The organism is Shewanella sp. 10B, from assembly GCF_023475885.1.
In the GTDB taxonomy this organism is placed as follows: Bacteria; Pseudomonadota; Gammaproteobacteria; order Enterobacterales; family Shewanellaceae; genus Shewanella; species Shewanella mangrovisoli.
This window is the reverse complement of record NZ_JAMDJO010000001.1, coordinates 1,211,100-1,326,442: the sequence shown is the minus strand read 5'-3', so window position 1 is coordinate 1,326,442 and position 115,343 is coordinate 1,211,100. Positions and strand designations below refer to the sequence as shown.

At 48.2% G+C, this 115,343-nt stretch carries 91 protein-coding genes and 1 riboswitch (2 of these 92 cut by a window edge); of the genes, 54 read left to right on the top strand and 37 right to left on the bottom strand.

Annotated elements, in window-relative coordinates:
• The 5 genes from M0415_RS05630 to M0415_RS05610 all read left to right on the top strand — a co-directional run.
• A protein-coding gene (locus tag M0415_RS05630; protein ID WP_249555077.1) for an efflux RND transporter permease subunit crosses the window boundary here: on the top strand, positions 1-2,241 show its 3' portion. It extends 867 nt beyond the left edge of the window; the window shows 2,241 of its 3,108 coding nt (coding positions 868-3,108); its start codon lies beyond the left edge, outside the window; its stop codon occupies positions 2,239-2,241.
• Positions 2,242-2,243: 2 nt separating this feature from the next.
• A complete protein-coding gene (locus tag M0415_RS05625) occupies positions 2,244-3,713 on the top strand; it encodes an efflux transporter outer membrane subunit (RefSeq protein WP_249555079.1) in 1,470 nt (489 codons plus the stop codon).
• A 118-nt stretch (positions 3,714-3,831) separates the two neighbouring features.
• Positions 3,832-5,115 (top strand): PqiA/YebS family transporter subunit, encoded by a 1,284-nt coding sequence (locus M0415_RS05620; protein ID WP_249555081.1) that lies wholly within the window; start codon positions 3,832-3,834, stop codon positions 5,113-5,115.
• A gap of 22 nt (positions 5,116-5,137) precedes the next feature.
• Positions 5,138-6,790, top strand: a complete 1,653-nt coding sequence (gene pqiB / locus M0415_RS05615; protein WP_249555083.1) for an intermembrane transport protein PqiB — start codon at positions 5,138-5,140, stop codon at positions 6,788-6,790.
• Between the two features lie 2 nt (positions 6,791-6,792).
• Positions 6,793-7,422 (top strand): PqiC family protein, encoded by a 630-nt coding sequence (locus tag M0415_RS05610; protein ID WP_249555085.1) that lies wholly within the window; start codon positions 6,793-6,795, stop codon positions 7,420-7,422.
• Positions 7,423-7,605: 183 nt separating this feature from the next.
• On the opposite strand, the gene M0415_RS05605 is transcribed toward M0415_RS05610, so the two are convergent.
• Entirely contained in the window at positions 7,606-8,994 is a 1,389-nt protein-coding gene (locus M0415_RS05605) for an SLC13 family permease (protein WP_249555087.1), read from the bottom strand.
• Between the two features lie 79 nt (positions 8,995-9,073).
• On the opposite strand from M0415_RS05605, the gene M0415_RS05600 reads away from it, so the two are divergent.
• Positions 9,074-9,886, top strand: a complete 813-nt coding sequence (locus M0415_RS05600) for an AraC family transcriptional regulator (RefSeq protein WP_249555089.1) — start codon at positions 9,074-9,076, stop codon at positions 9,884-9,886.
• 217 nt (positions 9,887-10,103) lie between these two features.
• Here M0415_RS05600 and M0415_RS05595 read toward each other — a convergent pair whose 3' ends face one another.
• Both M0415_RS05595 and M0415_RS05590 read right to left on the bottom strand, forming a co-directional pair.
• Positions 10,104-12,617: a glucan 1,4-alpha-glucosidase gene (locus tag M0415_RS05595; RefSeq protein WP_249555091.1), complete on the bottom strand. Its 2,514-nt coding sequence runs from the start codon at positions 12,615-12,617 to the stop codon at positions 10,104-10,106.
• A gap of 116 nt (positions 12,618-12,733) precedes the next feature.
• Entirely contained in the window at positions 12,734-14,329 is a 1,596-nt protein-coding gene (locus M0415_RS05590) for an MFS transporter (RefSeq protein WP_249555092.1), read from the bottom strand.
• 750 nt (positions 14,330-15,079) lie between these two features.
• Between M0415_RS05590 and M0415_RS05585 the strand changes: the two genes are divergently transcribed.
• From M0415_RS05585 to M0415_RS05575, 3 genes are read left to right on the top strand one after another with little or no spacing between them, the layout of a single operon-like run.
• Positions 15,080-15,373 carry a YciI family protein gene (locus M0415_RS05585; RefSeq protein ID WP_249555094.1) on the top strand — a complete coding sequence of 98 codons (294 nt, stop codon included), beginning with the start codon at positions 15,080-15,082 and terminating at the stop codon, positions 15,371-15,373.
• A gap of 27 nt (positions 15,374-15,400) precedes the next feature.
• A complete protein-coding gene (locus M0415_RS05580; RefSeq protein WP_249555096.1) occupies positions 15,401-15,877 on the top strand; it encodes a GNAT family N-acetyltransferase in 477 nt (158 codons plus the stop codon).
• Positions 15,878-15,924: 47 nt separating this feature from the next.
• Complete coding sequence (locus M0415_RS05575; RefSeq protein WP_249555097.1) at positions 15,925-16,440, top strand: hypothetical protein; 516 nt, start codon at positions 15,925-15,927, stop codon at positions 16,438-16,440.
• A gap of 250 nt (positions 16,441-16,690) precedes the next feature.
• Here M0415_RS05575 and M0415_RS05570 read toward each other — a convergent pair whose 3' ends face one another.
• The 3 genes from M0415_RS05570 to M0415_RS05560 form a co-directional block, all read right to left on the bottom strand.
• Complete coding sequence (locus M0415_RS05570) at positions 16,691-17,140, bottom strand: carboxymuconolactone decarboxylase family protein (protein WP_249555099.1); 450 nt, start codon at positions 17,138-17,140, stop codon at positions 16,691-16,693.
• Between the two features lie 36 nt (positions 17,141-17,176).
• A complete protein-coding gene (locus M0415_RS05565) occupies positions 17,177-18,061 on the bottom strand; it encodes a helix-turn-helix domain-containing protein (protein WP_249555101.1) in 885 nt (294 codons plus the stop codon).
• 267 nt (positions 18,062-18,328) lie between these two features.
• Positions 18,329-20,440, bottom strand: coding sequence for a glycoside hydrolase family 97 protein (locus M0415_RS05560; protein ID WP_249555103.1), 2,112 nt, complete (start codon positions 20,438-20,440; stop codon positions 18,329-18,331).
• Between the two features lie 264 nt (positions 20,441-20,704).
• Here M0415_RS05560 and M0415_RS05555 point away from each other — a divergent pair, with 264 nt between their 5' ends.
• Both M0415_RS05555 and M0415_RS05550 read left to right on the top strand, forming a co-directional pair.
• Positions 20,705-21,529, top strand: coding sequence for a tRNA (adenine(22)-N(1))-methyltransferase (locus tag M0415_RS05555; protein ID WP_249555105.1), 825 nt, complete (start codon positions 20,705-20,707; stop codon positions 21,527-21,529).
• Positions 21,530-21,643: 114 nt separating this feature from the next.
• Positions 21,644-22,174: an NUDIX hydrolase gene (locus tag M0415_RS05550; RefSeq protein WP_249555107.1), complete on the top strand. Its 531-nt coding sequence runs from the start codon at positions 21,644-21,646 to the stop codon at positions 22,172-22,174.
• Positions 22,175-22,280: 106 nt separating this feature from the next.
• Here the strand turns inward: M0415_RS05550 and trhA are convergent, their stop codons facing one another.
• Complete coding sequence (gene trhA, locus M0415_RS05545) at positions 22,281-22,964, bottom strand: PAQR family membrane homeostasis protein TrhA (protein WP_249555109.1); 684 nt, start codon at positions 22,962-22,964, stop codon at positions 22,281-22,283.
• Between the two features lie 276 nt (positions 22,965-23,240).
• On the opposite strand from trhA, the gene M0415_RS05540 reads away from it, so the two are divergent.
• The 9 genes from M0415_RS05540 (at position 23,241) to M0415_RS05500 (ending at position 34,418) form a co-directional block, all read left to right on the top strand.
• Positions 23,241-24,443 carry a hypothetical protein gene (locus M0415_RS05540; RefSeq protein ID WP_249555111.1) on the top strand — a complete coding sequence of 401 codons (1,203 nt, stop codon included), beginning with the start codon at positions 23,241-23,243 and terminating at the stop codon, positions 24,441-24,443.
• Between the two features lie 175 nt (positions 24,444-24,618).
• Positions 24,619-24,717: riboswitch (TPP riboswitch) on the top strand.
• Positions 24,718-24,876: 159 nt separating this feature from the next.
• On the top strand, positions 24,877-27,048 hold the full coding sequence (gene thiC / locus M0415_RS05535) for a phosphomethylpyrimidine synthase ThiC (RefSeq protein ID WP_249555113.1): 2,172 nt from the start codon (positions 24,877-24,879) through the stop codon (positions 27,046-27,048).
• Positions 27,049-27,050: 2 nt separating this feature from the next.
• Positions 27,051-28,733, top strand: a complete 1,683-nt coding sequence (gene thiE, locus M0415_RS05530) for a thiamine phosphate synthase (protein ID WP_249555115.1) — start codon at positions 27,051-27,053, stop codon at positions 28,731-28,733.
• Entirely contained in the window at positions 28,730-29,740 is a 1,011-nt protein-coding gene (locus M0415_RS05525) for a HesA/MoeB/ThiF family protein (RefSeq protein WP_249555117.1), read from the top strand. Before thiE ends, M0415_RS05525 begins: the two co-directional genes overlap by 4 nt.
• Positions 29,737-29,940 carry a sulfur carrier protein ThiS gene (gene thiS, locus M0415_RS05520; RefSeq protein WP_011716937.1) on the top strand — a complete coding sequence of 68 codons (204 nt, stop codon included), beginning with the start codon at positions 29,737-29,739 and terminating at the stop codon, positions 29,938-29,940. The genes M0415_RS05525 and thiS overlap by 4 nt, the downstream gene beginning before the upstream one ends.
• Position 29,941: 1 nt before the next feature.
• Complete coding sequence (locus tag M0415_RS05515; protein ID WP_011716938.1) at positions 29,942-30,700, top strand: thiazole synthase; 759 nt, start codon at positions 29,942-29,944, stop codon at positions 30,698-30,700.
• A gap of 2 nt (positions 30,701-30,702) precedes the next feature.
• Positions 30,703-31,818 (top strand): 2-iminoacetate synthase ThiH, encoded by a 1,116-nt coding sequence (gene thiH / locus M0415_RS05510; RefSeq protein WP_249555121.1) that lies wholly within the window; start codon positions 30,703-30,705, stop codon positions 31,816-31,818.
• A gap of 111 nt (positions 31,819-31,929) precedes the next feature.
• On the top strand, positions 31,930-32,193 hold the full coding sequence (locus M0415_RS05505; protein WP_011716940.1) for a hypothetical protein: 264 nt from the start codon (positions 31,930-31,932) through the stop codon (positions 32,191-32,193).
• Between the two features lie 2 nt (positions 32,194-32,195).
• A complete protein-coding gene (locus M0415_RS05500; protein ID WP_502957118.1) occupies positions 32,196-34,418 on the top strand; it encodes a putative metalloprotease CJM1_0395 family protein in 2,223 nt (740 codons plus the stop codon).
• A 179-nt stretch (positions 34,419-34,597) separates the two neighbouring features.
• Here the strand turns inward: M0415_RS05500 and M0415_RS05495 are convergent, their stop codons facing one another.
• The 8 genes from M0415_RS05495 to cmoA form a co-directional block, all read right to left on the bottom strand.
• On the bottom strand, positions 34,598-35,500 hold the full coding sequence (locus M0415_RS05495; RefSeq protein WP_249555125.1) for a LysR family transcriptional regulator: 903 nt from the start codon (positions 35,498-35,500) through the stop codon (positions 34,598-34,600).
• A 174-nt stretch (positions 35,501-35,674) separates the two neighbouring features.
• Entirely contained in the window at positions 35,675-36,874 is a 1,200-nt protein-coding gene (locus M0415_RS05490; protein ID WP_249555127.1) for a DUF3541 domain-containing protein, read from the bottom strand.
• Positions 36,801-38,726 (bottom strand): M3 family metallopeptidase, encoded by a 1,926-nt coding sequence (locus tag M0415_RS05485; protein ID WP_249555129.1) that lies wholly within the window; start codon positions 38,724-38,726, stop codon positions 36,801-36,803. The genes M0415_RS05490 and M0415_RS05485 overlap by 74 nt, the downstream gene beginning before the upstream one ends.
• Positions 38,701-39,645, bottom strand: a complete 945-nt coding sequence (locus M0415_RS05480) for an alpha-L-glutamate ligase-like protein (protein ID WP_133182382.1) — start codon at positions 39,643-39,645, stop codon at positions 38,701-38,703. The genes M0415_RS05485 and M0415_RS05480 overlap by 26 nt, the downstream gene beginning before the upstream one ends.
• Complete coding sequence (locus M0415_RS05475) at positions 39,645-41,153, bottom strand: UUP1 family membrane protein (RefSeq protein WP_249555131.1); 1,509 nt, start codon at positions 41,151-41,153, stop codon at positions 39,645-39,647. Before M0415_RS05475 ends, M0415_RS05480 begins: the two co-directional genes overlap by 1 nt.
• Before the next feature lie 174 nt (positions 41,154-41,327).
• Positions 41,328-42,155, bottom strand: coding sequence for an ATP-dependent zinc protease family protein (locus M0415_RS05470; RefSeq protein WP_249555133.1), 828 nt, complete (start codon positions 42,153-42,155; stop codon positions 41,328-41,330).
• An 83-nt stretch (positions 42,156-42,238) separates the two neighbouring features.
• Positions 42,239-43,231, bottom strand: coding sequence for a tRNA 5-methoxyuridine(34)/uridine 5-oxyacetic acid(34) synthase CmoB (gene cmoB, locus M0415_RS05465; protein ID WP_011622666.1), 993 nt, complete (start codon positions 43,229-43,231; stop codon positions 42,239-42,241).
• A complete protein-coding gene (gene cmoA / locus M0415_RS05460; protein ID WP_011622667.1) occupies positions 43,228-43,959 on the bottom strand; it encodes a carboxy-S-adenosyl-L-methionine synthase CmoA in 732 nt (243 codons plus the stop codon). The genes cmoB and cmoA overlap by 4 nt, the downstream gene beginning before the upstream one ends.
• A 148-nt stretch (positions 43,960-44,107) precedes the next feature.
• Here cmoA and M0415_RS05455 point away from each other — a divergent pair, with 148 nt between their 5' ends.
• The 11 genes from M0415_RS05455 to M0415_RS05405 all read left to right on the top strand — a co-directional run bounded on the left by M0415_RS05455 (position 44,108) and on the right by M0415_RS05405 (position 58,664).
• Positions 44,108-46,921, top strand: coding sequence for a diguanylate cyclase domain-containing protein (locus tag M0415_RS05455; RefSeq protein ID WP_249555135.1), 2,814 nt, complete (start codon positions 44,108-44,110; stop codon positions 46,919-46,921).
• Positions 46,922-47,105: 184 nt separating this feature from the next.
• Positions 47,106-48,881 (top strand): aspartate--tRNA ligase, encoded by a 1,776-nt coding sequence (gene aspS / locus M0415_RS05450; RefSeq protein ID WP_011716950.1) that lies wholly within the window; start codon positions 47,106-47,108, stop codon positions 48,879-48,881.
• A gap of 216 nt (positions 48,882-49,097) precedes the next feature.
• Entirely contained in the window at positions 49,098-49,844 is a 747-nt protein-coding gene (locus M0415_RS05445; RefSeq protein WP_011622670.1) for a YebC/PmpR family DNA-binding transcriptional regulator, read from the top strand.
• Positions 49,845-50,085: 241 nt separating this feature from the next.
• Positions 50,086-50,607, top strand: coding sequence for a crossover junction endodeoxyribonuclease RuvC (gene ruvC / locus M0415_RS05440; protein ID WP_011716951.1), 522 nt, complete (start codon positions 50,086-50,088; stop codon positions 50,605-50,607).
• Positions 50,604-51,221, top strand: a complete 618-nt coding sequence (ruvA, locus tag M0415_RS05435; RefSeq protein WP_011626232.1) for a Holliday junction branch migration protein RuvA — start codon at positions 50,604-50,606, stop codon at positions 51,219-51,221. Before ruvC ends, ruvA begins: the two co-directional genes overlap by 4 nt.
• A gap of 120 nt (positions 51,222-51,341) precedes the next feature.
• Positions 51,342-52,346, top strand: a complete 1,005-nt coding sequence (gene ruvB / locus M0415_RS05430; RefSeq protein ID WP_088211177.1) for a Holliday junction branch migration DNA helicase RuvB — start codon at positions 51,342-51,344, stop codon at positions 52,344-52,346.
• Between the two features lie 966 nt (positions 52,347-53,312).
• The gene (locus tag M0415_RS05425; RefSeq protein ID WP_249555136.1) at positions 53,313-55,874 is read left to right on the top strand and encodes a TonB-dependent receptor plug domain-containing protein; all 2,562 of its coding nucleotides are present in this window, start codon (positions 53,313-53,315) and stop codon (positions 55,872-55,874) included.
• A 197-nt stretch (positions 55,875-56,071) separates the two neighbouring features.
• The gene (gene ssoR / locus M0415_RS05420; RefSeq protein WP_249555138.1) at positions 56,072-56,752 is read left to right on the top strand and encodes a response regulator transcription factor SsoR; all 681 of its coding nucleotides are present in this window, start codon (positions 56,072-56,074) and stop codon (positions 56,750-56,752) included.
• Between the two features lie 180 nt (positions 56,753-56,932).
• Positions 56,933-58,060, top strand: a complete 1,128-nt coding sequence (locus M0415_RS05415; RefSeq protein WP_011716955.1) for a M14 family metallopeptidase — start codon at positions 56,933-56,935, stop codon at positions 58,058-58,060.
• A gap of 8 nt (positions 58,061-58,068) precedes the next feature.
• Positions 58,069-58,386, top strand: a complete 318-nt coding sequence (locus M0415_RS05410; RefSeq protein WP_039977219.1) for a hypothetical protein — start codon at positions 58,069-58,071, stop codon at positions 58,384-58,386.
• Positions 58,383-58,664, top strand: a complete 282-nt coding sequence (locus tag M0415_RS05405) for a YeaC family protein (protein ID WP_249555140.1) — start codon at positions 58,383-58,385, stop codon at positions 58,662-58,664. Before M0415_RS05410 ends, M0415_RS05405 begins: the two co-directional genes overlap by 4 nt.
• Positions 58,665-58,734: 70 nt before the next feature.
• Here M0415_RS05405 and ansA read toward each other — a convergent pair whose 3' ends face one another.
• Both ansA and sppA read right to left on the bottom strand, forming a co-directional pair.
• Positions 58,735-59,748 (bottom strand): asparaginase, encoded by a 1,014-nt coding sequence (ansA, locus tag M0415_RS05400; RefSeq protein ID WP_011716958.1) that lies wholly within the window; start codon positions 59,746-59,748, stop codon positions 58,735-58,737.
• A 110-nt stretch (positions 59,749-59,858) separates the two neighbouring features.
• Positions 59,859-61,703: a signal peptide peptidase SppA gene (sppA, locus tag M0415_RS05395; RefSeq protein WP_249555142.1), complete on the bottom strand. Its 1,845-nt coding sequence runs from the start codon at positions 61,701-61,703 to the stop codon at positions 59,859-59,861.
• A 165-nt stretch (positions 61,704-61,868) separates the two neighbouring features.
• Here sppA and M0415_RS05390 point away from each other — a divergent pair, with 165 nt between their 5' ends.
• A complete protein-coding gene (locus M0415_RS05390) occupies positions 61,869-63,887 on the top strand; it encodes an oxidoreductase (protein WP_011716960.1) in 2,019 nt (672 codons plus the stop codon).
• 124 nt (positions 63,888-64,011) lie between these two features.
• On the opposite strand, the gene M0415_RS05385 is transcribed toward M0415_RS05390, so the two are convergent.
• The 6 genes from M0415_RS05385 to ubiG all read right to left on the bottom strand — a co-directional run bounded on the left by M0415_RS05385 (position 64,012) and on the right by ubiG (position 70,435).
• Positions 64,012-64,467, bottom strand: coding sequence for a nuclear transport factor 2 family protein (locus M0415_RS05385; protein WP_011716961.1), 456 nt, complete (start codon positions 64,465-64,467; stop codon positions 64,012-64,014).
• 187 nt (positions 64,468-64,654) lie between these two features.
• Entirely contained in the window at positions 64,655-65,065 is a 411-nt protein-coding gene (gene yfaE / locus M0415_RS05380) for a class I ribonucleotide reductase maintenance protein YfaE (RefSeq protein WP_011716962.1), read from the bottom strand.
• A 16-nt stretch (positions 65,066-65,081) separates the two neighbouring features.
• Positions 65,082-66,212, bottom strand: coding sequence for a class Ia ribonucleoside-diphosphate reductase subunit beta (nrdB, locus tag M0415_RS05375; protein WP_088211170.1), 1,131 nt, complete (start codon positions 66,210-66,212; stop codon positions 65,082-65,084).
• A 61-nt stretch (positions 66,213-66,273) separates the two neighbouring features.
• Positions 66,274-68,562: a class 1a ribonucleoside-diphosphate reductase subunit alpha gene (gene nrdA / locus M0415_RS05370; protein ID WP_011716964.1), complete on the bottom strand. Its 2,289-nt coding sequence runs from the start codon at positions 68,560-68,562 to the stop codon at positions 66,274-66,276.
• 486 nt (positions 68,563-69,048) lie between these two features.
• On the bottom strand, positions 69,049-69,723 hold the full coding sequence (locus M0415_RS05365) for an HAD family hydrolase (RefSeq protein ID WP_249555143.1): 675 nt from the start codon (positions 69,721-69,723) through the stop codon (positions 69,049-69,051).
• Between the two features lies 1 nt (position 69,724).
• A complete protein-coding gene (gene ubiG / locus M0415_RS05360; protein ID WP_249555146.1) occupies positions 69,725-70,435 on the bottom strand; it encodes a bifunctional 2-polyprenyl-6-hydroxyphenol methylase/3-demethylubiquinol 3-O-methyltransferase UbiG in 711 nt (236 codons plus the stop codon).
• A 385-nt stretch (positions 70,436-70,820) separates the two neighbouring features.
• Here ubiG and gyrA point away from each other — a divergent pair, with 385 nt between their 5' ends.
• Together gyrA and serC are read left to right on the top strand one after the other, a co-directional pair.
• Complete coding sequence (gyrA, locus tag M0415_RS05355; protein WP_249555148.1) at positions 70,821-73,577, top strand: DNA gyrase subunit A; 2,757 nt, start codon at positions 70,821-70,823, stop codon at positions 73,575-73,577.
• 105 nt (positions 73,578-73,682) lie between these two features.
• Complete coding sequence (gene serC / locus M0415_RS05350; RefSeq protein ID WP_249555150.1) at positions 73,683-74,774, top strand: 3-phosphoserine/phosphohydroxythreonine transaminase; 1,092 nt, start codon at positions 73,683-73,685, stop codon at positions 74,772-74,774.
• A 256-nt stretch (positions 74,775-75,030) separates the two neighbouring features.
• On the opposite strand, the gene M0415_RS05345 is transcribed toward serC, so the two are convergent.
• On the bottom strand, positions 75,031-76,221 hold the full coding sequence (locus tag M0415_RS05345; RefSeq protein ID WP_249555152.1) for an amino acid aminotransferase: 1,191 nt from the start codon (positions 76,219-76,221) through the stop codon (positions 75,031-75,033).
• A 435-nt stretch (positions 76,222-76,656) separates the two neighbouring features.
• Here M0415_RS05345 and aroA point away from each other — a divergent pair, with 435 nt between their 5' ends.
• The 10 genes from aroA to M0415_RS05295 all read left to right on the top strand — a co-directional run bounded on the left by aroA (position 76,657) and on the right by M0415_RS05295 (position 86,719).
• Positions 76,657-77,937 carry a 3-phosphoshikimate 1-carboxyvinyltransferase gene (gene aroA / locus M0415_RS05340; RefSeq protein WP_249555154.1) on the top strand — a complete coding sequence of 427 codons (1,281 nt, stop codon included), beginning with the start codon at positions 76,657-76,659 and terminating at the stop codon, positions 77,935-77,937.
• Between the two features lie 183 nt (positions 77,938-78,120).
• Entirely contained in the window at positions 78,121-78,813 is a 693-nt protein-coding gene (cmk, locus tag M0415_RS05335) for a (d)CMP kinase (RefSeq protein WP_011622694.1), read from the top strand.
• Positions 78,814-78,915: 102 nt separating this feature from the next.
• Positions 78,916-80,583: a 30S ribosomal protein S1 gene (gene rpsA, locus M0415_RS05330; RefSeq protein ID WP_011622695.1), complete on the top strand. Its 1,668-nt coding sequence runs from the start codon at positions 78,916-78,918 to the stop codon at positions 80,581-80,583.
• A 72-nt stretch (positions 80,584-80,655) separates the two neighbouring features.
• Entirely contained in the window at positions 80,656-80,943 is a 288-nt protein-coding gene (gene ihfB / locus M0415_RS05325; RefSeq protein WP_011072380.1) for an integration host factor subunit beta, read from the top strand.
• Positions 80,944-81,066: 123 nt separating this feature from the next.
• Positions 81,067-81,342: a LapA family protein gene (locus M0415_RS05320; protein ID WP_011626213.1), complete on the top strand. Its 276-nt coding sequence runs from the start codon at positions 81,067-81,069 to the stop codon at positions 81,340-81,342.
• Position 81,343: 1 nt separating this feature from the next.
• Entirely contained in the window at positions 81,344-82,504 is a 1,161-nt protein-coding gene (lapB, locus tag M0415_RS05315; RefSeq protein WP_249555156.1) for a lipopolysaccharide assembly protein LapB, read from the top strand.
• 42 nt (positions 82,505-82,546) lie between these two features.
• Positions 82,547-83,242, top strand: coding sequence for an orotidine-5'-phosphate decarboxylase (gene pyrF, locus M0415_RS05310; RefSeq protein WP_249555158.1), 696 nt, complete (start codon positions 82,547-82,549; stop codon positions 83,240-83,242).
• A gap of 72 nt (positions 83,243-83,314) precedes the next feature.
• Positions 83,315-84,142 (top strand): SDR family oxidoreductase, encoded by an 828-nt coding sequence (locus M0415_RS05305; RefSeq protein WP_249555160.1) that lies wholly within the window; start codon positions 83,315-83,317, stop codon positions 84,140-84,142.
• A gap of 59 nt (positions 84,143-84,201) precedes the next feature.
• Positions 84,202-84,744, top strand: a complete 543-nt coding sequence (locus M0415_RS05300) for a DUF2058 domain-containing protein (RefSeq protein WP_011716975.1) — start codon at positions 84,202-84,204, stop codon at positions 84,742-84,744.
• Positions 84,745-84,961: 217 nt separating this feature from the next.
• Positions 84,962-86,719, top strand: coding sequence for an acyl-CoA dehydrogenase family protein (locus tag M0415_RS05295; protein ID WP_249555174.1), 1,758 nt, complete (start codon positions 84,962-84,964; stop codon positions 86,717-86,719).
• Positions 86,720-86,827: 108 nt separating this feature from the next.
• Here the strand turns inward: M0415_RS05295 and dacB are convergent, their stop codons facing one another.
• Both dacB and M0415_RS05285 read right to left on the bottom strand, forming a co-directional pair.
• A complete protein-coding gene (dacB, locus tag M0415_RS05290) occupies positions 86,828-88,369 on the bottom strand; it encodes a D-alanyl-D-alanine carboxypeptidase/D-alanyl-D-alanine endopeptidase (RefSeq protein WP_249555176.1) in 1,542 nt (513 codons plus the stop codon).
• A 26-nt stretch (positions 88,370-88,395) separates the two neighbouring features.
• The gene (locus tag M0415_RS05285; protein WP_249555178.1) at positions 88,396-88,572 is read right to left on the bottom strand and encodes a hypothetical protein; all 177 of its coding nucleotides are present in this window, start codon (positions 88,570-88,572) and stop codon (positions 88,396-88,398) included.
• 391 nt (positions 88,573-88,963) lie between these two features.
• Between M0415_RS05285 and M0415_RS05280 the strand changes: the two genes are divergently transcribed.
• Together M0415_RS05280 and pssA are read left to right on the top strand one after the other, a co-directional pair.
• A complete protein-coding gene (locus M0415_RS05280; RefSeq protein WP_011622704.1) occupies positions 88,964-89,296 on the top strand; it encodes a DUF1904 domain-containing protein in 333 nt (110 codons plus the stop codon).
• An 11-nt stretch (positions 89,297-89,307) separates the two neighbouring features.
• Positions 89,308-90,621, top strand: a complete 1,314-nt coding sequence (pssA, locus tag M0415_RS05275) for a CDP-diacylglycerol--serine O-phosphatidyltransferase (RefSeq protein ID WP_249555180.1) — start codon at positions 89,308-89,310, stop codon at positions 90,619-90,621.
• 57 nt (positions 90,622-90,678) lie between these two features.
• On the opposite strand, the gene emrD is transcribed toward pssA, so the two are convergent.
• From emrD to M0415_RS05260, 3 genes are all read right to left on the bottom strand, one after another.
• Positions 90,679-91,923 (bottom strand): multidrug efflux MFS transporter EmrD, encoded by a 1,245-nt coding sequence (emrD, locus tag M0415_RS05270; RefSeq protein WP_249555182.1) that lies wholly within the window; start codon positions 91,921-91,923, stop codon positions 90,679-90,681.
• Positions 91,924-92,296: 373 nt separating this feature from the next.
• Complete coding sequence (gene ampC / locus M0415_RS05265; protein ID WP_249555184.1) at positions 92,297-93,514, bottom strand: class C beta-lactamase; 1,218 nt, start codon at positions 93,512-93,514, stop codon at positions 92,297-92,299.
• A gap of 274 nt (positions 93,515-93,788) precedes the next feature.
• Positions 93,789-93,926: a hypothetical protein gene (locus M0415_RS05260; protein WP_166485351.1), complete on the bottom strand. Its 138-nt coding sequence runs from the start codon at positions 93,924-93,926 to the stop codon at positions 93,789-93,791.
• Between M0415_RS05260 and M0415_RS05255 the strand changes: the two genes are divergently transcribed.
• The 4 genes from M0415_RS05255 (at position 93,925) to M0415_RS05240 (ending at position 100,855) form a co-directional block, all read left to right on the top strand.
• Positions 93,925-94,689: a tRNA-uridine aminocarboxypropyltransferase gene (locus M0415_RS05255; RefSeq protein WP_249555186.1), complete on the top strand. Its 765-nt coding sequence runs from the start codon at positions 93,925-93,927 to the stop codon at positions 94,687-94,689. The genes M0415_RS05260 and M0415_RS05255 overlap by 2 nt on opposite strands.
• A gap of 262 nt (positions 94,690-94,951) precedes the next feature.
• Positions 94,952-96,208, top strand: coding sequence for an efflux RND transporter periplasmic adaptor subunit (locus M0415_RS05250; protein WP_249555187.1), 1,257 nt, complete (start codon positions 94,952-94,954; stop codon positions 96,206-96,208).
• A complete protein-coding gene (locus tag M0415_RS05245) occupies positions 96,208-99,375 on the top strand; it encodes an efflux RND transporter permease subunit (protein WP_249555189.1) in 3,168 nt (1,055 codons plus the stop codon). The genes M0415_RS05250 and M0415_RS05245 overlap by 1 nt, the downstream gene beginning before the upstream one ends.
• Positions 99,368-100,855, top strand: a complete 1,488-nt coding sequence (locus tag M0415_RS05240) for an efflux transporter outer membrane subunit (RefSeq protein ID WP_349627959.1) — start codon at positions 99,368-99,370, stop codon at positions 100,853-100,855. The genes M0415_RS05245 and M0415_RS05240 overlap by 8 nt, the downstream gene beginning before the upstream one ends.
• A gap of 51 nt (positions 100,856-100,906) precedes the next feature.
• Here M0415_RS05240 and M0415_RS05235 read toward each other — a convergent pair whose 3' ends face one another.
• Together M0415_RS05235 and M0415_RS05230 are read right to left on the bottom strand one after the other, a co-directional pair.
• Positions 100,907-102,964, bottom strand: coding sequence for a PhoX family protein (locus M0415_RS05235; protein ID WP_249555191.1), 2,058 nt, complete (start codon positions 102,962-102,964; stop codon positions 100,907-100,909).
• 196 nt (positions 102,965-103,160) lie between these two features.
• Positions 103,161-104,270, bottom strand: coding sequence for a tyrosine-type recombinase/integrase (locus M0415_RS05230; protein ID WP_249555193.1), 1,110 nt, complete (start codon positions 104,268-104,270; stop codon positions 103,161-103,163).
• A gap of 628 nt (positions 104,271-104,898) precedes the next feature.
• On the opposite strand from M0415_RS05230, the gene M0415_RS05225 reads away from it, so the two are divergent.
• From M0415_RS05225 to M0415_RS05215, 3 genes are all read left to right on the top strand, one after another.
• On the top strand, positions 104,899-105,399 hold the full coding sequence (locus M0415_RS05225) for a hypothetical protein (protein ID WP_249555195.1): 501 nt from the start codon (positions 104,899-104,901) through the stop codon (positions 105,397-105,399).
• Positions 105,400-105,556: 157 nt separating this feature from the next.
• Positions 105,557-105,883 (top strand): hypothetical protein, encoded by a 327-nt coding sequence (locus M0415_RS05220; RefSeq protein ID WP_249555197.1) that lies wholly within the window; start codon positions 105,557-105,559, stop codon positions 105,881-105,883.
• Between the two features lie 82 nt (positions 105,884-105,965).
• Positions 105,966-107,942, top strand: coding sequence for a RecQ family ATP-dependent DNA helicase (locus tag M0415_RS05215; RefSeq protein WP_249555199.1), 1,977 nt, complete (start codon positions 105,966-105,968; stop codon positions 107,940-107,942).
• 83 nt (positions 107,943-108,025) lie between these two features.
• Here the strand turns inward: M0415_RS05215 and eco are convergent, their stop codons facing one another.
• The gene (eco, locus tag M0415_RS05210) at positions 108,026-108,577 is read right to left on the bottom strand and encodes a serine protease inhibitor ecotin (RefSeq protein WP_249555201.1); all 552 of its coding nucleotides are present in this window, start codon (positions 108,575-108,577) and stop codon (positions 108,026-108,028) included.
• Positions 108,578-108,914: 337 nt separating this feature from the next.
• Between eco and M0415_RS05205 the strand changes: the two genes are divergently transcribed.
• Entirely contained in the window at positions 108,915-109,349 is a 435-nt protein-coding gene (locus tag M0415_RS05205; RefSeq protein ID WP_249555203.1) for a hypothetical protein, read from the top strand.
• Between the two features lie 78 nt (positions 109,350-109,427).
• Here the strand turns inward: M0415_RS05205 and M0415_RS05200 are convergent, their stop codons facing one another.
• The 5 genes from M0415_RS05200 to M0415_RS05175 all read right to left on the bottom strand — a co-directional run.
• On the bottom strand, positions 109,428-110,768 hold the full coding sequence (locus M0415_RS05200; RefSeq protein ID WP_249555210.1) for a CDP-glycerol glycerophosphotransferase family protein: 1,341 nt from the start codon (positions 110,766-110,768) through the stop codon (positions 109,428-109,430).
• A 50-nt stretch (positions 110,769-110,818) separates the two neighbouring features.
• On the bottom strand, positions 110,819-111,247 hold the full coding sequence (locus tag M0415_RS05195) for an adenylyltransferase/cytidyltransferase family protein (protein WP_249555212.1): 429 nt from the start codon (positions 111,245-111,247) through the stop codon (positions 110,819-110,821).
• Positions 111,244-112,737: a sugar phosphate nucleotidyltransferase gene (locus M0415_RS05190; protein WP_249555214.1), complete on the bottom strand. Its 1,494-nt coding sequence runs from the start codon at positions 112,735-112,737 to the stop codon at positions 111,244-111,246. The genes M0415_RS05195 and M0415_RS05190 overlap by 4 nt, the downstream gene beginning before the upstream one ends.
• Positions 112,738-112,747: 10 nt before the next feature.
• The gene (locus M0415_RS21440) at positions 112,748-114,694 is read right to left on the bottom strand and encodes an exopolysaccharide biosynthesis polyprenyl glycosylphosphotransferase (protein WP_283771429.1); all 1,947 of its coding nucleotides are present in this window, start codon (positions 114,692-114,694) and stop codon (positions 112,748-112,750) included.
• Between the two features lie 402 nt (positions 114,695-115,096).
• Positions 115,097-115,343, bottom strand: the 3' end of a protein-coding gene (locus tag M0415_RS05175) for a glycosyltransferase family 2 protein (RefSeq protein ID WP_220055507.1). 809 nt of this gene lie beyond the right edge of the window; the window shows 247 of its 1,056 coding nt (coding positions 810-1,056); its start codon lies off the right edge, out of view; it ends in the stop codon at positions 115,097-115,099.

Below are 115,343 nucleotides of genomic sequence, written 5' to 3'. Positions count from 1 at the left end.
GTCAGCCCAGTGAATGGCATAAACGTGGTCAGCATCGGCGATACCTTAAAGGCGGTGCTGGCTGATTATCAAGCCAAGTTACCGGATGGTGCGGGCATTGGGGTGATAGCCTATCAACCGGAAGAAGTTCAAAAGTCGGTTAACAACTTTATCGTTAACTTAATTGAGAGTGTGGTGATTGTGGTTGTCGTGCTGCTGATTTTTATGGGATGGCGCAGCGCCGCGATTGTGGGAGTGAGTCTGCTGCTCACTATTTTGTTCACCTTGATTTATATGAATCTAACTAGCGTCGATTTGCAGCGGGTTTCCCTCGGCTCCTTTGTATTAGCGCTAGGGATGCTGGTGGATAATGCCATTGTGATCGTCGATCTGTTCCAAGCCAAGATCAAGCAGGGCATAGAGCGTACTCAGGCGGTTATCGACAGCATTAAAGAAATGGCCATGCCGCTCCTCGGTGCGACAGTGATTGCCGCTATGGGTACGGCACCCGTGCTGTTATCACAAACCGACTCGGCGGAGTTTTCTCTCTCGATTGTGCAGGTGTTATGTAGCTCGCTGCTGCTCTCATGGATTATTGCCATGGTCGTCACCCCGCTGATGTGTTGGTATTTCTTGGGAAAAACCAGCGAAGTCGATGCTGAAAATGCGAAACCGCCTTCTCGCTACGCTCTGATGTATCAACAAGCGGTGGAGTGGGTTGTAGAAAACCCGAAGAAGACCATTCTCTTTACCCTGCCTTTACTGCTGGGTACCTTACTGGTCGCGCCGTTATTGAAAGTGAATTTTATGCCGTCGTCCGATCGCGCCATCGTGTTCCTCGATTATTGGCTGCCCAATGGCGGGCGTATCGAGCAGACCTCGAAGGATATGCGTAAGGTCGAGCATTGGTTACTGGCGCAACCTGAGGTGGCAAGTATCTCCAGTTATGTGGGCGAGAGTGCACCGCGGTTCTCGGTCACGGTCGAGCCTGAACCTTTGGATGCGAGCTATGGGCAGATCCTCGTCAATATGCGTAGTTTCGATGATATCGACACCTTAGTGCAGCGTGGCGATGCCTGGTTAGCCAAGGAATTTCCCTATGCAGAGCCAAGATTTAGGGAGTTAAAGCTGGCGACTAAGGATAAATATTCGATTGAAGCGCGTTTTATTGGCCCGGATCCCGAGGTGCTGCATAGCTTAGCCAATCAGGCTAAGGACATCATGCGCCAACATCCGAACTTAAAATACGTTCGCGATGACTGGCGACAAGAGAGCAAAGTCATGACCCCACAGGTGGATATGCATGCCGCCCGTTTAGCTGGCGTGACACGCACAGATATTGCCAATGCCATCAATCGTGTCACCGAAGGCACCCATGTTGGCACTATGCGACACGGTGACGATTTGATCCCGATTAAATTGCGCAGCGCAGATGCCTCTTTGGAACATTTTGAGAATATTCCCGTGCGTTCATTACTCGGCACACACAGCGTACCTATGGGGCAAGTGGTTGAGAGTATTGAGATAAAAGGTGAGGAAAGCATGGTATGGCGTCGCAATCGCTTACCTGCGATCACCGCTCAGGCGGGCGTGAGTGGCGATACCGCATCGAACGTACGCCAGAGCATTGCGGCAGATATCGAGTCGATTGCGCTGCCCGAAGGTTATCGGATGGAATGGGGCGGTGAATACTATGATGAGCAGCGCTCGATTGACGACTTGATGCAGCAGAATCCTAAGGCAACCCTGTTGATGGTGATTATTTTGGTGGCGATGTTTAACGCCTTCCGTCAACCGCTGATCATTATGATTACTCTGCCATTGGCGGCGATAGGCATTGTCTGGAGTTTATTGTTATTGGACAAACCCTTCGGCTTTATGGCGATCGTCGGCATGATTTGTCTGTCGGGAATGATCATCAAAAATGGCATTGTGCTAATGGATCAGATTGAACTCGAACGCCGCAATGGCCGCAGAATTGCCGAGGCGATTAAGGCGGCGACGCTCAACCGTACGATGGCAATTTCGATGGCGGCCCTGACGACGGCGCTGGGGATGATCCCCTTGTTAACCGACAGACTGTTTGACCAAATGGCTGCGACCATTATTGGCGGTTTGACCGCAGCGTCAGTGCTGTCTTTGTTTGTGATGCCTGCCTTGTATCGACTCTTTTATCGTCGAGAAGAGCGTGAGGAAGATGCATTACTCGATGCTCAAACGGACAACACACCATCGGTTATTAGCAGTGCCAAAGGGGCCTAAACATGAATAAACATCTAGTAATGGCCTTTACGGCAATAAGCTTGCTTGGCGGATGCAGTATGTCCCCTGATTACGCACCGCCAAAGGTGAAAGTCAGCGAGCTGTATTTAAATGCGGCGACGGAGGGCGTGAGCCAAGAGGCCTTGGCTTACCAAGCTTGGTGGCGTCAGTTTAACGACCCTCAGCTCAATGCGCTGGTGACAAAGGCGCAGCAGCAGAATATTAGTCTGCAGATCGCCAGTGAGCGCGTGCGCGCCGCACGGGCCTATCAGGCGGCGGTGTCATCGTTAAAAGTACCCACCATTTCGGTGGGCGCGGGCTACCTCGATATGCGCATCAGTGAAAACGATCCGCTGATGGGCAGTGCGGTTGGAGGTATCGATCTGCCCGCAGGTTTGGGTGGCGGCAACCTTAAGTTGATGAATCGTGACCCCAACAGTACAACCGTGGGCGCGACCATTGCTTGGGAAGCGGATTTGTTTGGCCGAATCGCGAGTTTAACTCAGGCCGCAGAAATCCGCGCCGAGCAGGCGCAATTGTACCGCGCTAATCTGACCACCCTAATGACGGCGGAGGTTATCGATAACTATCTGCAATACCGTGGTACGCAGGAGCGGATGGCGATCGCAAGGCAAAACATTGCCGAACAAGCCGAAGTCTTGGCCTTGGTGGAATCCTTGGAGCGCAATGGTTATGGCTCGCCGCTGGATGTCGCTAATGCCAAGGCGGCGCTTGCCGCCAGCGAGGCCATGTTACCCATGTTAAGTTCGGCCGAGCAGGCGCATTTGCATCGATTGGCGATTTTGCTCGGGGAAAACCTCAATGAGACGTCAGGGCGCCTTAGCACCGCGGTATTACCCGCAATGACGGAGTTAATCCCAACGGGCGTACCTTCAGAGTTACTGACACGCCGTTTAGATATTGCCATTGCCGAGCGTGAAATGGCCGCCAAAAACCAAGAGCTTGGGGCAGCAATTGCGGCTAAATATCCGAGCTTTTTCTTAACGGGGGCACCGGGATTATCGGCCGATCATATTGACGATCTCTTCTCATCGGATTCGCTTACTTGGGCTTTAGGTGCAGGCGTGAGCTGGAATGTCTTCGATGGTGGCCGCACTCAAGCCATGGTGGAAATACAGGAAGCGGGTTTTAAAACTGCGGCGCTTAGCTACCAGCAGGCGGTGAATAACGCCATCAATGAAGTCGAAACCGTGCTAAAGCATTATGGCAATAATCAGCAATATCATCGCTTTATTGCAAAGGCAGAGGCGCAATCTGAGGTTGCGGTACAAAAAGCGACTTCGCTGTATCGCGCCGGTTTAGAAAATCACTTGAGCGTGTTAACTGCGCAGAATGTGAAAAACAATATGCAGGATGCGGAAGTGTTAGCCCGCCTACAAACGGCATCGAGTGTGGTGTCGCTTTATAAGGCATTGGGCGGCGACTGGACTCTGGCAAACACCGCAGATTAAAGATTGTATGAGGGGGCTCTTGCCGTTAGGTGGTACTACAGCGGCAGGGGTGCCTGATTTCATGCAGATATTTGTTGCTGATAATCCTCTTTAATCGTGACCAGAGTGAGGAGTTGCCGTGTCACAGAACATTTATTTCCGCCATGATGGCGTGTTACAGGCCTGCGAGGAGTGTGGTTTAGTCACGCCTTACACAGAGCCTCAGCCTGGCTATCGTGCCCATTGCCCAAGATGTCAGCATGGATTGCAGTCTGTGTTGGCCACTCCCTTTCAGCCGATTTGGGCCTATGGGGCCGCGACTTTAATCATGCTAGGACTGAGTCTGGGGTTCCCTTTCTTATCCTTTAGCGTGCAGGGCTTATCCCAAAAGGCGAGTCTGTGGTCGGCGCTGATCAGTATGCACTATGCCAGTAACAGTCTGTTGGCCTTGGTGATCTTACTGTGTGTGGTGATCTTGCCACTGATGTATATCAGCTTTGCAATGCTGATTTATCGGCAGGCCTATTTAGTCCAAAAAGGCAAAACGATTGAACTGAGCTGGCTTAAACGTGGGAGCAAGTGGGTATTTCGTTTTGAGTCTTGGTTGATGGCGGATGTGTTCCTTGTGGGGATCTTAGTCGCCATGGTGAAAATTCTGTCGCTGGCAGAAGTCGGCTTTGGACCGTCTTTCTGGGCGTTTTGCATTTATACCTTGCTGCTAGTGAAGTTTGTCAGCCTAGTCGACAGCTCATGGGTATGGGAGCAATTAACGCCGAGAGTTGCAACGCCGTACGTGAGGGTGGGTGAGTCGCACCTGCAACAGAATCATGGCGTTTGCCCTATTTGTGGTCAGTTAAATGCCATCAATGCAACTGAATGCAGCCGCTGCGCTGGCGCTGTGCACAAGTACTTACCCGCAAACAGTATGCAAGCCGCGTGGGCATTTTTGCTCGCTGCAACGGTGTTTTATATTCCGGCAAACTTCTATCCGATTATGTACACCACCAGCGTCGGCCAAACCGAGGCGTCAACCATTATCAGTGGTGTCGTGCTGTTATGGCATTTGGGCTCTTACCCTGTGGCCTCAATTATCTTCTTTGCCAGCATAGTGATCCCCACGGCCAAAATCGCTTCTCTGGCTTATTTGTTCCGCCAAGCGGGTAAGGTTCATTCATCAGACCAAGCCATTAAAAATCAACAGCTATACCGCGTGACTGAATTTATTGGTCGTTGGTCGATGATTGATATTTTTGTGGTGGCCTTACTCACGGCACTGGTCCAGCTCGATGAGCTAATGGCGATTAAACCCGGCCCTGCGGCACTGTCCTTTGCCATGGTGGTGATCTTAACCATGCTGTCGGCAATCGCCTTTGATTCTCGCGTGCTGTGGCGACAATCCAGCACCAACAACTGCGAAAAATGACCCATTTAATATGAGTAGTAACATGATAAATAATGAAAATATCCGAGCGAAAGAGTCTAAGGTTAGACAGCTTTCGCCCGTGTGGTTGATCCCTATCATCGCCGCCCTGATCGGCTGCTGGATGTTGTATAGCTATTTCAGCCAATTAGGGACCGAAATCCAGCTGCATTTAAAAACCGCTGAGGGCATAGAAGTCGGTAAAACCTTTTTAAAATCCCGCAATGTGAATGTTGGGGTGATAGAAAGCATAAAATTGAGCGATGACTACAGCGCCATAGTGGCGACGGCGCGGATTTCAAACGATGCCAAACGTATGCTAAAGCAAGATGCACGTTTTTGGGTGGTGAAACCACGGATTGGTATGGAAGGCGTTTCGGGATTAGATACCTTGCTCTCGGGCGCTTATATCGAGCTAGAGCCTGGGAAATCATCGACGCCCCAGTATGAATTTACTGTGCTGGATAATCCGCCAGTGGCATCGGCCGACGAGGAGGGCATGCGGATCACCCTGACTAGCCCGCAGGCCGGTAAGTTAAGTGTGGGCGATCCTGTGCTGTATGAAGGTTTTAGAGTCGGTCGAGTGGAAACCTTAGGCTTTAACACCGAGCGGCGCGAAGCTTTTTACCAGCTGTTTATCAATAAACCCTACGATGAACTCGTTCGGGATAACAGCCAGTTTTGGTTGACCTCAGGCATTAACATGCAGCTCTCAGCCAAAGGATTAAATCTGCAGGTGGGGTCACTCGAAACCTTGCTCTCTGGTGGTGTGAGTTTCCGTTTTCCCGAAGGGCGCCTCGCGGGGGCCAAAATTACAGAGAATGGTCATGATTTTAGGTTGTATGACTCGCAGGAGCTTGCGAGCCAGAGCGTGTACGACAAGTACTTAGAATTCGTGATGTTATTCGATGAGTCTATTCGTGGATTACACGATGGTGCGACGGTGGAGTTCCGAGGGATCACCATAGGCGAAGTGGTGAAATCCCCGCTCACTTTGCAGCAACTCGATCCGCATTTTGGTCGCTTTAGCCATGGCACGATTCCCGTATTGGTCAAAATAGAACTAGCGCGGGTGTTTGAGCATGCCGAACAGGTCGGCTTGGACAATTTACGCGCTGAAATCGAGCGAGAGTTGCACTCGGGTCTGCGGGCGAGCCTGAAAACCGGCAATTTACTCACGGGTGCCTTGTTTATCGATCTGGATTTATACGCCGATGCTAAGCCCTATCAAACCGCCGATTTTATGGGCTATCCGGTATTCCCGACGCAGCGTGCGGGTGTGGCTGAGATCCAAAAGCAAGTTGGGCAGCTTATCAGCAAGCTCAATAACTTACCGCTGGAAAAAACCTTCTCAGAGGTTAATTCCACGCTACAAAATACCGCCAGTGCATTGGCGCAATGGGATAAGGTGGGCGCGAGCTTAGACCAAGTGTTACAGCAGCAAGAAATGATGTCGCTGCCCGCAGAAATACAGCAAACCTTGAAAGCCGTAAGCTTGACGGCGAAGGGATATGGGCCAGAGTCGAGCGTTTATGCCGAACTTCAGACCAGTCTGCAGCAACTGCAAACCTTAATGAAAGAATTAGCGCCCTTGTCGCGCCAGCTGAATCAAAAGCCTAACGCGCTTATTTTAGGGGCTGATCTGCCCGCGGACCCCATCCCAGTTAAAGATAACTAACTATGCGTATTTTCCTGTTATTCATTGCATTTTTGATGGCGGGCTGTAGCAGTCAGCCCGCACCTCAAACCTATTTTATCGCCCTGCAACATTCAGCAGTTTCAGGTACAACGGATACCCATCGTGGCGTTATCCGTTCTGGCGAGCCGTGCTCATTAAGGGTTAATCGGGTGAACTTGGCTGACTATCTCAACACCCATGGTTTGATTTATCAAACCTCAGCACAGGAGTTGGTCGTAGCAAGGCAGCATTTATGGGCAGGTTCTTTGACCGAGCAAATCCAATTGAGGTTAAACAATTTGCTAAGCCAGTCATGCAGCGCATCTGCGAGATGGGCCTTAGCAACCGATAGTCCTGCGAAATCCGTCCAACTCGACCTGATAGTGACTGAATTTTATGGCAGCTATACAGGTGAGGCTGTTGTGGGCGGGCAGTGGCGCCTGATGGATAATATGCTGCAAGTGCTGCGTGAGCAACCGTTCCAATATCGTGTCTCTTTGCCTGAAGAAGGTTATGCGGCTCTCGTCAGCAGCCTAGATAATGGGCTGGTGCAGCTTGCTGAAGATATCCGCTTAATGGCGTCGCCGCATACTGCTCTGTTACTGCCTGCTGAGTTACCATCAGCTCAATAGGCAACAATATTGCGTTGGCAGTGATAAGGCAAAATCACTGCTAAAGGCGACATTAAGCTGAGCTTTTGCCTAAGCTCAGGCATATGAACTTTTGCATAAGTGGCCAAAGTATAAATTGCTTAATGTCGCCATTATCTTAAGGTTTGTCCTAGGGCAAACCGATTAATGCTTCTGGGAGGAGAGTTAGCTTATCCATCCCAGTAAGTGCCACCAGAGGTAGTCGAGCGGCATCAGCACTAATAAGGTGATCAGCGCTAAGGGTAAGGTGACTTTCAGCAGATGGGCGAGGGACTCCTGCGACAGTTGCATCGCCAAAATAAGCGGCGGCGCTTGATAGGGGAAAATCACCGTCGAAAAGCCAATCACTTGGGTCATCAATACCGCGGGGAGAGAAAACCCTGTCGCATTCGCTAAGTCGGCAGCCATTGGGGTTAATACCGTAGGCACGCCAGGTACGGTTGCCACTAATCCGGTTAAGGTCGATATCAGTGATAGGGACATAAAGTTGAGGAAAGAGGCGCCTTGTGACAAGGGTAAGTATTGGCTGAATGCTTGGCCGAGCGCGCTACCGAGCCCAGATTGATTGACTAGGGCGCCTAATCCTAGCGCGGCGGCAACAAAGATAACCGTTGAAAAATCAAGTGATTGATTAAAACGCTTTGGCTCAATAATGCCCCATTTCGGCAGCAAGAGGATGATGGCGGTCGTTAGCCCCACCCATGCCGGATTAATCCCATGCCATGAGTCTGTTATCCAAAATAGCAGGGTAATGATGAGTAACACCCCGAGCTTAACTTGTTTAACCACATCATACGCTTCGATATCCGTCGCTGCCGCCATCTGGGTCTTATCAATCTTGGCCGGAAACAAATACACCACGAGCACCACGATAATGGCCGATTTGAGCAGACCTAAAATTGGAAAGTGCAGAAACAGATACTCAGCATAGCCAAAATGCACGTTAAACAGGTTTTCGCTCGCACCGGCCAAAATCATGTTGGGAATATTGGCGGGCAGCACCGCAAGGCTTGGCATATTACAGGCGAGTGCTAGGGCGGTTGCTATACCTATCCGGCCATTGCTGCCACGGCTAAATCCGAGCTGCTCGGCCAAGGCCATGCCGATGGGCAGCATCACTACCGCGCGCCCCACGGAGGATGGCATCACAAATCCCAGTAGCATCGCGCTGATGACCAGTCCCGCAATCACGCGTGGATAACTCATGGTTAGCGCGGGGGCGATAACGGCGGCGAGGCGGCGACTCAGTCCCGACTCTGAAATAGCACTGCCAATCACAAAGCCAGAGATAATTAACCACACCGCCGCCGAACCGAATCCCGAAAACAATGCACTGGGATCGATCAGTTTAAAAATGGTGGCCAAGGCAAAAAAGATCAGTCCCGCCATAAAGGGCGGAATAAAGCCGGTGCTCCAAAATAGCAGGGTGATGAGTACGACCGATGCGCTGTAGGAAAAAAGTGCAGGGTGTTGCTGGAGTGGAAACATGGCCAGCAAGACTGCGACGAGCATGGCGCTAAAGACCAGCCATTTTTTAATACTTAACTTACCCATAGGGGATCACCTTAATATTGCGGGCATTGATATTGCGGCCTAAGATAGCCCAGTTAATATGGCGTTTTAAGGTGGTAATGTGTCAGATGTTATTTCTAAAGCGACAATGTTGGCGCCCAGCCAATTTGCGTTCACGTTAGATGCAAATCGTCCCGTATTGAGTAATGCGCGCAATCTTGAGGCCGAAATGGGCGTCGAACCCCATTCTCACCCTCGGGGGCAGTTACTTTGGGCGGCAAAAGGAATTTTACGGGTTCAGAGCGATAATGCGGTTTGGGTGGTGCCATCGACCCATGCCGTGTGGCTTCCCAGTGGTTGCCGGCATCAAATTAACTGTGAAACCCATGCCCATCTTCGCAACTTGTATATTGATCCCAGTTATCGCGTAAGAGTGCAGGACACACAGGTGGTGATGGTTACTATGACGCCGCTAATGCGCGAAATGGTGCTGAAGCTATGTCAAAACACCTCGATGGAACCCGCAAAGTATTTCCGCTTGGGCTTAAGTGCCATTGACGAGCTAGATACACTCGACAGTGTGAATACCTATTTGAATGCGGGCTCGGATCCGCGTCTTGGCCGAGTGATCCAACTGTTGATCAAAAAACCGCAGGCGGAATATACCTTGGCCGAATTAGCCCAAGGCGCTGGGGCGAGTATCAGAACCATAGAACGACTCTTTAAAGCCGAAACCGGGCAGACCTATAGACAATGGCGCCAAAGATACCGATTACTCAACTCCCTTGAGCGGTTAACCCAAGGGGAGAGCACGACGAGCGTGGCCCATAGCCTTGGGTATTTAAGTGTCAGTAGTTTTAGCGCAGCATTTAAAGTCTTATTTGGTTGCACGCCTCAGGAATACGCCCAAAAAAGCGTGCAAGCCACACGGTAGTATTACTATCTCTCGCTTTGTACTCAATCTAACGGCTACCAAGCAGGCTTCTTTGAATAGCTGCAAAGATAGTTCTTTAAGATAGTTCCTTAAGATTGCTCTTAAGGTTAGATCGTAGAGATAGACCTTAGAAATAGTCCCTTAAAAGCGTTCTTAAACAGAATCCCTTAGCGCTAATCAGCACTAAAGGACACATTTAGATTGTCTCGAGTAGGATTTATTTCAACGCTTCTGGGACTATAGGGTAGTTATCCCATACACGACCGTCGCTCATTGAACGCACCAGCTTGATATATTCAGCGTGGGTCCAGGCGAGCGGGGTGGCGGAGTTAGTGCCTTGGCCGAGTTGATATTGGTAACGTGTGGCGTTACCTACACCGTCCCATGCTTGTTCGGGGAGCATTAGACCCGCGTTGGCGAAGGTTTCCATCCCTTGCACATAGGTATTGATAAGCTGCTGTTTGGTTTGCTGCGCGTTTGCCCCCGTTAGCTCTCCCTTAGCGCTGGCAAGGGCCAGCTCAAAATGCCCACGCTCGCCGGTGAAGAAGGGCCAGACGCGGCCGCGTTGGTTGTCGCTATTACTGCCCGATTCGGCGTAGTTCGCGCCAGTGAGGGTATCTTCACCGTAGCCATCGTTACCGTAACGTCTAAAGCCCGGCACACTACTGCCATCTTTTGCAGTAAAGCTGTATTTGAGGCGTAAATTGTCCTCAAGTTCAGTGTTATCCACTAGCGCTAGGCTTTGATTGATGAGCTTATCAGTTGCGCCACGTACGCCGTAGCGCACCAGTTCTAAAAAGCCGCCATCGAGGATCTGGCGTTGATCGAGTCCCGCACGGCCATTATTGGCGGCGAGTGTCTCGGCGGTATTTGGTTCGCCATTCGGGCTTAATCGCAGATAATAAGGCGCCTTAATGCCTTGGCTATCCGTGAGCAAACCTTGGGTCGTCACTAAGTGTTTTTCAAGTTGTTGATTAAGCGTTTTGGCGGTTGCTAAATAACGCTGACTGGCATCGCTGTCGTTTACTGCCATGGCAATATCACTCGCAGCCACTAAGCCTGCGATCACTGCGGCCGTGGTGGAGGGCGAATAACCTGCTTGTTCTTCCCAACGTTCTTGCTGGGTTTTCGGTGGCGTAATTTGGGTGTGATTCCAGTCGAGATTGACCTCACCGCCGCTAACTAAAAAGTCCGCCGCGGCTTTTAACATCTCTTGATACCAGTGGCTCAGTTCAGCTTGACTCAGCACACCTGCCTGCCAGAGTTTCCAGCCGAGCATGATCGGCATCGCCGTTTGGTCGAGCTGTACGCCCACCCACTCAATTTGGCCATCCACATGGGTCTTTTGTAAAAACCAACCGGGTGTGCCGTTAAAGCCTGGAGTTTTATCGCTTACTTGCACCTTTTTAAGATATTCAAAGGCGACTTTAGGCGTTTGGGTATCACCCATGGCGAGAAATGCCATGGCGCATTGGTAAAAGTCACGGGGCCAAACGGCCTTGTAGCCCGTGCTGGGGGTGACAGCAGGGACGGTATCGCCCCAAGGATTAGAAAGTGACGCGATAAGGGCGCCAGCGTAGGTTTTATCTTCCTGCGCCTTGAGTACCATGGCACTGGTATACAGCAGTTTGCCATGATCTGTGGTGCTTTGCGCCATAGCAAGCATCGCAGGCAGCGATTGTAAATAACTGTGCCAACCGGCGTTGTATTGGCTCAGCACCGCATCATGCCCCGCCGTTAAGCTGGCGTTGGCATTGGCTAAACTGCTGGTTTCATCATGGCCAAAACCAATCGCCAAATTCACATTAAGAGGTTGATTAGCTTGGAGTGTGGGATAACTGGCGGTAAAGGCAATGTTGCCTTGAGTCGGATTTTCGGCGCTGCTGGTGGCCTGATACAGCGTATCGAGCTTGCCGTTATCGGCTAAATCGGCCAAACCGTCGGATACACCGACAAAGCCTGTGGTCGCCTGCGCAAAATCGATATCGGATTTAACCGTCATCACGCTGCTATGTGGGTCAGCGGTGCGAGCGATAAGGGCTTGATGACCGATTCTGCCAATATCATTCGCCCCCGCATTATCGATATGGGGGTTAACGTATAAATGCGGTGTGATGCCCGCTTCAAAGGCGGTAAACGTCACGCGCATCATCAGCGTATCGCGGTCGGGATCGGTAAAGATATGTTTTTCTATCTGATACTTACCTTCAACGTCGCGATTGATAATCTTATAAGCCAAGGATTGTGGGCGGCCATTAGCGTCGGTATCTAAGTATTCCATGCTGCTGATCGTGTTGTCTTTCTCGGTATCGACAAAGCCATTGCCGGTGATCACAAATTGCAACTCTTTGAGCTGAGCATTGTGAATAAGGCCGTACATGGTTTCGGTTAAAATCCCCTGCGCGACGGAGAACCACACGCGGCTGATGGGATTTTGGGTGCTATCTTGATATTGCCCTTGAGTATAAGGCTCATAGGAGGTGCCGATGCCTGTTTTACCGGAGAACGCCCAAGTTGGCGCTTGGCCGGGGGCGCCGGGGGCAATTTGTGCGTTTGCGGCACTGACTTTGGCGATGGTCGATGTTGATGTATTCGCATTGGGGGCCGAGGGTGAGCAGCCTGTTAAGCTGGCAACGCCGATAAGGCTTGCGGCGATCGCAAGCGCAATCGGCTTACGGCTTAAGTCGCGGCGGTCAGAAAAGCTGCTAACTGTTGTTGATTCCATATTCATCAAAATCTCCCCAATCAATAGATGGTGCTAATTGCGATTTATTCTTGTTGTAAGTTATGCGTCTTAGCGTTGAGTTGCCCAAACGCCTAAACGCCAAGTTTGCAGAGTTGTAGGATTTACACTTGAGTGTGCTGAGTATTCGGTTGCTCAACAAAGAGCACGGCAATTCCGGCGCAGAGCATCAGAACGCCGCCGGTGATCAGGGCGTAGATGGGTTGACCTTCAAACAAACCATTGAGGATCAAACCTAAAACACTGGCGGCGAGCAGCTGTGGGATCACGATAAAGAAGTTAAAGATCCCCATATACACGCCCATCTTTTTCGGCGGCAAGGCGCCGGATAACATGGCGTAGGGCACGGAGAGAATCGAGGCCCAGGCGATACCTACGCCAATCATAGGCAGCCATAACAGACTGGGATCTTTGATAAAATAGAAACTGATCAAGCCAAAACCGCCGCAGAACATATTAAAGGTGTGGGTCAGTTTGATGCCGATACGTTTAGCAAGCAGTGGGATAAACAGGGCCGCAATAGCCGAAAATCCATTGTAGGAGGCGAACAGTACACCCACCCAATCGGCGCCATCGTTATAGGCCTTAGACAACACATCGCTGCTGCCAAAATGGTAGGACGTCACCGCCGAGGTGGTGTAAATCCACATGGCAAATAGCGCGAACCAAGAGAAAAACTGCACTATCGCTAACTGATGCATGGCCTTTGGCATATGGAATAAATCGTCGACCACATTAAAGACAATGCCCAGTTGCGCGCGTTGTGAGGGCGTTGATTTGCCTAAACGCAGGGCGCAGTACAGTTGCAATGGGCCAAAGGCAAAAATTCCTAAGGTTAAAATATACAGCTGCTTATCTAAATCCAGTGCCCACACCACAAGCGTCAGTAGTGCGCCTACGGCTATCCAAACGATAGCGGCAAATTGATAATTCTTATGGGTGCGAGTGCGGTGTTGTTGCTCATCTGCGCCTGCGTCAGCATTGCCATGGAAGGCGGCGAGTTCATCGGGGGAATATTCTTTGGTGGAGATAACAGTCCAAGCCACACTGAGAAACAGCACGGCGCCACCAAAATAGAAGGCATAACGCACCGAATCGGCTATTTCGCCCGCGGGCGCGGTATTGGCGACATTAAAGAAATTACTGAGAACATAGGGCAGGGCCGAGGCCACCACCGCGCCGATGCCGATAAAAAAGCTTTGCATGGCATAGCCTTGGGTGCGCTGCTTGGGAGGCAAATTATCCCCCACAAAGGCACGGAAGGGTTCCATGGCGATATTGATTGAGGCATCCATAATCCACAGCATGCCTGCGGCAATCCATAACGTCGGGGAATGCGGCATCACAAAAATCGCGAGAGTCGTACAAATGGCGCCGATTAAAAAATATGGCCGGCGGCGACCTAAGCGTCCCCAAGTGTTATCGCTCAGATAACCAATAATAGGTTGAACCAGCAGACCCGTTAACGGCGCGGCAATCCACAGGATGGGAATATCATCGATAGAGGCGCCAAGGGTTTGGAAAATGCGGCTGACGTTGGCATTTTGCAGGGCGAAGCCGAATTGGATCCCCAAAAAGCCAAAGCACATATTGAAGATTTGCCAGAAATTGAGCTCGGGTTGTACCTTATGCACGGCGCGCTGCGCCACCTTGGGCGAAAAACTTTCTAATGGGGTAACCGTTTGTTGATCCGCGGACATGCAACTTCCCTTCAGTAGCGGGCAGCGGGGCTGCCTTGAGTCATTTATCGTTATAATGTTTGGCCTATTCAATGGCCTTTGCTCAGTTTTACGCGTGTTGTGCTAGCTTCCACAAAAGTGCATTGGCGCTTGGCCGTGTGGGTGAAAAAATGGCGAATATACCTCTCCCTCAGAAGCATATTCGCCAATAAATTCATTTTCATACGCTATGATGCAAATGCTCAGTAGCAGAAAAGAACCTAAGCCTGACAGCTATCCTCAAAGGCAACCACCAGAAACGACCTCACAGTGTTCAACCCCACAAGCAGAGGGTGAAACTAGCGAATTTATAGTAGCCGCAGCGCCAATTGACGCACAACCGCTTACATACGTATTCATCATTCCTTGATAACCCTAGCGAAACAGCCCTGTAACTAATAGTGTGTGGATTTTACGTGAGGCGTGGATGGGTTTAAACCCTCGATGTATCCAGCTATCACATCGGTGGGGGTGAGTGCAGCGTCTTAGAATTGGTTCACTCGCGTTGTAATGAGGGGGAATATGTTGAAATCTGCTAATTGGTGGGTAAGTACATGGATCATTTTCAGCTTAATCAACAGACTCATCTTTCTAGGCTATTGATAGCGAAAGTATAATGCATCACTATGTCGCCAGACTTTACTGACCATTGGCGACTTGCTGCCATTGACGTGTGTGGCGAGTGCAATTGAGTATTTATTCTGGCTTGTTATTACGCCCTTAAGGAACGTTATGTTTGTTATCACCTTAACCTACAAAAAACCGCTGGCCGATGTAGAACTGCATTTGGCGGCTCATATTGCCTATCTCGATGAATATTATGCCAAGGGCACCTTTATCGCCTCCGGCCGTAAGGTGCCCCGCACTGGCGGAGTGATCCTTGCCAAAGCGGATACTCGCGCCGAGCTTGAAGCCATTGTCAAACTCGACCCCTTCTATATCGAAGAGGTGGCCGAATTTGAGGTGGTGGAGTTTGTACCTACTCGAGCCGCAGCAGGTTTAGAAGCTTTAGTTGAGCAGATTTAAAGGGTAGGGATACGAGCTAAAAACATAATGGAATATACCCAAGATTTAACGCAGCCTGTGGATCTTGAATGCGTGCCTGCGCAACAAGTCCCTATGGCCTTACTGTTAGAGGCCGATCCTTCCACTGCCAGTATCGAAGCTTATTTGGATAATGCTTGGTGTTTTGCCGCCAAGCATAAAGGTGAGATAGTGGCCGTGTGTGTGGCTAAGCTAATTCGCGATAAGGTTGCGGAAATCTTCAATATGGCAGTTTGGCCTGACTATCAGCGGCAGGGAATTGGTTCTGTGTTACTGTCATTTGTTTTAACTGAATTGGCGAAAAAGTCGGTGGTTCGTGTGGAGTTGGGTACGGGTAGCTTTGGGTATCAACTCACTTATTATCAGCGACTGGGGTTTAGAGTCGAGGCTGTGATAAAAGATCACTTCTTAACCCATTACGACGAACCTCTGTTTGAACAGGGATTACAACATAAGGATATGCTGCGATTAGCGCTGGAATTATAAGCCGTGCTGACGATTATGGACGTAATCAAAAATCGAAAGGATCTCGAATGAAACGTTATTTCACGGCAGTCTTATTCGCACTGTTCTCTCAAGTCGCACTGTTTTCAGAAGTCACAGTTGCTGAGCCACTTAAGTGGCAGACAAATTTTGCTGATCATGACGCGGTGATTTTTGCCTCAAGCACGGGTGTAGATAGCTTGAAAGACGTGATAGCCGCTGTTCCCAAGTCGGTGTGGATTCGCTCGGTACAAGTGTCAACCCTTGCACAGTTCGATGGTCTTCAGCACGAGTTGCACACTTATCTGCAGCGACATTACCCTCAGGAGTTAGCCGATGCTTTGGCTTCGGCGGGCAATATGCATAACCCCAAGGTGGTGACCCTACGGGAGGGATTTAAGGAAGCCGTTCACGCCTCAGATTTTGTTAAGCAGATGAATGCCGATTTTAGAGGGCGCTGCGAAAGTATCACCTCAGTCGATATCGAGAAGTTTTTTATCACGACACAATCCTCATCACCCCAATTTGAAGCCATGCTCTGGTTAAAGACCGAACAGTGCCACTAGGCTACAAAAATTCCTTATCTAGCGTGAGCGTGAGTCGCTATCAACTTTTCCTTTATCAAACTGTTATCGCAAATAACTATTTCAAACTACTACCTCAAGTTTTTATTCAACCTGACTGAGTCAGCCAATCAATGCTGTTAGATATTGGATACTCGCCAAAACATGACTACTGCGAGTACAAGTATTGAGGGCACCAGAGTAGGTGCCCTTGTAGGCTTTGAAGAACCGGCTTGCGATAATTTTAGCGCGGCTAGAGCGGCTGAAGATGGAAGGCGATCGCGATGCGGTTCCAACCATTAATGGCGATAATTAGGCTGGTGAGAACGACAATCTCCTTCTCTGAATAATGCTCGGCGAGCGCGGCGTATTCACTGTCGTGCACTGGCGATTGGGCGACGCGGGTTAAGGTTTCCGTCCAGCGCAGCGCCGCTTGCTCCCGTGCATCAAAGAGATCATCCACTTCGTGCCAAGCGGCCAGTAAATCTAAACGGCGCTGGGTTTCACCGTCGTGGCGCGCTTCTTCGGCGTGCATTCGCTGACAAAACGCGCAGCCATTGAGTTGCGATGCCCTCAGTTTGACTAAATGTACCAATAATGGCGAAAAAGCCGAGCCAGCGGCTGCTTTATCTAGGCTAATGAGTGCCTTGGCGAGCTCGGGTTGGAGTTGGTAAATCTGTTGGCGCGGAATACGTTCTGACATAAAGCCTCCTGTAAGTTGAGGCTTGAATCTAAGGGATTAATCGGCCGTTATATTGGAGATTTGCGACATCTTGCGTTTTTTATATTGCCCCGGTGTTTGCTGCATCACCCGTAAAAAATGCTGATGTAGATGAGCTTGATCGTAAAATCCACAATCGAAGGCCACCTGCGCGAGACTAAGCGACGGCGATTGACTCAATAGGTTGCGGGCAATTTTCACTCGATTCAGCTGCAATAACTGTGCAGGCGATAAACCCGTTTCCTGCTTAAATTTGCGTTCAAATTGGCGTCGACTCATGGGGAGTTGCCCGTAAAAGGTCTCCAAATTGGCTTGGGTTTGAATGAGTTGAGGCAGAGTTGCGGGGACTAGGCTCATGCGCGTCGATAAGCTTAAGTCTAATAGCTGCGCTCGTTGCAATAGCCAGTGTTCCACAAGGGCGATACGCTGGCTTGGCTTGGGCGTATCAACGAGTTGGTATAAGAGCGTTGTTAAACCAACGATGGGCCACTGGGTCACATCGATAACGCTTGCTGTTGTATCGACCTGCATGGTGGCAAGTTCAACCCCCAGTAAATGGAAGGCGCCACCGGGCTGAAAACGCACCGTAATTTGCTCGGTACCTCGCGCGAAGCTGTGACAATGCCGCTGCTGGCCCGAGTAAAAATACACCGAAGGCGCGTCGCCAATGCCGGGCGATGGCAAATAAAAATGCAGGCTTGTGCCACCATCGGGATAGAAGGTTTGGTCGATTGGCTCAAGTAAATCCGTCGCGACACGCAAATGAAAATAGCGCTGTACCCAAGGGCGCAGTGGGGCAATGGCTTGAAAATGATTAAAGCCTAAGTGGGCAAATTGGGTCTCAAAACGCTTAAAACTGCGCATTTCGAGTTCATTGGCCGTGTATCGCAAGGTCGTCACCATTAAGCATTGAGGGAGTTTAGCTTAAGCTAACTTTCGATGATTTGCATCCTAGTGGAGGGTCGTGGTCCTGCTCAAATGAAATCCGCCAACGGTTGCCCAAACGCTGTAACTAAAACTAAGCAACTCAATAATAAAAAACAGTCACCAAGAAGGGCTTCTTGGTGACTATTGTAATGACCACTTTAGCTTCGATTGCTGTAGCAATAGTCACTGTCGCAATAGTGACTGTCGCTCGAGGTTTTTAAACGTGCATGTTAGCGCTTGAGTTTACAGCGCTTTAAAGCGGATCGCTGTGCCGCCACTGCTGGCTAACTGTAATGTCAGGCTATCTTTGGTACTGACCTCTTTGGTTTCAATTACATAATCGTAGGGATTGGTTTTCCAATCGGCTTTTGCGCCATCACGGTAGATCTGTGCTTGATAGCGTTTGTTTGGGTCGAGGAAATCCAGTTTCACCTTCACCTCGCGGGCATTTTCATCAGTCAACGCGCCTAAGTACCAATCTTTTTGATCCTTGGCTTGGCGGGCAAACACCACATAATCACCCACTTCGCCAGCCAGTGCGATACTTTGATACCAGTCTGTTGGCACATCACGGATAAACTGGAAAGCATCTAAATGTTTTTGATAATTACGCGGTAAGTCGGCGGCCATTTGGATTGGGCTATAGAGCACCACATACAGGGCAAGCTGCTTCATCAAGGTGGTTTGCACGCGGTTTTCGGCATCTAAGCCCTTAGGCGCTAAGTCAAAAATCCCCGGGGTAAAATCCATTGGGCCTGCCAGCATGCGGGTAAAGGGCAGCATGGCGGTGTGCTCTGGGCTATTTGGAGGACTGCCCCAGGCATTGTATTCCTGTCCGCGTGCGCCTTCGCGGGCAAGCCAGTTCGGATAGGTGCGACGAAGCCCAGTATCTTTAATCGGCTCATGGCTGTTGATGCTGATATGGTGCTTGGCGGCTTCGGTAACACTGTGCAGATATTCGCCAACCATAAACTGACCATCGTGCCATTCGTGACGGGTAATACCGTTCTCATCGATGCGTTTGATTTGTCCACCGTCAGCCACATAACCAGTTTTGACTTGGGTCACGCCATGTTTTTCATACAGGGCGAAGGCATCATCCATTTGATTACGGTAATGGGTTACTGAACCTGCGGTTTCATGGTGACCAATCAGGCGCACGCCTTTTTTCGCGCCGTAGGCGGTAATGGCGGGTAAATCGAAATCATCATAGGCCTTGGTAAAACTGAATTGATCGCCATTATGGAACCAATCACCATCCCAACCTTGGTTCCAACCCTCAACCAAAACACCATCAAACTGGTACTTGGCGGCGAAATCCATATAACGCTCTGTTTCGCTAGTAGTTGCGCCGTGTGTAGGGCCCGAGCCCCAAGTGTTTTCATTGAGGTGCATACCCCACCAAATACCGACATATTTGCCCGGTTTAACCCAAGAGACATCCCCCAATTTATTGGGTTCATTCAGGTTGAGAATAAGGTGCGAATTAAGCAGTCCCGTGGCCTTGTCGGCGATTTGAATGGTGCGCCATGGAGTATAAAAGCCCGCTTGGGTTTTAACGCGAATACCATCTGACCAAGGGGTAAGATCGGCCTTGAGCTTGCCATCGCGCTGTTGATCGAGGGTCATCGAGGCAAAATCCACTAACGCCGCCTCGTGAATGCTTAAATGGGTGCCATCGACCAGTTTAAAGGTAAAAGGAGTATGGGCGCGGTCGACCTGATTGAGCGCGCTGGTGCGATACAGATATTCGTAGCGGTTCCATCCACGAGAAGGGATCCACCAGGCGGTGGCCTTATCGCTCTGACCAATATTAAATTCGGTGAGTTCATCTGTAATGGCAAGCGATGTATCAGCTGGCAGGGCGTTTTGAGCGGCTAAGTGATAACGAAAGCCGATGCCATCGTCAAAGGCTTTAAACTCGAGGTTTAAGTCGATTTTTCCGTCGGTTAATACCACGCTCAGTTGATTGTGTTGATCCTTAATCCACTCTTGCTCACCCCAAGGTTGCTGCCATTTTTCATCGGCGCTGGCGCTGTTACTCGATTTGATGCGTAGACCTTGGCCTAATTCCCCCAGAGAGGCAAAGACTAAGCCTAAGCGGCTCGGTTCGATAATGGTTTTGCCATGAAAATGGATTTGGTATTCGGGGCGGCCAGTATCATCACTCAGACTCAAGACGATTTGTTTATCGGGAGAGCTTAGGTTGAGGGTCTGTGCTGTGGCACTGGTGCTGAGCAGGCTGCCAATGCTGAGTGCTAGCAAGCTGGGCGTAAATAGGCTGGCGGCCCAATGGCGGCTATTTCGCGTTGGCGAGTTGATGTGGCGTGCGTGGGTAAGAGGATTGCTGAACATTCCCTGATCCTTGTTTTTATAGTGAATATGGGTCAATGCATACTAGTGGCGATGGGTTTTTGCTCGCAATGGTTTGCATACGTATTCACCATTGTGAGCGGTTAGGCGGCAGGTGGATAGTAAGGCGTAAAGAGATGGGTTTTAACCGCTGACTCGGGTAGAATGCGCGGCTTCTTGGCTTTCTTATTGTGTTTAAAGGGCTTTAGGTGTTTAAGGCGCTTAAGCCGATATAGGCTGTGATATCAACGGGTTTTGGAGTGAGCGGTGAAAATCAGTCAGCGATTACAGCAGATCAATCGAATGGTGGGCCCTGGATACGATCATATCTGGGACTGCTGCTGCGATCATGGTTTACTCGGCATGTTGTTACTGCAAAGAAATGCCGCACTTAAGGTGCATTTTGTCGATTGTGTCGCGCCCTTGATGCAGCAACTTAGCCTTGAGTTAGCAAGGTTTTTCCCCCAGCCGTTTATCTCTAACACTCAAAACGCTGAGCAACAGGCCAATACCCAGAGTGAATGGCAAGTGCATTGCCTCGATGTGGCGGCCTTGCCACTGGCGCAATACGGCAAACAAGCCAAGCACTTAGTGATTATTGCGGGTGTGGGCGGTGAGTTGCTGGTTGAATTGGTGCGCAGTATTGTTATAAACCAGCAAACTCAACATGATACTCAGAGTGGAAATGATTCGGGTAATCATAACCTTAGTCAAGGCGGGGGCCAGCTCGAATTTATTTTGTGTCCCGTGCATCATAATTACCATGTGCGCAGCGCGTTGTCGGAATTGGGCTTAAAACTTAAAGATGAATATTTACTCGAAGAAAACCAACGTTTCTACGAAATACTGCATTTAACTCAGGCCAATGCCTGCTCAAAAACGAATACCAGCTCAAAAACAAATCAAGCTGTGCCCTTAAGTGCGACGGGCTCAATCATGTGGCAAGGGCTAAATGCGGATAAAACCAACCAAGCCAAGCGTTATCTTGACCAAACCATAGGCCATTATCAGCGTATTCCTGAGCATCGCATGCCCAACAAGTCGCAAATTGTGGCGGCCTATCAACACATTTTGCAGCAACTGAATTGTTAACCTCATAGGTCAACATGTGGTCATTGAGTACTTAGCCTTGGCGTTGAAACGGTTTTACTCTGTAAATCCATCGAGTTGGTTTATGCTATTAGGCCGTTAATCTTGAGTTTTATTATGCGTTTATTGAAGTCCACCCAAGCTGCCAATCTCAATCTTAAACAGGCGAAGATTTTTTATCGCCAAGCCGCCCGTGCCATTGTGCTATCGGGGGAAGATATTTTGCTGCTCTATACCCAAAAATATCGTGATTACGGTTTGCCTGGTGGTGGGGTAGATAAGGGCGAGAGCCTTGAAGTTGGACTTATCCGCGAGTTGCAGGAAGAAACCGGCGCGATTACCGCCAAAGTGATAGCGCCCTTTGGTCGTTATGAGGAATATCGTTCCTGGTTTCGTGAGGGCGCAAATGTTGTACATATGGACTCTTACTGTTACCTGTGCGAAATCGATACGAGCCTTGGTGAGCGCGGCTTAGGTGAGCCAAGACTAGAAGCCCATGAGATAAAAAATGGCATGCGCCCAGGGTGGATCAATATTCACCAAGCGATTGCCCATAATCAAGAAATTCAGCGAACGTTTGCCAATAAAGGGCAATCCATTGACCGGGAAACCTTTCTGCTCAAACGAATCGTTGAAGAGTTGCTGTAGATAAAGTTAGCTTGATGGCGTTATTGCACAGTGGTTTAACGCGCAGCCATCAAAAAGCCATCCTGAGGATGGCTTATGAGGATCTCTTGTGAAGACTGCTTTAGTGCTAGATCACGGTTAAATATATACAAATGAAATGGCTCATCGCGCCCGCCAATACAAATAAATGCCAAATCGCGTGATTGTATGGGATGCGTTTACCGACATAGAAGACCACCCCTAAGGTGTAAAACAATCCGCCCAATAGCAGAAGCTTAAATCCTAGCGGTGACATCGCCGCCGTCAAATCGCCCATCACAGTCACACACAGCCAACCCATCACTAAATAGAGCACTAGGCTCATTTTTTTAAAGCGATGAATAAACAAGGTCTTAAATAAAATCCCACCAATTGCCAAGGACCAAATCGCCGTAAGGATAATGGTTGAAAGCTGTCCTTGCAGGCTGATTAACATCAGGGGTGTATAAGTGCCTGCAATTAAGCAGTAGATGGCACAGTGATCGGCAATCTTGAGTTTATGTTTCCAGCCTACATGCGTTACGCTGTGATACAGGGTAGAACTTAAAAACAACAGGATAAGGCTTGCGCCATAAATAATAACACCTGTGAGCTGAATATTTGTGAGGTGGTCGGCGCCCTTGAGGATCATAAACACTAAGCCGACCAGACCCGCGATCACCCCTAGGCCATGGCTGATGCTATTGGCTATCTCCTCACTAAGGCTATAGCCACTGATATTCAATGGTTTTTCATGACTCATTTGCGGCTCTATCAAACTCTGGCTTGGCATGCTGTTGATCCACTCGATGGCGATAATGACTGAGTCTATCAGTTGATAAATTGGAAAGCCATAATTAGCTTACACGTGTAAGCTAATTTGTTTTAAGGGTAACATCCTCAACTGGGACTGAGGCGAGCTCTTATCTAGTTGTACAACATTATGGTGCCTGTTTACGACTGATTAATGTCAACGCCTTGGAACTTTGTGCGTTGCACTTTCTCTAATCTCCCGTAGATGTCATGGATTTGTTAAGTACTTTGTCCATTAAGTACTAAGGGATGGATTTTGCCTGTTCGTTCGAATATTACCCCAGAAGATGATCTTAGTTTTGATGCGTACGGCCGCGTGACAAACGACGAGACCGCACCATTTTCCGTTATGCCTTTTTGTGCAACGTCTTTCAGCGCTACAGCCCAAGGCGCGACAGATTTGAACGCTAAGCCTTTTAACGCTCATGCAGAACCTTTGGGGAGCGATATAAGCCTTAATTTACATGAGGCTAACCGAAAAGACATCGATAGCATATTCCAAACATCTTCAAAAATAAGAGGGCGAGAGTGGTCGCAGTATTTCAATCTTAAGCCATTGTTTTGGGTCATCTTTGGCCATGGCTTACTGCTGTTGTTATTAATTTTTTTATGGCGAACCCAGTCGGAACACTTAGGGCTGTCGTTTACCGAATCTTCAGCCAACACACGGACTACAACCAAGGCGTTAAAGGCGTATTTTATTTATGCGCCGCCAACGCAAACCGCTCCAGCGGATCCGCCTCAAGATTACTCCGTTGAAGAACCTACCGTTTCTAGTGAGCCGATCACTTCGCCGCCTAACACTACGCAGCTGACAGTGGATGTTGAACCAGCCGCAAAAGTGATACCAAAACCCACGGAAAAGTTGGCGCCAAAAACTACAGAGCAGATTGCAAAACCTCTTGAAGTCAGCGCCCAAGCGTCGAATAGAGCAGTTTCAAAGACTCCAACACAGGGTCAAGCCCAGCAGAGTGCAAAAGAAGCTATTAAGCCTCAAAAGGCAGAAGTCCAATCAAGCTCGGCTCAAGCGGCAAGTACTCAACTGTCAGATACTGGTGAGCAAAGCAGCGGTGCGGCTGGCAGTGTCGGTTTATTTACCCAGCGTTATTTTGAACGTCAGCGTGAGCAAGCCTTAGATGATTTAGTGCTCGAGCAGGCAAATCATTACTCTAAACAGTCGACTATGTCTGAAATAAGCCCCGAGATGGAGGTGTTGATTGTGCCCAATGCCGATGATTTTAGCGGCCCCACCAGTTTAGATTTAGAACTGGATCCTAATCGAATTGTCCGTAAAGGGGATACCTGCTATCGAGTCGTTAAAGTCGGTACCCAAATTAATCCCTATGCTGAGAATTTAGGTTTCCCCTTCAATTGCAGTGGCAAGAAAATGAATCAAGAAATTGACGATGCCATTAAGGCGCAACTGGATAAAATGATGGTAAAGCGGCCAAAAGGCTAAAAAATAATGATGATAAATTTTCACTCAAAATGACATTTATTGTGAATTATAAAGTTTTTTAAAATTAAATTTGTTTTTATACAATAGGTTATTTGTTCTTAATTTTTGATTGGTAATTTGATTTTTACCTTGAAATTACGCTTGTTTGTTCGCGGCGCTTCTGCCTATACTTTTGCCCATCTTGTCGGAGTGCCTCTTGGCTGAGACCGTTTATTCGGGATCCGTTGAACCTGATCAGGTTAAAACCTGCGAAGGAAACAAGCATAATAACATCCATTAAATCGTCTCAGCGGCAACCTTTTCGCCCTGCATCAACCCATCGATTTAGTCGTTATTGAGTCCGCAAATCCACTTAGGGTTTGCAAGGCTCAGCTTCAACACTCAAGTCTCCAGACAAGCAACCCCATTTTTATTTGTTAAAGTGAGATTGCTTATGTCCAGTTTAGAATTGTCCTCAGAATCGATTGCCGTGAACACCCAAGGGCAAACGAGCCGCCGTGCGGCGCGCGCCCAGGCGCAAGCCTTTATCGATACTCTTAAACCATTACAACATCCTAATTCGCAAAAGCTGTATTTGCAGGGAAGCCGTGAGGATCTCCGTGTAGGGATGCGGCAAATTCTGCAAACCGATACGCGGATTGGCGGCACAACAACTGCGCCCATAGTCGAGAAAAATCCTCCCATTCCGGTGTACGACTGCGCAGGACCTTATTCCGATCCAGCTGCGCAAATTAACGTGCGCCAAGGCTTAGCCAAGCTCAGATTACCTTGGATTATCGAGCGCCAAGATACCGAAGTGCTCGATTGTGCGACATCAGATTTTACCCAGCAACGCCTGAAGGATGATGGGCTCGATCATCTACGATTTGAAGCCGGCTCAAGTGCAATTGTTCGTCCTCGCCGTGCCTTACCGGGTAAACGCGTGAGCCAATTACACTATGCCCGCCAAGGGATTATTACCCCTGAAATGGAGTATGTGGCGATTCGGGAAAATATGGCGCTCGCCGAGGTGCAAGATGAAATCTTAAACCGCCGCGGCCAAGGTGAATCCTTTGGTGCCGTAATCGGTAAATCGATTACCCCAGAGTTTGTCCGCGATGAAATTGCCCGTGGTCGCGCCATTATTCCTTTAAATATCAATCACCCTGAAGCCGAGCCCATGATTATTGGCCGTAACTTTTTGGTGAAAGTGAATGCCAATATCGGCAACTCGGCGGTTACGTCCTCCATCGAGGAGGAAGTCGAAAAATTAGTCTGGTCAACCCGTTGGGGGGCGGACACTGTGATGGACTTGTCCACGGGGCGGTATATCCATGAAACCCGCGAATGGATTATCCGTAACTCGCCAGTGCCGATTGGCACAGTGCCGATTTATCAAGCGCTGGAAAAAGTAAATGGTGTGGCCGAGCACCTGACCTGGGAAGTATTTCGCGATACCTTGATTGAGCAAGCGGAGCAGGGCGTCGATTACTTTACCATCCATGCGGGCGTGTTATTGCGCTATGTGCCCATGACTGCCAAACGGGTGACTGGGATTGTGTCCCGCGGCGGCTCGATTATGGCCAAATGGTGCTTGAGCCATCATCAAGAAAACTTCCTCTATACCCATTTCCGTGAGATTTGTGAGCTGTGTGTTGCCTACGATGTGTCGCTGTCATTAGGCGATGGTATGCGTCCTGGCTCCATTGCCGATGCCAATGATGAGGCGCAGTTTGCCGAGCTTGAGACCTTAGGCGAGCTGGTCAAAATCGCCTGGGAATTCGATGTGCAGACCATTATCGAAGGGCCTGGGCATATCCCGATGCAGCTTATCAAGGAGAATATGGATAAGCAGCTTATCCACTGCGCCGAGGCGCCATTTTATACCTTAGGTCCACAAATTACCGATATTGCACCCGGTTACGATCATTTCACCTCTGGGATAGGCGCGGCGATGATCGCATGGTATGGCTGCGCCATGCTCTGCTATGTGACGCCAAAAGAACACTTAGGTTTACCTAATAAGCAGGACGTCAAACAAGGGCTGATTGCCTACAAGATTGCCGCACATGCGGCCGATATTGCTAAAGGCCACCCAGGCGCGCAGATCCGCGACAATGCGTTATCTAAGGCGCGCTTTGAATTCCGTTGGGAAGACCAATATAACTTGGGACTCGACCCTGATACCGCGCGTGCCTACCACGATGAATCCCTGCCACAGGAGTCGGCCAAGGTTGCGCATTTTTGCTCTATGTGTGGCCCTAAGTTCTGCTCGATGAAGATCACCCAAGATGTGCGCGACTATGCGGCAAGTTTAGCGGCGGGTACGTTGTCAGTGGCTTCGTCAAGCCAGAATGTTGAGAGCGCTGAAGGGCTTGCATTGATTAACTCTGCTCCACAAGGGCAAGCTAGCAAAGAAGCAATCCAGCAGATCACTGTCAAAACCCAAGATGAATTAGCGGCGGCCATGGCGCAAAAATCGGCCGAGTTTGCGGCCTCTTGCGCCAAACTGTATCTGCCGCTGGGCGATGCTAATGCAGCCAATACAGCTAATACTGCCAATGAATCGGCCAAGCATCAGGACGGGAGTGAGCTCCAACCCACAGCACAGGTTGCGGAGGTTTGATAATGACCCCTGCTAAACATGTTAGCCACTTAGCGCCTCAACCTATCGTCTGGACCATTGCGGGGTCGGACAGCGGTGGCGGCGCGGGGATCCAAGCGGACTTAGCCACCATCAAGGATTTGGGCGGCCATGGATGCAGCGTGATCACCACCTTAACGGCCCAAAGTTCGGTGGCGGTGGATTTAGTTGAGCCTGTGAGTGAGGCAATGCTACTCACACAGCTCTCGACCCTGTTAGTCGATCTACCGCCTCAGGCGATTAAAATTGGCTTACTCGCGAATCAGCAGCAACTGCACTTAGTTGCCGATTGGTTGACTGGTTTTAAAACCCAGTTTCCACTCGTCCCCGTTATTCTTGACCCTGTAATGGTCGCAAGCTGTGGGGATGAACTTGGGGATAAGAGCACGGCGAGCCAGCCACTGGATTTTACGCCCTTTAAGGGCTTGATTAGCCTGATAACGCCGAATGTGCAGGAGTTGGCAAGGCTTACTGTCGCCACAGACAAACAAGTGTCACCAATACACACAAAAGCCGCGTTCGCCGCAGCGGCAATGCAACTCTCTGAGCAATTAGACTGCAGCGTATTAGCCAAGGGCGGCGATATTGACTTTGCGGCTCAGGCAAGTGTAGGCATTAATACAAGGGATAGCTTAAGCGACCAACAAAGCGATATCACAACTCATCGCAGTGCCAAAGATAATCAGCGTATGGCGGAAGATCTGCTGATTTGTCATCAGGTTACTGGCTGCTCACCGCTTGACGCTAATGGTGGTTTTTGGCTCAGCAGCGCGCGGATAAATACGCGCCATAACCACGGCAGTGGTTGTACTCTGTCTTCAGCCATCGCCTCGGTGTTAGCCTTTGGCTTTGTATTGCAGGATGCGGTGGTGGTAGCAAAAGCCTATGTTAATCAAGGCTTAAGTTGTGCCAAGGGGATTGGCCAAGGTCCTGGGCCACTCGCGCGTACCGCTTGGCCGCACAGCTTAACGGCGTATCCTTACGTCACTTCTTACCCTAAAAATAGCTTGAGTGAATCCAGTGATTTGCAATGCGGCGCGTTTAAGCGCCTTGATCCTGACTTAGGGATTTATCCCGTTGTCGATAACTTACAGTTACTCGAACAATTATTAGCAGCGGGGGTGAAGACGGTACAGCTCAGGATAAAGTCGTGTGCGCTAACGACAGAGACGCTTGAGGCACAAATCCAAACTGCGATTGCCTTAGGTAAACACTATGATGCGCAGCTTTTTATCAATGATCATTGGCAGTTAGCGATAAAGCATGGCGCATTTGGGGTCCATCTTGGCCAAGAAGATCTGGCGGTGGCGGATCTTAACGCCATTCATACCGCGGGATTGGCGCTTGGCATCTCGAGCCACGGTTATTTCGAGTTGCTGCGTGCCCATCAATATGCGCCATCTTACATCGCCCTTGGGCATATCTTCCCTACGACCACCAAGCAAATGCCATCGGCGCCGCAGGGATTATTCAAACTCTCTCATTATGTCGAGCTGTTAAATGCACACTACCCCTTAGTGGCAATTGGTGGCATAGGGCCTTCGAATCTTGCCCAAGCCAAAGCGACTGGGGTGAGCAATATTGCCGTGGTGCGGGCGATTAGCGAGGCGAATGATCCAGTAATGGCCTTTGCCGAATTGACGCGAGCCTGGGAGTCACGCCTATGAGCATGACGCAGGCGCAATCCCTTGCCGATAAAGACTTTATTCGTTATTCGCGGCAAATATTTTTACCCGAGGTCGGCGAGGCTGGCCAGTTGCAGCTTAAACAGGCTCATGTGCTTATCGTAGGCCTCGGAGGCCTTGGGCAATTGGCGGCGCAGTATTTAGCCTGCGCCGGTGTAGGACGCTTAACGCTTGTCGACAGCGATAGGGTGGAATTATCCAATCTGCCAAGGCAATTACTCTTTAGTGACGACGATATTGGTCATCACAAAGCCTTAATTGCTAAACAGAAATTGGCTGTGTTGGCGCAAGATTGTGAGATTGATGCCGTTGCTGAGCATCTGACTATTGAGTCTGCGAACGCGGTATTTTCGAATCTGTTAGCCCATGGCAAAGAAGCTAGGTTAGTACTTGATTGTACAGATAATCTTGCGGCGCGCCATTGTATCAATCGGCTGTGTATTGAGCATGCCTTACCTCTGGTGAGCGCATCAATTGCCGCTTTCAACGGCCAATTGTTTGCCGTTGATCAGCAGCGTTTCCCTCAGGGAGGCTGTTATCACTGTATTTTCCCCTCAGATACTCGCGCGCCACAAAACTGTAGCAGCCAAGGTGTACTTGGCCCCAGTGTCGGCGTAATGGCATCGATGCAGGCGCTGCTAGCAATGCAATTGTTGCTCCTAGCCACGCCGTCAACCTCTGCAACAAAGCAAACAGCCAATCAGACTTTCGAAGAGGCAAGCCAACCAATAGCCTCCACGAGAGCGCTACTTGGAAGATTTTGGCGCTTCGATGCCAAGTTGCTGCAATGGCATTCGGCCGCATTAACCCGTGATCCCGAGTGCGAAGTGTGCGGATTAAAACCGAGTTCATTAAAGCCGAATTTATTAAAGTCGAGTGAATTAATGCCATGCGAACCAAGCAAGAGCGAAGAAAGGGCTAATGCTAACACCCACCATTCAACTACAGCCGTTTCATTCAAATCTGTCCCTAATCGAGGTTTGTTATGATTTTAATTCATCTCAATAATGTGCCCCAGATACTTCAACAACCGCTGAGTTTACAAGCCCTGTTAGAAGCACAGAATATTTGCCAACACTCGGTTGCCTTAGTGCTTAACGAGGCCGTTGTACCCAAACATAGATGGTCATCTATCCTTTGTCATCATGAGGATAAGATAGATGTATTTGCCGTTGTCGCCGGAGGTTAAGATGTTAACGATTGCGGGTGTGGAATTTGAGTCACGATTATTTACGGGCACGGGTAAGTTCAGCTCAAGTCAGCTGATGCTGGAGTCAATTAAGGCGTCTAAATCGCAATTGGTGACAGTTGCGATGAAAAGAATTGATTTAAAAACAGGGGCTGATGATTTGCTATCGCCACTAAGGCAAGCGGGCGTGCGACTCTTGCCTAATACCTCGGGTGCGCGTAATGCTAAGGAAGCGATATTTGCCGCCGAATTAGCGCGGGAAATGTTGGGAACACAATGGGTTAAACTTGAAATTCATCCCGATCCTAAATACCTAATGCCCGATGCGGTCGAGACATTAGCCGCGGCCAAAACCCTGTGTGAACGCGGGTTTATTGTGATGCCCTACGTGCATGCCGATCCTGTGCTGTGCCGACGCTTAGAAGAGGTTGGCTGCGCCGCCGTAATGCCATTGGCAAGCCCAATTGGGACGAATCAGGGGCTGGTGACTGAGCCTTTTATCAAGATGATTATTGAGCAGGCAAAAGTGCCCGTGGTGATTGATGCGGGAATTGGCACGCCCTCCCATGCGGCCCACGCGATGGAGCTGGGAGCCGATGCCGTGCTGGTTAATACCGCCATCGCGAGCAGTGCTTCTCCCATTGAAATGGCGCAGTGCTTTAAGGACGCGGTGGATTGTGGGCGCCGCGCCTTTGAAGCGGGGCTTGGCCGAGTGCAAACCCAGGCTGTACATACCAGTCCACTAACGGGGTTCTTGTAGCAATGAGTTTTGTCGACCAATTTGCCCGTATTGAACGGGATAAGTTATTGCTGGCGTTATATTCCTGCACGGCAGTGGAGGTTGAGCGCGCCCTGATGCAACCCGAGGGCAATCTACAGAGTTTACTTGCCTTGTTGTCTCCAGCGGCCGAGCCCTATATCGAAGAGATGGCGCAGCGCTCGGCGGCGCTCACTCGGCAACGCTTTGGGGCCAATATCGGACTCTATCTGCCCTTATACCTGTCGAACCTGTGTGCCAATGAGTGCGACTATTGCGGCTTTAGCATGAGCAATAAGCTAAAGCGCAAAGTGCTCAATGAGCAGGAAATTGCGGCTGAAATGGCGATTATCAAATCCCGTGGTTTTGACTCCATCTTGCTGGTGTCGGGAGAGCATGACACCAAAGTGGGGATGGATTACTTTAAGCGCGTGTTACCCATTGTAAAACAGCAGTTTAGTTATATGGCCATGGAGGTTCAGCCGCTTGAAGAGGTTGATTATCGTCAGCTTGTCGAGCTAGGGCTGGATGCTGTGATGGTGTATCAAGAAACCTATCAAGCGGCGACCTATGCCAAGCATCATACCCGAGGCAATAAACAGGACTTTGCATATCGGCTCGCAACGCCCGACCGCGTTGCTAGTGCGGGTGTCGATAAGATAGGCCTAGGTGTGCTACTAGGTTTAGATGACTGGCGGCTCGATGCTTTACTGATGGGCCATCATCTGGACTATTTAGAACGGAATTACTGGCGTACTCGTTTTAGTATTTCGTTACCACGTTTGCGGCCTTGTACCGGCGGTATAACACCAAAAGTGCATTTAACCGATCTTGGACTGGTGCAGATGATCTGTGCCTTCAGGCTTTTTAATCAGCAACTTGATATCAGTTTATCGACACGCGAGGCGCCATCGCTTCGGGACAATTTACTGCCGCTTGGGATAACACAGATGAGTGCGGGGAGCTCGACACAGCCAGGCGGTTATCAGGCGCCAGAGAGCCAATTAGATCAGTTTGAGATAAGCGATGAACGTACTGTTGAGCAGGTCATGACTCAGATGCGACTCAGGGGATTTAATCCGGTTTTCAAGGATTGGGAATCGGCTTGGATTGCGCGTTAATAGGGGACTAAAAGTGATTTTAAAATGCCTTTATGGCGGGGGATAAACCTGTACTTTGCCTGAGGTTTGATTAATAATTAACCCAGTTATCACCAGATGCAGGAAAACTCTATGCAAATCCAATCTGCTTATGCTTCCGGTCTGCAAGGCTTGCAAACGGCCCAATCAGGGTTAACGCAGGCAACGATTGATGTGGCTAAACCTAGCCCTTCGCAAAGTGCTGCGCCCACAGAAACCGCTAAAGCGGTAGATGAACCCGATAAAACCTCAGCATTACTGTCGGCAAATGAATCATTGCGACAAGGAGAGGCATCGACTGAGGTGCTTGAACGTGAATCTGAAGCAATAGGTTCGATAATCAACATCAAGGTATAGTTATGTCGGTTATGGCGCTGTCATCACAAATTGGCGCGCCATCCACTTCGTTTTTAGGTGCAGATAAGTCTATTGAACCGTCAAAAGGGGGAAAACCTCAAAGCGGACAGACTTATCAAGGAGGAAATGGTCAGGCGGTCGCAACGCTCTCCGCTTCAACCGTTAACCTGAATACACCAAAATTCGAAGCGAGTGGGGCACTTGCACCATCATTAAGCAGTCTTGGGGCTGCGATGAACCAAGCTGTGCCCATGAGTAGGACAACGCCCGCGTTATTGACGGACGTTAAACCTGCTAGTGCTCCGATTTCATCTCATGTTGATATAGCTCCTGTTCAGAAGGCTTTCACCGCACTCGGTGGAAACGCCACGGCGCAGCTGAATTCAAAACAGTTACATTCGAATAAGCCGCCTTCACAAGCACTACAATCCAATCAGCCACATTCGGCTCCGTTAGATACAAGCCTACTAGCATCAAGCAGTAGTAGTTTCAGCTTACTTACCGGCCCCCGCTCCATTGGCGGAATGAGGGAGGGACAAATTGCTACCGTAGACACTCAGCCATCAGTGTCAACCTTAACTGCATCTGATGTCGGTTTTAGCACTACAAGTGATGCCATTACGCCTTTTGCTCCTCCGGCTCCAAGTCTTGCGGCCACAATTGCCACACCTGACGGCAGTGTTGTTTCTGCGAGCCTGGGGTTAGCCAATATTTTTTCTACATCTACGCCAGTCGGTACGAATATTGGCCCAACAGAGTCAAATGGCATATTGCCAAATGCCTCAAGTGCTGTAGTTACTCCTTTTACGACTGAATTCGTAGGCGTCGATGCGATTGGCAAAGCGTCAGATTCCAGCGCTTCAGCTTCTTTTAATCCAAACGCGCTTCAAGAGAGCAATCAATCAAGCGGTGTAAGTGAGCAGTTAAGCCGTGTTTTTAATGAACCCTCGGGGGAAAGTGGCCAAGTAGGTGCTGGAATAACCCCAAATGCTCAAACGCAACAGCAGCAGACTCAAACGGAACAAATTCAGGCTCAAAATGCGCGAGATGAACAAGCCAAGCAGGCAAGGACACAGGCGGTGCAGGAGCAGGAGCAAAAGCAGCAAGCGTTAGCCGAGGTTTTTGCCAAAGCTGACCAAAGTAAGCAAGCTCAGCAGGCACAGGACGAGCAAACTCGTCAGCAAGATTTAGCGAAGGAGCAAGTTAAACAGGCTCAGGAAAAGGCTATTGAGCAGCAAAAAGCCCAAGTTGACGCATTAAAATCCCGAGACACAGAAGTCAAAGCTCATGAGCATGCCCATGCGAGTGTGGGCGGTCAATATGCTCAAAGCCCCAGTTTCAAGTATGAAAAAGGTGCCGATGGTCAGCGTTATGCGACTGACGGTGAGGTGCAAATCGATGTGTCGATAGTACCTGGCGATCCGCTGGCGACCATCAATAAGATGAAGCAAGTCTATGCGGCGGCGATGGCACCCGTTGATCCCTCTTCGGCCGATATTCGTGTTGCCGCAGAAGCGCTACAGAAAATGAATGAGGCCAAGGCTAAACTTGCTGAGGAACGTCAGCAGCAGATTGTTGATCAACCGACAACAGAAACGCTGATTGGCGCAGAGGCACAGATTGACGGTTTACCACCGCTTAAGGAGCGGCAAATTCAAGTCACGGGCAAGATTGATGCTAATGGCAATATCACTGCGCCCCAAGATGAACCATCGGCACCTGTGACAGAAGTGATTGATAAGATTAAGCAAGCCATTGCGGCTCAGGTGGCATCAAGCAATACCTCAGATACTGCAAGTAACACTGAAGTTGATACGACAGAGACCATTGAGCCGCCAACGGCGACCTTAGCGATTGGCGCTGTATCAAATAAGGATGAAGCGGCAGAGGTTGCTACGCAGCGGCTCGCGTCTTCCCGTGACAATAGGGGTACATCTAGCAACACAACAAGCGGCAGTAATGCGGTGCGCTTCTATGGCTCGGTCGCCGTGGCAACGTTGGCGAGCAGGGGAAGTACTGAAGTTAATCAATCGGGTTCGGATGATGTCTCACTTGATCGAATAGATGATTCGGCACTAACCACTCATTCGCGTAGCGATGAGGGGAATAGCATTATTTCCAATGGATTAGCGATTGAGTCTTCAAGCCGCCAAAATACGCGCGGCCTGTTCAACCCTCAAACCTTAGCACTGCACCGTCCGCGCTTCTTAGATGTGAATGTCTAGCCTCTTATTCTCGATATATCCTCAAATCTTAACTAACTAACTAGCGTTTGGCCATAAAGACTAATCACTTAAGCCTGCTTTGTTTGGCAAGTTCAGTCGCCATTAAAGATAAACCCATAGTGATTCCCTGCTAGCCAAGAGTTGGTTTTGGCGCAGACGGTGGAAGAAGGTGAGCGTCGTTACTCGCTTGTACTCACACCATGATGTTTGAGGAGATAAGAGGCCAGCAGTTTTGAGGCGGGGCCCTGTTGGTCACGATTTGGGATCACAAGGCTTAACATAATCCGTCGCTTCTGGCTGCCTTGGAGATGTAAACGTACCAGTTTGCCTGCGGCTAATTCTTCTTGAATTAGGAAAGATGGGATCCAACAGAAACCAATGCCCTGATGTAAAATGACTTTCGCCTCATGGAAGTTCGATACTGTCCAGCGCTGCTCGGCCTTTAACCAACCAATATCCACATTGGGTTGCAGGCCCGTGTCTTTGATCACCAGTTGCAGGTGCTGCGCCAGTAGCTTGTCATCGTCTAAGGTACCCATTTCAGCCAAGGGGTGGCTCGGGTGGCAAACCAGATGCAGCTCCTGCTCACACAGGGGCTCGGATAAATAGCCCTTCGGTGGAATTCCGGCGCAAATGGCAATATCGACCTTATTTTGAAGGATTAATTCTTGAGTGCCTGTGATGACTGAGTCCAACATTATGATCCGAGTGCCGCGGCTGTGGGGCAAAAAGTCACTTAACGCGCACACTAGACTTTCCATCGGATAGACGATTTCGCGGGCAATGGTGAGTGTGGGCTCCCAACCTTGCTCGAGGTTACTGGCAAGTTGTTCTAACTCATTGACCGCTTGAGTCACATGGCGCGAACGACGCAATAATACTTCGCCCTGTGGTGTGAGGTAAGCTTTGCGGCCTCGAACTTCGAGTAGCTCTATGCCGAGCTGGTGTTGCAACTTTGCCACCGCATGATTGAGTGAGGATTGGCTCTTGTTGAGCTTCTCCGCCGCCTGCGCGTAGCCGCCATAATCGACGACAGCCTGTAAAATACGCCATTGCTCAAGGGTAGATTTCGCGCGAGTCATGGTTGTCCTCATGTCGAAAACGACAGGTTTCTAAAAAAGCGATAGATTGAGGCTTATAGTGGCGAGCTATGATCGTTTTTTCAATACTATTATCGTGTTAATTGAAAAAGAGGTTATCGCGTCGCAATGCTGTGGCGTGACAACCTCTGATCAGTAAGCTTTATGGGTAATGGATTAATCGATAACCTTAGGTGTCACGCCCATAGGTAAATACTTTTTCGTCGCGTTAAGTTCGTTAAGATAGGGACCGGGATAGAGGGTTTCTGGCCAATTAAGCAACATTATCGCAAGCACATTGCGATGCTCGCCAAGGGCTAAGTCAGGATTGCCCTTGGGTGAGGGGATAATTTGGCTGTCGGCATCAAACGAATTGGCAATATAAGCCCGAGTTTGAGCCACGATAGGATGGTCAGTTTTGCCTGCTAGCAGAAAACTAATTCCGACTTCGGCAATAATATCATCGGTCGCATCCTGTAAAATCCGCTCAATGTTGGCGTCAAAGTAATCCAAAATCCATGCAAATTCAGTGGTATCAACCCGATGCTGATAATATTCACTCGCGGCAAAGATAAAATGCGTCATGCCGTAGAGCTTATTGCGAAACTGCGCTTTGCTGAGTGTGGCATCCTGCGCGTCGGGGTAAACCTGAGTAAACGCTGTTTTATAGTCCTCTAGATAATCTCCAACCCCCAATTGTTTGGCCCAATACACATAGTTAATCAGCTGCGCTGCCCAGGCTTTAATCATCGCGGGATCGGTCAAACCTTGGCGTAGGTCGGCCTTTTTGAGGGCTTGGATCATTTGACTATGACATGGACCTGTAAAGCCTAACTCATCGATTCGACTGGCGAATCGCAGTAATACATCGGAATAAAATAAAAATTCAGGAAAGGGGGCGAGGGCTTTTTTACGGGCCTTGGCTCTGGGACCATTGCCCAGTTCTGCGATGGCGTTCTCTGAGGCTTGACGTACAAACTCAGGGTTATCCATTTGGCAGGCATAAAACGCTTGAGCTTCGGTTACCGCATAAAGATCGACTAATGCGGCGTTGGCATATTGCTCATCGCCCGTCAGGCGATAGAGGCGGATCCCATAATGGCCCTGCACCCGAGGCGGGAGTGTATAGAGATGGGTTTCAAGGTTGTGTTGAATAAGCTGCGCAACGTCGCTTTGGCTTAATTCGGTTTTATCCGTGGTGTTTGACTTGAGAACGTTTTGTGAGTTCGCAAGCCCGGTGTGACTTCGGAGCGTGCTTTGCGAATTGGCGAAAGCACTCTGTGCGGTAAATAAGGCTAAACCGCTAAAAAGCGCAATGGGCAGCGAGAGTTTGTGTTTCGGTTGTGGTGTGTGGGTGATTTTCAGATCCTGAGACATGGATAATCCTTTGGATAAGCTCAGCGGCATCCACGGGGTCGCCAAGTATGGCGCGCAGTTGCTCGCTCAAGGTGAGTGCGGTCTCATTGACCACGAGGAGATTAAAAAGCCCAAGTTTATCTTGGCAGTCTTGGGTGGATTGATGGACAAGCGTCGCGAGTTTGGCTTGCCACAGGGATTGATAATAGCGGGGGCCTTCGTTTGCGATAGCATTGAAACTATATGGGTAATCAATCGCTTGTGCCCAGTTCGCACGAAAGCTTTTGCTAAATTCAGCAGGTAAATCCGAATAGCTTTGCTGGTTTAAGGACTGGTAAAAGTTAAGTGCCACCTTAGCGCGAAAGACTTTAAGCTGCGTCGCATAGGCGCTTGCGAGCATTTCCCTCGGTTGAATATATTGGGTATCAAATTGGGGAAATAGCGCTTGGCGTAACACCTTAGCGAGCCAAAGACTCGGTAATTGATTGGTATCGAGCGTCGGGCCTAAGGTGTTGTTTAGGTAAAAATGACTGCCGCGTGCCAGCGAGGTCATCGCATCGGCGAGGGCTTGGGTAAAGCGTTCAATATCTTTGAAATCATTAAGTGTTACGGGCAGCTCGAGCGCCTGTTGACCAAATTGCTGCCCAATCACACTTTGCCTGAGGGTGTGTTGACTGGCATTCCCAAGTTTGTTCACTTTATCATGAGCGCCTAAAGCCAGATATACTTCTCCCAATAATCTATCCTGATGATAAACGCGGAGGATCTGTTGCTGCGCTTGTGCGAGTGCCGTTTGAGAAAGTGTCGTTTGAGTGGCTGTTGAATCGAGATGCTCACCAATGACCTCAAAACGTAAACCAAACTCGCCTAAGGTTGTTAAGGCCTTGTCGAGTAGCTCTCGGGTATTGAGGGCGGTGGTTTGTGCACTGGGTAATTGCGATAAGGTACGGCCAAGATCCCAAGGGGCAACTTGAATCGCTTCGGTTTGGCTGTCGAGAAACGCTTTAACTAACTCAGGGGTATTGAGTAGCTGATCCTTGAGGCTGTAACTGGCGTAGTCGCTAAAACCTGCGTCATTGGCGAGGCGTTGACGCAGCTCGGCAATACGGTGTAAAGCGACTTGATTATGCTCCCTAGCTCGACCTTGATAGGCTTGCCATAGGGTTTGACGGCATTCGGCATCGGGTTGCTTTAACAGATAACTCGCGATAGTGCCTGAGAAGCGAGAGCTTGGCTGCTGCGCATCCTTATCCGATGTTTCTTCCTCGTTATTGGCAGTATTAACTTCTGCTCCTTCATTCGTAAGCTGGCATTTATCCGCTTGAATATCCAGTTGAAACTGCTGATTGCCTAAGCCTTGGCGAATGCTGGCCTGCGCCGTGTGGAGCTTAGCTTTATCCATAATGGATAAATGCTGGCGCAACAAAGCCGTTAATTGCTCACCGAGCAACACCTGTTCCTGATTTGCTGCATTATGATTTTCTATAGCTGCTTGCGTCAGCTCAAACGCCAGTTGGCTAAATTCAGCTTGGTTTAGTAAGTGGCTCAGAGTGTCGGCCAAGCGCAACTGACACTGTAGTAAACCTTGGCGCTCATCCCCCGACAGCGGCAAACCTCGGTAGTAGGTGAGTCTGTCGTTGACATTATTCAGCCCAATGGTTTGCTGCTCTAACACTAGGGCCTTATCCGCCAGTGTTAAGCTTTGGAGCTGGTGGGTACTGGCGTAACTGGTGAAGGCGCCAGCCAAATCGATATTGGGTTGGCGCAAACACTGCTCAACCAGCAGCGGCACGGGACTTGGCGCAGCATGGGCTGCACCGAGGGAGGATAAACACCAGCCAAGCAGGCTAGCCGTTAAAATGGATTTTTGCATAGGCTACACGTTCTGCAACTGTCATTGAATGGGATGACATGGCTTCGACATGCTTAAGTCTAGGCAAAATGCCTTTTCCATTTGCAATCTGGATCGCCAGTCCCGGGCGTGCATTGAGTTCCAATAACAGCGGGCCTTTAGTCTGATCAAGCACCATATCCGTGCCTAAGTAACCCATCTCACACATCTCAAAGGCGCTTGATGCGGTATGCAGCAAGCTGTCCCAGTGGGGGACGACGATATCGGTGAGCTTTTTGCCTGTGTCTGGATGAAACTCAATTGGAGCATCAAATTGCACAGCATGTAACCCTTTTCCCGTGGCAATGTCAACGCCCACACCCACGGCGCCTTGGTGCAAATTGGCCTTGCCATCGGAGGCGGCGGTGGAGAGCCTGAGCATACCCATTACCGGAAACCCTTTAAAGACAATCAAGCGGATATCGGGCACGCCCTCATGGCTGTAACCGTCAAACACGGGATCGAATTCAATCAGCCCCTCGACAATCGCCACATCGGGTTTGCCGCCAAGGGAGAATAAGCCGCTGAGGATATTGGAGACGTGTCTATCCAATTCCGATGGGCTGACCTCGTGTCCGCTGGGTTTATAGTAACGCCCCTGTTCGATATGGGTGATCACTAAAATCCCTTTACCACCAGAGCCCTTGGCGGGCTTGATCACAAACCCTGTGCGGCCTTTCACGCGCTCGGGAATATGCACGATTTCGTGCTGCTCGCGCACAACGGCGATTAAATCGGGCACGGCAATATCATTGGCCAGTGCTAACTGTTTCGTCAGCAACTTATCGTCCACTCGCTTATAAAATTTGCGCGGATTATAGCGACCAATGTAATCGATATTGCGCTTATTCATATTGAGTACGCCGCGCGCGCGAAGCTCCCATGGCCAGGCAATATTCATTAGGCGTCCCCCGCGAGTGGTTTAAAGCGTTTGAGTTCCAGTAGGCGATAACCTGTGTATTGGCCCATTAATAGGACTAAGGCCAAGATCACTAAATGGATCCCAAGGAAGTTAAATACCCAGTGTTGTACCCAACTGGCGCTCATGGCTAAGTAGGCGAGGGTGGCGACCATTAGGCTACCACCGCCTTGCACTATCACTTCTTTCGGGCCTTCTTCTTCCCACAGGATAGACATACGTTCGATGGTCCACGCCAAAATAATCATCGGGAAGAAGGTAATCGTCAGTCCTTCGCTTAAACCGAATTTATAAGACAGTAAGGTAAAGACACCGATAATGCCGATAACGACGATGATCACCGCCGATATTCGCGAGATCAGCAACAGATTTAATTGGGATAAATAAGAACGGATCATTAGGCCGCAGGCCACGATCAGTAAGAAGCCGACTAAGCCCGTGACTAAACTGGTTTGAATAAAGGCGAGGGCGATAAGGACTGGCATAAAGGTGCCCGAGGTTTTCACCCCAATGATCACCCGTAAAAACACCACCATCAGCACCCCGATAGGGATCAATAAAATGCCCTTGAATAGACTCTGTTCTTCTAGCGGTAATTGGTAGAGTGAAAAATCCAAGGCATTGTTATTCATCATCATATCGATGGATGTCGCTAATGCCGAGCGAGTATCTTGCAACATCGAGAAATGCACCTGCGAGTTCACGCCCCCCATCACATCGAGCACGGAATGGCCCGAACGTTCCCACAGCAGTAAGTTATCTGGTCGGCCTTGCTTGCCTTTAACTAAATCGAATAACACCCACTCGCCGTTATGGAACACTTCCACGAAGGGTGACAGGGATTGACGGCGGCGCTGATCTTCGAGGTAGAGTCCGCTGACTTCACGGGCGGGAATGCCCTTGGTTTGCAGCATATGCAAAAACACTTGCGTCGCGGTTTGGCTCGACAGTAGCAGCTCCATATTTTGGCTGCGCTTAGTGGCCGTGATTGCATTCATCAATTGCTGGGCGAAGGACAAGTTCGATGCGCTGTGCGCCCAAGTTTCGCTTATCACTTGCTCCGCGGCGGTCTTCTCGGTCGCAGGCCAGAGGTAAGGCTCTGGTTGACTTGGGATATCGTCGCTGTGGATTTGGGTCACGCCCGTCGGCACTAGGGTCACTTTATAATAGAGATCTTGGCTGCCATAGGCCTCGCGAATCGACCAATTGGCACGGCGCGCGTCCTTATCATCACTCAGTGACAGCCCAAAGCCTGGGGAGCTGGCGTTCTCGACCAAGACTTCATAGGCGGGATCCTGTGGTAAAGAGAAGGACACTTCGGCCGCATCCCCTGTGCCATCGAAGCTTATCTTGGCGTCTACCGCCCAGCTTTGCACTTGCTCGCCGGGGAGAAAAGGCACCTGATGCTTAACGCCGCGGTAGATGCTGGCGCTTAAACCGACAATAAAAAGTAATGCCACCAAAATGTAAAAAGGTTTACGTGAATGCATACGTGTTTCCCATGTTGCGCCAATGGCCGAAAAGCGTGGGATTACCCCTGGCATTGGCGGTTCGAACTCGACGTCACGCGTTAGATCCACGCGTGACGGGTATCAGCTACGTCAGGCTGCGTCAGATTGAGCTGCTTTGGCTCAAGCTGACAGACCAATAAGCACAAGCGGTTATTATTTTTTGCCGCTGGAGACGATAGCTGACTCTGCTTTAGGTTGTTCAGGAGCGGGTTGTTTAGGTGTGGCTTTGGGCTGTTTAGCTTTACCGTGCACATAGCGCAGGCCGACATCGACTACGGCGATATCTTTGATAAATTTACGCCCGAGCAATAAGGGATAGTCGAGGTGACTACGGTCGGTGAGGTTAAGATCAGTCTCTGCTGAATATTGGCCAATCTTAAGGTGTGCGTGGATCACGGGGCGGCGATCGTCCTTTTCATTCGCATCCTGCTTGATCCGTACAAAACGCACGACCTTAGATTCGAAATTTGTCGCGGGCTGTTTTTCCCCTTGGGTATACACATCGAAGCGCACCCATTGGGCGCCATCGCGCTCAAACAGGGTAATATTACGGGCATCGATGGAGGAAGACTCTGCCCCAGTATCAATGCGTGTGGCAAAGCTGGCATTGAGTTCATCGATAAACACATTTTCGATTTCACCGAGTAAAAACTTATCCCCAAGGGCAGTTTTGGGGCATTGGCTCGGCGCAGGCGTCACCACCGCGGCTTGCTTTTGCGCAGTGAGGTTTTTCGCCGCTTGATTTAAGTGATTAATTTGCAGACTGAGCTGCTCGACTTGGCTGTTGAGTGTCGCAAGCGAGGTTAAATCCGCAGGCTGGCATTGCTGATTAATCGCAGCCACTAATTGATCTTGCTGCTGATTAAGACGGGTATTAAAGGTATCAGTATCGAGTGGTTTGGGGGCGTGGGCGGTCGGTTCTGTCGCTGCGCATCCCATTAAGCTGCTGGCAACGGCGATAGCGATCAACTGCTTTAGCATAGTACTTCCTATTGGCGTTAAAACGGGTTTTATGCCCAGGGTTTACCTAGGCATAAGCGTATTAGGCCACTGGAGTTAACTCGTTAGGTCAAATCTTGATTGGGTTGATTTTTCACCGCAATAATCGTTGCGCGTTTCGGCGCGGGGTAACCCTCGATAGTCTTAGTGATATCGTTAGGGTCAAGATATTCAACCAGTGACTCATTCGGCATCCAATCGGTTCGGCGCTGTTCGGCTAGGGCGGTGACATCGGTGTCGACACAACGTATGTCTGTGAAATCACACTTCTTTAGCCAGAGCATCAGGGCCGCGACGGATGGAATAAACCATACATTATTCATTTTCCCATATCTATCTTGAGGGACGAGTACGGCGTTTTCATCACCATCTATTACTAAAGTCTCTAACACTAATTCCCCACCCATACGTAACTGATCACGTAATTGTAACAAGTGATCAATTGGCGAACGTCTGTGATACAAGACGCCCATGGAGAAAACCGTATCGAATGCATCCAGTGGTGGCAGCTCTTCAATGCCTAGCGGCAATAAGTGCACCGGGTGATTTTCACCACTTAGGCGCTTAACGGCTTCAAATTGGCACAAAAACAACGGTGAAGGGTCGATGCCCACCACGCGTTTAGCGCCCGCGCCAAGCATGCGCCACATGTGATAACCGCTGCCACAGCCGACATCGAGCACTGTGCGGTTTTGCAAAGGAGAAATATGCGGGCTCACGCGATCCCACTTCCAATCGCTGCGCCATTCGGTATCGATATGAATGCCGTGGATATGGAAAGGGCCTTTGCGCCAAGGCATAAACAGGCGCAGTAGGTTCTCTAGCTTTTCCTTTTCGCCGGGCGTAAGTTGCTCGCCAGTGCCGACGGTGACGCTGCTGACAAAGTCAACGCGATCTGGGGCAGGATAGTGCAGCTTATTGAGCACTTTTTCCCACTTGGGTAAGTTGCCGTGTTTATGTTCTCTTTGCCATTTGCCGAGAATAGCTGGCAAAGTCTCGAGCCAATGCTGCAAATTGGAATCGGCAATTTGTTGGTAAAAGGAGCTGAAACTGATCACTTGATGGCCACCATGGAAGAGAAATTAAAACATTGGAACCACAAGCTAAAGTGGCTAAACCCTTGGCGAGTCAAACGTTGCTGGTGGAGAGTTAAGGTATCGGGCTTCATCACGTTTTCGAGCGCGCTGCGCTTTTGACTGATTTCGAGCTCGCTGTAGCCATTGGCGCGTTTAAAGTCTAAGTGCAGCTCTTCGAGCACACTTTGAATAGGCGCATCATCGAAGCGAATTTTTTCCGACAGCACTAACAGGCCGCCGGGATTCAAACCGTGATAAATCTTCGCGATCAGCGCTTCTCTGTCCTCTGGCGGTAAAAATTGCAGGGTAAAGTTAAGCACGACTAAAGAAGCGTTTTCGATGTGAATATCACGAATATCGCCGCAGATCAGCTCAACCTCAGTATCACTCACATAGGCATTGAGGTTTTCTTGGCAGCGCGTCACCATGGATTCGCTATTGTCCACGGCGATAATGCGGCAATCGCGGCCCTGGATTTGACGGCGAATGCTTAAGGTCGCTGCGCCTAAAGAGCAGCCTAAATCATAGACTTGGGTATTCGGCTTGACGAAACGATCCGCAAAATCGCCAATAGTATTGATAATTTGCGTATAGCCAGGCACCGAGCGGCGGATCATGTCACTAAAGACACCCGCGACACGATTATCAAACTGGAAATCGCTAATGTGTTCGCTCGCTTGAGCGTAGATAGTATCTTGGGAAGCGTTCATCTGGGAATATCTCGAAAATTCAGCCATGCATTTTAACGAATCCCGTTGACTAGCAGCAAGTCTCGGCTAGTAATTTGCCTGAAATTTCTGTCTAATATGCATCAATAACAAAGTATTTACATTGTACATCAAGTACTAGGGACCCCAGTTGAAGTTAGTGCTCCAGCTTATCGTGATCCTGTGTTGCATACTCACCAGTAACACAGTTAACGCCAGTCAAGGACAGACTGAGTCACTGATTGTGGTGATGGGGGAAGACAGCTTTCCCTATCAGTTTGTCGACAACGACGGCGAAGCCACGGGTTTATTAGTGGATCTGTGGAAGGAATGGGGCAAGCGTACCAATACACCATTAGTGTTTGTGGCGCGCCACTGGAATGAGTCATTGCAGCAGTTGCAGCAGGGCAAAGCCCAAGTGCATATCGGTATGGGACAGACATCCGAACGTGAGCAGTTGTTTGATTTTGCAGAGCCTATCGCCGATGTCAGTACCTATCTTTACCTGCATAAATCTTTGCAGGGTAAAAAGTCCATTAAGGAACTTATTCCTTACCAAATCGGGATTGTGAGTGGCTCATCCCATGAGGCTGAGCTTCGCCGTATCGAGCCGAATTTAGTCTTCAAATATTATGAAAGCCGTGAAAAATTGCTGGCGGGGGTTGCAGCGGGCGAAACGGTCGTCTTTGCTGGACTCGATGGCTATCTACGCGATCCCGCATCAAGCCAAGCGATTGCGGGCAGTTTTCCCATCAGTGCGCGTATTCCAATCAAGGCCATGCAGTTTGTCCCCGCGGTGATGAAAGGCAATCAAGCTTTAGTCGAGAAGATTAATCAGGGCTTTCATTCACTCGATGCACGTTTTGTGCAACAAACCGAGCGCCGCTGGTTAGGCTATCACGGGCAAAAAGCGGGTCTTGTGGTGGCGATGCAGCTAGGCGTTGAGCCCTTTGTCGATTTAGGCGTCGATGGCTTGCCCCATGGATTTTATGTGGATCTCTGGCAACTATGGTCGGCGAAGACCGGCATTAATGTGGATTTTATCTCGGGCGACATGAATGCCAGTGTCAATGATGTGCGCCAAGGTTTAGCCGATGCGCATATTGGTTACCCTGAAAGTGACGAATTGAAAACTGGCTTAACCCGCGCATGGCAACTCTATACGGTGAAGAGTCGGTTGTTTTTATATCAGCAACAACTGACCGATTTACAGAGTTTAAAAGGCAAACGTATCGGTGTTGTGCCGACAGCGCCTTATCTCGTTGCGCTGCGTAAAGCGCTGCCCGATGTCACGCTGCGTTATTACGAAAATATGGACAGCATGGTCGCGGGTGCGCGCTCGGGCGAGATCGCAGGCTTTGTTGCCGCGGGTGCATGGACTTCCCACTATTTATTGCAAAATAAGGCTTGGTCCGAATTTCATCAATATCCTGAGCTTGAGTTTCCGACCGATGTGTATGTACTGACCCGCAGTGACGATCCCGGCTTAACCCAGCGCATTACTAATGGTTTTCGCAGTATTAGCATGCAGGAATTTGCCGAGGTAGAGCAGAAATGGATGCTTAATCCTAAGGATCGCATTTTTAACCAGAAGGGATTACACGGCGTTCAACTCTCAAGCAGTGAGCAAGATTACCTCTCGCAACTCGGTGAACTTAAACTCGGTTACTTGAAACAGTGGCCGCCAATGGAGTTTAGCGATGAGCAAGGCCAGTTTGCGGGGATTAATAGCGATGTCAGCCAGCTGCTAGCCGAGCAACTGCGGATTAATATTCAGCCCGTCGCCTTTGACGATTGGCATTCGTTGATCGGCGCCTTGCGTTCAGGCGAGATTGCACTGGCGGGCAGTATTGCTCAAACCGCCGAGCGCCAGCAATTTTTAACCTTTAGCGAACCCTACTGGCCATCGCCGTGGGGTTTAGTGTCGCAGCTTGAGCAAGTCTCGGTATTTAATCTGGCGCAATTGGCGGGACAAAGGGTTGCAGTGGTGGAGGGCTACCATCTGGTGGCGCAACTGATGGCATTGCAGCCTTCGCTCAAACTGGTGCTGGTGCCTGATACCCAGTCGGGACTCTCGGCGGTCAACGATGGCCATGCAGATGTGTTTATCGATAAAGTCGTGACGCTGGCCTCTGAGCTAAAAACGGGTCAATATCCGTTGCTGAAAATGTCACTCCTCAGTGACTTAGCCGATCAGCACAGCCACTTCGGACTTAATCCGCAGTATGCACCGTTGGTTCCCTTAATCAATCGCGTATTGGGGCAAATCGATCAACATACGCAGCAACAAATCTATTCCCATTGGGTGAGTTTTTCTTTAACGACGGATAACAGCCAATATCTGCAATGGATCCGTTATTTATTGCTCGGGGCGTTAGTGTTATCTGGCGTGATGGTGGCGGTTTTAGTCGTTAATCGTCGTTTAAACCTTGAGATTACTCGCCGAATTGCCGCTGAAAAGCGTTTGCAGCATGTTGCAAGCCACGATGCCTTAACCCAGTTGCCTAATAGGGCACTGTTGGATGATAGATTGTCACAGGCCTTACTTGCCCATCGGCGGGATCATAGCCATTTCGCCTTGTTGTTTATCGATTTAGATGGCTTTAAGCAAATTAACGATCAATATGGTCATCCTGTGGGGGATGCACTGCTATTAAAAGTGGCGGGATTATTGACCAAAGCCATTCGCAATTCTGATACAGTGGCAAGATTCGGCGGCGATGAGTTTGTGATCCTGCTAAATCGTGTGCAAGATCTCGATGCCGCGACCCAAGTTGCTGATAATATTCTGCACTCGTTATCGTCACCGTTTAGCATAGAAGGGGTGACTGTTGAGGTGGCTATCAGTATTGGCGTGGTCATTTATCCCCGCGATGGCGATACGGCCATCGAGTTAATGAAGAAAGCCGACCAACTGATGTATCAAGCCAAAACGGCGGGTGGCCGTTGCTACCGCCTAGCTTGATGATTTTTTGAACGCTTATACGCAGATAGTGCGTTCGCCTCTAGTCAAGGGCGTAAAACTGTTTGATACTTCACCGCCTAAAAGTGAAGTACTTTGGTAATCGGCATTATTTGACTATAATGCCGCTTTTATCTCGTTTTGATTATTTCCAAAGCACCGGTTTCCGGATAAAGGATAGAGTTAGATGCGCAGTCATTATTGTGGAGACGTCAATAAGTCTCACGTTGGACAAGAAGTTACCTTGGTAGGTTGGGTTAATCGTAGCCGTGATTTGGGTGGCGTGGTCTTTTTAGATTTAAGAGACAGAGAAGGTCTGGTCCAAGTGGTTTACGATCCAGATTTACCTGAGGTGTTCAATGTGGCCAGTACGCTGCGCGCCGAGTTTTGTGTGCAGGTAAAAGGCGTGGTTCGTGCCCGTCCTGATAGCCAAGTCAACGCGCAAATGAAGACCGGCGAAATTGAAGTATTAGGTAAAGAACTGACGATCATCAACAGTTCTGAGCCGCTGCCGCTGAGCTTAGATAACTATCAAAACAACAGTGAAGAGCAGCGTCTAAAGTACCGTTATTTAGATTTACGTCGCCCAGAAATGGCGCAGCGCTTAATGTTCCGCGCGAAAGTGACCAGTGCCGTGCGTCGTTTCCTCGACTCAAACGGCTTCTTAGATATCGAAACGCCTATTCTGACCAAGGCGACGCCAGAAGGTGCCCGTGACTATTTAGTGCCAAGCCGCACTTACAAAGGTCAATTCTTCGCGCTGCCACAATCACCACAGCTGTTTAAGCAGTTGCTGATGATGTCAGGCTTTGACCGTTACTATCAAATCGTAAAATGCTTCCGTGACGAAGATTTACGTGCTGACCGTCAGCCAGAATTTACTCAAATCGATATCGAAACCTCATTTATGACGTCTGAGCAGGTGATGGCTAAGACCGAAGAGATGATGCGTGGTCTGTTCCTTGAGATGCTGAACGTCGATTTAGGCGAATTCCCACGTATGACCTATAACGAAGCCATGCGTCGTTTCGGTTCAGATAAGCCAGATTTACGTAACCCATTAGAACTGGTTGACGTGGCTGACTTGCTCAAAGAAGTGGAGTTTGCGGTATTCTCAGGCCCAGCTAATGACGAAGAAGGCCGTGTTGCGGCGCTGCGTATTCCAGGTGGTGCGAGCTTATCCCGTAAGCAAATCGATGATTACACTAAGTTTGTCGGTATTTACGGTGCTAAAGGTTTAGCTTGGATGAAGCTAAACGACCTGACTCAAGGGTTAGAAGGCATTCAATCACCTGTGCTGAAGTTCTTGAACGAAGGCATTGTGAACGAAATCATCAGCCGTACTGGCGCACAAACGGGCGATATCATCCTGTTTGGTGCCGATAACGCGACTGTGGTTGCTGAATCTATGGGCGCACTGCGTCTTAAAGCCGGTGAAGACTTTAATCTGCTCGAAGGTCAATGGCGTCCACTGTGGGTGGTTGACTTCCCAATGTTTGAGAAGATCAACGGCAGCTTCCACGCGGTTCACCATCCGTTTACTGCGCCACGTGGCGTGACACCACAAGAGCTGGAAGCCAATCCGGCTAACCGTGTGTCAGATGCCTACGACATGGTATTAAACGGCTGTGAATTAGGTGGTGGTTCAGTTCGTATTCACAACCAAGAGATGCAATCTGCGGTATTCCGTATTCTTGGCATTACCGATGAAGAAGCGAAAGAGAAATTCGGCTTCTTACTCGAAGCGCTGCGCTACGGTACGCCACCACATGCGGGTCTGGCATTCGGTTTAGACCGTATTATCATGCTGATGACGGGCGCAAGCTCAATCCGTGATGTGATGGCTTTCCCGAAAACCACCACAGCGGCGTGTCCGTTAACCAATGCCCCAGGTTTTGCTAACCCACAACAATTAGCTGAACTAGGTATTTCCGTGGTGAAAGCCGCGAAGACTGAAGACTAATCTTTAGTGATTATCGAGTACCGAGGCGCAAGCCTCGGTCTATTTTTACCCCGTCATTTCATTTCTTATCAATATCTGCGTTATCGACGTCACTGAATTTGCCGTCAATCTTTGTGTAAAGGAACATTGGCTGTTGGAACCTCACAAGAGGCGCCGTCAAGGTTACCTTAGGCTATTGATAAGATGTGCAATGGCTATGTGTAGAGGAGAACTCCCATGGCAGGTCATAGTAAGTGGGCCAACATTAAACACCGCAAAGCAGCGCAAGATGCCAAACGCGGTAAACTCTTTACCAAATTTATCCGCGAGTTAACGGTTTCAGCCCGTGAAGGTGGCTCGGATCCCGATTCAAACCCGCGTCTGCGTATCGCTATCGATAAAGCGCTTGGCGGCAACATGACCCGCGACACCATTGAGCGCGCAATTAAACGTGGCGCCGGTGAGCTTGAAGGTCAGCAACTCGAAACCATTATTTACGAAGGCTATGGCCCTGGCGGCACCGCTGTGATGGTCGAGACCATGACAGATAACCGTAACCGTACCGTGAGCGGCGTGCGTAATGCCTTTAGTAAATCGGGTGGGAATTTAGGGACCGATGGTTCGGTTGCCTATTTGTTCACTAAGCGCGGCGTGTTGTCCTATGCGCCGGGTACTGATGAAGACGCCCTGATGGACGCGGCGCTAGAAGCGGGCGCCGAAGATGTGGTGAGTTACGATGATGGTGCAATTGACGTATTTACCGAACCGACCGAGTTTTATGGGGTGAAAGATGCCCTCGATGCGGCGGGATTTGTCAGTGATAACGCCGAAATCGCGATGATAGCCTCGACCAAAGCGGAGTTAGATGCCGAGACGGCGGAGAAGTTTATGCGTCTTATCGATACCCTCGAAGAGCACGATGATGTGCAAGAGGTGTATCATAATGCCGAAATCTCCGATGAGATTATGGAAAGTTTAGGGTAAACCCAAGCTGAAATTTGATTTTTATCTGAGTAGGTGGCCGGAACTGAGCTCGACAGAGCTTGGTTCTTACATAGAGCAAGCGTTTAACACTGAGCTTTGAACCAGCGTTTAGACACCGCATCTTGCTTATAGGGTCACCTTAAATTTACCTTTGATTTATTGATGTTTTTTGTGCTGTTGCTCGGCTTACAACCGCCGTTATCTAGGTTGAATAAAGTCGAGCACAGACATTAGGGATAGCATGGCGATTATTTTAGGGGTTGACCCTGGTTCTCGGATCACAGGTTACGGCGTTATCCAATGCCTAGGGCGACAGCAACTTTATTTGGGCAGCGGCTGCATTCGCACCTCGGGCGAGGATTTACCATTAAGACTCAAGCAAATCTTTGATGGGATCAGTGAAATTATTCGCCAATACCAACCCGATGAATTTGCGATTGAGCGGGTGTTTCTCGCCAAGAATGCCGACTCGGCCTTGAAATTGGGCCAAGCCCGTGGTGCGGCTATCGTGGCAGCGACAGTAGCCAACTTACCCGTTGCCGAATACAGTGCTACCCAAATTAAGAATGCGGTGGTCGGAACGGGGCGAGCCAAGAAAGAACAGGTTCAACATATGATCCAGCAATTGCTTAAGCTGCCCGCGGCGCCACAGGCCGATGCCGCGGATGCGCTCGGCGTTGCGGTATGTCATTATCACACCAATCAAAGTTTGGTCGCTTTAAGCGGCCGAGCGACAACAAGAACATATGGACGGTACAGATGATAGGTCGTTTACGTGGCGTGTTAATTGAAAAGCAAGCGCCAGAGGTGTTGATTGATGTTAATGGTGTGGGTTACGAGTTACAGATGCCGCTCACCAGCTTTTATGAACTCCCCGAGGTCAATCAACCGACCACAGTGTATACCCATTTTGTGGTGCGTGAAGATGCCCAGCTGCTTTATGGCTTTATCACTAAACAAGAGCGCTCACTGTTTCGTTTGCTTATCAAGGCTAACGGCGTGGGTCCTAAACTGGCGTTAACCATTCTTTCTGGCATGACCGCCAGCGAGTTTGTCGGTTGCGTCGAGCGTGATGATATCGTGACGCTGGTGAAATTACCCGGTGTCGGTAAAAAGACCGCCGAACGTTTATTGGTTGAGATGCGTGATAAATTGAAGAGCTTGATGGAGGCATCCGTAGGCTCTGAGCGTGAGTTTGTGCTGCAATCCAACTACTCACCGGCTCCTACGGTCAACAGTGCCGAAGAGGATGCGATTTCAGCCTTGATCTCCCTCGGCTATAAACCACCACAGGCGAGTAAAGCCGTTTCCGCCGCCTATAAAGAAGGCATGGACAGTGAGACCTTGATTAAGGCCGCGTTAAAATCGATGCTCTAATGGCATGGTTTTTATCAAGGCTGGTGTTATATTGCGGTACGCGATTTTTGCAGCCAGTTAGGTAGCAATTGCACCAAAATAGCAAGTGCCGTATGCCGATGCGGTAACAGGAATAGGTAAATGATTGAAGCAGATAGACTGATCCAGCCGCAGCTGCAAGGTCAAGATGATGTTATCGACAGGGCAATGCGCCCTAAATTGCTCGATGAATATACTGGGCAGGATGATACGCGTGCCCAATTAAAAGTGTTTATTCAAGCGGCTAAAAATCGCGAAGAGGCTTTAGATCATATGTTGATCTATGGCCCGCCAGGGTTAGGTAAAACCACCTTAGCCATGATCGTGGCTAATGAAATGGGCGTAAATATTAAATCGACGTCGGGGCCTGTGCTTGAGAAAGCCGGGGATTTGGCGGCACTACTCACCAATCTTGAGGCGGGGGATGTGCTTTTTATCGATGAAATTCATCGCTTAAGTCCTGTCGTCGAAGAAATTCTGTATCCTGCGATGGAAGACTATCAGCTGGATATTATGATCGGCGAGGGGCCTGCTGCACGTTCAATTAAGTTGGACCTACCGCCTTTTACCTTAGTGGGCGCGACCACGCGGGCAGGGGCGTTAACCTCTCCGCTAAGGGCGCGTTTTGGCATTCCACTGCGACTTGAGTTTTATAATGTCAAAGATTTAAGCACCATTGTGACCCGCTCGGCACAGGTGATGGGATTGGCCATTGATGCTGAAGGGGCCACCGAAATTGCCAAACGTTCGCGGGGAACACCGAGGATCGCCAACCGTTTACTGCGCCGAGTGCGGGATTATGCGGAAGTAAAACACGACGGTGCTGTGACGCAAAAAGTCGCGGAGCAAGCGCTTGATTTGCTCGATGTCGATGGTGAAGGTTTCGATTACATGGATCGAAAACTGCTGCTTGCCATTATCGATAAGTTTATGGGGGGGCCTGTGGGGCTTGATAACCTCGCCGCAGCTATTGGTGAGGAGCGTGAAACCATCGAAGATGTATTGGAGCCTTTCCTTATCCAACAAGGCTTTATCCAACGAACGCCACGCGGTCGCATTGCCACAACCAGAGCCTATCTGCATTTTGGCATGATAAAACCTGAGTAACATCCAAGAAGGATGACCTTGTTAACAAAAAGCGGCCTTGGCCGCTTTTTTGTTTTACCGATTTTGTTATTGCTGCTTTTTGTCACCAGATAATTTTGCCGCTAGAACTATCCACATCTAAATCTTTAGATGAATATTATTTAATGAATAACGACTTAATTAAATGGGCTGTGGAGCAGGTTCGTCACTTGAATACTGTTTTTATTTAAATTTATTCGGCTAAATAATGCTCTTATTTTGGTTTGTAAATAATATTTAATCCAGTTAATTAACAATGATAAAACAAATGTATTTATATGTTGAGTTTAAACCGCTCGAAATGGCATTTGTGTTGTTTGCAAAATAAGCATTCTCATAATGCTTTTACATTGTAATGGTTCTTCTTATGTTCACTTTTTTAGCCCTTATCCCACTCTAAAACACCTAGAACTTAAGCTTGATATTATAATCGACAATGAATTGTTGCATTTGTGTTTATTGCACACTTGCGGTGCATAAAAATCACAAGTTATTCATTTTGTATCAATGTGCAATGTGAAACCCATGATATCTACACGATTCTTTCTGTTGCAATGATTACCAATATGCATATTTTTTCATAATTAATCGACATATTATTCTGTGCATCAGATAGTCTTCTCTCAAAGAATTGTGACATGCATCACATTTTTGAGGTAATCATATGTTTTCTTAATGTTATTTTTTTAACAGTTTTTGTCACTGCAAATTATCGTTATATATGGTTTTTAATGCTAACAATAGGATTGAAATAGCATTCAAGATTTAAATAAAACAATCGATTTACAATATTGATAAAAATACAGAACAAAATGATGTTCAAGGTTAAAAAAATGAACATTGACTGAATGAAAGTGAATCCTCAGTATCAAGCGCAACAGTCGTACAGCATTAGTTGTACAAGCTGTAAGCATAAAAATAATAGTAAGATCTAGGGAGCATTCATTCATGATCAAAAGAACCAAAGTTGCGTCGGCTATTAATTTAGCTGTCGTTAGCTCAATTGCTGCTGGTACCTTTGTAGCATCAAGCGCATTTGCAGCTGAAGAGACTGCAAAAGTAGAACGTATTGAAGTCACGGGTTCACGTATTCAACGTCAAGATATGGAAACAGCTTCTCCTGTTACCGTTATTGATGCTGCTGCAATTAAAGCCGAAGGCTTTACCTCTGTAGACCAAATGTTGCAAGTTCAAACCTCTATGGCGGGTGCTGCGGTTGGTTCTACTACCAACAACGGTGCAGACGGTGTTGCACAAGTGGACTTACGTGGTATGGGCTCGCAACGTACTCTCGTACTATTAAACGGCCGTCGCATGGTGAACTCTGGTTCAGGTGCTGACAGTGCTGTGGATTTAAACTCTATCCCAGTTGCTATGATCGCTCGCGTTGAAATCCTGAAAGACGGTGCTTCAGCGGTATACGGTTCTGATGCGATTGCCGGTGTAGTGAACATCATCACCAAGAAAGATTTTGAAGGTTTTCAATTAGACTTCAACGGCAGTGGTACCGATAAAGGAGACGGTGAAAACGGTGATGTAAGTGCATTATATGGCTTTAACACCGATGGTGGTAACTACACCTTTGGTGCGGCTTACTCAGATCGTCGTGGTGTAGTTCAAGGTGACCGTGATTGGTATGATCCATTGGATAATACCAGTTCAATTATTCCAACAGGTGCATTGAATCAAAAAGTTATCGATGCCAACGGTAATTGGGTTAAAAGAACTTCGACTTATGACTACTCAAATGATGTCTATTTCCAAACACCAAGTGAGCGCCGTAGCTTATTTGCCAATATGACGCAAGAGTTAGGCAATGATGTTGTTCTGACTGCGGATGCTATTTATACCAATCGCCGTTCTAACCAACAGCTTGCAGCACAGCCAGCTCAAATCAAATTGAATGTGTGCGGTGATCCAAGAGTTACCGATCCTACAGCAGGATGTCTAACCCTTGACCAAGGCATGATTGATGCTGGTATTGAAGCTGATGCCCGTGGACAAGTGCAATACAACAGACGTATGAAGGATGTTGGCCCGCGTATTTATAACCAAGATACTGATACTTGGCGTTTATCAGCTGGTTTAGCAGGTTCTTTAGACGTTCATACGGGTATGAATTGGAATGTGGATTACACATTTGGTAAGAACGAAGCTAAGACAGGTGTTGCTAACTCTATTAACGCAACATTGATGGCTAATTCAATCTATGCTGACCCATATGCTTGGTTTGAAGGTTCTCCTTTGACTGATGAGATGAAGGATGTTTCTTATGATCAGCAAGAGACGGGTGGTAATGAGCAGCAAACATTATCTGCAGGCTTAAACGGTGAATTATTCGATCTGAGTGCTGGAGCCGTGGGTTTCGCTATTGGTGCTGAATACCGTCGTGAAAGTGGTTTCTACAATCCAGATGCAATTGTTGTTGCAGGTGACAGTACTGCCGCTCAACAAGATCCTACAAGTGGCAACTACAACGTTATTTCTATCTTCCAAGAAGTGAGCGTGCCATTTACGGAAAAACTAACGGGTGAATTTGCACTACGCTTAGACGATTACTCTACTTTCGGTAAAGCGACTACTTGGAAAATTGGTTTAACCTACACTGCAACAGATGAGCTGATGGTTCGCACTGTAGCTGCTACCGGTTTCCGTGCTCCTAGCGTTGCTGAGCTATATGGCGGTAACTCAGGTTCATTTGATTATTTAACTAATCCTTGGTTACCTATGAGTGATCAAACTGGACAGATTTTAGTTAACCGTACATCTGATCCAGATTTGAAACCTGAAGAGTCAGAATCTTACACTGCAGGCTTAGTATATTCGCCAAGCTATATTGATGGCATGTCAATTACCCTTGACTACTGGCGCTTCAAAGTCACTGATGCAATTGCTCGTGCAGACGTGCAAGTTGGTTTAGACGCGTGTCATGGTGGTGATACAGAAGCTTGTAGCACATTCAATATCACAGCTGATGGTGACTTATTCAACTTAACAAGTGCACTGACTAACGTAGGCTCACAGGACACCAGCGGTGTTGACTTCAACTTAGCTTATAACTTTGAGCTACTTGGTTTAGATTGGAAAGTGAGTAACGATACTACTTACTTGATTAAGTTCGAACAGGATGGTGAAAACTATACTGGCACAATCGATGGTAATACGGGAGCTTATGCCCGCGTACGTAACAACTTCAGCATCTCTGCAGGTCAAGATGATTGGAGCGTGATGTACTTCAACCGTTATATCAGATCAATGGATGATGTTTACACTGACTATGATGCGAACGATAACCCATTCGTTGCAGTAAGAGGTGTAGATTCAATTCTGTATCACAACATTTCTGGTACTTACCATGTAAATGACAGCACAACTGTTAGTTTAGGTGTGAAGAACTTTACTGATGAGAAACCTCTTTACGTAACTAACGGCAGTGATGCTGGTACTGTTCCAGAAGTTTACGACACTATCGGCCGTACTATTTACGGTGGTGTAACAGTTAAGTTCTAATCTAAAATAGAACCAACCTTTAAAAAGCGCCTTCGGGCGCTTTTTTGTTTTGGTGCAAAAGGTTACAAGCCGTTATCTATCGCTGCCAACTTGATCACAATTAAGCGAATACTGATTTTTAATCATCTTCTAATGCTAGAGACATATTTTAAGTTATGGTAACATAAATGATATTGATTCTCGTTTGGTGTTTAGGGATGAGTAAAATACTGTTAGTCGATGATGATCCATTATTCAGAGTTTGGTTAACTGAAGCGCTTAAAGCACAGGGACATGAAGTTGAATGTGCCGTAAACGGCGTTGAAGGGCTCAAACGTATTCGCAGCTTTGTGCCCGATATTATTATGCTCGATCTGGTGATGCCGCAAATGGATGGTTTCTCACTATTAGAGGCGAGGGACTGTATGACGCCTATCATGATGTTATCTGCCCGTGATAATGAGGCTGACAGGATCCGAAGCTACGAGCTTGGTGCGGATGATTTCTTAACGAAACCCTTTAGCATTAAAGAGTTATTGGTGCGTTTGCATGCCTTAGAGCGGCGATTAATCCCGCGCGCCATAGAGCCAATGGCAATCGAGCAGGCGACAATCCAGCCGGTCAAATTCGATGAAGCTGCCTATAGGATCACTATTGGCAAAAATGCAGTGGAACTCACCCAAACCGAGTTTAGGTTGTTTAAATATTTGTTCGAGCGTAAGGGGCAAGTGATCACTAAGCAAGAACTGCAAAAGTCAGTATTGCAGAAGGACTTAGGCCGTTTCGATCGTAACTTGGATATGCATATCAGTAATACAAGGCGCAAGCTGGCGAATACCCGTTTGCCGCGGACATTAATCAATACGGTCCGTGGTCAAGGATACAGTTTTTCCGCTTGATGTGTTGTGAGAGGTTAACAAACTAGGCACTGATGAATTACAGCGCGACTGCTGGCTTCTTAGGCAATTTTAGTCGCTTTCATTTTCCCCTGATACGGATTTGGTTTATTCTAACGGGCATTATAGTAGATGCGTATTCAGCATCATTACCCTCACATGAATAACCAAGTAGGAATCATTATGCGGATCAGTGCCAATTTTGATGGCGGAAATATTCAAGTCATTAATCTTGATAATAAAGACGATATTCAACTGGCAATCCGTCCCGATGCGGGCGGTGAGTTTTATCAATGGTTCAACTTCCGGTTCGAAGGTGAGGTGGGTAATCAATACACCTTAAATATCATCAATGCGGGCACCGCTTCCTATCCTAAGGGCTGGCAAGATTACCATGCAGTCGCCAGTTACGATCGCCAGCATTGGTTCCGTGTGCCAACCCAATATATCGATGGCAAACTGAGCATTCAGTTAGCGCTTGATTGTGATGCGATTCAAATCGCTTATTTTGCGCCCTACAGCTACGAGCGTCATTTAGATCTGCTCAGCAACGCACAATTGCATCCCGATGTTAATCTTGAGCATTTAGGTCTGACCTTAGATGGCCGCGATATCACCCTGATGAAAGTCGGCGATGGTAATCCTGATAAACGCAATATTTGGATCACCGCAAGACAACATCCCGGTGAAACCATGGCGGAATGGTTAGTCGAAGGCTTAGTGAATCGTCTGCTGGATAATGATTGTCCAACGGCAAAAGCGCTGCTCGATAAAGCGAACTTCTACATAGTGCCTAACATGAACCCGGATGGCAGCGTAAGAGGCCATCTGCGTACCAATGCGATTGGGGTTAACCTTAACCGAGAATGGCAAACCCCGAGCTTAGAAAGAAGCCCAGAGGTCTACCATGTAGTGCATAAAATGCAGCAAACGGGCGTAGATTTATTTTACGATGTCCATGGTGATGAAGGCCTGCCCTATGTATTCCTCGCGGGTTGTGAAGGAGTTCCCGCTTACAATGAGCGATTGGCACAGCTACAAGCTGATTTTAGTCAGGCATTAACCTTGGCCAGTGCCGATTTCCAAACCGAGTTTGGTTACGCTAAAGATGAGCCTGGTCAAGCCAACTTGACCGTGGCCTCTAATTGGGTGGCGCAAACCTTTGATTGCTTGTCGAACACCTTAGAAATGCCTTTTAAAGACAATAACAACCTGCAGGATCCGTTTGTGGGTTGGTCGCCAGAGCGCAGCATTTATTTAGGCGAAGCGTCATTGATTGCCATGCTCGCCGTGGTTGATAAGTTAAGATAGGTGCGACTATGGCATTAATCGAATGTCCAATCTGCCGTAAACGGATGTCGAGCAAAGCACCAGCTTGCCCGCATTGTGAGGCAAAAACCAATGGTGACAATAGCTCGCTCGCACGGATCAGTCATATCCAAAAATCCAGCAGCTTAATGAACCAAAGCTTTGTGGCCATGACGCTGTTTATTGCGGGGGTGGTGATTTGGTTTTGGGGCGGAGAGCCCGCCGAAGGCTTGCGCGCGACCATTGGCGCCATCTGTTTTGTCTTTGGTTTTGTGGGCTATTTAATTACCCGTGTTAGAATCGTATTACATAAGCGAAAGAGTGTATGACCGACATTATTCAAGTAATCGACCAAATGCCCGAAGAAGTCTATGAAAGGCTGCGTAGCGCCGCTGAATTAGGCAAATGGGAAGATGGCACAGTATTAACCGAAGCCCAGCGTGAATCGACTCTTCAAGTGGTGATGCTCTATCAGGCGCGCCGCTTAGATCAAACTGAGCATTTCACCATAGCGGCTGGTGGCAAGTTAAATGAGCTGTCGAAGGCGGAGTTGAAGAAACAATTCCGTGGCGAGTCGATTGCCGAGTTTAAAGCTGACGAACTCTAATTGTAGAGTTAATGCTTAAACAACAAAAAGCCCACTAATGTGGGCTTTTTCATGCGTAACGTTTCAATGTTTAGTCGGGGCTGAGCTCACCAACCAAGTTTTGCAACATGGCTGTTTTAATTTCGCTCGGCTTTAAGTTTTTCGATAGCAGATAATGCAACTTAGCCAGTGCGGCTTCAATGGTCATGTCTGCACCACTGATCACCCCCGCTTTGGCGAGGGCATTGCCCGTAGCGTAACCGCCCATATTCACTTTGCCTTGGAAACACTGAGTTAGGTTCACTAACACAATTCCACGTTCATCCGCTTGCTTTAGGGTATCGAGTAATGCCGCATCCTGCGGTGCATTGCCCACGCCAAAGGTCAGTAAAATCAGTGCCTTCACGGGTTGCTGCAGAATATTCTCAAAAATCTGCGTCGAAATACCAGGGTAGAGAGTCACTACACCGACGGGCTGTGGGCTGATATTAGCCACTTCTAACGGCTTATCGCTTGGCGTGGCAATTTTACCTGCACGCAGATTAATTTTAATCCCCGCTTCAAGCAGTAAGGGGAAGTTAGGCGAGGCAAAGGCATCGAAGCCATCGGCATGGGCTTTGGTAGAGCGATTGCCACGGAACAGTTTGTTATTAAAGAATAAACACACTTCAGCCACCGGATAATTGGCGGCGATATACAAAGAGTTGAGCAGGTTGGTTTGACCGTCGGATCTCAGCTGTGCCAAAGGAATTTGTGAGCCGGTGACGATAACAGGCTTTGACAGGCCTTGAAGCATAAAGGATAAGGCCGATGCGGTATAGGCCATGGTATCTGTGCCGTGGAGGATCACAAAGCCATCGTACTTGTCGTAATTGGCCTTGATATCATCGGCGATCATTTGCCAGTCGGTCGGTGCCATGTTTGATGAGTCGATGAGCGGGCAGTACTCGTGGATCACAAACTCAGGCATTTCATCATGGTAAAACTCGGGCATGGATTGGACGCATTGGGTCAAAAAGCCTGCCACGGGTGCAAAGCCATTCGCGGTTTTTTGCATGCCTATGGTGCCGCCCGTATAGGCGACGTAAATGGAGCGTTTAGTCATTCTTGTCGTTATCTTAGCTGCAAGTGAGCTAATTATACGATTTTGCAGGCATAAACCCAATAAAAAAGCCCGAGGTATCGGGCTTTTGTGTCTTTCATCTTGAGTCTGCGTTAGTTTATCGCACAGCTGTCACAATACACATACACATGGTTAGGATCGTTAAAAGCCGCGATGGTCTTTAAGCTGCCAGTCCATTGAGCAAGCATTTGCTCAAGCAGTGTTGAATGGCTGAGTGACGCGGGTAAATAAGCCGACACAGAGGCAAACATTTGCTGCACAAAACGTTGCTCAGGCGTGAGCTCTTGTTCAATTACGCGGGTATCGAATAGGCTTAAATCTGCCAATTTAGCGGCTTTGGCAACGGCTTGGTCGATATCGCCAAGCTCGTCCACTAAACCTAACTCTAGGGCTTTTTTACCACTCCACACACGGCCTTGGGCGATGCTATCCACTTGTTCCAAGGTCATTTTACGTTCCTTAGCGACCAGTGAGATAAAGTCTAAGTAGCCACGCTCGATATGGCGCTGGATAACCGATTCAATTTGTGGCGAAAGGGTGCGAGTCACAGACAATCCCGCCCATTCGGAGGTCGATACACCATCGGTATGGATGCCTAAGCTGGCGAGTGAATCTTCGAAAGTGGTGATCATCCCGAAGATCCCGATAGAGCCTGTCAGCGTGGTTGGGGTTGCGAAGATATAATCGGCGCTGGCCGAAATCCAATAGCCACCGGACGCCGCAAGGCTGCCCATACTCACTACCACAGGTTTACCCGCCGCTTTGAGGGCGAGTAATTCTTGGCGGATCTGCTCTGAGGCAAAGGCGCTGCCGCCAGGGCTGTCGACTCTAAGCACCAGCGCTTTGATATGTTTATCAAATCGTGCCTTGCGTAACAGCTCAGCGGTGCTATCGCCACCGATTTGGCCGGCGGGTTGGCTGCCATTTAAAATGGTGCCGCTGGCAACGATAATGCCGACACTGTCTTGCTCAACAAAGCTTGGCAAAGGCGTCACTAGGGTTAAATAGTCGTAAAAGCTGACTTGCTTAAAGCTGTCACCCGACTTCTCTTTACCCACGCTATCTAGCATGACTTTACGGAACTCTTCATCGGTCGCTAGGGTATCGACCCATTTCATATTGATGGCCATAGTGGCAGAGTCGCCTTCGGCCTTATCGAGTTGCGCGAGGTAGCTTGCCGAGTCGAGCACTAAGGTATTGGCATCAATTTGGCGATTTTCTGCCACGGTTTGAGTATAACTCTGCCAAACATCGGCGAGTAACGCGCTGCTTGCCTCTCTGGCGGCATCCGACATATCGTCACGCATGTAGGGTTCTACTGCCGATTTAAAGGTGCCGACGCGGAAAATGTGTGCCTTTATCTTGAGCTTCTCGAGGGCGGACTTGAAGTATTGGTTATACATACTCAAGCCATCGAGAGAAACACTGCCTTGTGGATTGAGGTAAATGGTATCGGCAAAGCTTGCAAGAAAGTATTGGTTTTGCTCGTAATAGTTTCCAATTGCCACCACCTTTTTACCGCTTTCTTTAAAACGATTTAGGGCATCGCCAATCGATTGCAATTTACTGATCCCTGCGCGTTTCAGCTCGGCTAAGTCTAAGACTATGGTGCTGATCCTGTTATCGTGCGTCGCGTTATCAATCACATAGATAATATCCGCCAGCAGGATTTCGCCATCGCTGCTGCCGTTATTGCCTTGCTTAAGTGCGGCTTCAATCGGGTCGACCTGCTGTTTTTGATCGACAATCGAGCCCGCCAGATTAAGCACCAATGCTGAGTTATCTTCGACCTGAATATCTTCACTGCTACCAATGGTAATGAGGATTATGGCGAGGAAGCCAAAAAAAATCAGGTTGAGTATGAATTTACGGATCCCGTTGAGGGTATTCCATATAAATAAACATATTCTCTTGAAAAACGATGGGTTAGCGGACATTAGCCACTCCTTTGCTTATCGAATGTGCCAATGCTAACTGAAAATCCCCTCACTGGCTAAACACAATTGTAAAGGATTTTAACTTTTAACCCTCTAGCAACAGTTGAGCTTACATTTGACTCAAGGTATGCTCATTTAAATCACTTGTTTAAAAAGGATGTTTGAATGTCGTTTCCCCATTTATTAGAACCCTTAGATCTGGGATTCACCCAGCTCAAAAATCGTGTGTTAATGGGCTCCATGCACACGGGTTTAGAAGAAGAAAAGGGCGGATTTGAGAAACTGGCAGCGTTTTATAAAGAGCGCGCGTTAGGCGGCGTCGGTTTAATTGTCACCGGCGGTATCTCACCCAACCTACGTGGTCGTTTGACTCCCCATGCGTGTCAGCTGAGTTTCCCATGGCAAGTGGGTAAACACCGCATCGTGACTCAAGCGGTGCACGAGGCTGGCGGTAAAATCTGTATGCAAATTCTGCATGCGGGGCGTTATGGTTACCATCCTTTTTCACAGGCACCGAGTAGAATCAAGTCGCCTATCACTCCCTTTACGCCTTCGGCCATGTCGAGCCGTCAAGTACGCGCCACCATTAAGGATTACGCCAGTTCTGCCGCCTTAGCGAAAAGAGCGGGATACGATGGCGTAGAAGTGATGGGCTCTGAAGGCTATTTGATCAACCAATTTATCAGTTCGCGCACCAATACCCGCACCGATGAATGGGGCGGCAGTTTTGAAAAACGTGCGCAATTTCCGATAGAGATTGTGAATGCCATTCGCGCCAAAGTAGGCAAAGATTTTATTATTATCTTCCGCTTATCCATGCTCGACTTAGTCGACAACGGCTCCACCTGGGACGAAGTAGTGCAATTGGCCAAGTGGCTCGAGCATGTGGGGGTGTCGATTATCAATACAGGGATCGGCTGGCATGAGGCCCGTGTGCCAACCATTGCGACCAGTGTGCCGCGCGGTGCCTTTGCTTGGGTGACTGAAAAACTTAAAAAGTCGGTTTCAGTCCCCTTGATTGCCACAAACCGTATCAATACGCCTGAGATTGGCGAGCAAATCATCGCCTCTGGTCAAGCGGATATGGTGTCTATGGCACGGCCGTTTTTGGCCGATCCTGAATTTGTTAATAAAGCGGCGGCCAACACGCCAGAGCTTATCAATACCTGTATTGGCTGTAATCAGGCCTGTTTGGATCATACATTCTCACTCAAACGTGCCACTTGCTTGGTCAACCCTCGCGCCTGTTATGAGACCGAAATTAACTTTTTACCCACCAATAACAAGAAGCGTATCGCAGTGATGGGCGCGGGCCCTGCGGGGATGGCATTTTCGGTGTATGCGGCCATGCGTGGCCATGAGGTCGTGCTTTTTGAAGCAAAATCCGAGGTGGGTGGGCAGTTTAATCTGGCACGTAAAATCCCAGGAAAAGAAGAGTTTAACGAGACGATTCGTTATTTCCTTAATCAAATCAAGCTCCATAAAATCGATTTGCGCTTAAATACCCGTTTGGATGCTAAGGTGCTTGAAACCGAAACCTTTGATGAAATCGTTATCGCCTCGGGCGTGGTCCCGCGCGAGTTAAGTTTGCCAGGTTTTGATAGCCCCAAAGTGGTGGATTATCAACAGGTGCTGACGGGCCAAGCCACTATTGGCAACAAAGTGGCCCTGATTGGTGCCGGCGGCATTGGATTTGATATGGCGCATTACCTCTGCGAATCAGAGTCGAGCACCCTCAATCCTGAAAAATGGTTAAAGCAGTGGGGCATAGACAAACAATATCAGCATGCGGGTGGTTTAGCCGAGCCTGAAGTCGATAATAGCGACCATAGACAAGTCTACTTGCTGCAACGCAAGACTTCTAAGATGGGCCAAGGCTTAGGTAAAACCACCGGCTGGATCCACCGTTTAGTGTTAAAACAGCACGATGTGAAGATGAAAACCGGCGTTAACTATGACAAGTTTGACAATGCGGGTCTGCATATCCGTGTTGGCGAGCAAACCGAAGTGTTGGCCGTGGATAATGTGATCCTCTGTGCCGGACAAGAATCTAACCGCACCTTAGTCGATGAGATGAAAGCAACGGGGATTCCTGTGCATTTGATTGGCGGTGTCGATGTGGCCGCCGAGCTCGATGCAAAACGCGCCATTCGTCAAGGCGCAGAGCTTGCGATGCGACTGTAGTTGTTAAGCTATTTCACCAATAAAAAGCCTGAGTTTAACTCAGGCTTTTTTGTTGATTTTGACTCAGGCTTTTTTGTTGATTGATATGAAGATAAGAGCCTATCTGCATGAGTGGGACATTTGCTTAGTTGGGTAAATGCCCATAACTGACGACCCGCGTGACTTGCCACTGGCCATTGGTGCGTTGCCAGAGCATTAAAAATTTGGCTTTGCCATCACAACTGCCAGTTTCTAGACTGCAAAATTTATGAATGCCTTCAGTTATCGCGCCAAAGTCTTTGATGGGATAGGCTTGAAAGCTTTCTTCAACCAGTGAGCGGGTGTATTTGCCGCAGGCATAGTTTTTAGTGTTGTTGATCATTGATTGGCGATCCCAAGTCACACCACCATTGTCATGGTAAAACTCGACCTTCTCTGCAAAGTAACTTTCGTGCAGCTTGAGTTGTTGCTCATCGGCACAGTGATTAAATGAAGCAAATACCTTGTTATCCATGTCTTTCATCTCGGCAACGAGGTTATCTTCAATCGAAAATGCACTCATCGACACAAGCAGCAAGCTGATTGCGATTAACTTATCCATAGCTCTCCTTGGTAGAAACGGGCCACCTAATACAAAGTAAAAGTAAGTGGAAAGCAATAACATAATGAACTTTTGGCAAGCTAACAAGGGCGAGTGATAAAGTGTTTAGGAAGCCGTAAAGATGGTGTCTTGCTAATCAGTAAGCGTTATAAGGGAAGAAAATACCCATTTGTTGTAGACGACTCTATTAGTCTTCTATCACTTCTTGCTGTGGCACGGCTTTTAGATTAGCGGTTTTACGCGTCGATGGGGTTTGGGCGCGCCTGTTACCGCAAGAATAGGTCACCACGGCAGCACCTTCGGGGGATAAATCGAGTTCTAAATCTTCGCTAGGAATACAGCAGCAGGGCAGGCATTCGTCGGCATTAAGCTCGGCTAAAGGCTCGGTTAAATAGCTGACGCTGCCGCTAATAATACGGGTCTTGCAAGCGCCGCAAAAACCACTGCGGCACTCAGAGAAAATGGTCACTTTTTTGGCTTCGAGTGCTTGCAACAACGAATTGTGCTGCTCGGTAAACAGCAGCACAGGTTGCCCTTGAAGGCGCACAATGGGCGCCTTCGCAAAGGGGTTGTTTAACAGCAGGTTCGATTTAGCCATGAGCAATCAAATCCCGTTAGAGATCGAAATCGAGGAATTCGTCACTGTCGACGGCCGAATCGATTTGACCGACAAGATAAGATGACACTTCGACTTCCTGTGGCGCTACTTGTACCGCGTCACTCTCTAACCAGTTCTTCATCCAAGGTAGTGGGTTAGACTGCTCGGCATAAGGCAGTGGCAGGTTAACGGACTTCATCCGTTGGTTAGTGATGTACTCAACGTATTGGCAGAGGATCTGCTCGTTGAGTCCGATCATCGAACCGTCTTTGAACAGGTATTTTGCCCATTCTTTTTCTTGCTCTGCGGCCTTGAGGAACAGGTTGTACGCTTCCTGTTGGCATTCTGCGGCAATCTCAGCCATTTCAGGATCGTCTTTGCCGCCCTGCATAATGGTTAAGATATGCTGAGTGCTGTTTAAGTGCAGCGCTTCGTCACGGGCGATAAGACGAATAATTTTCGCGTTACCTTCCATGAGCTTACGCTCAGCAAATGCGAATGAGCAGGCAAAACTGACGTAGAAGCGAATCGCTTCGAGGGCGTTCACTGACATCATACACAGGTACAACGCTTTCTTTAGCGTGCGAGTGTTGACTTCAATCGGCTCGCCATCGATCACATGGGTACCTTCGCCTAACAGGTGGTAAACCTGTGTCAGCTTGATCAAGTGATCGTAGTATTCGGCAATGTCAGTCGCGCGGCGTAGGATCTCTTGATTCACCACGATATCGTCAAAAATCACCGAAGGATCGTTCACGATATTGCGAATAATGTGCGTGTATGAGCGCGAGTGAATTGTCTCGGAGAAAGACCAAGTCTCAATCCAGGTCTCTAATTCGGGCAGCGACACTAAGGGCAGAAACGCCACGTTAGGCGAGCGGCCTTGGATAGAGTCGAGCAGCGTTTGGTATTTCAGGTTCGAAATAAAAATATGCTTTTCATGATCTGGCAGTGAGTTGTAGTCGATTTTATCGCGGCTCACGTCAACTTCCTCTGGGCGCCAGAAGAAAGACAACTGCTTTTCAATCAGTTTTTCAAACACTTCATATTTTTGTTGGTCATAACGAGCGACGTTAACCGATTGTCCGAAGAACATAGGTTCACGGGTGGCATCGTTGGGTGTTTGGCAAAAAGTAGAGTAGGTCATGGTACGAGTATTCCAATAAGTCGGGATCCCAAAGGGATCCCGCAACCGTTAACATTGAAGATTAGATTTTGCAGGCGCCGCCAGCACAGCCATCATCTTCTTTCTCTATGTTGGTAATGTCATCGTGTTGATCCGATGCACCATCGCGAGTGTTATGGTAGTACAGCGTTTTTACACCTAACTTATAGGCATTGAGTAAGTCTTTCAGCAGAGTCTGCATCGGAACCTTACGGCCTTCGAAACGCGTTGGGTCATAGTTAGTGTTGGCCGAAATCGCTTGGTCAACGAATTTTTGCATGATACCCACGAGCTGTAAGTAACCTTCGTTGCTTGGCATTTGCCATAGCAGCTCGTAGTTGTATTTCAGCTCATCAAAATCAGGTACCACTTGCTTTAACTGGCCATCTTTACTGGCTTTAACACTGATCAAACCGCGTGGCGGTTCGATACCGTTGGTCGCATTTGAGATCTGTGATGAAGTCTCAGATGGCATCAGCGCAGACAGGGTCGAGTTACGTAAACCGTGCTGTTTGATGTCTTGCCGCAGTGTTTCCCAGTCTAAATGCAATGGTTCGCTGCAAATCTTATCTAAATCACGTTTGTAGGTATCAATAGGTAAAATACCTTGGGCGTAAGTGGTCTCATTAAATAATGGGCACGCACCTTTTTCCTTCGCCAGATTCATTGACGCCTTGAGCAGATAGAACTGAATCGCTTCAAAGGTCTTGTGAGTCAGGTTGTTCGCGCTACCATCGGAGTACTTCATGCCATTCTTCGCTAAGTAGTTAGCGAAGTTGATAACACCAATACCTAAAGTACGACGGTTCATCGATGAAATTTCGGCCGCTTTGATTGGATAATCTTGGTAATCCAGTAGGTTATCCAGTGCACGTACTGCTAAATCGGCTAATGGCTCAAGCTCGGCTAAGTTTTTGATCGCACCTAAGTTTAACGCCGACAGTGTACACAGCGCGATTTCACCGTTTGGATCGTCAATGTTGTTCAATGGCTTGGTCGGCAGCGCGATTTCAAGACAAAGGTTAGATTGTCTGATCGGAGCAACTTTCGAGTCGAATGGACTGTGAGTATTACAGTGGTCGACGTTTTGGATGTAGATACGGCCCGTTGAAGCACGCTCTTGCATCATCAATGAGAACAGTTCAACTGCTTTCAATGTCTTCTTACGAATGCTGCTGTCTTGCTCATATTGCAGGTACAGACGTTCGAATTCGTCTTGATCTTCGAAGAAGGCATCGTAAAGACCTGGTACGTCCGATGGGCTGAACAGGCTAATGTTTTCGCCTTTGATCAGACGTTGGTACATCAGCTTGTTGAGCTGCACGCCGTAGTCTAAGTGGCGAATACGGTTATCTTCAACACCGCGGTTGTTTTTCAGTACCAGCAGCGATTCTACTTCTAAGTGCCAAATGGGGTAGAAGAGGGTCGCTGCACCACCACGAACGCCGCCTTGCGAGCAAGACTTCACCGCCGTTTGGAAATACTTGTAGAAAGGCAAGCAACCGGTGTGGAAGGCTTCGCCGCCACGGATTGGGCTACCTAATGCACGGATACGACCGGCATTGATACCAATACCCGCGCGTTGGCTGACATACTTCACGATAGAAGAGGCGGTCGCGTTGATAGAATCTAAGCTGTCACCACATTCAATCAGTACACATGAACTGAATTGACGTGTTGGTGTGCGCACCCCCGCCATGATTGGCGTGGGCAGAGAAATCTTAAAGGTCGATACCGCGTCGTAAAAATCTTTAACGTATTGCAGGCGCGTTTCTTTTGGATAACGGGCAAACAAACAGGCTGCCACCAGAATATAGAGGAACTGGGCGCTCTCGTAGATCTCGTGGGTCACACGGTTTTGTACCAGATACTTACCTTCGAGCTGTTTTACCGCCGCGTAGGAGAAGTTCATATCGCGCCAATGGTCGATATAGCTGTCCATGATATCGAGTTCTTCGCGGGTGTAATCCTGCAGAATATGCATATCATACTTGCCTAGCTCGACCAGTTTAGTCACATGGTCGTATAACTTTGGCGGCTCGAACTGACCAAAGGCCTTCTTACGTAAATGGAATACGGCTAAGCGCGCAGCCAGAAACTGATAATCCGGAGATTCTGGGGAAATTAAATCCGCCGCAGATTTGATGATCGTTTCGTGGATAGCTTCGGTTGGGATCCCGTCGAAAAACTGTAAATGCGTGCGAAGTTCAACTTCAGAAACAGAAACGTTTTTTAATCCCTTGGCTGCCCAAGTAATTACGCGGTGTATTTTGTCGAGATCGATTGTCTCACGTGCACCACAGCGTTTTGTGACTGTCATATTGCTATTCATTGAAGAGAGGCCTTGGTTCTGATATCTGTTCAGGTGAACTAAGTCACCGTACGTTTCCTTGTAAAACAATCAACCTGAAAACCCTTAATACTGCTGACTATGCAGGAGATAGTCGATTTAACGGGGAACTTCTAGTGTGTCTGATTGCTACCTATACACAAGATATGGTGTTTTAAATAATCTGAGATACAAGATAGTGAGGTTTGACGCTATTTGCAAGTCTCAATTCAGGGGGTATCTTGTGGATATCTTGAGGATAAAGAAAAGCGTTAGTGATGACTAACCCTGAAGCTCAAATTGAGATTAGCGTGCGAAATTGATGACGTTTTTTTGCGCAAATTTCACTGTGTGATCGATCGCTAAAATAAGCAGCGATCGCGATCGCAAGGATTGACCCTTAACCTAAATTGCATTACCAGCGAAGAGCGCATAATTTCGCCGTTAATCGGATTCGGTTGGGCCGTTAACCTTAGTAATCCGTTACTGCTATTTTGCGAATGCTTGGCTTAAGGCCGAATGTAAACTCGATGGTGAGTTAAACTGCGCATAGGCAGGCCATGCATCGGGTGTATCGGCCTCACCTAAATATCCCCACAACGCCACACCGCCAAGCATGCCCGCCGCTTGGGCCGCGAGTAAATCCCGCTCGGCATCACCTAAATAGAGGATTTGCTGTGGATGGCACTGCAGCTGCTGTGCGCCCAATAGCATAGGTGCAGTATGTGGCTTAGGGTAACGGGTCGAATCGCCACTGATCATCACTGGCATACGCGAGCTGAGCTTAAGCTTATGTAATAGAGGGCGTGTAAAGCGGGCGGGTTTATTCGTGATCACCCCAAACGGTACATGGCATAACTCGAGCCAATCGAGCAGGGGAGCGATACCATCAAACAACTGGCAATGGTCTCCATTGATCCTTTGATAGTGTGCGAGGAGTCCTTGTTGTACTTGAGTGCGCAGTGCGTCATCCGCGCCGGGAATCGCCGCATCGACTAAGGCAAAGCTGCCATGGGAGGCGGCGCTACGCATGTTTGCTAAAGGTTTTGCCGCGATACCGACATCAGACAAACTGAGGTTAAGGGCCTGAACCAGATCCGGCGCGGTATCGGCAAGGGTGCCGTCAAGGTCGAATAAGACCCCTTTAACCTCAGCTAAGCTCATCTTAATCTACCTTTTGCGTCGCAATCATATAGTTAACATCGACCTTTGGGGTGTACTTAAAGATCCCTGTTAGCGGGTTATAGGTGATCCCAAGTGCATCTTTACAGAGAAGATCGGTATTATCGACTAAGGCCATGAGTTCCGATGGCTTGATGAACTTATTATGGTCATGGGTGCCAATTGGTAACATCTTTAATAGGTACTCGGCGCCGATAATGGTTTCAACGAAAGACTTCATATTACGGTTGATGGTTGAGAAAAACACAAAACCGCCGGGTTTAACCATATCGCAGCAGGCTTGAATGACCGATTGCGGATCTGGCACATGCTCGAGCATCTCCATACAAGTCACCACATCGTAGTATTCGCGGTGATCTTCTCGATGGGACTCGGCAGTGTTTTTGACATAGTTGATGCTCACGCCAGTTTCCAGTGCATGTAAACGCGCGACTTCTAATGGTTCTTCACCCATATCGAGGCCGTCAACGACCGCGCCGATGCGCGCCATGCTTTCGGATAAAATGCCGCCGCCGCAGCCGACGTCCAGCACTTTCTTACCAAAAATCCCGCCCGCCGTTTGATCGATATAGTTAAGGCGCAGGGGATTTAATAGATGCAGCGGCTTAAACTCGCCGTTGAGATCCCACCAGGTTTCGGCCATACGTTCAAACTTTGCGATTTCCTGCGGGTCTACGTTGGTATTCTGTTGCATGCTATTACCTATAGCGGCTGTCATTGTGCGGCTATTATAACGACAATGGGGGATAAACACAGTATTGGCTGATCCTAAGTCTTTGTGGTTGAGTGAAATTTCAGCAATTATCATTAATTCTTAAACACTTTGTGAAGCAGAGCGGATTTTCTGCTCGGATATTAATCAAGTCTTGCCCTCAATTTCACCATTAACGACGGATTTTATTGAGTTTAATAGGCCAAATTGACAGTGTTTTCATCTATTAAGCCACATCCTTCGCAATTCACGTAGGATAGGTCTGGCGACATTAAATAACTGTGTTAGAATGCCAAATCACGTTTTTGGGCCGCTCAATGATACGGATTATACGTTGTCGGCTAATTTTCAGGGGAACGAGCAGTTTATGACTGATCTGGCATCATCTATTTCGCCAATTAATATCGAAGACGAACTAAAGAATTCGTACCTTGATTACGCCATGAGCGTCATCGTGGGACGTGCATTACCAGACGTGCGTGATGGCCTTAAGCCTGTGCATCGCCGCGTGCTGTTTGCCATGAGTGAATTGAAGAACGATTGGAACAAGCCGTACAAAAAGTCTGCCCGTGTGGTCGGTGACGTGATCGGTAAATATCACCCCCATGGTGATGTGGCGGTTTACGATACTATCGTACGTATGGCTCAGCCTTTCTCTCTGCGTTACACCTTAGTCGACGGTCAAGGAAACTTCGGTTCGGTTGACGGTGACTCCGCAGCGGCAATGCGTTATACCGAAATCCGTATGGACAAGTTAGCGCACCAGCTCCTCGCCGATCTTGAAAAAGAAACCGTTGACTATGTGCCCAACTACGATGGCACAGAACAAATTCCCGCTGTATTACCGACACGTGTCCCTAACCTGTTAATCAACGGTTCATCGGGTATTGCGGTCGGTATGGCGACTAACATTCCGCCTCACAACTTGACCGAAGTCGTTAAGGGCTGTTTAGCGCTGATCGCCGATCCTGCGCTGTCTATCGAACAGTTGATGGAACATATTCCAGGCCCAGACTTCCCAACGGCGGCGATCATCAATGGCCGTAAAGGCATTATCGATGCGTACAAGACGGGCCGTGGCCGCGCTGTTATGCGTGCGCTGGCGGAAGTCGAAACCGAAGACAGCGGTCGTGAACGCATTATCGTTACCGAAATCCCTTATCAGGTGAACAAAGCGAAACTCATCGAGAAAATCGCTGAGTTAGTCAAAGATAAGAAGATTGAAGGCATCAGCGGCCTGCGCGATGAGTCTGACAAAGACGGTATGCGCATCGTTATCGAAATCAAACGCGGCGAAGTGGGTGAAGTTGTCCTGAACAACCTCTATGCCCAGACACAAATGCAATGTTCTTTTGGTATCAACATGGTGGCATTGACCAATGGTCAGCCTAAGTTGTTCAACTTAAAAGAAATGCTCGAGTGCTTTATCCTGCACCGCCGTGAAGTGGTAACTCGCCGTACCGTATTCGAACTGCGTAAAGCGCGCGAACGTGCCCATATTCTTGAGGCATTAGCGGTCGCACTCGCCAACATCGATCCGATTATTGCGCTGATCAAAGCCTCGCCAACCCCAGCCGATGCGAAAGTGAAACTGGTTGAGCAGGGCTGGGCACTTGGCCATGTGCAGGGCATGCTTGAAAAAGCGGGTGACGATGCGGCGCGTCCTGAATGGTTAGAGCCAGAATTCGGTATCCGTGATGGCTTATATTACCTGACTGAGCAACAGGCTCAGGCGATTCTTGAGCTGCGTTTACACCGCTTAACCGGTCTTGAGCACGATAAGATCATCGCCGAATACGAAGAGCTGCTCGAGTTCATTGCAGGTCTGCTGTTTATTCTGCGCAGCCCTGAGCGTTTGATGGAAGTGATTAAAGAAGAGCTAGAAGAAATTCTGGCCGAATACGGTGATGCTCGCCGCACCGTCATCAACGCCAATGAAATTGATATGAGTCTTGAAGACTTAATCAACGAAGAAGACGTGGTTGTGACTCTGTCACACTTAGGTTACGCCAAGTACCAACCGCTGAGCGATTACCAAGCCCAGCGCCGTGGTGGTAAGGGTAAAGCCGCAACTAAAGTGAAAGACGAAGATTTCGTTGAAAAACTGCTGGTTGCGAACACCCACGATACCATTCTGTGCTTCTCAGACTTCGGTAAGATGTACTGGCTCAAGGTCTATCAATTACCGCTGGCGAGCCGCACATCGCGCGGTCGTCCGATTGTCAACTTACTGCCGCTGTCCGATGGAGAGCGCATTACGGCGATTCTACCGGTGCGTGAATACGCAGAAGATAAGTACATCATCATGGCGACCTCTAACGGTACCGTGAAGAAGACTGCACTGACGGCTTACAGCAACCCACGTGCTAACGGCATTATCGCCGTGAACCTGAAAGACGGTGACCAACTGATCGGTGTCGATATCACCAACGGTGATGATGAGATCATGTTGTTCTCGAACGAAGGTAAAGTGGTCCGCTTTAAAGAAGGCGAAGAAGTGGCTGTTCTCGATGAAAACGGTAACCCAGTGCTGGACGAAGAAGGCAACCCACAAATCAACTTCAAGGGTGTGCGTCCAATGGGCCGCGGCGCGACCGGTGTTCGCGGTATTAAGCTTGAAGAAGGTCAAAGAGTGGTGTCTCTCATCGTACCTAAGGGCGATGGCGCTATCTTAACCGTGACCGAAAACGGCTACGGTAAACGTACTGAACTGTCTGAATACCCATCGAAGAGCCGCGCGACCAAAGGTGTGGTATCGATCAAGGTGAGCGAGCGTAACGGTGCGGTGGTTGGCGCGGTACAAGTTGGCGGCAATGACGAAATCATGCTGATCAGCGACAAAGGTACCTTAGTCCGTACGCCAGCGAACGGTGTGTCTATCATCGGCCGTAACACCCAAGGTGTGACCATTATCCGTACCGCAAGTGACGAGAAAGTGGTTGGTCTGCAACGTATCGATGAGATCCAAGGCGACGAAGATGAAGTCGAATTGGATGAAAATGGTATGCCTATCGTTCCAGTTGTCGCTGAAGGTGACTCTGTTCAAGAAGAGCCTTTAGAGGATGAACTGGAAGAAGAATTAGACGAAGACGAAGAGCTTGACGACGAGCAAGACGAAGACTAATTCGAGAGTATGAAAACGAGCGTCCAATTGGACGCTCGTTTTTTTCATGGCAACGTTTTATTTTATGAATTCTAATATCATGGTTTGTAAATAAGGAGAGTGGCAGTGAGCGCGATTTATAATTTCTGTGCAGGTCCTGCGATGTTACCCGCAGCGGTAATGAAAAAAGCACAACAGGAATTACTCGATTGGAATGGGCTAGGTGTCTCCGTGATGGAAGTCAGCCACAGAGGTAAGGAATTTATCGCGCTGACCAAGCAAGCTGAGGCGGATTTACGCGAGCTGATGCAGATTCCACAGAACTACCATGTGCTGTTTATGCACGGCGGTGGTCGTGGTCAGTTCTCTGCCGTTGTGAATAATTTTTTAGGCAACCAAGGCCGTGCCCTGTATTTAGTCAGTGGTCAATGGTCTTCTGCAGCATTAGCCGAAGCGCAAAAGCTGGCGGGTGACGCGCAAATTGATAGCCTCAATATTGTTGAAAAACATAATGGACTCAATGCTGTAGTGCTGCCTGATTTACACAAAATTGATGCTGATTACCGTTATGTGCACTACTGCCCAAATGAGACAGTTGATGGTATCGAAATTTTTGATGAGTTAGACAGTCCATGGCCAATTGTCGCCGACTTATCATCTACCATTATGTCTCGCGAAATCGATGTCAGCCGTTACGGCTTAATCTACGCGGGTGCGCAAAAGAACATTGGTCCTTCGGGTTTATCTATTGTGATCGTGCGTGATGATATGTTGAAACTGCCGAGTTTAACCCAATCATCCATTATGGATTACCGTTTAGCGGTGGAGCATGACTCCATGTTCAACACGCCGCCAACCTTTGCTTGGTACTTAGCGGCCGAAGTGTTTGCCTGGCTTAAATCCTTAGGTGGTGTGGCCAGTATCGCGAAAGTCAATCAGCAAAAAGCGCAAATGCTGTATGCCTGTATCGATGCCAATCCTTTCTATAAGAATGGTGTCGTCGCGGCAAACCGCTCACAAATGAACGTGACTTTCCAACTGGCGGATGAATCCCTTGATGGCGCCTTCTTAAAAGAGGCCGAAGCGGCGGACTTAGTGGCCTTAAAAGGGCACCGAATTGTCGGTGGCATGCGTGCAAGCCTCTACAATGCGATGCCACTTGAAGGCGTAGCCGCGCTGGTGAGCTTTATGAACGAATTTGCGGCAAAGCATAGTTAAGCTTAGCTAAGCTTAGTGAATGGCGCTTACCTTACTTGCTTAATTAGCTGACTGATATGTGCCATTTAAACTCAGTTTTAACCGCGTAAAGCGAGAACAAAAAAACGAACGCCTAGGCATTCGTTTTTTTATTGGTAGCATAAAGCTATAGGTTGATATGAAAGCGGATAGTTATGTCAAAGCTAGCACTAAGCAATAACTAAAAGAAGGCTAGGGGACTTAGGCCGACTTAGGCGCTTTCATATCAATAGTCTCGTTACAGTACTTTGGCAATCGACTTGGCTAAGTAATCCACATTGTCTTCGCTAATGCCTGCAATGCTAATACGGCTCGAACCCACCATATAGATGCTGAATTCTTTCTGTAAACGTGCCACTTGCTCAGGATTAACCCCTAGGAAAGAGAACATACCTTTTTGGCGAGCGATAAAGCTAAAGTCGCGGTCAACACCATTGGCCTTGAGTTTTTCCACTAAAATCGCGCGGTTACCGTTGATGCGGTCGCGCATCACTTTGAGCTCATCTAACCACTCTTGCTTTAACTCTGCTGAACCGAGAATGGTTTCAACAATCGCTGCGCCGTGGGCTGGCGGCATGGAGTACAGGCAGCGAACCACGTAAAGCAGCACAGAGTGCGCGATGCTTGCTGTGTTCGCATCCTTTGCAACCACAGAGCAAGAACCGATACGCTCACGGTACAGACCGAAGTTTTTCGAGCAAGAGCTACACAGGATCATATTATCGACCGCCGCGGCCATTTTACGCACGCCATAGGCATCGATATCGACACCATCACCAAAACCTTGGTAAGCCATGTCGATAAGCGGGGTAAAACCTTGCTCCTTGGTGAGGGCAACCACTTTATCCCATTGCTCAGTGGTTAAATCCATCCCGCTCGGGTTATGGCAACAGGCGTGGAACAGCACCACATCGTTCGGGCCAACTTGAGCAAGCACACTGAGCATCTCATCAAACTTTAATGATTTAGTGTCGTAATCATAGTAAGGGTAGGTTTTAACGGTAATGCCCGCCGCTTCAAACAAGCCTGTGTGGTTCGCCCAGGTGGGATCGCTTACCCATAGCACCGCATTAGGATTGCAGCGCTTAATAAAATCACCGGCAACGCGTAGGGCGCCCGTACCACCAGGAGTAGAAACAGTACGAATGCGGTTGGCGATAATCGCGCTGTGATCACTGCCAAAGGCTAATTCTGTTATCAGGGTATTAAACTGAGGCGAACCGGTTGGGCCGATATACACTTTGGTAGTTTCAGTGTCTAAACGGAATTTTTCGGCTTTTTTCACGCAATTAAGGATGGGAGTGTTTCCCGCGGGATCCTTATATACGCCCACACCTAAGTCGACTTTTTGAGGATGTGAGTCTTCACGGTATTGGGTTAATAGGCCGAGGATAGGATCCGCAGGCATTGCGACGAGTGAGTTAAACATGGCTCCATCTACCTTTTTGGTTATATTGCGACAACATGAATTGCAAAGAATATGCGTGATTTATCGTTTGAAACCTAGAATAGCGTGGATAGATGAAAAATTTAAAGCAAAAACTGTGAACTATGGCCAATTAATCTGGCAAAAAAGCCTGCCAAAAAACGCTTTAGATCACAATTTAACCGCAGATATTTTGTGTTTTTGTTATTTTTAGACTGACTTGAGTAATTTTCCGGTTTAAAAAGCCGTTTTTTAGTAAAAAACGGTTGAATCCTGCGTCACTATCGGTAATTTTATAACGACGAAGCACCAACAAGGTCCCCAATCTCCTTTAATTTGTAATCTTAACTTGACGCCATGTAGCGTGAGGTTGCCATTTACCTATTTTCAGTCTGCGTGCCATCGATGGTTACGCCCTAAGAGAAAGAAGATTTATTCATGAAGCAATTACGTCTTGAACCTGTTGTGCAAGTCCGCGGTGAGATCAACATTCCGGGCTCAAAAAGCATTTCTAACCGCGCATTATTATTGGCGACCTTAGCCAAAGGCACCACCACGCTAACCAATTTGCTCGACTCCGATGATATTCGTCATATGTTGGCGTCTTTAAAGCAGTTGGGAGTTGAATACCGCTTATCGCAAAATAATACTGTCTGCGAGCTTATTGGTTTAGGTGGTGCTATCTCGGCGGATACTGCGCAAACGCTGTTTCTAGGCAATGCGGGCACGGCTATGCGCCCATTGTGCGCTGCGCTGACCTTAGGGCGTGGCGAATTTACCCTAACGGGCGAACCGCGCATGGAAGAGCGTCCCATTGGTGACTTGGTCGATGCCCTAAAACAATTGGGCGCGAATATTGTGTACCTTAAGAATGAAGGGTTTCCGCCTCTGACCATCAATGCAACCGGGCTTAACGGTGGCGATGTGGAAATTGCTGGCGATCTGTCTAGTCAATTCTTAACGGCGCTGTTAATGGTTGCCCCTCTCGCTAAGGGCAGTGTGAACATTCATGTCAAAGGTGAACTGGTTTCAAAACCTTATATCGACATTACCTTAGCCTTGATGGCGCAGTTTGGCGTTCAGGTGATTAACCATGACTATGCCCGCTTTGAGATCCCGGCCGGGCAGCAGTATGTGTCTCCGGGTAAAGTGTTAGTGGAAGGGGATGCATCTTCTGCATCTTACTTTTTAGCCGCGGGAGCCATTAAAGGCGGTGAAGTAAAAGTCACGGGCGTTGGCCGTTTAAGCATTCAGGGCGATGTGAAATTTGCCGATGTGCTGGAAAAAATGGGCGCCGATATTGAGTGGGGCGATGATTACATTATTGCCCGTGGCGCGCCGTTAACCGCGGTTGATTTAGACATGAATCATATTCCCGATGCGGCGATGACCATTGCCACCGCGGCCTTGTTTGCTAAGGGCACAACCACCATTCGTAACATCTATAACTGGCGCATTAAAGAGACCGACCGATTAGCGGCGATGGCCACAGAGCTGCGTAAAGTGGGCGCCTTAGTGGACGAGGGCCATGATTATATTCAAATCACGCCGCCAGCTGTGCTTAATACCGCAGAGATTGATACTTATAACGACCACCGCATGGCGATGTGCTTCTCCATGATGGCGTTTGCTGATTGCGGGATCACTATCAATGATCCCGATTGTACCTCGAAAACCTTTCCTGACTATTTTGCCCAATTTGCAAGCCTCAAAGCCTAACTGCTTTCTGTAACAGACTGACTTTGGGTCATATCAAGATGACGAAGCCGCATTTGAGCGGCTTCTAAACTTCATAAAAAATCCACGGATTTTATTTGTATAGTATTGTACAATGCGGCGCGCTCATTTTCGGGGCTCTAGTTAAGAACTCACGGATGATGATTATTTTTTGCGGAGGAATGTATGTCTGAACGGGCTCCTGTAGTCACAATCGACGGCCCAAGTGGTGCTGGTAAAGGGACAATTAGCCAATTGTTGGCTAAGCATCTCGGATGGCAACTACTTGATAGTGGTGCTATTTACCGAGTGCTTGCGTTAGCTGCAATTCACCACGATGTAGAACTGGAAAATGAAGAATCCATCACACTCCTTGCTGCGCACCTTGATGTGAAATTTTTAACCGGCAATGAGAAAGACCCAGTTCAAGTGATCTTAGAAGGTGAAGACGTCACTACTGCGATACGTACTCAAGAATGCTCAAATGCGGCCTCTAAAGTGGCGGCATTTCCCCGTGTGCGGGAAGCCTTATTACGTCGTCAACGTGCCTTTAGAACGGCACCAGGATTAATCGCCGATGGCCGTGACATGGGCACGGTTGTTTTCCCAACGGCATCGGCTAAATTATATTTAACTGCTTCTGCAGAGGAGCGGGCTCAAAGACGCTATAATCAGTTGCAGGACAAGGGCTTCGATGTTAATATCGAGCGCCTTTTAGCTGAAATTATCGAGCGTGACGACCGCGATATGAATCGTCCAGTGGCCCCTTTGGTCCCTGCCGAGGATGCGCTCGTTATCGATACTAGCGATAAAGGTATTGATGAAGTACTTGAGCTTGCGCTCAACTACATCAACCAAAAATTATCCAACACTAACTAAGTTATTGTTTGGATAGGTATTCGTATTAAGGATGATATGGATAATTTGACTGACTCCACGTCTAGGATTGACTGTGGTTTATTACATTAAAGTAACCTAAACATGACTGAATCTTTTGCTGATCTATTTGAACAATCCCTTCAAACTCTGGAATTCCGTCCAGGCTCTATCGTTCGTGGTACTGTAGTTGCTATCGAAAACGGTATGGTTCTGGTTGATGCAGGTCTGAAGTCTGAAAGCCCAATCCCAGCTGAACAATTCAAAAACGCTCAAGGCGTTTTAGAAATCGCTGTTGGTGATGAAGTTGACGTAGCTCTTGACTCTGTTGAAGACGGCTTCGGTGAGACTCAACTGTCTCGCGAAAAAGCGAAACGTCACGAAGCTTGGATCGTTCTGGAAAAAGCTTACGAAGATGCTGAAACTGTAATCGGTATCATCAATGGTAAAGTGAAAGGCGGTTTCACTGTTGAATTAAACGGTATCCGTGCCTTCTTACCAGGTTCTCTAGTTGACGTGCGCCCAGTTCGCGACACCGCTCACTTAGAGTACAAAGAATTAGAATTCAAAGTTATCAAACTTGACCAGAAGCGTAACAACGTTGTTGTTTCTCGTCGTGCAGTTATCGAATCAGAAAGCAGCGCAGAGCGTGATGCACTGTTAGAAAACCTGCAAGAAGGTCAAGCAGTTAAAGGTATCGTTAAGAACCTGACTGACTACGGTGCATTCGTAGATTTAGGTGGCGTTGACGGTCTGTTACATATCACTGATATGGCATGGAAACGCGTTAAGCACCCATCTGAAATCGTAAACGTTGGTGACGAAATCAACGTTAAAGTTCTGAAGTACGATCGTGAGCGCACTCGTGTGTCTCTAGGTCTGAAACAACTTGGCGAAGATCCATGGTTAGAAATCAGCAAGCGCTACCCAGAAAACACTAAGTTAACTGGTCGCGTAACTAACCTGACTGACTACGGCTGTTTCGTTGAAATCGAAGAAGGCGTTGAAGGCTTAGTTCACGTTTCTGAAATGGATTGGACTAACAAGAACATTCACCCATCTAAAGTTGTTAACTTAGGTGACGAAGTTGAAGTTCTAGTTCTGGACATCGATGAAGAGCGTCGTCGTATTTCTCTAGGTCTGAAGCAATGTAAGACCAACCCATGGGATGACTTCGCAACTCGTTACAACAAAGGCGACAAGGTTTCTGGTAAGATCAAGTCAATCACTGACTTCGGTATCTTCATCGGTCTTGACGGCGGTATCGATGGTTTAGTTCACCTGTCTGACATTTCTTGGAACGGCACTGGCGAAGACGCAGTATCTGAGTACAAGAAAGGCGACGAAATCCACGCAGTGGTTCTGTCTGTTGATCCAGAGCGCGAGCGCATCAGCTTAGGTGTTAAGCAAACTGAAGACGATCCATTCAACGCTTACTTAGCTGACAAGAAGAAAGGTACTATCGTAAACGGTACTGTTTCTGCTGTTGATGCTAAAGGTGTGACTGTTGAACTAGCTGACACTGTTGAAGGTTACATCCGTGTAGCTGACATCAGCCGTGAGCGCATTGAAGATGCATCTACTGTTTACTCAGTAGGTGACGCTATCGAAGCTAAGTTCATGGGTGTTGACCGTAAGAACCGTTCTATCAGCCTGTCAATCAAAGCGAAAGACGAAGCTGAAGAAAAAGAAGTAATGGCGACCTTGAATAAACAAGAAGACGCTGTTATTAGTAATGCAATGGCTGAAGCGTTTAAAGCAGCTCGCAAATAATCGCCTGTTGTATGGGGAGTTTTTCTCCCCATTAGGTGACTGTGTTTGGCTTGATAATAGGGGATAGCTAGGATGACAAAATCCGAACTGATCGAAAAACTCGCCACCAGGCAGTCGCAGCTGTCGGCGAAAGAGGTTGAAGGCGCAATCAAAGAGATGTTGGAGCAAATGGCAACAACATTAGAAAGCGGTGATCGTATTGAGATCCGTGGCTTTGGTAGTTTCTCGCTTCATTATCGTGCACCGCGTACTGGCCGTAATCCAAAGACTGGTTCATCAGTTGAATTGGAAGGCAAATACGTCCCGCACTTTAAGCCAGGCAAAGAACTGCGCGAACGCGTTGACGCAGTTAATGTATAATTGACCGCATTACAAAAAGCCTCCGTAAGGGGGCTTTTTTATATCTAATGCAAGGCAAAGCTGGTCAGCTCAGTAAATTTCTTGGATAATCAGAAAATTGAAAGGCGTTTAAGGGAGTGCGACGTGAAATCTTTTGTAGCGACAGTCCTTGTGGCACTGTTATTTATCGTGGCATTGATTTTTGGTGCGCGTAATGAACAAGTAGTGACGATCAGCTACTTTGTGGCTCAGGGTGAGTACCGTTTACCCGTAGTATTAGCCGTGGTTTTTTTTGCAGGCTTTATGTTGAGTTGGCTCGTGGCCAGCTATTATATTGTCAAACTGAAATTGGCTTTAGCGGCGACCAGAAAGAAATTAACGGTCCAAACCGCTAAAACTCCTCAAGGTGTAGACGCCTAATATGCTTGAGATTCTCTTCCTGTTGCTTCCTATTGCTGCCGGTTACGGTTGGTATATGGGGCGGCGGAGCATAAGGCAAAACCAGAGTAACCAGCGTAAACAATTAAGTCGGGATTATTTCACTGGCTTGAATTTCCTGTTGTCGAACGAGTCAGACAAAGCGGTCGACTTGTTTATCAGTATGCTCGATGTGGACGATGAAACCATCGACACCCATCTTTCCCTCGGTTCACTATTTCGCAAACGTGGTGAAGTTGACCGCTCCATTCGTATCCATCAAAACTTAATCGCACGTCCCACACTCACCAATGAGCAGCGCGATATCGCGATGATGGAACTGGGTAAAGATTACCTTGCAGCGGGGTTTTACGACCGCGCAGAAGAAATTTTCCTGAATTTGGTGAGTCAAGATGACCATAGCGAAGAGTCTGAGACGCAGCTGATTGCCATTTATCAAGTCATTAAGGAATGGCAAAAGGCCATCGATATCACCAAACGTTTAAGTCGCAAGCGTCAGCAGGTGCTTAAACCGATTATCGCCCATTTTTATTGTCAGCTTGCGGATGAAACCAGTGATGATGCTGACAAGATCAAGCTATTACAACAGGCATTAAAACAAGATCCTAAGTGCGGCCGAGCCTTACTCACGCTCGCCAAAAAATTTCTCAACGCCGAAGATTACAACCAGTGCAAATCTATGCTGATGGCACTGAAAAAGGCCGACATAGAACTCTTCGCCGATGCCTTACCCACGGCGAAACAAGTGTATCGTGATACCCAAGATAAAGAGGGTTATCAAGAATTATTAGCGGGCGCGATGGCCGAAGGGGCGGGCGCCTCGGTAGTGGTAGCGCTTGCTCAACATATGATTAGTCTCGAAGAGATAAAAGCTGCTGAAAACATGGTGTTAGATGCCCTGTATCGCCATCCCACCATGAAGGGGTTTCAGCACTTAATGCAGATGCATCTGCGTCAAGCAGAAGAAGGGCAAGCCAAACAAAGTTTGACTATGCTTGAGCAACTTGTTGAACAGCAAATTAAATTCCGTCCAAGTTATCGCTGTAAAGAATGCGGTTTCCCATCCCACACCCTGTATTGGCATTGCCCCTCCTGTAAAAAATGGGGCACCATTAAACGGATCCGTGGCTTAGACGGTGAATAACCTTTAGAAATACCTTGTTAGTGTAACCCAGTTGGAGAGATGATGACGACCAAACCTATCCTCGTAGCGCTTGATTACGATAATAAAAACCACGCCTTACAACTGATAGATCAACTCGATCCCAACATGTGCCGCCTCAAAGTGGGCAAAGAGATGTTCACCCTGTTTGGCCCACAATTGGTTAAAGATATTCACGACCGTGGTTTCGATCTTTTCCTCGACTTAAAGTTTCACGATATTCCGAATACGGTTGCCAAAGCGGTCGCGGCCGCGGCAGAACTGGGTGTGTGGATGACAAACGTGCATGCCAGCGGGGGCTTGGCCATGATGGAGGCGGCGAAAAAAGCGTTGCTGCCCTATGGTAATGATGCTCCTATGCTAATCGCAGTAACGGTACTCACTTCAATGAGTGATGAAGATTTAAAACTCATCGGCATTGATGTTCCTGCCTTTGAGCATGTGCAACGTCTCGCGAAACTCACCAAACAGGCGGGCCTCGATGGTGTAGTCTGTTCGGCTCAAGAGGCAAGCGTACTTAAATCACTTTTAGGTCAAGATTTTAAACTTATCACCCCGGGGATCCGCCCTGTGGGCAGCGACGTGGGTGATCAACACCGGGTCATGACGCCACCGCAGGCGCTTGCAGCCGGTTCTGATTATTTAGTGATTGGTCGACCAATCACTAAGGCCGCCGACCCTCTGGCTGCACTGCAGGCGATTCATCAATCTCTAGCTTGAGAGAAATGATGAAAGCCATTGCGGCTTAAGCACTTATTCGCGCGTTAATTTTACCGTTCACGGAGAATGCCCATGCTGAATACTACGATGTTTAATTATCAAGGTAAGAATGTTGTCGTTGTCGGTGGTACGAGTGGAATTAACCTCGCGATAGCCAATGCGTTTGCACAGGCCGGCGCGAATGTGGCGGTGGCGAGTCGCAACCAAGACAAGATTGATGCCGCCGTGTTGCAACTAAAGCAGTCAAATCCTGATGGTATTCACCTTGGGGTGAGCTTTGATGTCAGGGATTTGGCTGCAGTTGAGCGGGGCTTTGACACTATCGCCTCCGAATTTGGCTTTATCGATGTGTTGGTAAGTGGCGCTGCAGGTAACTTTCCAGCTACAGCGGCAAAACTCTCTGCTAATGGCTTTAAGGCCGTGATGGATATTGATCTGCTGGGCAGTTTTCAAGTGCTAAAGACGGCTTATCCTTTACTGCGTCGCCCCCAAGGGAATATTATTCAAATCTCGGCGCCGCAGGCATCGATAGCCATGCCAATGCAAGCCCATGTGTGCGCCGCTAAAGCGGGCGTAGACATGCTCACTCGGACATTGGCGATAGAATGGGGTTGTGAAGGGATACGTATAAACTCCATTATTCCTGGTCCAATCGCAGGCACTGAAGGATTTAACCGTTTAGCGCCGAGCGCAGCGCTGCAACAGCAAGTTGCACAGTCTGTACCGCTAAAACGCAATGGTGAAGGGCAGGATATTGCTAATGCCGCGATGTTTTTAGGATCAGAGTATGCCTCGTACATCACTGGGGTTGTGTTACCCGTTGACGGTGGCTGGTCACTTGGCGGTGCGAGCATTGCAATGACTGCATTAGGCGAGTTAGCGACTAAAGCTCAGCTGTAATCGCACAATATATGAACGTTGTAACTTATTTATTTGATAGAGAAATCGGGTGAAAATCCATGGCGAATGCATTACAAGAGCAGCTGCTTAAGGCTGGCCTTGCTAGTAAACAAAAAGTACGTGACGTGAAGACGCAAAAACGTCGCGATAAAAAGGCGCGGGTGGATGATGGTTCGAGCGCATTGAAGAGTGACATCGCCGAGCAAAAACGACTCCAAGCTGAAAAAGATAAGGCATTGAACGAGCAGCGCTTTGCTGAAGCGACGGCCCGTGGGCAAGTGCGTGGTTTAGTGAGTGAATTCACTCAATTTGCGATTAAGATCCCAAGCCATGCCGAGGTGAAGTTTAACTATACCCTCGATAATAAAATCTATTCAGTCTATATCGATGAAAAGATCCAATCAGAACTGCTAAAAGGTCTATTAGGGATTGTTCGATACGAAGATAAGAGCTACCTAGTCCCCCATAAATTAGCAGAGCGCGTCAATCTACTGGTGCCACAATGGTGCGGTTACTTGTGGCAACAAGATGAAGGCAAAGCGGTTGAGGTCGAAGATGACCCCTATGCTGATTATGCGATCCCAGACGATTTAATGTGGTAATCAATGCGTTAATCGTGAGCTAAGCCGACGACGCATCGCTTATCTCTGGCTACACTAAAACCCTTAAGGCAACTTAAGGGTTTTTTATTGCCCGCATTTCACATTAACGGTTTTGCTGGTTCTGAGTTGCAAAGTGAATTTGTAATGAGATTGTTTTCTGTATTGAACTGGTATAAATTAAAACAACTGTTTAAATCCTACGTTTAAGAGTCTACCCATGAATCCTTACCAAGCTCCGTTAGCGGATATGCGTTTCTTATTGGAACAGGTTTTTGATGCGCCAAATACTTGGGCACAACTCCCTGATATTGCTGAAATGGTCGATATGGATACGGCCAGCGCGATTCTCGAAGAAGCCGCGAAAATCAGTGCTGAATTAATCCATCCGCTTAACCGTGCTGGCGATGAGCAAGGCGTTCTTCATCAGGATAATCGAGTGATTACCCCTGATGGTTATAAAGCTGTTTACGATCAATATTCCCAAGGCGGCTGGGTGGGCCTATGTGGTGAACCCGAGTTCGGTGGTATGGGCATGCCGAAAATGCTGGGTGTGTTAGTCGATGAAATGGCTTACAGCGCCTGCAATGCATTCACTCTGTATGGCTCACTCACGGCGGGGGCGGCATTATGTATTAATTCCCACGGCAGTGAAGAGATTAAAGAAACCTATTTGCCGAAGCTTTACAGCGGGGAATGGGCAGGGGCCATGGACATGACTGAGCCTCAGGCGGGCTCAGATCTACGTAATATCCGTACCCGTGCTATCCCACAGGATGACGGCAGTTATGCCATTAGCGGCAGCAAAATCTTTATCACGGGTGGCGATCATGATTTAACCGAGAACGTCATTCACTTAGTGCTGGCAAAGCTTCCTGAAAGTAAAGGTATTTCACTGTTCCTCGTGCCTAAAATTACGGTCAATGCCGACGGTAGTTTAGGCCCGGCGAACGGTGTGAGCGTCGGTTCCATCGAACATAAAATGGGGCTTAAGGGCTCAGCCACCTGTGTCATGAACTTTGATGAGGCAAAAGGTTACCTGATTGGTGAGCCAAATCGTGGTCTGGTGTGTATGTTCACTATGATGAACTACGAGCGCTTAGCCATCGGTATTCAAGGGCTTGGCAGTGCGCAGGCCGCTTATCAAATGGCCGCCGATTATGCCAAAGAGCGCAACCAAGGCGTTGCCGCTGGCGGCTCGCCAACGGGTAGTGACTCCGATCCTATTATTGTTCATGGCGACGTGCGTCGTATGCTGCTGACCATACGTGCGATGACGGAAACGGGGCGCGCACTCTCGGTATTTACCGGTAAACAACTCGATTTAGCAAAATATGCCGAGGGTGAGGTTAAAGCTAAGGCTGCTCGCTACGTGGGCTTGTTAACTCCCGTGGCAAAAGCGTTTTTAACCGACCGCGGTTTAGATGCTACTATCATGGCGCAACAAGTGTTTGGTGGTCATGGCTATATTCGCGAAACCGGCATTGAGCAGTTAGTACGTGATACTCGTATTGCGCAGATTTACGAAGGCACTAACGGCATTCAGGCTATCGACTTCCTAGGACGAAAAGTTACAGGCGATAATCTCGCGACCCTTAAGGAGTTTGTGGCCGAGTTAAAGGCGCAAATGCGTGAGTTTACTCAGGTCGATGCGGTGAAAGTGTCCGCCGTTTGTGCACGTTTGGATGCCTTAGTCAATGTTGCCGAATCCATCAATGAGCAAAAGCTGACTCAACCAGCGCTCATTAACGCCAGTGCGGTCGATTTTTTGGATGCCTTCGGCTTCACCCTCTATGGGTTCTATTGGTTAGCCATGTTGGATAAAGCGGTGGGTGCTGAAGATAAGCAGTTTGCCGAGCAAAAATCCTACCTCGCCAAATTTTATTTCGACAAATTGCTGCCTAAGGCTGACTATCACTTAGCACAAGTGCGCGCGGGAGATTCCAGCACTATGGCGATGCCAGCTGAGCTGTTCTAACGCAAGCTTAATCGCGTTAAGCGTTCGCATTCACCTAATAAAAAAGCACTGATATTCAATGCTTTTTGTTTTAATTGCTTTGTATATGACTCTGAACCTTATCGGATATTAATCACTTAACTTAACGGTGTTGAGCTCTGTGGTCGTTGTTTGGCTGGTCTCGGTTTGCGAATCAACAGCGCTCAGCAGCCGAGTTAAAAAGTCGGCGCTAAAGGCGGGCTTACGTTGCTTTTTAGTTTCAGGACTAATGCCATTCTCGAGCACCACAAAGAGAATATCCCGCTGCTGCGCTAAACGCATAAAGCCAGCTAAATTGGCGACACCCTGCATCGAGCCAGTCTTGGCAAACACTAAATGTTTTAAGGGCGGTTTAGTGTATCCCAAGCGATATTGCAGAGTGCCGCTGACACCGGCCTCGGGCAAACTGTCAATGAGGCTGTGAAAGCGTGCATCTTGGTAAATGAGTGCCAGTACATCGGCTAACTGCTTTGCGCTCAACAGGTTATAGCGAGAAAGCCCTGAACCATCGACAATATTGGCGTTGGTTAAATCAATCCCAAGCTCAGTCAGTATATGGCGCATAGCCGCTGCACCATGGGTAAAGCTGCCTTGGGCTTTGTAATAACTTTGCCCCACGCGCTTAAACAAACTATCGGCAATCAGGTTATCCGACTTCAGCAGCATGGTTTTGAGCAGTTCAGGCAAGGGCGCGCTGCTATGGCTGGCGATCAGTTTTGCCTTAGAAGGGATGGTGTTGCCGATCTTTACTTTACCCGAGAGTGACATTTCACCTTTAAGCGTTGCCGTTAGGGTGTCCATGGCAAATTTTTCGGGATCGCTAATGGCAATCGCCAGCGGTATCGCTTCACTGCCAGGATAGCACCCCCGTAGATGATACTGATTCTGGCCAAGGCGTACTAAATCGAGTTGGCAAAAATCATGGCCTGCTTTGGGGGAGAATATGGCGTCGCTACTCACTTTCACCCCAAAACTCGATGCCCTTAATTTGACCTCAGAAGCATGCTTGGTTGAGCTTGGCGAAAACTGCCCGTACACGCAGTTTTGGTTGATGATATAACTCGACACTGGCGCGGCAAAGCAAATCCCGAGATCATCCCACACCCAGCCAGGTGCTTGTAATTGCTCTTGTTTATCCCCGATAAGATAGAGATGCCCCTCAATGCTTGTTATGCCTTGCTTTTGTAGATGAGCAAACAAGGCCTTGAGGTCGTCCTGAGTTAGCGTCGGATCGCCGCTAAAACGCAGATAAACACTGCCCGCAATATGACCTTGACGAATAGGCGCATCGCTCCACAGCTCAGTGACATAGCGAAAATCTGGGCCAAGGGTGGCCATAGCAGTAACGGCGGTCAGCACTTTTTGTGTGCTGGCGGGGATAAATAAGGTATCGGCTTGCTGGCTGTATAACAGGGTATTGGTACTTAAATCACGCGCCAGTAAAGCGACTTGCGAATGACGCGGAGCAATATCGGCGATTTGCTTGGCCAATATCGACTCATCCATCGGATGAATTGCTGCATGGGCTTGGGTTGACAGCAGCATGCTTACCAAGCCGCCTAAGAGTAACCCTTTAATCTTGGGCCGAGTGAATGATGCCTGTAACTTATCCTTGTTTAGCGAGTACGTCATAGGTGTCCTGAATATCATTTTTACCATTAGCAGTCATTGCTGCCATCGTCTTTTTCCATTAAACGATACAGTCTTAGGGTGACAAATAAAACCAATCCGATAAAAAGCGGCAAAATCAGTAAACCGAGCTGCGCTTTAAAATGAAAAATGCCCCAAGCTAAGGCTAAGGTGAGGGCGAGGGTCAGTAGGATTTTTTTGTTCATGGTGTTAGGCAATTGGGACTTAAGATGTTTTAGTTTACGCTAAAACAACGATGACAGGCACGCTTGCCTAAGGTAGAAGCCCTGTTTTGTGACTCACACACCATTTTGTTTATGGCCTGATTAGTGTTGGTTAATCATCATGGACAATAGATTCAGGGAAAAACAGTAAAAGCATTTAGTTAGCCGTGAATAGAGGCATAGAAGCCTGCAATTTGCGGGCTCAATTGCTGCATTTTAGTTCCATTGATGTGGAATGCGTCGTTTCAGGTCAAATTACCAGCAAAATAGGCGCTATCCCACGTGCTTTTCGCCGAAAAGTCTTGCCGAGTTGCAGTGAAGTCGGTAATTTCTACCCCTTACGATTTTAGGATCTCAGGTAACCACTAAAACCATGCCTCATATTAGTATGCGCGGCTTGCCACAGGCAGTTGTTGCAGAGCTTAGCCAAACATTACTGCAGTCTTTGGCGGCTATATGTAAAGGTAATGCAGAGAGTTTTACATTAGATTGGATCCCAAGCATCAGCTACCGTAATGGCAGAATTGATCAACGCTTTGTCCAAATCGAGTTGCTTTGGTTTCCGGTCGACCCTGATATCCATCTTAAAGTAGAACAAACGATCAGGCTGGCAGTGACAGAAGCCTATCCAGAATTAACCCAAATTGCTGTGATGTTTTTGTCACTGACCCCAAGCGCTTCCTATCGGGGTGGTCAGCATGTTTAAAGGAGGATGCCTTGCTAGATAAGCTTGGTGGAATAGCCGTTCAACCCGAGGCTTTAACGTGGTTGCTTACGCCATGCCGATTTAAGGCAGAATTGCTCAGCCGTATCGAAAATGCCAAGGACAGCATTTATATCGCCGCACTCTATCTTGAAGACGATGAGGCGGGGCGCGAAATTTTACAGGCCTTGATGATGGCTAAGGCGAATAACCCCGCGTTAGATGTCAAGATTTTGGTCGATTTTCACCGCGCCAGACGCGGCTTGATTGGTCACAAGGGCGATAGCGGTAACTATCTGATGTACCGTAAGGTCATGGCCGAGGCAGAGCATCCTATCGACATTATGGGCGTGCCGGTAAAATCCCGTGAGTTTATGGGTGTATTGCACCTTAAGGGCTTTGTGATCGATGACGCCGTGATTTACAGCGGTGCCAGCCTGAATAACATTTATCTGCAGCAAAACGATAAATATCGTTTTGACCGTTACCATGTGATCGAGTCGGCCGAGTTAGCGCACAGTATGCGCACTATGATCCAGCGCTATATCATTGCCGATCCTGCCGTTGCATCACTTACTCAAGATGCGCAGCAAGAAGTCTTGCCACCCAAAACCGATGTGCGCAGCTTCAAGCTTAGGTTATCGCAGGCTCAGTACGAGTTTAACGCCACCCGCAGTGGCAACCGCGTCACCCCTTTACTGGGATTAGGCCGTAAACATAATCTGCTGAATAAAGCCGTGATTGCCATGGTGGAAGAGTCAAAAGATAGGCTGTTTATTTGCACGCCTTATTTTAATCCTCCCTATATTCTGGTGCGTGCCTTGGCTAAGCACCTGCGTAAAGGCAAACGTATCGACATAGTGGTTGGGGATAAAACGGCGAATGACTTTTACATTCCGCCGGAGCAGGATTTCTCTACCATTGGTGCTTTGCCATATCTCTATGAGCAATCGCTGCGTAAATTTGCTAAGCGTCAGCAATGGGCAATCGATAATGGTCAGCTTAATATTCACCTGTGGAAACATGGCATCAATAGCTATCACCTCAAGGGGATCAGCGCCGATGGCCGTAAGCATTTGATCACGGGCTCAAACTTAAACCCAAGAGCATGGGCGCTGGATTTAGAGAATGGTTTACTCATTCACGATGAAAGCGGCAGCTGGAAGGCGCAATTCGAGGCCGAACAAAGCCATATCCTCGAACACACGCAAAGACTGTATCACTACAGTCAAGTGGATACCTTGCAAAGCTATCCCGCGCCGGTGAAGAAGATTATGACTCGCATTAGAAGATTAAAGGCAGATTTCCTGCTCAGACGCATTCTCTAATCGAAGCAATAAAAAAGCCCACCAATGTGGGCTTTTTTATTGGGTGTTCTGTGCCAACTATGGATTTTGCGGCAACAGGGTGTGGTGGGTATCGTTTTGGTCTTTTGCATAATGCAAGGCGACAATCACTAACAGCACCATCAGCGCGCTCAGTAAACCAATGCTTAACTGGCCGCCCATTGGCACGAGCGACATAGTTAAGGCGGCAAGCCCCGCACCGAAGTTTTGTAGGCCACCGAGTAGGGCGCCCGCAATGCCTGCCTGGCGTGGGAATGGCTCTAGCGCCGCCGAGGTTAATGTCGGAAATAACATGCCAGCGCCACTGAAGAACAGAATCGAGCCTATCAATAAACTCCATCCCACGACCAGTTGAAATATACCTGGGACCAACATAAACAAGGCGCCTGCGCCCAAGAGTGCAACCCCTTGCAACACCGTGCGCTGCGCCTGTTTCTGCCTACCCGCAATCAGGGCACCGAGTAAGTATCCAGGGATAGGCGCGACAAAATAACAGCTCACCATAAACGGCGAGAGTTGCAAATATTGGCCATAGAGTACGCCAGCAATGGCTTCGAAGGCGGCAATGCCGGCAAAGGTCGCGATAAGCGAAAGCAAATAGGCCCTAAAACTTCGGTGGCGCAGTACATGGCGATAGGATGCCAAAATGGGTTGTTGCTCTCGCTTATCCTTGTGTAAGGATTCTCTAAAGCCAAAGCAGAGCAGTAGCCAAACCAAGGCGCCGAATCCAAACAGCACCCAGTATACGGCTTGCCACCCCCAGTAAGCGGAGGCAAAACTGCCTAAGAAGGGCGCGACCAAAGGCAAGAACACCACGGCCATGGACACATAACTGTTAAATCTAACTAAGTTATCGCCGAAGTAATGATCCCTTGGAATACTACGGCACAACGCGCCCGCACTCGCGGTACCTAGCCCCTGTAGCAGGCTTGCGAAAATTAATTGGCTAAAACTTGTAGCCTCTGCGGCCATCAAGGCGCCAAGGATAAAAATCCCAATACCAATGAGCAGCGGCATTTTACGCCCAACTCGGTCGGATAATGGGCCATAGATAAACTGACATAGGCCGTAGGCGAGCAGATAGCAGGCCATAACCGCCTGCAATTTACTGGCATCCACAGCTAAGCCTTGGGCGATAAGGGGGAGTGCGGGGACAAAAATAGTTTGTGCCATTTGCCCACAGGCCACCATAAATACCAGCATAAAGAGTAACTGAGTGGCGCTGCCTGCGGCGGGTGTCGGCGCTTTTTGTGAGATTAAAGACGGGGTGTCGTCTGGCATCATAATTCCATTAAAAAGCAGAGTTGAACGATGGCGCGCATCTTACCCCCAAAACATATCAGTTCAAGTGGCAATCATATTGATTTACGGGAATATTTTTTAATCTTATTCATAAGTTTTTCTATCGAATTATTATTGTCAAACTAAGCTTACACTTAGTGAGTAACTTGTTAATTGGGTTTTGATTTTGATAAATGGCGGCAGCTTAAATTAATCAGCACAAGTTATTTATTAACAAGATTTTTATATCCGATGTGGATAAAATAGTTATCGTTCAGATAAGTACAGAGATAGAGGCGTAAAGCAGTATGCGAGTTAACAATTAAAAAGATGGAAAGCAGAATCAGCCTTCCATCGAATGAGGGCTGCTAAGGGATCATTTTGCTGGCAGTGCTGCTAAGCCCGTTAATATCTGGTAGCCAACAGTCACCCGAGGCTGTACGGGATAATTTTTATTGCTCAGTAACACCATGCCCAGTTTCTTCGCGGGAATATAAGCCACATAGGCGGTAAAGCCACCAGTTGAACCTGTCTTATTTATCCATAAATCAGGCTGTGGTGCTTGCGGCGGCTCGATTGGTTTCACTGGCACACTGCCAAACACCACTTCTTGGGTATGTCCCGTAAGCAGCTTATCGAGGGCTATAGGATAGGGATAATGCTCCCAAATCATCTCTTGGGTCATCATACCGACATCAAAGTAGCCAACGTGAGTTGCATCGATAGCCTGTTGCAATGCGGAAGAGGCTGGATGTAGCTGCATATTGGTTTCAACAAAACGCAGCAAATCCACGGCCGAGGTTTTTATCCCATAAGCCTCATCGGCTAATACACCGGGATTCAGGCGTACAGGCTGATCTTGCTTATTATACCCTTGGGCATAATCGGCCATCTTGTTGCTTGGCACTTGGAGATAGCTGTGAGTCATACCCAGTTGTGGAAATAGGGTTTGCTCCATTGCGTTTGGAAAGCTTTGCCCTAATTGTTTAGCTGCAATTAAGCCAAGTAATCCAATGCTGGGATTGGCATAATTTCGGTGTGTTCCCGCGGCATAGGCGGGTTGCCATTCTTTAAAATAACGCATCAATTCTGCATTGTTGGTCACTTTATCAGGCACTTGCATGGGCAAATCGCCCGCGGTATGGGTCGCGAGATTGATAAGATTTATCTGGTCAAAGGCACTGCCCCTTAATTCGGGCAGGTATTGGCTTACTTTATCAGTCAAAGTGAGCTTACCTTCGACTTGAGCATAGTTTGCGAGTGTCGCGGTAAAGGTTTTGCTGATAGAACCTATCTCGAACAGGGTATTCTCGCTGACATCTTGCCCTATGGTTTTTGAGCTCACACCATAGGGGAAGAAATACTGTTGGCCATTCATACTGATCCCAACAATAGCCCCAGGGATCCCATATTCCTTCATTAAGGGATTAACCGCGGAGTTGACAAGGGATTGCATGGCTTCTGTCTGAACCTGTGATGCAGCATTGGCCACTAATGGCGCCGCCGTAAGCAGCACTAAACCTAAAAAGGGTGATGGGTTCGATAAGCGTAAAAACCTCGCTGTTTTTACGGCTGGCTGAAGAGACTCTGGCATACAATTCCTTTCGGGATGATGGGATGATTGAACGGCACGGATTAACAATCTGTACCGTTTGAAACTCGATAATGATGAAAGGTTTAGCATGATTTAGGCTCGACTCGCCATTTAATTTCGTTTGGGTGACAGGATTAACGGCAATATTTTAGTAAAGGGTGAACAAGAGGTTGATGCCCATATCAAAATGCTGAGTTTTTGATCTGATTTAATGGTGTTTTTGTTGTGTAGGGTCGTGAAATACCCAAAGGAAAATTTAAAGGCAATGCCACTTTTACTCTAGGCTAATTGCGCCTTTCACGGCCAAAGGATACACTGCGCCACCGCACGCAAGTACACGCATAAATGGCGTATACTGAGTCGCGCCTCTAAAAACAAGTTTGACCGAAATAGACTGAGAATTGGCTGCCATGGCTCTAGCCCCCCACGCTGTACATCACTTATATGAATACCGTAAATCCATATCGACTAAGCCCTTTGGTGCTCGCGGTAAAAAACTGATCCGCTGTCATTTGTGCTTATTAGGTGAGCAATTTTGTACCTGTTCACTGCGTAAACAGTTGACCACTCAGGCCAGTTTTCTGCTGCTGATGTATAACGATGAGGTTTTAAAGCCGACCAACAGCGGTCGCTTAATTGCCGATCTTATCCCTGATACCTATGCCTTTCTCTGGTCGCGCACCGAACCCGCCCCTGAGCTGTTGGCGCTATTGGCTTCAGACGACTATCAAGCCTTTTTAGTCTTTCCGGCGCAATATGCCGACCAAGGGCAAACCGTATTGACTGAGGTGCCCATGGCCAGTCTTAGCGAGGGGAAACGACCTTTGCTGATTATGCTCGACGGCAGTTGGCGTGAGGCGATTAAGATGTTCCGCAAAAGCACTTATTTGCAAGGTTTGCCTATGTTGTCCTTCGATCCAGATACCTTAGCAACCTATGCCTTACGTAAGGGGAGCCATGACTTTCAATTAGGTACGGCAGAAGTTGCCTCACTGGCGCTGGCGGCAATGGGCGAGGAGGCTAATAGTAAGGCACTAACGGCTTGGTTCGATCTGTTTGTGGAGTCCTCATTGCTCGGGCGCAATCGCCGCTGCCGCGAGGATATTCTACCCATCAGCGAGTTTACCGACGCCTTCGAAGCGGCTTACTGCGCCGCAACGCCAACCAGTGTTTAACGCTAGTTAGTTTTTAATCCCCCAAGAGTACACTGACACTCTTGGGGAGTGATTTCACTTGTTCTCATCCGCTGTAAATCCTCGCTTTAGCATTCCCATCACAAATCATTGAACTTATTGATTTTAAAATTTCAATTTTATGCTGTTTGCCTTACACTGAATTTGCATTGGTCACAGGACGTTACCTAGAACCGACTAAAATTGTTAAAACCACTTTGCCCTTGCGAGTGGTTCCACTGTCTTTAGAGTGCGGGATTCGCATATGCCTCAACCATCTGTTACAGCTCGTTTTTTTGTTCCACGCTTAGGCTCATTTCCCCTTTATCTGAGTGGTGTTTTGCTCTGTCTCTCGGTGAGCTCCTGCCAAGATCCTGAAATTAAAATCTCCCCCAAAATGGTGGTGGTGGAAAAAGTCACCACGGCAACCGTACCACTCTATGGCAATTATATTGGCGTGACCCAAGCTTCCTTAGATGTGGAAGTTCGGGCGCGGGTCGATGGCTTTGTGGAGGAGAAGCGTTTTGTCGAAGGTAGTGCTGTCAAAGCGGGTGAGCTACTGTATCAGATTGATAATAAACCTTATGTGGCGGTGGTGAATCGTTTAAAGGCCAAACTGTCGTCACAGCAGGCGATTCTCGATAAGGCCGAGCGGGATGTGAAACGCTTAAAGCCGCTGTATGAGCAGGATGCTGCTAGTCAGCTCGATTACGATAATGCGCTTTCCACCTTAGCTCAGGCGCGTTCTAACCTCACCGCAAGTCGCGCTGAGGTGGAAGAGGCCGAATTAGAACTCAGCTATACCGAAATTAAGGCGCCAATAGCCGGACTGGTGAGTCGCTCCGAGGTTGATATTGGTGCACTTGTGGGCAGTAAAGGCCAATCGCTATTGACCCGCGTTAAACAGGTCGATCCGATTTATGTCAGCTTTAATATGTCAGCGCTGGATTATTTAAATGCCCAGCGCCGCCTGACCAGTTATTCGGCGAAAAAAGAAGCCGAGGTCGAAGGTAAAGCACTCGCGGGTTTTGTGCGGATAACGCTCCCCGATAGCAGTGAATATCGCTACCTCGGGGATGTGAGTTTTACCGATCCCCAGGTGAACCCTAACACTGGCACCTTTGAGGTGCGTGCCATTCTGCCCAATCCTGAAAAGGAGCTGTTGCCAGGCCAATATACCAATGTGCGGATTAAACTGTCCGAAATCCCCAATGCGATTGTTATCCCGCAAAAAGCGACCCAAGTGGATCAGGGGGGGGTGTACGTGATGGTGGTATTGCCCAATAACACGGTCGAGCGACGTTTTATCGTGATCGATCATCAAGGGATTGAAGGTGTTGTGGTTAAAAGTGGCCTCAAAGCTGGCGAGATGGTGATCACCGAAGGCATGCACCGTGTACGCCACGGCCAGATTGCCGAGCCGTTAAGCGCGAAGGAATACGCCGAGAAGGAAGATGAGATGTCAAAAGCCGAGGCACTTAAGCGCCAAGCCTTGGAGCAGCAAAAGCAGGAGCAAAAATAATGGCGCAGTTTTTTATTAATCGGCCGATTTTTGCCAGCGTCATCTCGATTGTTATCGTGCTGCTCGGGGTGATTGCCATGTTTAAGCTGCCCGTCGATCAGTATCCTTACATCACGCCGCCACAGGTGACCATTTCAGCCTCTTACCCTGGCGCAAGCTCTACCACAGCCGCCGAATCCGTCGCCACACCGCTCGAGCAGGAAGTGAATGGTGTGCCTAATATGATTTACATGAGTTCCAAGAGCACCAACTCGGGCGGCACCAGTGTGACCATTACCTTCGATGTGGGCACCAATGCGGACTTGGCGGCGGTGGATGTGCAAAACTCCGCTCAGCAAGCTTCGGGTGGGTTGCCAATCGATGTGCAAACCGAAGGGGTGACAGTCTCCAAAGATGCGTCGGTGGAATTGCTAAAACTCGCGTTAACTTCGAACGATGAAAGGTTCGATGAGATTTACTTGAGTAATTACGCCACCATCAATATCGAATCGGCGCTCAGGCGCATTCCCGGCGTAGGCCGCACCCGTAACACGGGTTCACGCAGTTATGCGATGCGGATTTGGTTAAAACCCGATGCCATGGCGGGTTACAGCTTAACGACCACAGATGTGATCAACGCCATCAAGGCACAAAACAAAGAATCCCCCGCTGGCACCATTGGTACTCAACCTAATAATGACGACATCAGTTTAACTTTGCCCATCAGTGTGGCGGGCAGATTAAGCTCGGTGCAGGCATTTAACGAGATCATAGTGCGCGCCAATCCCGACGGCTCGATTATCCGGCTGCGGGATATTGCTGGTGTAGAACTAGGTTCCTCCGCCTATACGTTGCAATCACAGTTAAATGGTGAAAATGCCACCATTTTGCAGGTGTATTTACTCCCTGGCGCGAATGCCCTAGAAGTGACCCGCAAGGTTAAAGAGACGATGGCGGAATTGTCGCAAAAGTTTCCCCAAGGGATGAAATGGGAAGTGTTTTACGATGCGTCCATCTTTATTCAGGAATCTATCGATGAGGTGATCCACACCCTGATAGAAGCCTTGGTGCTCGTGGTGTTGGTGGTGTACTTATTCCTGCAAAATGTGCGTGCAACCTTGATCCCCGCCATTGCGGTACCGGTTTCCTTGATAGGAACCTTAGCGGCCATGCTGGCCTTTGGTTTTACCATTAATACCGTGAGTTTACTCGCGCTGGTTCTCGCCATCGGCATTGTGGTTGATGATGCCATTGTGGTGGTCGAAAACGTGGAGCGCTTAATCCATGAGAAGGGTATGAGCGCTATCGATGCGACCCGAATTGCGATGAAGGAATTGTCGGGCGCATTGGTGGCCACCAGTTTAGTGCTCTGCGCGGTATTCGTGCCCGTGTCATTTTTAGCGGGGATCACCGGCATCATGTACCGCGAGTTTGCGGTGGCGATTACGGTCGCGGTGTTGATCTCCACCCTAGTCGCGCTGACCTTAAGTCCGGCACTGTGCGCCTTATTATTAAAACCCAGCAAGGCACCGCAGCGGGGATTCTTCCATTGGCTGAATCGTAAACTCGACCTAGGAACTAACCAATATGTTGGATTAGTCGCCTTAACCAACAAATACGCCAAACGCAGTTACTTAGCCTTTGCGATTATGTTCGGAGGCACCTATTTCATCATGTCCCATTTGCCGAGCAGCTTTATGCCCGATGAGGATCAAGGTCGATTCTTTATCGATATGACATTGCCCGATGGCTCAACGGTGAATCGCACCGAAGCGATTTTAAAGAAAGCCGAGCAATATGTGCGTGCTCATCCTGCCGTGGCCTATTCATTTACGCTGGCGGGGGAAAACCGCCGCTCGGGGGCGAATCAGGCCAACGGCCAATTTGAAGTGGTACTCAAGCCTTGGGCTGAGCGCGAAGCCAGTCATGCTACTGTACAATCCGTGATGAAGGCGATAGATAAGGACTTGAAAAACGTCTTAGAAGCTGAGTTTAACCTGTATTTGCCATCGGCCGTCCCCGGCTTAGGCAATGGCTCTGGGGTGGAAATGCAGCTCCAAGATACCTCTGGCACCCATTTTGATGGCTTAATTGAAACCGCAAACGAATTAGTCGAGCAGCTAAAGCTGCAGTCTGAAGTTGCTAGTGCCAGCGTGTCGCTGCAGAGCGCAATTCCGCAATTGCATTTGACGGTCGATGAGGCAAAGGCGATGGCGATTGGGGTGAATGTGAGTGATATCTACAGCACCATCAAAACCTTAACCGACTCCTCAACCGTGAATGACTTTAACCTCTTTGGCCGTGTGTATCGGGTGAAGATCCAAGCGGAAGAGAGTTACCGCCAATTCCCGCACCAAATCAAAGATTATTATGTGCGCTCATCGAGTGGCGCTATGGTGCCGATTGGTGTGTTGGCTAAGTATGATTACACGGTTGGGCCATCTTCCGTGACCCACTACAACTTATTTTCCAGCGCTTCCATCAATGTCACGCCTGCAACGGGCTACGCCACTGGTGATGTTATCCAAGCCATAGAGCGGGTCGCAACGCCGATTTTGCCCGATGAGTTTAAATACGAATGGACAGGCATTACCTACCAAGAGGTGCAGTCGGCGAACCAAACCGGCATTGCCATTGGGTTGGCACTGTTATTCGTGTTTCTATTTTTAGCCGCGCTCTATGAGAGTTGGAGTATCCCAGTCGCGGTATTGCTGATCGCGCCCATCGCACTCTTAGGGGCGGCGGTGACGACCTTAATCAGTGGCATGCAGAGTAACTTATTCTTCCAAGTGGCGTTTATCGCCTTAATCGGTATGGCGGCGAAGAATGCGATTTTAATTGTCGAGTTTGCCACTCAGTTGCATCAGCAAGGTCGGACGCGAATTTCGGCGGCGCTCGAAGCTGCGACCATGCGCTTTAGGCCGATTTTAATGACCTCTATGGCGTTTATTCTTGGGGTGTTGCCGCTGGTGTTATCCGAAGGGCCTGGGGCCGTGAGTCGGCAATCGATTTCGTTACCCATCCTGGGTGGCATGGTGTTGGCAACCACCATAGGCATAGTGTTTGTGCCGCTATTCTTTGTGACGACCGCAGGCTGGGTTAAAAAGAAAGTCGTTAAACAACCCATTAAAACAAAAGAGCAATTACTCCTAGATCAAGAAACCGTCGAGGAGGTGAGCCGTGGTTAAGTACCATACTCTCTCCAGCCATCCATCATCGGCGACTCAGCCTATGATCCAGTCTGTTTCAGTGGGTTTGCGTTTAAAGCCGCTTTATTTGGGACTCGTGACGGCATTGAGTGTTGCAGGCTGCGCCATGGGGCCAGATTACCTGCGACCCGAGCTGGCGTTACCGAGCCTGTATCAAGCGCAGATGTTGTCGCAAACCACTGCCGAGCAGGGGAATCTAAAAGATGTCTCGGCCCTATCATGGCGGCATTTTTATCAAGATCCTGTGCTGATTTCCTTGATTGAACATGCGCTGGCGAACAATCTGGACCTACAAATGGCGCAGTCGCGTCTTCTCGCTGCACGTTCAAAAATGACAGTGGTCGACAGTGCGCTTTGGCCTGAGGTTTCAGTCAAAGCGGGATATGAACGCAGTTTAGATAGCGGTGCAACCAGCACTAATCCAAGTCCGAGTACCACCTTAGATTTAGGCGGCGCGGTTTCGTGGGAGCTAGATCTTTGGGGCGCAAACCGCAGGGCGAGCGAGGCCGCTATGGCCGATTATCTTTCGGAGGTTGAAAAACTCAGACTCACCTATGTCAGTCTTATCAGTGATATTGCCAGCCGTTATTACGAATGGCTCGATATCGAGCAGCGTTATAGTGTGTCTATCGACACCGTGGGATTACGGCAGAAGGAGCTGAATATCGCCAAGCTTCGCCATGCCAATGGCGTGATTTCGGGCCTCGATGTACGTCAGGCTGAAGTTGAGCTTCAAAGCACAAAAGTGACCTTGCCGACATTAGACTACGAAAGAAAATATAAAATAAATCAGTTACATATCTTACTCGGTGAATATGATTATGCTTTACCATCTCCCCAAGGTTTACCCGAAAATATGGGTTTACCCTATGAACTCAATACAGGTGTTCCCTCTGAATTGTTGACATTGAGACCCGATGTCAAAATTGCCGAGCAGCAGATGATTGCAGCGAATGCGGAAGTGGGTATCGCCAAGGCGGCCTTTTTCCCTAAATTTACCATTTCGGGTGTGTATGGTCGGGAGAACGATCATCTTAAAGATATCTTCGACAGTAATGGTGTCACTTGGTCACTGCTTGGCGGCATTAGTGCACCGATTTTTAACCGCGGAAAGATTGCTGCTGAATATGATATCGCCACCGAAGCTGCGAAACAGTCGATGTTAAGTTATCGCAATGTGGTGCTGACCGCTTACTTTGATGTGAACGATGCGCTGAATAATCTTAAACGTGCCCAAGAGGCCATCAAAGCGCAAAAGGAATTAGTTGAATCTTCATCGGCTTATGCACGTCTTGCTCGACTGCGTTATCAAAATGGTGTGGCCACTTCGCTGGATTTAATGGATGCGCAGCGGCAATTGTTTAGCGCCCAATTAGCCTACAGCGAGATCTTAAGGGATAAGCAATTGGCCAAAATCGCCCTGTATCGAGCGCTGGGTGGTGGCGCCGTGAGTGAATAAAAAAATCCCCGCATGGCGGGGATTTTTATCAGGTTTCGGTAGGGTGAGTGATTAGACCGCCACTTCTTTACCATCGAGTTTACGGATCACTACCGTTGCCGCACGTGGTCGCAGTACTGTACCAGCAGGCGTTATTTCGGCCGCATTATTCGAATAGGGCCAGTTACCCGGATGCTGGATGTTGGCAAAAACCGAAGTGTAATCGGGGCTGATAGCAAAGCCTGTGACTTCACAATCGTTTGGCCCGACAAAGAAACGCTTCAATTCCACTTGGTTTTCGGCCGTGACACTGGCTTGCTTGTTTGCGCTGTCCACTAAGGTTGATGGCACAATCGCCAGCATTTGATCGTTAGTTTCTTCGGCGACTTCTTTGGCACCATTATCGGTTTGCACCCATAAAATACCGCGGGCGTCGAAGGCCAATCCATCAGGGCTAGCAAATTGGTTAAGATCGGTTAAGCCCGACAGGTTGGTCTCGGCATTGCCATCACTCGGTGAGCCAAAGACAAAAATATCCCATGTGAATTCAGTGTCTTTATCACCTTCATCCCAACGAATAATATGTCCAAAGGAGTTTTTAAGCCTGGGGTTTGCTGGGTTTGCCTCGGTACGCTTAGAGTTGTTGGTCAGGGTTAAATAGGCTGAACCTGTGAAGGGGTCAACCGCACACCACTCGGGGCGGTCCATAGGCGTTGCGCCGACTAAATCCGCCGCACCTGCAGTATTTAAGATAATCTCGGCCAGACTGGCAAAGCTATCACCTAAGGTTTTACCGTCAGTCGTTTGGCTGTCTAAGGTCAAAGGCAACCATACACCAGCGCCATTTTCATTAAACTTGGCGGCATATAATGTCCCTTCATTCATATACTTATCACCCATTTGCAGGCGATTTGAGCTGTTGGCATCCTGTGGATCCCACACCGCATTCGACACAAATTTATATAAGTATTCGAATTGAGAATCGTGGCCAGAGTAGAACACCACAGGTTTACCTTCGGCTAATTTTCCGAAGGTACAACCCTCGTGGCGGAAGCGGCCAAGGGCAGTCCGTTTGATGGCGCGTGAGCTTGGATTATAGGGGTCAATTTCAACGATATAGCCGTGGCCATTAGCCTCGTTGCGGTAATCATCTTGTGCACTATTGCCCTTTGGCGTGACATCAAAACGCGCGAACTCATCGAGACGCTCCTCGGCGTGACCCGCTAAGTCATCCCAGCCATAGCGGGTGCTGCTTTTGCTGATCCCGATACGGGCTTGATCGGCGGCTAAAGTGCCGCGGTTGGCAAAGTAACCCGGCCAGTTTTCTTCGCAGGTCAAATAGGTGCCCCAAGGCGTGTAACCATTACCACAGTTATTTAAGGTGCCACGAGTCTGACTGCCATCGGGCGAATAACGGGTTTCGAGTAGTGGCGAATAGGCGAGAGGCCCAGCGATATCCATCACAGTTGCGCCGGTAAAGCGGCGGTTATGGCTGTCGTTGTAAACAACTTCCCATTGATTATTGACGAGTTTAATTCTTACCACCGACACACCGTGAGCATTAATTTCCTTACGGATTTCATCGATGATGGTACGTAATCCAGTGGTTTCATCCACGGTTGGACCATTAGGATGCAGGGCTATCTCATCGATATATTCATGGTTGATACAGAGTAAACCGTCATCGCCTGCATCATTTAATGGGAAGAAATGCATGCCATCATGGTGCATACCGACAGAGTTTGCTTGGTCATCGGCGGTATTGCTGCCATCGGCTTTCCAAGGTGCGGCCTTGGCATTTAATGGTGTTCCCCAAGGGGCAAGTACTTGCGCGCTGTAACCTTCGGGTACCACAACCGCATCCAGGCGGGCGCCGGCGACTGATGTGAAGTTTAACTTTGCGCTACTTTGAGTCGGTGGTAATGGCGGTACGGGATCGATAGGTGTTGGGGCAGGGGAATTGTCCGAACCACAACCGACTAATCCCATGCCTGCAAAGGCGGTCATCGCACCTAGGCCTAATCCGCTTTTCACAAAATTACGGCGGGATAAATGTTTATCCAACACTTGGTTAAAAGGTTCGTTATTACTTTTATTATAAAGTGTCGGGTCAAAGGTGGCCTTGCTCATATTTCACTCCAGCTAGTTCGAAGAATTAAATTTCGAAGCTAAGCCTAAAGTAGCAATATGACACTAAAGCTGAGTTTATATGACAGTAATACTGCAATATAATAATTTTTCTTATTTATTAAAAATAGCTTAAAAATAAAATTATTCTTAACATAAATATTAAAACAGTGTTATTAATTAAGTACTAATGCTGCGGTTAATCTTCTTTAGGTTTGAGGTAATGGCGTAATGAACGAGGATCCGTATGTCCTGTTCTTGCCATGATATACAAGGTATCTTTATTATTTTCATGTAGTTGTGTTACACATCCGCTGCGCAAACTGTGGGCGCCATAATATTGCGCCGGTAATCCCGCCTTTAAACAATACTGCTTAATGATCCGATAAATATCATCACCATTTAAGAATCCACTATTTCGTACGAGTGATGATTTAGATGTGACCTTATCACTGACTTGATAAGGTCTTAAGGTTTTTCCATCTCGGGAAATTGAGCGGAATAAATGACCTTCGGTAATTTTACTTTCATGTAACCAGTCCTTGATGGCATTATAGGCTGCAAAGGGTTCCGAGTCGGGTAAATTCTTCCATTCCCTTAATCCCTGTTGATTGCTTTTAGAAAAAGGCAGTCGTACTTTTAATTTATCCCGCATAAAACTTAAATATTGTACTTTTAAGTTGGCCAATTCAGAGCGGCGAAATCCGCCCTGTAGTCCGAGTTGAATGATGGCTTTATCCCTCAAGCGTAGCAGTGGATGGGGTTGTTGCTCTATCGCTTGGATCAGTAGCTCGACCTCATCGTACATGATTGGTTGCTGATCATAATCTTGAACTTGTCTATGGTGATTACGACTAAGACCACGCATCACACGGATCACTAGCGGATGTTCAGTGGGGGATGGCAATCCTGCTTGAATATGATAGTAACGGATCGCGGCTAGCCGAGTCGTTAAGGTTTGCTTTGATAGCTGAGTCCCACTGCTTGCTTGGAGCAATTCTTTTTGATGACCGATAAAAGAAATAATACTGCGCGGATCGGCGGGTAACGGCTGTAGCTGATGCGTCGCGCAATATTGCTCAAATAGGCCAAAGCTGGTCCGATAAACCCGACGGGTATTGCTGGAGATTTCGTATTCAGTTTCGGCGGCCGCATTAAAAAAATCACTGTGAACCGATTGGGGCAGTGAGCTTTCCTCAAAAAATGGCGGATCCATTTGCCTATCGCTTGGTGTGATATTCGATGTTATGCCAGAGGAGCGGCTAGGAGCACTTCCACCTGTGGAATAATGGATAATCGATTTAGACATGGGATTATTTTGCAGCCGATAAAACTGGCGCAATTATACGTAAAACCAACCTTTATCTACCAGTGATAATCGTCATTATCACTGGTAGAGGTGTTATTTGTATTTTAATTAAACGTATCGATTGAAAAGTCAGCATTATTTAACTTGGAACTGTTGGGAAGGCGGGCACAAAACTAACTCGAAGTATAAGATGCGTTCGAATAACACATTAATAAGAGATAAAGAGGAGGTTAGTTTAGTTGTTTGTTATTTAGTCAACTTCAATAATCTAAGTTAAATGTGGCGAGAAAATAATCTGCATTTATTTAGCTAGTCGCTTAACTCTGTAGGTGAGTAGCTTTATTTTTAAAAGATGGTTTAACCATTTTATGTGGTTAAAAACTAGCAGCCAAAATTTATCTTATGGTTTAGTGATGTCAAACTGATGTCGATTTAGCCACGCCAAAACAGTGGATTAGTAGACAAGATAAGTTTGTGCTCAAGCTCGTGTGTTTCTGGAGTGGGACGTTTAACCTTGTGCGGTAAAAATGAACTTATAAAATGGTGTAACCATTCTTTTAATCTATGCTGTTTGTCGGTATCATAAGTCTATTCAAAAACAATTATTAGTAAGTATAAAACCATACCAATGACGACAAACACGCTATGGGAATATCATCACACCGCGCCTACAGCGGGCCGAAAATTATTACTGTTAGATAAAACTGAATTAGTGTTTGCCTTGCCGTTAATTTATCGCATGATTCATCCCGAGAGTGTCACTGAGCGGGCAGAGTGGTTTCAGTTAAATCAATCCCAATCTAGTTATACCGAATTAATTGCGAATTTAAATTTGCTGGTTCAACTGCGCAAAAAAAATCAGCCCGTTGATCAGCAACTGCAATTCGTAAATCGAATGCTGAATCAATATTTCAGTGATTTGGGTTGGCGCATGGTGCGAAAAGAACTTTCACAAATTAAGAAACGCCAGAAAAAATCCCATATCGAAGTCAGCAAAGATATTATTTTGCGTTTGAAGCGTTATATGGAACTCGAACGTTTGGACAGTTTTGATCAAGCGCTTGATACGTTATTATCGGAACATGCCGCAGCCGTCACTGCCATGACTGATGACGATAGCGAGGCTTAAAATATCAATATATGATTTTTAGCCTTAGCGTACGTGATTTCTTACGTGTGTCACATACACTCAAAGAGAGGGAGATTAAGCGCTAAAATGACTTATTCGCTTTTGCCATCTCTTATGTAACTATCTATTTTTGATGCGTTTTATACAGGGAAACAGCATGTCACAGCATAGAAAGGTTGCCGTCCTTTGCCGCGTCGAACCCGGGTGTTTGGGGCCAGATGGGCGTGAGCATATTGAAGCTTTTTGTGCCTTAGCGCAGCAAGTGATGAAGCACTTTGCCGCCGATGTGGTGACTTGGACGCTTGTGCCTAGGTACGATAAAACGCTTCCAGAAATGGAATACAGTGTCGCCAATAAGAGCCTGTCTCGCGCGCAAGTAACACAGTATTTCAATACCTTAGGTCAAGATGTTGATGCCTTTGAAGAAGCCTTCAACGACAAACTCACCGCCTTTATCAATTTATATTTAGCCAGAAAATCATAGCGACACGCTTACTCGCATTCACTCACACATTCATCTGTTTGCGTAGTCGCTTCCACCCTTGTGGTGGCATAAGGATTTGTTTATGTCTTATTCAATAACGCCGTCAGCTAATGCAGCGGATTATGCGTCATTATTACAGCAACAGTTTGGTTTTGATGGATTTAGGCAAGGGCAGCAGGAGGTTGTCTCGCAACTGTTGTCGGGCCATTCGAGCCTTGCTATTTTTCCCACCGGCTCAGGAAAATCACTCTGTTACCAATTTACCGCGCTGCAACTTCCCCATTTAACCTTAGTGGTGTCACCTTTACTGGCATTGATCAAAGATCAACTGAGTTTTCTGCATGAGAAGGGCATTAAAGCGGCAAGTATCGACTCGACCTTAACACCTGAATTAACCCAACAGGTGATGCGTGATGCTCGCTCTGGCGAGTTAAAACTCCTGATGGTGTCGGTTGAACGTTTTAAAAATGAGCGCTTTAGGCAATTTATTCAATCCATTCCTATCTCTATGCTGGTTGTCGACGAAGCACACTGTATCTCGGAATGGGGACATAATTTTCGCCCCGACTATTTAAAGCTTCCCGATTATCGCCGCGAATTAGCGATTCCATTGGTGCTGTTACTCACGGCCACAGCGACACGTAAAGTGAAACTGGATATGGCGGCGCGCTTCGATATCAAGCCACAACACATTGTTCAAACAGGCTTTTATCGTTCAAACCTCGACTTGACCGTCTTGCCTGTGGCAAGCCAACACAAACTGACGGCACTGCAACAGCAGCTTAATCACTTTACTGGCACGGGGATTGTGTATGTGACTTTACAGCATACAGCGGAGGATGTTGCGGCGAAACTTTGCCAAACGGGGTTTGATGCGAGTGCCTATCATGCGGGCTTTGAAGATGAAAAACGTCAGCAAATTCAGCAAGATTTTATGCAAGGTAAGATCCGCATCGTGGTTGCGACCATTGCCTTTGGAATGGGAATAGATAAAAGCAATATTCGCTTTGTGGTCCACTACGACCTACCTAAATCCATCGAGAATTATTGCCAAGAAATCGGCCGTGCAGGAAGGGATGGTCAGCTCTCCCACTGCGTGACCTTGGCCAATTTAGATGGCATAAACACGGTCGAAAATTTTGTCTACGGCGATACGCCAGAACTGGCCAGTATTGAAGCCGTGATTAATAACATTCGCGCAGAAACCCACAATGGGCGTTGGGAGCTGCAACTTCATCAGCTGTCAAATGTGAGTAATATCAGACAACTCCCCCTTAAAACCTTACTGGTTCAGCTTGAAATGCTGGGCGTGATTAAACCGCTTTATGCTTATTACGCCGATATCAGTTACCGTTTTATTGAGCCACAAGCGCAGACCTTGAGTCAGTTTTCCCCAGAGCGTCAGGCATTTTTAAATGACATTTTTACCCATACTCAGATGAAGCGGGTATGGGGCAGTTTAGATTTTTCTGCGCTCTACCAAGCCACAGGTGCGGAACGTACTCGGGTATTAGCGGCATTAGAATATCTTGCCAGTCAACAGCTTATCGAATTGGAAGCAAAGCGAGTGACGGATGTCTGTCAAGTGAATACTGAGATGTTAGCACAGGGGCATTTAGCCGATGAACTCCATCAATACTTTACCGACAAAGAGGCGAAAGAAGTCGCCCGTATTGCCCAGTTAGTGCGATTTTTTGAGCTAACAACTTGCTTAAATTACAATTTGGCCCGCTATTTTGATGATAATGCTGCGCCTCAATCCTGTGGTCATTGCAGTGTATGCCGTGGACAATTGGCTAAATTGGCGTATTCCGAAATGCCAAACTGGCCTGATGATGCGCAGCTTAAGGCCGATTTGCATGAACTGGCGCGTATGGCGGAGTCGAAAGGTCTAGCTTCATTATCCTTAGATACTGAATGCCGGTTTTTGGCTGGCATGACATTACCGCTGTTTACTCGCCTACAAGTACGGAAATTATCGGGTTTTGGTCGCTGCGAACACCTCAGATATGCAGAAATTAAAGCTAAATTAGCGCAGTTAGCCGACGAAGCTTGCTGATAAAAAAGGGCATATCTTGTGAGATATGCCCTTTATATAACCGTAGTAATACAATTAAATAAACAACTTATATTGATGCGTGTTTATTTAGCGTAGTGATAAGTAGAATCGACTTTCCAAGTTCTAAAGCGCAGCTCAGTGCCTTCCGGTAGATAAAATACCTTAGGCAAACGGCTGTCGTAACGCATTTTAAGTTCACCTGGAATGCGGACAAAGGCTTCTTTTTTCGCCATATCTAAACAGGCCATCATAGTGCTTGGGCCTTCAGAGACTTCTGACACTTGATAATAGTTATAACCCCAGCCCTTAACCGAGAGTTCTTTTAACTCGCCGTTCAGACCATGCTTATTACAGTCGACTAATTGGGTCTGGCCAATTTGGATTTCGACCATGTAGTCGTCTTCATTCTCAAGTTTTGGTAAGGTCAAAATATGTTGCACCATACCCGCCTCAGGTGCCGGAAACATTTTCGAGGCTTCTTGCTCGGCATAATTTTTATGGTTGAAACTCGCGACACTGATCATAGGTGCATTTAATCCCGTTGGATGTGGTGGGCTCACTGCTGCGGCATTAAAAGACAATAATGCAAAGGCAAGGGGAAGTGCCGCAGTGTTAAATAAGTGAGTCAATTTCATAATAGTCTCCTAGTGATGTTGATAAGGCATAGCACAGATGGTTGTACCATCATTTGCTGTATTCTTATCTTTGTAAACGTAGTAGCTGCAAAAAAGGGTTAATCTTTTTGAAAATTTTTTCAAAAAAGATCGGATTTTCCTACAACGTCATGAAAATTATCGCTTTTAAAACTTAAGCTCTGCGTGAATTTCTGGCGCTATGATACCCGCGCCGCGGTTAACCTGAGCTGAATAGCACGGGAATATCCACCGAATGATTGATGGTAATATCTCTAAATGGCTTAATTTGTTGACTATAATCTGTTCAGAAATAATAAATATCGGGTTGAAATAGGGCATGAATGAATTTGAGCCATGGGATCAAGAAACGCTAGATAAGATTAAACAGGATCCGACCATTCTCAAGTTATTGGCCAAATTACCGCCACACATTGCCGACAGTTATACAAAAGAACAATTAATGGGGATACGTGTTGCCTTGGGGGATAGAACTTGGGGTAAACACTTTATTGATAACCGAGGTACGTTTGCGCTGCCTTTTATTAAATGGCGCTTTTATTATGTATTTCTTTTAGGTAAAAACCGACGCGCTTATACCCGCCGAGAAAAACGCTTCTCCTTGGTGATGTTTAGCCTGTTCTTTTTTGCCTTTATCTTGCTGTGTACCTTGTTCGGCCTCTTGCTGTTATATCTGCTTAAATCGGCGCTCGGTATCGATTTATTACCCGAAACCTCACTCGGGATCTGGGATTGGTTTAAAGACACCTTCTAATAAATGGCTTTAAACCAAGGTCCGATGGCGGATTTATTTATATCAGAGCTTTTATACCAGAACCTTTATTTCTAGCTTTCATATCCGAGGCTTGATATCAGTGCCAAAGGTAAACTTAAACGACTGAGTTTGCTCTTGGCGCAGGTGCCGCTCTAAATGTGCAAAACTGTCATCATGCATTTCATCCATAGACACTGAATCTGTCGCTAAGCGATCCGCTGATAAGCCAGTAGCGTGCTGCGACCAATACAAACGCTGTAATTGTTTGTAAGCCTCGCACGGCTGGGGTTTGACGTTAAGGTGACTCATCTTCTGCAGCAATGCCAATAAGTGATCGAATTGATAGGCGACCTGGCCAATACTGAGCGGATCTTGACCTATATCGTAGCAATCGCGGCTCTGATTGAGATACTGCTCATGGTCGAAACGGTAAAAGATGACAGGGATCTCAAGTGGTAGTACATCGATAAATAACGATGAATAATCGGTGATCAGCAGGTCGACACGATGCAAAATCCCGTAAACATCATCCCAATCGCTGATATCAAGTACATTGGGATAGGCACAAAACTGCGCTGCATAGTGGCGTTCATTGGGATGTAGGCGTAACAGTAACAAGGTATCTGTATCGACTAAATGTTGGGACAAGGTTTGCCAGTCAAAAGCCGCTTGGTAGGGCGAATCGTTATTACCTCTCGTTAAATGTGGAGTTAATTTTTGACTGTTTTGCCATAGAGCATCCCGCCAAGAAGGCGCATAGAGAATGACTCGGCGATAGGCCGTCGAATCATCCTTTAAGGGCAGCGCTTGGCGTTGCTCTGGGTAACGCAGATAGTAATCGGTGCGTGGGTTAGTACTTGATAGCAGCGAATCCTCTTTTAACCGAAAGGCGCGTTGGAAACTCTCTCCGACCAATGGGCTTGGGCTTAGCATCAAACTCGGACGGACATATTCCTGGTGGTAATGCAGCGACTGCAGTCCAACATGCCACAGGGAGCGGGTTTGATACTTGGGGGCTAACGGACCTGTGGTGATATCGAACTCGATTTTTTTAAGTGGCGAGCCATGCCAGAGATTAATGCGAACCGCACCCGCTGCAAGCCACTGATTAATATCACCAATATAACTGTTGTACACATAGTATTTGGCCGTGAGCGCATGGTAAATGCCCAGCAGGCTCCAACGTGAATGGACGGTATAACCTTGTTGCCTGAGAGTATGGATAAGGGTTTTATCGCCACTGATCCAAATGGTTTGCATAAAGTGAGTCCGCTGCCAATGCAAAAACAGGTATTTGCTATTGTCGGCAAAACGGTTCTTGTAGCAGCCAAATACCGCCTTGTTAGCGTTTCTTGGCACTAACCAAGATAGGGTGAAAATGCATTTCTTCAGTAAGGCTAATGCTAGATTTGTGCCCATGATATCCCTCACTTACCCTTTGATTTCGATGATTTCCTTCAATCTCGGCCTTACTTAATCAATTGGGGAATCGTTAGCGCCATCTTAGTGTGTGGCATAGCCAGATTGGTTTTGATTTCCGTGGTTGAAATCGCTTCGGTGCGGCCTAAGTAAATCACCTGACAAAGGGTGCCGAGGTAATCAAACTTGCCTTGCCAGTCATCCCCCATGCCGAAGATGTCGACATCTAACGCCACAATATCTTGAGGTTTTTGCTGCCAGTGTGTCTCGGGGATCACTAAATCGACGTACTTACAGGCGGCCACCATTTCGGCGCGCTGTTGATAGTTGAAAAAGGCCGCTTTGCCCTTGAGCGCATTAAACTCATCGGTCGAGACGCCGACGATCAGTTTATCGCCCATGGCTTTTAAGCGCTGAAACAACCTCACATGACCATAGTGAAATAAGTCGTAGGTACCATAAGTGATGATGGTTTTCATTGTCCGTTCCCCCATTCATTGGCGATATCTGGCTGGCTTGCACTAAGTTGATTTGTGCTGGGCTGTTTTGGCATGGCAGAGCGTGTTGAAGCCACTGATTTAGAAACTAATTGAAAGCACAGTTTGATCACTTGATAGCATTGCGATGCCTTAGGCTTGCTAAGAAACTCCTGCTCAATCAGCCCTTGTTCTTCCTCTGGCAGTTCGGCGCCAAGCAGTTGTAGCGGGCCGTAAACGCCATATAGTGGCGTAGCTTCGCTAAGCTCGGATGCTGAATGCATCTCAGGGGATTGACTGCCTAGCAGGAATAATCGCCCCAAACATACTTGATAGAGCTGTGGTAGCAGCGCTAATCCCATGCCTGATGGCGGCAAATTAACGCGCCACAGCTTAATCGGCTGATCCACAATACTCAGCGCTGGTCTAGACTGGCCTAGAGTTGATGAATGGCATAAGCTCCATAGCCAGAGTAATGGCCAGAAGGGCAAACTTAAGCCTAATAATATCAAGGCAATAAGACTACTCGACCAAGGTACATGGGCGTGTAAATTCTGCTCGGTTGAGGCGATAAGCCTTGGGTCATCAACTTCGATGGCGGTGTTAAATCCGACATTGATCAGCAGATTTTTACTGATGATGCAGTTATCGACATTCAGTCCTTCACCGACAAAGCTGTTCGTCAGGATCACGCTGTTACTCAGACGACAGTTTTTCTCGATAACACATTGGTCGCCAATTATCAGTTGGTCTTGCATATCCACATCGGGGGCTATCCAGGTTTGCTCACCAATCGCGCCCCAGGCTGCATGTTGGTCTAATTTGCCCGTTTGCGCTTTAGCCCCTAGGTGAAAAAACTTTGCATGTCGGCCACTTGGAATGGGGCGACCAGAAGGAGAGAGTCCAGTAAAACCACCATCGCCTATGGCTAAATTGGCATTAAGATAGGATTCGAAGGAGTCCAACATGGCGCACTGCCCTGGTAGTGGTTCCATCATGGCATTAGTGACCGTTGGATCTCGTTCTAAAGGCCAATCGAGGAGGTACAGATGGTTACAGGCGCTGGGCAATAACAGCATGCCTGGATTGCAGTCGGCCATTATGGGTAACACTAAGTGTAAAGGGCGCTTGAGGCTGTAATCGATAAAGCGTTTAATGCAAGGGGAGCGCAGCATATCGCCCCTCACAACAAGATAGTCTTGTTCGAAATCTAGTTTTAGTCGTGACATCACGCAGTTGACTGACTCTTGTTCTCTGCTGAGGAAGTAATCAATCTTCACTCCCCAACGGCTACCGTCGCCAAGATGCGCTTCGAGTTCTTTGGCATGGCTTGAGATAATCAGTTTTACCTCAGCAATCCCGGCATTGGCGACATCTTCTAGGGTGTATTCAATCAGGGCACGGTTTCCCATGGGGAGTAATGCTGGGCAGTATTGTTTATCCAGCGGTGCCAGTTCGTGTCCATGGCGATTGGCGAAAATAATGGCTTGCATAGTAACCCCCTTAGTAGGCACCACGGCTGAAAATCACGGCGGGTATGGTCTTGATAAGCAAGTACAGATCCGCCATTAAGGATTGTTGGTAGATATAATCCACATCCAACTCAACCTGACGGTCGAAGGGAATGTCGGAGCGACCCGATACTTGCCAGATGCAGGTTATGCCGGGTTTAACTTCTAAGCGGCGGCGATCGCTTGGGCTATATTGCGCGACTTCTCTTGGTAGCGCGGGGCGCGGGCCAACCAGTGACATCTCGCCCTTGAGTACATTCCATAGCTGTGGCAGCTCATCGATGGAGGTTTTACGGATAAATTGACCGACACGGGTGATCCTAGGGTCCTGTTTCATCTTAAAAAGGACGCCGCCTTGCATTTCGTTCTCCTGTTGTAAGCTGGCCAGTCGTGCCTCGGCATCTTGATACATGGAGCGGAATTTCCACATGGTAAAAGGTTGATTCCACTTGCCGACGCGTTGCTGGCAAAACAGCACGGCACCAGGGGATTCCAACCGAATAAGCAGTGCAACGATCAATAGTAGAGGCGATAGCAACAGCATGGCGATGGCCGCGACTAAGATATCGAGGCAACGTTTAACGATGCGGTTCAATAGCAGATGCAGGCGGATACGTTTACAGCGTTTAAGTGAGCCTGAGTCACTTAAGTTAGGAAACTGGGGCGTAGCTTGCGGCTGTGCCTCTGTTTGGGTTGTCGCCTTGAGACTGGCGTTAGCACGCAGTTCTTTGTATACCCGATATAAAAACAGGGGATTACCAATAATGTAGCGGCGCCACATTCTCTTGGGCTCTTGCATTAAGCGCCAGATCCACTCCATGCCGATTTGCCTTAACCAAAGTGGCGCGCGGCTAATACGGTTGGAGTAAAAGTCGAACAATCCGCCCACACCAATACCGACCGCAGGAGTAAGTTTTGCTTGATATTGATTCAACCATAGCTCTTGTTTAGGGGCGCCCATGGCCACCAACAGCACGGCAGCGCCAGATTGATTAATCTTTTTAATCACTTGCTTGGTATCGGCCTCATGGAAATAACCATGATGGGTGCCAGCAATCTTCAATTGTGGGAATCGAGACTGAAGCTGTTCGGCGGCTTGGTGGGCGACTTCTGGCGCGCCGCCCAGAAGATAGAGAGACAGATTGGCTGCAATCAGGCGCTCACATAAGAGTGGCAACATATCTGTGCCATTTAAATTGCCCTTGAGATCCACTCCCTGCCAACGGCAAGCCATACGTACCCCAATGCCATCGGCAAAAACGGCTTCACATTGATTCAAAATCTGATGGTACTGGGGATCGCAATAGGCTTTGTTTAAACAGTCGGCATTCACAAAGGCAAATGGGGTTAAGTGGTGTTTAGGGTGCTGCGCTTGTTGTACTAGCATGTCGAGCATGCCTGTCATGCTGAGGTTACGCATAGTCACGCCAAAAATCGTGACTTGGTTAGTGTGGGAGCGTGAAGCAGAGGTCAAAAGGCTATTCAAGATGGCGCTTAGCAGCGCGAAAAAGTAACGGCTTAAGCTCGAATAGGCGATGCTTAAGCTTTGCTCGCTGGACTCAAATTCAATCCCCATCCGGCGCTGCATAGCACTGATGGAAAATATACCCACTCGAGCAATACGATTAGCTTGAGGTAAATCGACTAAAGGCGTGAAGGCAAATTGGGCTTCAACCCCTAATAGGCCAATATCTCCTTTGAGTAAATTAAACAGTTGGGGGAGACGATATCCTGTGCCTTGATAGGCAAATTGCCACAGGCCAATTTGATTACGGCCACCATGCACATACACACGTTCGAATACACTTTGTCCCAGTGACTTGCGGTGAAGGTAAACCACAAGAATAAAAGGTGAGCAGAGCAATAGGGCCAGCGCCGCAATGGCGCTATCGAATAATCGAATAGACCAGCGTACTTGAGTCGAGTTCTGAGTATTCATCATGACCTCCATGCAATTTGCTTGATGCCAAGTGGGACGCTCGATAACGGCTTATAGGTGCGCTTGGCAAGAGTCACAAAGCATAATGTAGGCCAGATTGGTAAATCATTTAAAAACAATAACTAAGAGATTAATGTTTTATGGACTAAGTGGTTTTTTGCAGTTTGCTTTGCAAGCTGCAAATCCTTTTGAGATGGAAGTATCGGCTAGGGTGTGGCGATCTCTGGCACTATTATTGTCTTAACATGCACAATCTCAAACACTCGCAAAATTATGGAATCAAGTGGCAGAACGAGCGCAATGTAATAGAGACTAACCTACGACAAAAGCAAGGCGACTGAGGTAGCCGCCTTGAATCTGTAAACGATGAATATGCAACGTTTGCTGTCGCGTCTATTTGACTTATTTTAATTGGGTGGTGAGTAAGCTTGCCGTCACACCATCACGTTTGATTTGCATACGTTGGCGATAGCCTAGGTACTTTTGACCAAGGGTTTCGCACATTTGGTATAAGCCTCGGGGCATTAACCATTGCAAATAGGCCGCAATCAGCGTGGTGAGGGTGCGATTGGTTTCCTTGAGTAAGATCTGTGGTGAAGTCAGCAGTGCTTGATTGACTAAGTTTTTCGCCATACGACCATCGCCTAGG

Coding starts and splice junctions, on each gene's coding strand:
- M0415_RS05625 (WP_249555079.1), top strand. CDS start 2,244: ATGAATAAACATCTAGTAATGGCCTTTACGGCAATAAGCTTGCTTGGC.
- pqiB (WP_249555083.1), top strand. CDS start 5,138: ATGATAAATAATGAAAATATCCGAGCGAAAGAGTCTAAGGTTAGACAG.
- M0415_RS05610 (WP_249555085.1), top strand. CDS start 6,793: ATGCGTATTTTCCTGTTATTCATTGCATTTTTGATGGCGGGCTGTAGC.
- M0415_RS05605 (WP_249555087.1), bottom strand. CDS start 8,994: ATGGGTAAGTTAAGTATTAAAAAATGGCTGGTCTTTAGCGCCATGCTC.
- M0415_RS05595 (WP_249555091.1), bottom strand. CDS start 12,617: ATGAATATGGAATCAACAACAGTTAGCAGCTTTTCTGACCGCCGCGAC.
- M0415_RS05590 (WP_249555092.1), bottom strand. CDS start 14,329: ATGTCCGCGGATCAACAAACGGTTACCCCATTAGAAAGTTTTTCGCCC.
- M0415_RS05585 (WP_249555094.1), top strand. CDS start 15,080: ATGTTTGTTATCACCTTAACCTACAAAAAACCGCTGGCCGATGTAGAA.
- M0415_RS05580 (WP_249555096.1), top strand. CDS start 15,401: ATGGAATATACCCAAGATTTAACGCAGCCTGTGGATCTTGAATGCGTG.
- M0415_RS05575 (WP_249555097.1), top strand. CDS start 15,925: ATGAAACGTTATTTCACGGCAGTCTTATTCGCACTGTTCTCTCAAGTC.
- M0415_RS05570 (WP_249555099.1), bottom strand. CDS start 17,140: ATGTCAGAACGTATTCCGCGCCAACAGATTTACCAACTCCAACCCGAG.
- M0415_RS05565 (WP_249555101.1), bottom strand. CDS start 18,061: ATGGTGACGACCTTGCGATACACGGCCAATGAACTCGAAATGCGCAGT.
- M0415_RS05560 (WP_249555103.1), bottom strand. CDS start 20,440: ATGTTCAGCAATCCTCTTACCCACGCACGCCACATCAACTCGCCAACG.
- M0415_RS05550 (WP_249555107.1), top strand. CDS start 21,644: ATGCGTTTATTGAAGTCCACCCAAGCTGCCAATCTCAATCTTAAACAG.
- trhA (WP_249555109.1), bottom strand. CDS start 22,964: ATGCCAAGCCAGAGTTTGATAGAGCCGCAAATGAGTCATGAAAAACCA.
- thiC (WP_249555113.1), top strand. CDS start 24,877: ATGTCCAGTTTAGAATTGTCCTCAGAATCGATTGCCGTGAACACCCAA.
- thiE (WP_249555115.1), top strand. CDS start 27,051: ATGACCCCTGCTAAACATGTTAGCCACTTAGCGCCTCAACCTATCGTC.
- M0415_RS05525 (WP_249555117.1), top strand. CDS start 28,730: ATGAGCATGACGCAGGCGCAATCCCTTGCCGATAAAGACTTTATTCGT.
- thiS (WP_011716937.1), top strand. CDS start 29,737: ATGATTTTAATTCATCTCAATAATGTGCCCCAGATACTTCAACAACCG.
- M0415_RS05515 (WP_011716938.1), top strand. CDS start 29,942: ATGTTAACGATTGCGGGTGTGGAATTTGAGTCACGATTATTTACGGGC.
- thiH (WP_249555121.1), top strand. CDS start 30,703: ATGAGTTTTGTCGACCAATTTGCCCGTATTGAACGGGATAAGTTATTG.
- M0415_RS05505 (WP_011716940.1), top strand. CDS start 31,930: ATGCAAATCCAATCTGCTTATGCTTCCGGTCTGCAAGGCTTGCAAACG.
- M0415_RS05500 (WP_502957118.1), top strand. CDS start 32,196: ATGTCGGTTATGGCGCTGTCATCACAAATTGGCGCGCCATCCACTTCG.
- M0415_RS05495 (WP_249555125.1), bottom strand. CDS start 35,500: ATGACTCGCGCGAAATCTACCCTTGAGCAATGGCGTATTTTACAGGCT.
- M0415_RS05490 (WP_249555127.1), bottom strand. CDS start 36,874: ATGTCTCAGGATCTGAAAATCACCCACACACCACAACCGAAACACAAA.
- M0415_RS05485 (WP_249555129.1), bottom strand. CDS start 38,726: ATGCAAAAATCCATTTTAACGGCTAGCCTGCTTGGCTGGTGTTTATCC.
- M0415_RS05480 (WP_133182382.1), bottom strand. CDS start 39,645: ATGAATATTGCCTGGCCATGGGAGCTTCGCGCGCGCGGCGTACTCAAT.
- M0415_RS05475 (WP_249555131.1), bottom strand. CDS start 41,153: ATGCATTCACGTAAACCTTTTTACATTTTGGTGGCATTACTTTTTATT.
- M0415_RS05470 (WP_249555133.1), bottom strand. CDS start 42,155: ATGCTAAAGCAGTTGATCGCTATCGCCGTTGCCAGCAGCTTAATGGGA.
- cmoA (WP_011622667.1), bottom strand. CDS start 43,959: ATGAACGCTTCCCAAGATACTATCTACGCTCAAGCGAGCGAACACATT.
- aspS (WP_011716950.1), top strand. CDS start 47,106: ATGCGCAGTCATTATTGTGGAGACGTCAATAAGTCTCACGTTGGACAA.
- M0415_RS05445 (WP_011622670.1), top strand. CDS start 49,098: ATGGCAGGTCATAGTAAGTGGGCCAACATTAAACACCGCAAAGCAGCG.
- ruvC (WP_011716951.1), top strand. CDS start 50,086: ATGGCGATTATTTTAGGGGTTGACCCTGGTTCTCGGATCACAGGTTAC.
- ruvA (WP_011626232.1), top strand. CDS start 50,604: ATGATAGGTCGTTTACGTGGCGTGTTAATTGAAAAGCAAGCGCCAGAG.
- ruvB (WP_088211177.1), top strand. CDS start 51,342: ATGATTGAAGCAGATAGACTGATCCAGCCGCAGCTGCAAGGTCAAGAT.
- M0415_RS05425 (WP_249555136.1), top strand. CDS start 53,313: ATGATCAAAAGAACCAAAGTTGCGTCGGCTATTAATTTAGCTGTCGTT.
- ssoR (WP_249555138.1), top strand. CDS start 56,072: ATGAGTAAAATACTGTTAGTCGATGATGATCCATTATTCAGAGTTTGG.
- M0415_RS05415 (WP_011716955.1), top strand. CDS start 56,933: ATGCGGATCAGTGCCAATTTTGATGGCGGAAATATTCAAGTCATTAAT.
- M0415_RS05410 (WP_039977219.1), top strand. CDS start 58,069: ATGGCATTAATCGAATGTCCAATCTGCCGTAAACGGATGTCGAGCAAA.
- M0415_RS05405 (WP_249555140.1), top strand. CDS start 58,383: ATGACCGACATTATTCAAGTAATCGACCAAATGCCCGAAGAAGTCTAT.
- ansA (WP_011716958.1), bottom strand. CDS start 59,748: ATGACTAAACGCTCCATTTACGTCGCCTATACGGGCGGCACCATAGGC.
- sppA (WP_249555142.1), bottom strand. CDS start 61,703: ATGTCCGCTAACCCATCGTTTTTCAAGAGAATATGTTTATTTATATGG.
- M0415_RS05390 (WP_011716960.1), top strand. CDS start 61,869: ATGTCGTTTCCCCATTTATTAGAACCCTTAGATCTGGGATTCACCCAG.
- M0415_RS05385 (WP_011716961.1), bottom strand. CDS start 64,467: ATGGATAAGTTAATCGCAATCAGCTTGCTGCTTGTGTCGATGAGTGCA.
- yfaE (WP_011716962.1), bottom strand. CDS start 65,065: ATGGCTAAATCGAACCTGCTGTTAAACAACCCCTTTGCGAAGGCGCCC.
- nrdB (WP_088211170.1), bottom strand. CDS start 66,212: ATGACCTACTCTACTTTTTGCCAAACACCCAACGATGCCACCCGTGAA.
- nrdA (WP_011716964.1), bottom strand. CDS start 68,562: ATGAATAGCAATATGACAGTCACAAAACGCTGTGGTGCACGTGAGACA.
- M0415_RS05365 (WP_249555143.1), bottom strand. CDS start 69,723: ATGAGCTTAGCTGAGGTTAAAGGGGTCTTATTCGACCTTGACGGCACC.
- ubiG (WP_249555146.1), bottom strand. CDS start 70,435: ATGCAACAGAATACCAACGTAGACCCGCAGGAAATCGCAAAGTTTGAA.
- gyrA (WP_249555148.1), top strand. CDS start 70,821: ATGACTGATCTGGCATCATCTATTTCGCCAATTAATATCGAAGACGAA.
- M0415_RS05345 (WP_249555152.1), bottom strand. CDS start 76,221: ATGTTTAACTCACTCGTCGCAATGCCTGCGGATCCTATCCTCGGCCTA.
- aroA (WP_249555154.1), top strand. CDS start 76,657: ATGAAGCAATTACGTCTTGAACCTGTTGTGCAAGTCCGCGGTGAGATC.
- cmk (WP_011622694.1), top strand. CDS start 78,121: ATGTCTGAACGGGCTCCTGTAGTCACAATCGACGGCCCAAGTGGTGCT.
- rpsA (WP_011622695.1), top strand. CDS start 78,916: ATGACTGAATCTTTTGCTGATCTATTTGAACAATCCCTTCAAACTCTG.
- ihfB (WP_011072380.1), top strand. CDS start 80,656: ATGACAAAATCCGAACTGATCGAAAAACTCGCCACCAGGCAGTCGCAG.
- lapB (WP_249555156.1), top strand. CDS start 81,344: ATGCTTGAGATTCTCTTCCTGTTGCTTCCTATTGCTGCCGGTTACGGT.
- pyrF (WP_249555158.1), top strand. CDS start 82,547: ATGACGACCAAACCTATCCTCGTAGCGCTTGATTACGATAATAAAAAC.
- M0415_RS05305 (WP_249555160.1), top strand. CDS start 83,315: ATGCTGAATACTACGATGTTTAATTATCAAGGTAAGAATGTTGTCGTT.
- M0415_RS05300 (WP_011716975.1), top strand. CDS start 84,202: ATGGCGAATGCATTACAAGAGCAGCTGCTTAAGGCTGGCCTTGCTAGT.
- M0415_RS05295 (WP_249555174.1), top strand. CDS start 84,962: ATGAATCCTTACCAAGCTCCGTTAGCGGATATGCGTTTCTTATTGGAA.
- dacB (WP_249555176.1), bottom strand. CDS start 88,369: ATGACGTACTCGCTAAACAAGGATAAGTTACAGGCATCATTCACTCGG.
- M0415_RS05285 (WP_249555178.1), bottom strand. CDS start 88,572: ATGAACAAAAAAATCCTACTGACCCTCGCCCTCACCTTAGCCTTAGCT.
- M0415_RS05280 (WP_011622704.1), top strand. CDS start 88,964: ATGCCTCATATTAGTATGCGCGGCTTGCCACAGGCAGTTGTTGCAGAG.
- emrD (WP_249555182.1), bottom strand. CDS start 91,923: ATGATGCCAGACGACACCCCGTCTTTAATCTCACAAAAAGCGCCGACA.
- ampC (WP_249555184.1), bottom strand. CDS start 93,514: ATGCCAGAGTCTCTTCAGCCAGCCGTAAAAACAGCGAGGTTTTTACGC.
- M0415_RS05255 (WP_249555186.1), top strand. CDS start 93,925: ATGGCTCTAGCCCCCCACGCTGTACATCACTTATATGAATACCGTAAA.
- M0415_RS05260 (WP_166485351.1), bottom strand. CDS start 93,926: ATGGCAGCCAATTCTCAGTCTATTTCGGTCAAACTTGTTTTTAGAGGC.
- M0415_RS05250 (WP_249555187.1), top strand. CDS start 94,952: ATGCCTCAACCATCTGTTACAGCTCGTTTTTTTGTTCCACGCTTAGGC.
- M0415_RS05245 (WP_249555189.1), top strand. CDS start 96,208: ATGGCGCAGTTTTTTATTAATCGGCCGATTTTTGCCAGCGTCATCTCG.
- M0415_RS05235 (WP_249555191.1), bottom strand. CDS start 102,964: ATGAGCAAGGCCACCTTTGACCCGACACTTTATAATAAAAGTAATAAC.
- M0415_RS05230 (WP_249555193.1), bottom strand. CDS start 104,270: ATGTCTAAATCGATTATCCATTATTCCACAGGTGGAAGTGCTCCTAGC.
- M0415_RS05225 (WP_249555195.1), top strand. CDS start 104,899: ATGACGACAAACACGCTATGGGAATATCATCACACCGCGCCTACAGCG.
- M0415_RS05220 (WP_249555197.1), top strand. CDS start 105,557: ATGTCACAGCATAGAAAGGTTGCCGTCCTTTGCCGCGTCGAACCCGGG.
- M0415_RS05215 (WP_249555199.1), top strand. CDS start 105,966: ATGTCTTATTCAATAACGCCGTCAGCTAATGCAGCGGATTATGCGTCA.
- eco (WP_249555201.1), bottom strand. CDS start 108,577: ATGAAATTGACTCACTTATTTAACACTGCGGCACTTCCCCTTGCCTTT.
- M0415_RS05205 (WP_249555203.1), top strand. CDS start 108,915: ATGAATGAATTTGAGCCATGGGATCAAGAAACGCTAGATAAGATTAAA.
- M0415_RS05200 (WP_249555210.1), bottom strand. CDS start 110,768: ATGGGCACAAATCTAGCATTAGCCTTACTGAAGAAATGCATTTTCACC.
- M0415_RS05195 (WP_249555212.1), bottom strand. CDS start 111,247: ATGAAAACCATCATCACTTATGGTACCTACGACTTATTTCACTATGGT.
- M0415_RS05190 (WP_249555214.1), bottom strand. CDS start 112,737: ATGCAAGCCATTATTTTCGCCAATCGCCATGGACACGAACTGGCACCG.
- M0415_RS21440 (WP_283771429.1), bottom strand. CDS start 114,694: ATGAATACTCAGAACTCGACTCAAGTACGCTGGTCTATTCGATTATTC.